General features: G+C 58.4%; 140 protein-coding genes, 2 tRNA genes and 4 pseudogenes (2 of these 146 cut by a window edge). 54 read left to right on the top strand and 92 right to left on the bottom strand.

From position 1 onward, the window contains the following. Positions 1-22, top strand: a pseudogene (gene yejK, locus FW796_RS26180) (nucleoid-associated protein YejK) (it extends 986 nt beyond the left edge of the window). Between the two features lie 49 nt (positions 23-71). Beyond that, complete coding sequence (locus FW796_RS26175; RefSeq protein ID WP_346635476.1) at positions 72-476, top strand: hypothetical protein; 405 nt, start codon at positions 72-74, stop codon at positions 474-476. A gap of 43 nt (positions 477-519) precedes the next feature. On the opposite strand, the gene FW796_RS26170 is transcribed toward FW796_RS26175, so the two are convergent. Beyond that, the gene (locus tag FW796_RS26170; RefSeq protein WP_346635477.1) at positions 520-690 is read right to left on the bottom strand and encodes a hypothetical protein; all 171 of its coding nucleotides are present in this window, start codon (positions 688-690) and stop codon (positions 520-522) included. Between the two features lie 295 nt (positions 691-985). Here FW796_RS26170 and FW796_RS26165 point away from each other — a divergent pair, with 295 nt between their 5' ends. Further along, positions 986-1162: a hypothetical protein gene (locus FW796_RS26165; protein WP_346635478.1), complete on the top strand. Its 177-nt coding sequence runs from the start codon at positions 986-988 to the stop codon at positions 1160-1162. A gap of 11 nt (positions 1163-1173) precedes the next feature. Here the strand turns inward: FW796_RS26165 and FW796_RS26160 are convergent, their stop codons facing one another. The 3 genes and pseudogenes from FW796_RS26160 to FW796_RS26150 form a co-directional block, all read right to left on the bottom strand. Beyond that, complete coding sequence (locus tag FW796_RS26160; protein WP_110652669.1) at positions 1174-1443, bottom strand: hypothetical protein; 270 nt, start codon at positions 1441-1443, stop codon at positions 1174-1176. Positions 1444-2381: 938 nt separating this feature from the next. Beyond that, complete coding sequence (locus tag FW796_RS26155; RefSeq protein WP_346635479.1) at positions 2382-2612, bottom strand: hypothetical protein; 231 nt, start codon at positions 2610-2612, stop codon at positions 2382-2384. 234 nt (positions 2613-2846) lie between these two features. Beyond that, positions 2847-3167, bottom strand: a pseudogene (locus FW796_RS26150) (integrase arm-type DNA-binding domain-containing protein); the annotation flags it as partial. 597 nt (positions 3168-3764) lie between these two features. Between FW796_RS26150 and FW796_RS26145 the strand changes: the two are divergent. Further along, positions 3765-4097 carry a hypothetical protein gene (locus tag FW796_RS26145; RefSeq protein WP_446440328.1) on the top strand — a complete coding sequence of 111 codons (333 nt, stop codon included), beginning with the start codon at positions 3765-3767 and terminating at the stop codon, positions 4095-4097. A 20-nt stretch (positions 4098-4117) separates the two neighbouring features. Next, positions 4118-4825, top strand: coding sequence for an SOS response-associated peptidase family protein (locus FW796_RS26140; RefSeq protein WP_446440327.1), 708 nt, complete (start codon positions 4118-4120; stop codon positions 4823-4825). Here FW796_RS26140 and FW796_RS26135 read toward each other — a convergent pair whose 3' ends face one another. From FW796_RS26135 to FW796_RS25965, 35 genes are all read right to left on the bottom strand, one after another. Continuing rightward, the gene (locus tag FW796_RS26135; RefSeq protein WP_446440326.1) at positions 4826-5083 is read right to left on the bottom strand and encodes a hypothetical protein; all 258 of its coding nucleotides are present in this window, start codon (positions 5081-5083) and stop codon (positions 4826-4828) included. It abuts the gene before it with no gap. After that, entirely contained in the window at positions 5080-5454 is a 375-nt protein-coding gene (locus FW796_RS26130; protein WP_446440325.1) for a hypothetical protein, read from the bottom strand. The genes FW796_RS26135 and FW796_RS26130 overlap by 4 nt, the downstream gene beginning before the upstream one ends. Further along, positions 5451-5888 (bottom strand): structural protein P5, encoded by a 438-nt coding sequence (locus FW796_RS26125; RefSeq protein ID WP_123394684.1) that lies wholly within the window; start codon positions 5886-5888, stop codon positions 5451-5453. Before FW796_RS26125 ends, FW796_RS26130 begins: the two co-directional genes overlap by 4 nt. Positions 5889-5951: 63 nt before the next feature. Beyond that, positions 5952-6776: a hypothetical protein gene (locus FW796_RS26120; RefSeq protein ID WP_446440324.1), complete on the bottom strand. Its 825-nt coding sequence runs from the start codon at positions 6774-6776 to the stop codon at positions 5952-5954. Beyond that, positions 6776-7066 carry a hypothetical protein gene (locus FW796_RS26115; protein ID WP_446440323.1) on the bottom strand — a complete coding sequence of 97 codons (291 nt, stop codon included), beginning with the start codon at positions 7064-7066 and terminating at the stop codon, positions 6776-6778. Before FW796_RS26115 ends, FW796_RS26120 begins: the two co-directional genes overlap by 1 nt. Next, entirely contained in the window at positions 7063-10152 is a 3090-nt protein-coding gene (locus FW796_RS26110) for a host specificity protein J (RefSeq protein ID WP_446440322.1), read from the bottom strand. The genes FW796_RS26115 and FW796_RS26110 overlap by 4 nt, the downstream gene beginning before the upstream one ends. Before the next feature lie 57 nt (positions 10153-10209). Next, the gene (locus tag FW796_RS26105; RefSeq protein WP_446440372.1) at positions 10210-10761 is read right to left on the bottom strand and encodes a tail assembly protein; all 552 of its coding nucleotides are present in this window, start codon (positions 10759-10761) and stop codon (positions 10210-10212) included. A 459-nt stretch (positions 10762-11220) separates the two neighbouring features. Continuing rightward, a complete protein-coding gene (locus tag FW796_RS26100; RefSeq protein WP_446440321.1) occupies positions 11221-11991 on the bottom strand; it encodes a C40 family peptidase in 771 nt (256 codons plus the stop codon). A 2-nt stretch (positions 11992-11993) separates the two neighbouring features. Continuing rightward, positions 11994-12677, bottom strand: a complete 684-nt coding sequence (locus tag FW796_RS26095) for a phage minor tail protein L (protein WP_102863219.1) — start codon at positions 12675-12677, stop codon at positions 11994-11996. A 421-nt stretch (positions 12678-13098) separates the two neighbouring features. Next, entirely contained in the window at positions 13099-14319 is a 1221-nt protein-coding gene (locus FW796_RS26090) for a hypothetical protein (protein WP_446440320.1), read from the bottom strand. Continuing rightward, positions 14316-14654, bottom strand: a complete 339-nt coding sequence (locus tag FW796_RS26085) for a phage tail protein (RefSeq protein WP_212805503.1) — start codon at positions 14652-14654, stop codon at positions 14316-14318. Before FW796_RS26085 ends, FW796_RS26090 begins: the two co-directional genes overlap by 4 nt. A 44-nt stretch (positions 14655-14698) precedes the next feature. Further along, complete coding sequence (locus FW796_RS26080) at positions 14699-17575, bottom strand: phage tail tape measure protein (RefSeq protein WP_446440319.1); 2877 nt, start codon at positions 17573-17575, stop codon at positions 14699-14701. A 3-nt stretch (positions 17576-17578) separates the two neighbouring features. After that, the gene (locus FW796_RS26075; protein WP_446440371.1) at positions 17579-17818 is read right to left on the bottom strand and encodes a phage tail assembly protein T; all 240 of its coding nucleotides are present in this window, start codon (positions 17816-17818) and stop codon (positions 17579-17581) included. Continuing rightward, on the bottom strand, positions 17815-18255 hold the full coding sequence (locus FW796_RS26070; protein ID WP_446440318.1) for a phage tail assembly chaperone family protein, TAC: 441 nt from the start codon (positions 18253-18255) through the stop codon (positions 17815-17817). The genes FW796_RS26075 and FW796_RS26070 overlap by 4 nt, the downstream gene beginning before the upstream one ends. A gap of 9 nt (positions 18256-18264) precedes the next feature. Then, complete coding sequence (locus FW796_RS26065) at positions 18265-18999, bottom strand: phage tail tube protein (RefSeq protein WP_446440317.1); 735 nt, start codon at positions 18997-18999, stop codon at positions 18265-18267. A gap of 82 nt (positions 19000-19081) precedes the next feature. Further along, positions 19082-19447 carry a DUF3168 domain-containing protein gene (locus FW796_RS26060; RefSeq protein WP_446440316.1) on the bottom strand — a complete coding sequence of 122 codons (366 nt, stop codon included), beginning with the start codon at positions 19445-19447 and terminating at the stop codon, positions 19082-19084. Continuing rightward, entirely contained in the window at positions 19447-19890 is a 444-nt protein-coding gene (locus FW796_RS26055) for an HK97-gp10 family putative phage morphogenesis protein (RefSeq protein WP_108545661.1), read from the bottom strand. Before FW796_RS26055 ends, FW796_RS26060 begins: the two co-directional genes overlap by 1 nt. Then, complete coding sequence (locus tag FW796_RS26050) at positions 19883-20221, bottom strand: phage head closure protein (protein ID WP_108545662.1); 339 nt, start codon at positions 20219-20221, stop codon at positions 19883-19885. Before FW796_RS26050 ends, FW796_RS26055 begins: the two co-directional genes overlap by 8 nt. After that, positions 20221-20517: a head-tail connector protein gene (locus tag FW796_RS26045; RefSeq protein ID WP_110652686.1), complete on the bottom strand. Its 297-nt coding sequence runs from the start codon at positions 20515-20517 to the stop codon at positions 20221-20223. The genes FW796_RS26050 and FW796_RS26045 overlap by 1 nt, the downstream gene beginning before the upstream one ends. Continuing rightward, a complete protein-coding gene (locus tag FW796_RS26040; protein WP_110652687.1) occupies positions 20518-20736 on the bottom strand; it encodes a hypothetical protein in 219 nt (72 codons plus the stop codon). Positions 20737-20800: 64 nt separating this feature from the next. Then, entirely contained in the window at positions 20801-21997 is a 1197-nt protein-coding gene (locus FW796_RS26035; protein ID WP_446440315.1) for a phage major capsid protein, read from the bottom strand. Beyond that, positions 21994-22635, bottom strand: coding sequence for an HK97 family phage prohead protease (locus tag FW796_RS26030; protein ID WP_110652689.1), 642 nt, complete (start codon positions 22633-22635; stop codon positions 21994-21996). The genes FW796_RS26035 and FW796_RS26030 overlap by 4 nt, the downstream gene beginning before the upstream one ends. Beyond that, positions 22622-23836, bottom strand: coding sequence for a phage portal protein (locus FW796_RS26025; RefSeq protein ID WP_110652690.1), 1215 nt, complete (start codon positions 23834-23836; stop codon positions 22622-22624). Before FW796_RS26025 ends, FW796_RS26030 begins: the two co-directional genes overlap by 14 nt. Positions 23837-23838: 2 nt before the next feature. Further along, on the bottom strand, positions 23839-25518 hold the full coding sequence (locus FW796_RS26020; RefSeq protein WP_108545668.1) for a terminase large subunit: 1680 nt from the start codon (positions 25516-25518) through the stop codon (positions 23839-23841). Positions 25519-25521: 3 nt separating this feature from the next. Beyond that, positions 25522-26010, bottom strand: a complete 489-nt coding sequence (locus FW796_RS26015) for a terminase small subunit (protein ID WP_108545669.1) — start codon at positions 26008-26010, stop codon at positions 25522-25524. 171 nt (positions 26011-26181) lie between these two features. Then, positions 26182-26523, bottom strand: a complete 342-nt coding sequence (locus FW796_RS26010) for an HNH endonuclease (protein WP_446440370.1) — start codon at positions 26521-26523, stop codon at positions 26182-26184. A gap of 114 nt (positions 26524-26637) precedes the next feature. Beyond that, positions 26638-26961, bottom strand: a complete 324-nt coding sequence (locus FW796_RS26005; protein WP_212805516.1) for a phage holin, lambda family — start codon at positions 26959-26961, stop codon at positions 26638-26640. A 320-nt stretch (positions 26962-27281) separates the two neighbouring features. After that, positions 27282-27665 carry an antiterminator Q family protein gene (locus tag FW796_RS26000; RefSeq protein WP_212805517.1) on the bottom strand — a complete coding sequence of 128 codons (384 nt, stop codon included), beginning with the start codon at positions 27663-27665 and terminating at the stop codon, positions 27282-27284. Positions 27666-27668: 3 nt separating this feature from the next. After that, a complete protein-coding gene (locus FW796_RS25995; protein ID WP_446440314.1) occupies positions 27669-27986 on the bottom strand; it encodes a hypothetical protein in 318 nt (105 codons plus the stop codon). Continuing rightward, positions 27983-28186, bottom strand: coding sequence for a hypothetical protein (locus FW796_RS25990; RefSeq protein ID WP_212805519.1), 204 nt, complete (start codon positions 28184-28186; stop codon positions 27983-27985). The genes FW796_RS25995 and FW796_RS25990 overlap by 4 nt, the downstream gene beginning before the upstream one ends. After that, entirely contained in the window at positions 28183-29487 is a 1305-nt protein-coding gene (locus FW796_RS25985) for a tyrosine-type recombinase/integrase (RefSeq protein WP_446440313.1), read from the bottom strand. Before FW796_RS25985 ends, FW796_RS25990 begins: the two co-directional genes overlap by 4 nt. After that, positions 29484-29693, bottom strand: coding sequence for a hypothetical protein (locus tag FW796_RS25980; RefSeq protein WP_446440312.1), 210 nt, complete (start codon positions 29691-29693; stop codon positions 29484-29486). The genes FW796_RS25985 and FW796_RS25980 overlap by 4 nt, the downstream gene beginning before the upstream one ends. After that, a complete protein-coding gene (locus FW796_RS25975) occupies positions 29686-30378 on the bottom strand; it encodes a replication protein P (RefSeq protein WP_446440311.1) in 693 nt (230 codons plus the stop codon). Before FW796_RS25975 ends, FW796_RS25980 begins: the two co-directional genes overlap by 8 nt. Next, positions 30375-31124: a DnaT-like ssDNA-binding domain-containing protein gene (locus FW796_RS25970; RefSeq protein WP_446440310.1), complete on the bottom strand. Its 750-nt coding sequence runs from the start codon at positions 31122-31124 to the stop codon at positions 30375-30377. Before FW796_RS25970 ends, FW796_RS25975 begins: the two co-directional genes overlap by 4 nt. A 261-nt stretch (positions 31125-31385) precedes the next feature. Next, positions 31386-31598 carry a Cro/CI family transcriptional regulator gene (locus FW796_RS25965; protein WP_446440309.1) on the bottom strand — a complete coding sequence of 71 codons (213 nt, stop codon included), beginning with the start codon at positions 31596-31598 and terminating at the stop codon, positions 31386-31388. 106 nt (positions 31599-31704) lie between these two features. On the opposite strand from FW796_RS25965, the gene FW796_RS25960 reads away from it, so the two are divergent. From FW796_RS25960 to FW796_RS25915, 10 genes are all read left to right on the top strand, one after another. After that, the gene (locus FW796_RS25960) at positions 31705-32412 is read left to right on the top strand and encodes an XRE family transcriptional regulator (RefSeq protein WP_446440308.1); all 708 of its coding nucleotides are present in this window, start codon (positions 31705-31707) and stop codon (positions 32410-32412) included. 689 nt (positions 32413-33101) lie between these two features. After that, positions 33102-33410 (top strand): helix-turn-helix transcriptional regulator, encoded by a 309-nt coding sequence (locus FW796_RS25955; RefSeq protein WP_110652702.1) that lies wholly within the window; start codon positions 33102-33104, stop codon positions 33408-33410. A 486-nt stretch (positions 33411-33896) separates the two neighbouring features. Continuing rightward, on the top strand, positions 33897-34181 hold the full coding sequence (locus FW796_RS25950) for a hypothetical protein (RefSeq protein ID WP_446440307.1): 285 nt from the start codon (positions 33897-33899) through the stop codon (positions 34179-34181). A 32-nt stretch (positions 34182-34213) separates the two neighbouring features. Then, a complete protein-coding gene (locus FW796_RS25945; RefSeq protein ID WP_446440306.1) occupies positions 34214-34492 on the top strand; it encodes a hypothetical protein in 279 nt (92 codons plus the stop codon). A gap of 81 nt (positions 34493-34573) precedes the next feature. Then, complete coding sequence (locus tag FW796_RS25940; protein WP_446440305.1) at positions 34574-34933, top strand: hypothetical protein; 360 nt, start codon at positions 34574-34576, stop codon at positions 34931-34933. 57 nt (positions 34934-34990) lie between these two features. Beyond that, positions 34991-35467 (top strand): hypothetical protein, encoded by a 477-nt coding sequence (locus FW796_RS25935; protein ID WP_446440304.1) that lies wholly within the window; start codon positions 34991-34993, stop codon positions 35465-35467. A gap of 119 nt (positions 35468-35586) precedes the next feature. After that, on the top strand, positions 35587-36171 hold the full coding sequence (locus FW796_RS25930; RefSeq protein WP_446440303.1) for a DUF1566 domain-containing protein: 585 nt from the start codon (positions 35587-35589) through the stop codon (positions 36169-36171). 57 nt (positions 36172-36228) lie between these two features. Continuing rightward, entirely contained in the window at positions 36229-36582 is a 354-nt protein-coding gene (locus FW796_RS25925; RefSeq protein ID WP_446440302.1) for a four helix bundle protein, read from the top strand. Between the two features lie 212 nt (positions 36583-36794). Next, positions 36795-37952 (top strand): reverse transcriptase domain-containing protein, encoded by a 1158-nt coding sequence (locus tag FW796_RS25920; protein ID WP_446440301.1) that lies wholly within the window; start codon positions 36795-36797, stop codon positions 37950-37952. Between the two features lie 254 nt (positions 37953-38206). Next, a complete protein-coding gene (locus FW796_RS25915; RefSeq protein ID WP_402886019.1) occupies positions 38207-38383 on the top strand; it encodes a hypothetical protein in 177 nt (58 codons plus the stop codon). 36 nt (positions 38384-38419) lie between these two features. Here FW796_RS25915 and FW796_RS25910 read toward each other — a convergent pair whose 3' ends face one another. Then, positions 38420-38674, bottom strand: a complete 255-nt coding sequence (locus FW796_RS25910; protein ID WP_404941629.1) for a hypothetical protein — start codon at positions 38672-38674, stop codon at positions 38420-38422. A 61-nt stretch (positions 38675-38735) separates the two neighbouring features. Between FW796_RS25910 and FW796_RS25905 the strand changes: the two genes are divergently transcribed. The 8 genes from FW796_RS25905 (at position 38736) to FW796_RS25870 (ending at position 43523) form a co-directional block, all read left to right on the top strand. Continuing rightward, positions 38736-39365 (top strand): hypothetical protein, encoded by a 630-nt coding sequence (locus tag FW796_RS25905; protein ID WP_446440300.1) that lies wholly within the window; start codon positions 38736-38738, stop codon positions 39363-39365. A 22-nt stretch (positions 39366-39387) separates the two neighbouring features. Further along, complete coding sequence (locus FW796_RS25900) at positions 39388-39663, top strand: hypothetical protein (protein WP_446440299.1); 276 nt, start codon at positions 39388-39390, stop codon at positions 39661-39663. Further along, on the top strand, positions 39660-40160 hold the full coding sequence (locus tag FW796_RS25895) for a hypothetical protein (protein ID WP_446440298.1): 501 nt from the start codon (positions 39660-39662) through the stop codon (positions 40158-40160). The genes FW796_RS25900 and FW796_RS25895 overlap by 4 nt, the downstream gene beginning before the upstream one ends. Positions 40161-40248: 88 nt before the next feature. Then, complete coding sequence (locus tag FW796_RS25890) at positions 40249-40629, top strand: hypothetical protein (RefSeq protein WP_446440297.1); 381 nt, start codon at positions 40249-40251, stop codon at positions 40627-40629. A 61-nt stretch (positions 40630-40690) separates the two neighbouring features. Then, a complete protein-coding gene (locus tag FW796_RS25885; RefSeq protein ID WP_446440369.1) occupies positions 40691-41071 on the top strand; it encodes a phage protein NinX family protein in 381 nt (126 codons plus the stop codon). Between the two features lie 146 nt (positions 41072-41217). Further along, positions 41218-42225 carry a DNA cytosine methyltransferase gene (locus tag FW796_RS25880; RefSeq protein ID WP_446440296.1) on the top strand — a complete coding sequence of 336 codons (1008 nt, stop codon included), beginning with the start codon at positions 41218-41220 and terminating at the stop codon, positions 42223-42225. A gap of 53 nt (positions 42226-42278) precedes the next feature. Beyond that, complete coding sequence (locus FW796_RS25875; RefSeq protein WP_265533570.1) at positions 42279-42488, top strand: DUF4224 domain-containing protein; 210 nt, start codon at positions 42279-42281, stop codon at positions 42486-42488. Then, on the top strand, positions 42489-43523 hold the full coding sequence (locus tag FW796_RS25870) for a site-specific integrase (protein WP_265533571.1): 1035 nt from the start codon (positions 42489-42491) through the stop codon (positions 43521-43523). Between the two features lie 80 nt (positions 43524-43603). On the opposite strand, the gene FW796_RS25865 is transcribed toward FW796_RS25870, so the two are convergent. The 3 genes from FW796_RS25865 to FW796_RS25855 all read right to left on the bottom strand — a co-directional run bounded on the left by FW796_RS25865 (position 43604) and on the right by FW796_RS25855 (position 44807). Beyond that, positions 43604-43690 (bottom strand) — tRNA-Leu (locus FW796_RS25865). A gap of 367 nt (positions 43691-44057) precedes the next feature. Further along, complete coding sequence (locus FW796_RS25860; RefSeq protein WP_346635480.1) at positions 44058-44264, bottom strand: hypothetical protein; 207 nt, start codon at positions 44262-44264, stop codon at positions 44058-44060. A gap of 279 nt (positions 44265-44543) precedes the next feature. Continuing rightward, a complete protein-coding gene (locus tag FW796_RS25855) occupies positions 44544-44807 on the bottom strand; it encodes a DUF1652 domain-containing protein (protein ID WP_346635481.1) in 264 nt (87 codons plus the stop codon). Between the two features lie 172 nt (positions 44808-44979). On the opposite strand from FW796_RS25855, the gene FW796_RS25850 reads away from it, so the two are divergent. After that, positions 44980-45468, top strand: a complete 489-nt coding sequence (locus FW796_RS25850) for an AAA family ATPase (RefSeq protein WP_446440295.1) — start codon at positions 44980-44982, stop codon at positions 45466-45468. Positions 45469-45559: 91 nt separating this feature from the next. Here the strand turns inward: FW796_RS25850 and FW796_RS25845 are convergent, their stop codons facing one another. After that, positions 45560-46060 (bottom strand): hypothetical protein, encoded by a 501-nt coding sequence (locus FW796_RS25845; RefSeq protein ID WP_346635483.1) that lies wholly within the window; start codon positions 46058-46060, stop codon positions 45560-45562. Positions 46061-46087: 27 nt separating this feature from the next. After that, positions 46088-46696, bottom strand: coding sequence for an NAD(P)H-dependent oxidoreductase (locus FW796_RS25840; RefSeq protein ID WP_446440294.1), 609 nt, complete (start codon positions 46694-46696; stop codon positions 46088-46090). A gap of 93 nt (positions 46697-46789) precedes the next feature. Here FW796_RS25840 and FW796_RS25835 point away from each other — a divergent pair, with 93 nt between their 5' ends. From FW796_RS25835 to FW796_RS25820, 4 genes are all read left to right on the top strand, one after another. After that, complete coding sequence (locus FW796_RS25835; RefSeq protein WP_346635485.1) at positions 46790-47422, top strand: TetR/AcrR family transcriptional regulator; 633 nt, start codon at positions 46790-46792, stop codon at positions 47420-47422. A gap of 56 nt (positions 47423-47478) precedes the next feature. Then, positions 47479-48015, top strand: a complete 537-nt coding sequence (locus tag FW796_RS25830; RefSeq protein WP_346635486.1) for a hypothetical protein — start codon at positions 47479-47481, stop codon at positions 48013-48015. A 105-nt stretch (positions 48016-48120) separates the two neighbouring features. Then, positions 48121-48837 carry an HAD family hydrolase gene (locus FW796_RS25825; protein WP_346635487.1) on the top strand — a complete coding sequence of 239 codons (717 nt, stop codon included), beginning with the start codon at positions 48121-48123 and terminating at the stop codon, positions 48835-48837. Between the two features lie 190 nt (positions 48838-49027). Next, the gene (locus tag FW796_RS25820) at positions 49028-49933 is read left to right on the top strand and encodes a hypothetical protein (RefSeq protein ID WP_446440293.1); all 906 of its coding nucleotides are present in this window, start codon (positions 49028-49030) and stop codon (positions 49931-49933) included. Here FW796_RS25820 and FW796_RS25815 read toward each other — a convergent pair. After that, positions 49920-50405, bottom strand: a complete 486-nt coding sequence (locus FW796_RS25815) for a winged helix-turn-helix transcriptional regulator (protein ID WP_346635489.1) — start codon at positions 50403-50405, stop codon at positions 49920-49922. The genes FW796_RS25820 and FW796_RS25815 overlap by 14 nt on opposite strands. A gap of 115 nt (positions 50406-50520) precedes the next feature. Between FW796_RS25815 and fabF the strand changes: the two genes are divergently transcribed. Further along, positions 50521-51789 (top strand): beta-ketoacyl-ACP synthase II, encoded by a 1269-nt coding sequence (gene fabF / locus FW796_RS25810; RefSeq protein WP_346635490.1) that lies wholly within the window; start codon positions 50521-50523, stop codon positions 51787-51789. Positions 51790-51859: 70 nt separating this feature from the next. Here fabF and FW796_RS25805 read toward each other — a convergent pair whose 3' ends face one another. The 3 genes from FW796_RS25805 to FW796_RS25795 all read right to left on the bottom strand — a co-directional run bounded on the left by FW796_RS25805 (position 51860) and on the right by FW796_RS25795 (position 53179). Beyond that, the gene (locus FW796_RS25805) at positions 51860-52312 is read right to left on the bottom strand and encodes an anti-virulence regulator CigR family protein (protein WP_446440292.1); all 453 of its coding nucleotides are present in this window, start codon (positions 52310-52312) and stop codon (positions 51860-51862) included. A gap of 126 nt (positions 52313-52438) precedes the next feature. After that, positions 52439-52672: a YceK/YidQ family lipoprotein gene (locus FW796_RS25800; protein WP_346635492.1), complete on the bottom strand. Its 234-nt coding sequence runs from the start codon at positions 52670-52672 to the stop codon at positions 52439-52441. 75 nt (positions 52673-52747) lie between these two features. Next, complete coding sequence (locus FW796_RS25795; RefSeq protein WP_346635493.1) at positions 52748-53179, bottom strand: hypothetical protein; 432 nt, start codon at positions 53177-53179, stop codon at positions 52748-52750. Between the two features lie 270 nt (positions 53180-53449). Between FW796_RS25795 and FW796_RS25790 the strand changes: the two genes are divergently transcribed. Further along, positions 53450-53695, top strand: coding sequence for a hypothetical protein (locus FW796_RS25790; RefSeq protein WP_346635494.1), 246 nt, complete (start codon positions 53450-53452; stop codon positions 53693-53695). Between the two features lie 116 nt (positions 53696-53811). Here FW796_RS25790 and FW796_RS25785 read toward each other — a convergent pair whose 3' ends face one another. Continuing rightward, positions 53812-54114: a hypothetical protein gene (locus tag FW796_RS25785; RefSeq protein ID WP_346635495.1), complete on the bottom strand. Its 303-nt coding sequence runs from the start codon at positions 54112-54114 to the stop codon at positions 53812-53814. A 568-nt stretch (positions 54115-54682) separates the two neighbouring features. After that, positions 54683-55096, bottom strand: a complete 414-nt coding sequence (locus tag FW796_RS25780) for a hypothetical protein (protein WP_346635496.1) — start codon at positions 55094-55096, stop codon at positions 54683-54685. A 228-nt stretch (positions 55097-55324) separates the two neighbouring features. Here FW796_RS25780 and FW796_RS25775 point away from each other — a divergent pair, with 228 nt between their 5' ends. The 3 genes from FW796_RS25775 to FW796_RS25765 are packed head-to-tail and all read left to right on the top strand — an operon-like array spanning position 55325 to position 57389. Next, positions 55325-55885 carry a hypothetical protein gene (locus FW796_RS25775; protein ID WP_346635497.1) on the top strand — a complete coding sequence of 187 codons (561 nt, stop codon included), beginning with the start codon at positions 55325-55327 and terminating at the stop codon, positions 55883-55885. A gap of 11 nt (positions 55886-55896) precedes the next feature. Further along, positions 55897-56286: a hypothetical protein gene (locus FW796_RS25770; RefSeq protein ID WP_446440291.1), complete on the top strand. Its 390-nt coding sequence runs from the start codon at positions 55897-55899 to the stop codon at positions 56284-56286. Between the two features lie 59 nt (positions 56287-56345). Next, a complete protein-coding gene (locus FW796_RS25765) occupies positions 56346-57389 on the top strand; it encodes a hypothetical protein (protein ID WP_346635499.1) in 1044 nt (347 codons plus the stop codon). Positions 57390-57696: 307 nt separating this feature from the next. On the opposite strand, the gene FW796_RS25760 is transcribed toward FW796_RS25765, so the two are convergent. After that, positions 57697-58056 carry a hypothetical protein gene (locus FW796_RS25760; protein WP_446440290.1) on the bottom strand — a complete coding sequence of 120 codons (360 nt, stop codon included), beginning with the start codon at positions 58054-58056 and terminating at the stop codon, positions 57697-57699. A gap of 265 nt (positions 58057-58321) precedes the next feature. On the opposite strand from FW796_RS25760, the gene FW796_RS25755 reads away from it, so the two are divergent. Further along, the gene (locus FW796_RS25755) at positions 58322-58732 is read left to right on the top strand and encodes a hypothetical protein (protein WP_346635501.1); all 411 of its coding nucleotides are present in this window, start codon (positions 58322-58324) and stop codon (positions 58730-58732) included. A 55-nt stretch (positions 58733-58787) separates the two neighbouring features. On the opposite strand, the pseudogene FW796_RS25750 reads toward FW796_RS25755, so the two are convergent. Then, positions 58788-58974: pseudogene (locus FW796_RS25750) on the bottom strand (hypothetical protein); the annotation flags it as partial. 136 nt (positions 58975-59110) lie between these two features. Further along, positions 59111-59419 (bottom strand): hypothetical protein, encoded by a 309-nt coding sequence (locus FW796_RS25745; protein ID WP_404937052.1) that lies wholly within the window; start codon positions 59417-59419, stop codon positions 59111-59113. Positions 59420-59456: 37 nt separating this feature from the next. Here FW796_RS25745 and FW796_RS25740 point away from each other — a divergent pair, with 37 nt between their 5' ends. From FW796_RS25740 to FW796_RS25725, 4 genes are all read left to right on the top strand, one after another. Further along, positions 59457-60368 (top strand): bifunctional GNAT family N-acetyltransferase/nucleoside diphosphate kinase regulator, encoded by a 912-nt coding sequence (locus FW796_RS25740; protein WP_404937053.1) that lies wholly within the window; start codon positions 59457-59459, stop codon positions 60366-60368. A 1165-nt stretch (positions 60369-61533) separates the two neighbouring features. Beyond that, positions 61534-61953, top strand: a complete 420-nt coding sequence (locus FW796_RS25735) for a hypothetical protein (RefSeq protein WP_404937054.1) — start codon at positions 61534-61536, stop codon at positions 61951-61953. Between the two features lie 120 nt (positions 61954-62073). Next, the gene (locus FW796_RS25730; RefSeq protein ID WP_404937055.1) at positions 62074-62592 is read left to right on the top strand and encodes a hypothetical protein; all 519 of its coding nucleotides are present in this window, start codon (positions 62074-62076) and stop codon (positions 62590-62592) included. Between the two features lie 325 nt (positions 62593-62917). Continuing rightward, positions 62918-63757 (top strand): hypothetical protein, encoded by an 840-nt coding sequence (locus FW796_RS25725; RefSeq protein WP_404937056.1) that lies wholly within the window; start codon positions 62918-62920, stop codon positions 63755-63757. Positions 63758-64290: 533 nt separating this feature from the next. On the opposite strand, the gene FW796_RS25720 is transcribed toward FW796_RS25725, so the two are convergent. From FW796_RS25720 to FW796_RS25700, 5 genes are all read right to left on the bottom strand, one after another. Then, the gene (locus FW796_RS25720; protein WP_404937057.1) at positions 64291-64881 is read right to left on the bottom strand and encodes a hypothetical protein; all 591 of its coding nucleotides are present in this window, start codon (positions 64879-64881) and stop codon (positions 64291-64293) included. Positions 64882-64946: 65 nt separating this feature from the next. Then, entirely contained in the window at positions 64947-65744 is a 798-nt protein-coding gene (locus FW796_RS25715; protein ID WP_404937058.1) for a DNA adenine methylase, read from the bottom strand. 150 nt (positions 65745-65894) lie between these two features. Then, on the bottom strand, positions 65895-66416 hold the full coding sequence (locus FW796_RS25710) for a lysis system i-spanin subunit Rz (protein ID WP_404937059.1): 522 nt from the start codon (positions 66414-66416) through the stop codon (positions 65895-65897). After that, complete coding sequence (locus tag FW796_RS25705; RefSeq protein ID WP_404937060.1) at positions 66413-66964, bottom strand: glycoside hydrolase family 19 protein; 552 nt, start codon at positions 66962-66964, stop codon at positions 66413-66415. The genes FW796_RS25710 and FW796_RS25705 overlap by 4 nt, the downstream gene beginning before the upstream one ends. A gap of 26 nt (positions 66965-66990) precedes the next feature. Further along, on the bottom strand, positions 66991-68034 hold the full coding sequence (locus FW796_RS25700; RefSeq protein WP_446440289.1) for a phage late control D family protein: 1044 nt from the start codon (positions 68032-68034) through the stop codon (positions 66991-66993). Between the two features lie 80 nt (positions 68035-68114). On the opposite strand from FW796_RS25700, the gene FW796_RS25695 reads away from it, so the two are divergent. After that, positions 68115-68585, top strand: coding sequence for a hypothetical protein (locus FW796_RS25695; RefSeq protein ID WP_016966892.1), 471 nt, complete (start codon positions 68115-68117; stop codon positions 68583-68585). On the opposite strand, the gene FW796_RS25690 is transcribed toward FW796_RS25695, so the two are convergent. From FW796_RS25690 to FW796_RS25635, 12 genes and pseudogenes are all read right to left on the bottom strand, one after another. Continuing rightward, the gene (locus tag FW796_RS25690; protein WP_446440288.1) at positions 68582-68788 is read right to left on the bottom strand and encodes a tail protein X; all 207 of its coding nucleotides are present in this window, start codon (positions 68786-68788) and stop codon (positions 68582-68584) included. The genes FW796_RS25695 and FW796_RS25690 overlap by 4 nt on opposite strands. Continuing rightward, complete coding sequence (locus FW796_RS25685) at positions 68763-69608, bottom strand: phage tail protein (RefSeq protein ID WP_446440287.1); 846 nt, start codon at positions 69606-69608, stop codon at positions 68763-68765. Before FW796_RS25685 ends, FW796_RS25690 begins: the two co-directional genes overlap by 26 nt. Positions 69609-69617: 9 nt before the next feature. Next, on the bottom strand, positions 69618-72176 hold the full coding sequence (locus FW796_RS25680) for a phage tail tape measure protein (protein ID WP_446440286.1): 2559 nt from the start codon (positions 72174-72176) through the stop codon (positions 69618-69620). A gap of 141 nt (positions 72177-72317) precedes the next feature. Then, on the bottom strand, positions 72318-72623 hold the full coding sequence (locus FW796_RS25675; RefSeq protein ID WP_446440285.1) for a phage tail assembly protein: 306 nt from the start codon (positions 72621-72623) through the stop codon (positions 72318-72320). Between the two features lie 10 nt (positions 72624-72633). Next, positions 72634-73143, bottom strand: a complete 510-nt coding sequence (locus tag FW796_RS25670) for a phage major tail tube protein (protein WP_446440284.1) — start codon at positions 73141-73143, stop codon at positions 72634-72636. 12 nt (positions 73144-73155) lie between these two features. Then, entirely contained in the window at positions 73156-74322 is a 1167-nt protein-coding gene (locus tag FW796_RS25665; RefSeq protein ID WP_446440283.1) for a phage tail sheath subtilisin-like domain-containing protein, read from the bottom strand. Between the two features lie 99 nt (positions 74323-74421). Then, on the bottom strand, positions 74422-74850 hold the full coding sequence (locus tag FW796_RS25660) for a phage tail assembly chaperone (RefSeq protein ID WP_446440282.1): 429 nt from the start codon (positions 74848-74850) through the stop codon (positions 74422-74424). 463 nt (positions 74851-75313) lie between these two features. Further along, a pseudogene (locus FW796_RS25655) lies at positions 75314-76246 on the bottom strand (phage tail protein); the annotation flags it as partial. Further along, positions 76243-76848 carry a phage tail protein I gene (locus tag FW796_RS25650; protein WP_446440281.1) on the bottom strand — a complete coding sequence of 202 codons (606 nt, stop codon included), beginning with the start codon at positions 76846-76848 and terminating at the stop codon, positions 76243-76245. The gene FW796_RS25650 and the pseudogene FW796_RS25655, both read right to left, overlap by 4 nt. A 1-nt stretch (position 76849) precedes the next feature. After that, positions 76850-77731: a baseplate assembly protein gene (locus FW796_RS25645; RefSeq protein ID WP_446440280.1), complete on the bottom strand. Its 882-nt coding sequence runs from the start codon at positions 77729-77731 to the stop codon at positions 76850-76852. Next, on the bottom strand, positions 77728-78054 hold the full coding sequence (locus FW796_RS25640; RefSeq protein WP_072444073.1) for a GPW/gp25 family protein: 327 nt from the start codon (positions 78052-78054) through the stop codon (positions 77728-77730). The genes FW796_RS25645 and FW796_RS25640 overlap by 4 nt, the downstream gene beginning before the upstream one ends. Positions 78055-78058: 4 nt before the next feature. Beyond that, a complete protein-coding gene (locus tag FW796_RS25635) occupies positions 78059-78259 on the bottom strand; it encodes a hypothetical protein (RefSeq protein WP_273907291.1) in 201 nt (66 codons plus the stop codon). Positions 78260-78537: 278 nt separating this feature from the next. On the opposite strand from FW796_RS25635, the gene FW796_RS25630 reads away from it, so the two are divergent. Continuing rightward, positions 78538-79086 (top strand): hypothetical protein, encoded by a 549-nt coding sequence (locus tag FW796_RS25630; RefSeq protein ID WP_123394371.1) that lies wholly within the window; start codon positions 78538-78540, stop codon positions 79084-79086. A 125-nt stretch (positions 79087-79211) separates the two neighbouring features. Here FW796_RS25630 and FW796_RS25625 read toward each other — a convergent pair whose 3' ends face one another. The 9 genes from FW796_RS25625 to FW796_RS25585 form a co-directional block, all read right to left on the bottom strand. Continuing rightward, on the bottom strand, positions 79212-79790 hold the full coding sequence (locus tag FW796_RS25625; RefSeq protein WP_060839741.1) for a phage baseplate assembly protein V: 579 nt from the start codon (positions 79788-79790) through the stop codon (positions 79212-79214). After that, positions 79787-80299 (bottom strand): hypothetical protein, encoded by a 513-nt coding sequence (locus FW796_RS25620; RefSeq protein ID WP_446440279.1) that lies wholly within the window; start codon positions 80297-80299, stop codon positions 79787-79789. The genes FW796_RS25625 and FW796_RS25620 overlap by 4 nt, the downstream gene beginning before the upstream one ends. After that, a complete protein-coding gene (locus FW796_RS25615; RefSeq protein ID WP_446440278.1) occupies positions 80292-80945 on the bottom strand; it encodes a hypothetical protein in 654 nt (217 codons plus the stop codon). Before FW796_RS25615 ends, FW796_RS25620 begins: the two co-directional genes overlap by 8 nt. Next, positions 80942-81256 carry a head-tail joining protein gene (locus FW796_RS25610; RefSeq protein ID WP_123394373.1) on the bottom strand — a complete coding sequence of 105 codons (315 nt, stop codon included), beginning with the start codon at positions 81254-81256 and terminating at the stop codon, positions 80942-80944. Before FW796_RS25610 ends, FW796_RS25615 begins: the two co-directional genes overlap by 4 nt. Positions 81257-81258: 2 nt before the next feature. Beyond that, positions 81259-82254 (bottom strand): major capsid protein, encoded by a 996-nt coding sequence (locus FW796_RS25605; RefSeq protein WP_446440277.1) that lies wholly within the window; start codon positions 82252-82254, stop codon positions 81259-81261. Positions 82255-82317: 63 nt separating this feature from the next. Further along, entirely contained in the window at positions 82318-82662 is a 345-nt protein-coding gene (locus tag FW796_RS25600) for a head decoration protein (RefSeq protein WP_446440276.1), read from the bottom strand. Then, on the bottom strand, positions 82659-83801 hold the full coding sequence (locus tag FW796_RS25595; protein WP_446440275.1) for a head maturation protease, ClpP-related: 1143 nt from the start codon (positions 83799-83801) through the stop codon (positions 82659-82661). Before FW796_RS25595 ends, FW796_RS25600 begins: the two co-directional genes overlap by 4 nt. Further along, positions 83798-85279, bottom strand: a complete 1482-nt coding sequence (locus tag FW796_RS25590) for a phage portal protein (protein WP_446440274.1) — start codon at positions 85277-85279, stop codon at positions 83798-83800. The genes FW796_RS25595 and FW796_RS25590 overlap by 4 nt, the downstream gene beginning before the upstream one ends. Next, the gene (locus FW796_RS25585) at positions 85279-85485 is read right to left on the bottom strand and encodes a phage head-tail joining protein (protein ID WP_446440273.1); all 207 of its coding nucleotides are present in this window, start codon (positions 85483-85485) and stop codon (positions 85279-85281) included. Before FW796_RS25585 ends, FW796_RS25590 begins: the two co-directional genes overlap by 1 nt. 86 nt (positions 85486-85571) lie before the next feature. Between FW796_RS25585 and FW796_RS25580 the strand changes: the two genes are divergently transcribed. Next, complete coding sequence (locus FW796_RS25580) at positions 85572-86003, top strand: hypothetical protein (protein WP_446440272.1); 432 nt, start codon at positions 85572-85574, stop codon at positions 86001-86003. Here the strand turns inward: FW796_RS25580 and FW796_RS25575 are convergent, their stop codons facing one another. The 7 genes from FW796_RS25575 to FW796_RS25545 form a co-directional block, all read right to left on the bottom strand. Next, on the bottom strand, positions 86004-87992 hold the full coding sequence (locus tag FW796_RS25575; protein WP_446440271.1) for a phage terminase large subunit family protein: 1989 nt from the start codon (positions 87990-87992) through the stop codon (positions 86004-86006). Continuing rightward, positions 87973-88605, bottom strand: a complete 633-nt coding sequence (locus tag FW796_RS25570) for a terminase small subunit (protein WP_161467328.1) — start codon at positions 88603-88605, stop codon at positions 87973-87975. The genes FW796_RS25575 and FW796_RS25570 overlap by 20 nt, the downstream gene beginning before the upstream one ends. Positions 88606-88812: 207 nt before the next feature. Further along, positions 88813-89157, bottom strand: coding sequence for a phage holin family protein (locus tag FW796_RS25565; protein ID WP_404937079.1), 345 nt, complete (start codon positions 89155-89157; stop codon positions 88813-88815). A gap of 520 nt (positions 89158-89677) precedes the next feature. Then, positions 89678-90043 carry a PA0613 family protein gene (locus FW796_RS25560; RefSeq protein WP_161467326.1) on the bottom strand — a complete coding sequence of 122 codons (366 nt, stop codon included), beginning with the start codon at positions 90041-90043 and terminating at the stop codon, positions 89678-89680. Beyond that, positions 90036-92255, bottom strand: coding sequence for a VapE domain-containing protein (locus FW796_RS25555; RefSeq protein ID WP_446440270.1), 2220 nt, complete (start codon positions 92253-92255; stop codon positions 90036-90038). The genes FW796_RS25560 and FW796_RS25555 overlap by 8 nt, the downstream gene beginning before the upstream one ends. Further along, a complete protein-coding gene (locus FW796_RS25550; protein ID WP_060839754.1) occupies positions 92248-92472 on the bottom strand; it encodes a TraR/DksA family transcriptional regulator in 225 nt (74 codons plus the stop codon). Before FW796_RS25550 ends, FW796_RS25555 begins: the two co-directional genes overlap by 8 nt. Next, a complete protein-coding gene (locus FW796_RS25545; RefSeq protein WP_446440269.1) occupies positions 92465-92983 on the bottom strand; it encodes a phage regulatory CII family protein in 519 nt (172 codons plus the stop codon). The genes FW796_RS25550 and FW796_RS25545 overlap by 8 nt, the downstream gene beginning before the upstream one ends. A 671-nt stretch (positions 92984-93654) precedes the next feature. On the opposite strand from FW796_RS25545, the gene FW796_RS25540 reads away from it, so the two are divergent. From FW796_RS25540 to FW796_RS25510, 7 genes are all read left to right on the top strand, one after another. Then, the gene (locus tag FW796_RS25540) at positions 93655-94437 is read left to right on the top strand and encodes a S24 family peptidase (protein ID WP_446440268.1); all 783 of its coding nucleotides are present in this window, start codon (positions 93655-93657) and stop codon (positions 94435-94437) included. 245 nt (positions 94438-94682) lie between these two features. Further along, entirely contained in the window at positions 94683-95507 is an 825-nt protein-coding gene (locus tag FW796_RS25535) for a BRO-N domain-containing protein (RefSeq protein ID WP_446440267.1), read from the top strand. Next, positions 95504-96088 carry a hypothetical protein gene (locus FW796_RS25530; protein ID WP_446440266.1) on the top strand — a complete coding sequence of 195 codons (585 nt, stop codon included), beginning with the start codon at positions 95504-95506 and terminating at the stop codon, positions 96086-96088. Before FW796_RS25535 ends, FW796_RS25530 begins: the two co-directional genes overlap by 4 nt. Before the next feature lie 9 nt (positions 96089-96097). Further along, positions 96098-96382: a phage antirepressor KilAC domain-containing protein gene (locus FW796_RS25525; RefSeq protein ID WP_446440265.1), complete on the top strand. Its 285-nt coding sequence runs from the start codon at positions 96098-96100 to the stop codon at positions 96380-96382. Beyond that, positions 96369-96548: a hypothetical protein gene (locus FW796_RS25520; RefSeq protein ID WP_016966897.1), complete on the top strand. Its 180-nt coding sequence runs from the start codon at positions 96369-96371 to the stop codon at positions 96546-96548. The genes FW796_RS25525 and FW796_RS25520 overlap by 14 nt, the downstream gene beginning before the upstream one ends. Then, positions 96541-96867 (top strand): pyocin activator PrtN family protein, encoded by a 327-nt coding sequence (locus tag FW796_RS25515; protein ID WP_446440264.1) that lies wholly within the window; start codon positions 96541-96543, stop codon positions 96865-96867. Before FW796_RS25520 ends, FW796_RS25515 begins: the two co-directional genes overlap by 8 nt. A gap of 44 nt (positions 96868-96911) precedes the next feature. Further along, entirely contained in the window at positions 96912-97331 is a 420-nt protein-coding gene (locus tag FW796_RS25510) for a hypothetical protein (RefSeq protein ID WP_446440263.1), read from the top strand. A 299-nt stretch (positions 97332-97630) separates the two neighbouring features. Here FW796_RS25510 and FW796_RS25505 read toward each other — a convergent pair whose 3' ends face one another. Beyond that, positions 97631-98323, bottom strand: a complete 693-nt coding sequence (locus FW796_RS25505; protein WP_446440262.1) for a hypothetical protein — start codon at positions 98321-98323, stop codon at positions 97631-97633. Positions 98324-98328: 5 nt separating this feature from the next. Here FW796_RS25505 and FW796_RS25500 point away from each other — a divergent pair, with 5 nt between their 5' ends. From FW796_RS25500 to FW796_RS25490, 3 genes are read left to right on the top strand one after another with little or no spacing between them, the layout of a single operon-like run. Then, the gene (locus FW796_RS25500; RefSeq protein ID WP_446440261.1) at positions 98329-99135 is read left to right on the top strand and encodes a DNA cytosine methyltransferase; all 807 of its coding nucleotides are present in this window, start codon (positions 98329-98331) and stop codon (positions 99133-99135) included. Positions 99136-99144: 9 nt separating this feature from the next. Continuing rightward, on the top strand, positions 99145-99411 hold the full coding sequence (locus tag FW796_RS25495) for a DUF4224 domain-containing protein (protein WP_110722766.1): 267 nt from the start codon (positions 99145-99147) through the stop codon (positions 99409-99411). Between the two features lie 3 nt (positions 99412-99414). Next, on the top strand, positions 99415-100479 hold the full coding sequence (locus FW796_RS25490) for a tyrosine-type recombinase/integrase (protein ID WP_410918849.1): 1065 nt from the start codon (positions 99415-99417) through the stop codon (positions 100477-100479). Between the two features lie 137 nt (positions 100480-100616). Here FW796_RS25490 and FW796_RS25485 read toward each other — a convergent pair whose 3' ends face one another. The 3 genes from FW796_RS25485 to FW796_RS25475 all read right to left on the bottom strand — a co-directional run bounded on the left by FW796_RS25485 (position 100617) and on the right by FW796_RS25475 (position 103772). Next, entirely contained in the window at positions 100617-102227 is a 1611-nt protein-coding gene (locus FW796_RS25485; RefSeq protein WP_410918848.1) for a TIGR02391 family protein, read from the bottom strand. Continuing rightward, entirely contained in the window at positions 102224-103282 is a 1059-nt protein-coding gene (locus FW796_RS25480) for a DNA cytosine methyltransferase (RefSeq protein WP_410918847.1), read from the bottom strand. Before FW796_RS25480 ends, FW796_RS25485 begins: the two co-directional genes overlap by 4 nt. Before the next feature lie 416 nt (positions 103283-103698). Next, positions 103699-103772, bottom strand: a tRNA-Cys gene (locus tag FW796_RS25475). 394 nt (positions 103773-104166) lie between these two features. Here FW796_RS25475 and FW796_RS25470 point away from each other — a divergent pair. The 3 genes from FW796_RS25470 to FW796_RS25460 all read left to right on the top strand — a co-directional run bounded on the left by FW796_RS25470 (position 104167) and on the right by FW796_RS25460 (position 107682). Further along, positions 104167-105267, top strand: a complete 1101-nt coding sequence (locus FW796_RS25470) for a polyamine ABC transporter substrate-binding protein (RefSeq protein ID WP_346635513.1) — start codon at positions 104167-104169, stop codon at positions 105265-105267. Between the two features lie 58 nt (positions 105268-105325). Continuing rightward, positions 105326-106741: an aminotransferase gene (locus tag FW796_RS25465; protein WP_446440260.1), complete on the top strand. Its 1416-nt coding sequence runs from the start codon at positions 105326-105328 to the stop codon at positions 106739-106741. A gap of 77 nt (positions 106742-106818) precedes the next feature. Continuing rightward, positions 106819-107682 (top strand): helix-turn-helix transcriptional regulator, encoded by an 864-nt coding sequence (locus FW796_RS25460; RefSeq protein WP_446440259.1) that lies wholly within the window; start codon positions 106819-106821, stop codon positions 107680-107682. Positions 107683-107712: 30 nt separating this feature from the next. Here FW796_RS25460 and FW796_RS25455 read toward each other — a convergent pair whose 3' ends face one another. Next, positions 107713-108019, bottom strand: partial view of an extracellular solute-binding protein gene (locus FW796_RS25455; protein WP_446440258.1) — the end only. 311 nt of this gene lie beyond the right edge of the window; the window shows 307 of its 618 coding nt (coding positions 312-618); the start codon falls outside the window, past its right edge — the gene reads right to left on this strand; it ends in the stop codon at positions 107713-107715.

Here is a 108019-nt window from a genome sequence, read left to right as displayed (position 1 = left end):
GCTAAAGCGCGCAGGCGCCTGACATCAGTCACGCGCCGCCGCCAAGGGCGGCGCATGCATGGAGATAAACCATGATCGGTACACCCTGCGAGTACGTGCAGCAGTATTACCAAGTCCCGGCGTGTATCGGACGCCGCGTCATCGCCTACGGCAAGTCCGGCGTCATCCTGGCGGATCGCGGCCACTACATTGGCGTGGTGCTGGACGAAGACCCGAAGAAGCGCATCACCAACTATCACCCGACTCACGAAATGCAATACGGCGAGATGGCCGAAACGCTACCACTCAAAGAGTGGCTGGTCCTGCCATTCAAGCATGATTGGGAAGATCTCAACTGGAGTCGAGAAGCCCGAGAGGATTTGGTTAGGGTTTGGGCAGCTACCCGAGGTCAGGCCAAGTACAAGGCCTACGAGCGACTTCGGGACTACTGCCACAGCATCAAGGCGATGCTTCACTTCAAAGTCCGTCGCGCCTGATAAGCCCTCACCTATTACGCTGAGCGTCGGCGCACGAACTTCCTTATTGCTCAGGGTCGGTGGTGTGCAGGTTTTTTATGTCGTTGTTCTGCTCAACGGCAACCAACTGCCCATCTTTCAGCAAGACTGTTTTGTACTTGTCCGGATATTGAATTTGCTCGATGTCTTCGTAGGTGTACTTAGTACCGTCGTGCTTCTCAATCACTACTTTCATTTGACTCTCCTGCTGTTCCGGCTTCATGCCGAGCCATCAACCAATAGCCCACAAACTCACTTCTCGCCAGCCTGGCCAAGCCGACGGCTGTCCGGAGGAAACCTATGCAAGCAGTCACCTACGCGGGCCTGCGTAACGGCGCCCGCGACCAGCAGATCCACGACGCCCTGATCTACAAGCGTGTGATCGAGGTAGCCCGGGAGTTCAAGCTTTCCCCAGGCACCATCCGCGCAGCTGAGAAACGCATCTCCAACACATCTGTGTTCGAGCTGAGCCTATTGGGGGGGGCAGCCCGATGCCGATCGGCAAGGTCGTGGCCGACTCCTTCCGCAAGGCCGCGCGCGGTGCGTACCGGAACTACCACGGCACCTTTCGAAACCTTGAACTGCCCTGCTGGGTGATCACCGACGGCACGCAGAAAATCGAAGTGCTCGAACTCCGCAAGATCTATACCGGCGAAGTCTCGATTTGACCCGCCCTCACCTATTGCTCCGGAAGGTAGGAAAGGACTGCTTGGCTTATCGCGGCAATCGCAGCAAATCCGGCAGCCCACTTGTTCCATTTTGTCTGAAGTTCTGCTGTCTCAAGTACATCGAAGTGCCCTCTTTCAGTTTTGAAAGAAATACTTGCCTCCAGCATTCCGCTCGCATCTTGCTTCGCTTTATACGGCGCCTTAGCTGTCGCGGAGCGCACCCAAAATGCACAAGAGACGGCTGAACTGGCACATAACACCAGCGTAAAAACATCCTTCACGCTCTCCATCCATATCCCCAAAAGGTTTGCGTTATTTGCCCCATTGCAATAGATCGCGTCAGCCTCGCCAAGTCGCGCGGCTGGCCGTCGCGGCGTAGATCATGCAAACCACAGTTGCCAAGGTAAGCCAGCGATCCAGTCAATCGCGTAATGAATGTGTTTCTCCATCTGCTCAATCAGCATTTGGATAAGCAAATCTTCAAAGATTCGAATAATCACCATAGAGCCCCTCGTTAAGCTAACCGGTAAAAACCGCCCGTACTTGTAAGGGTATCTCTGATCTCAAAAACGCAAGTCCGTATGCGCAATTAGTTGGTTCCGGCCTTCCGCCCCCCCACAACACCACCCGGGCAAGCCCCGGATAGGACGCCCCATGCCCACAGAAACCCAACACCTGGAGCAGCGAGTAGCTGCCCTTCAGTCAGATCTGAACGGAAGAGATCAGCGCATAGATGAATTGGTCGCCCAGCTGGCCGAGCGGGATGCACAACTCACCGCATGCATTACCGCATTGCGTGAAGCGGGAGACTACCGATCAGCCGCAAGCATCTAAGCCCTATCCGCCAGTGCAGAGCAGCGCGCGCCGGTTGCGCAGCCAGAACTGCAGCTCGACGACCCTGAGCGCCAGAGGCTGATCGCCTGGGGGCGCAACTGTGGGCTTGAGGAGGCATCGAAAGTCTGCCAGCGCATGGCTCATGAGGCGTACTACCCGCCTGGGACCAGGTTCAAGCACTTCACGCCCAAAGCCCAGATGCGCCTGGGCGACATCCTGATCAAAGCGGCGAATGCAATCGGCGGCCTACCTGACGGTCCCTACGAGCGCTTTCATGCGCGCCGGGGCAACAAAACCCGCCAGGAGTACATTTATACTCCCCCCGCAAAAACCTCACCCCCTCCCCAACTTTCAAGCCAGCCGCTATAGCGGCCAAGGACAAGGTCTACGGTACAAACTCACCCAGGCTTTTGCGAGCAGTTGGGATGGCGTGCTCAAGCAGCTCTAAAGGGACATCCTGTTCGAACAAGGTCACTTCAAAACGCAGCGTTTCGTCATTCCTGAACACCTCAAAGACCATATCGTCGCCGCGCCAGCACTCGAGCCCCAAGCCGTCATGCCCTTTGGTTACGTGTGAGGCGGTAAAAAACTTGTACTCAACTCCGTGTACGACCACATCGCACCTCCCTATCTGAGGTGGCAACGATACCTATCCCTTCTATAAATTTGATAGCCGCTTTAGCGGCCAAGGACGAAGTCATGCCTGAAGAAATCAAACTGATCCAACCAGCGCCGGTCGTACGCGACGAATACGGAATGTTCCAGCACCCCCAGCTGCCCGACTTCGACGAGGGCGACGGCGAGAAGTGCAAGGCCTAGGTCGCACAGCATGGCCTGCAGCTCGTCATGATCAGTCTGGAGAACGACGCACCGGAAGAGATCTCAGATCGCTACTTCCAGTCCGATGAGCCGCACTGCGGTTGACGCCTCCTTTCTTTGCGGCAACCATGCGGGGTGACTTAAATGCATGCCATTCGTTCGCAACGACCTCAAACGTTTTCACGGCTCCGGTGGTGGCCATGCGTTTCTCATCACGTCGTTCGGTTCGAGGGTCAATACCCTTCGCGACAAGAGCTCTAGCCTGGCCGCGGCGCTCGCGCGCTTCTTTCAGTGTAATTTCGGGATAGGTGCCCAGGGATATACGAGGCTGCTTTCCATGCCATGAGAAACGGAAGTGCCACGCTTTCGTGCCTTTGGCGGCTACGAATAAGGAAAGGCCTGCGGATCGCTGAGGCTGTAGTCCTTGTCTTTGGGCTTTGCTTGCCTGGCGGCCGTGTCAGTGAGGGGCATTAGTACATCACCATGAGCTATCTAATTCAGATGTGCTGAGCAATGTACTAAAAATATTGAGAAGGGGTGAAAAGAGTTAGCAAAGGTTGAAAGCAAAAATCCCCGCAGGCATTGGCCTTGCGGAGATTTTTGAGAAGGCTTGGTAAGGCCTGAGAATCGAAAATGGTGCCCGAAGCCGGAATCGAACCGGCACGCCCTTACGAGCGGGGGATTTTAAGTCCGCAACTTTTTTCTTTAAAAACAAATAGATAACAACAATTATGCAACGCAAGGCCAGCTGAATGCCTTCTGTGCAGGCCTTTAAACTCAAGCCCCTCAAAAAGGTTGCGGTGCAGAATCTGCACCGTCAACCGCCCCGCCTCCGGCGTTCTGCCGACCCAGTAACCCCCCTCCCCCCTACAGTTCGTCGGCGTAAATCGCGCCATGCTCAAGCCTAGATTACTGTATGCACATACAGCATTGGATTCGAGGTAGTACCGTGCACGCCGAAGACGACACAGCCGATTGGCTGGGCATTCCTTCGCCCCTGGAAACTGCCCGCCAGCACGCATTGCTGCTGGAAAATGAAGTGGCAGAGCTGAACCTGCAGCTGCGCGCAGCTCGGGAAAACATCTACAAGCTGGTCAATATGCAGGCACAAACCGAGAAGGACCGCGACGAGGCCCTGGGCCGGCTGCGTGAAAAGGCCGGAGAAGCTGCAACACTGCGAAAGCAAGTCAGCGACCTTGAATTGACAGTCAGGAGCAAGGAACGGGCGAATGAGGATCTTCGTCGACAGATACCCCACGGACGCCGCGGAAAGCTACGCTGAGAGCAACCGAGGACACAGCCATGTGCGGAAGACTCTCGCAATACCGCGGCATCCACGACTTCGTCGCAGTCCTGAGCATGTCCGGGGCTTTGATCAATAACGTCGGTGATCAGCCCCTGGGTCGCTATAACGCAGCGCCGACGATGCAGCTCGCCCTCTTCCACGTCGCCGGCGAGGCCTTGAATGCCGATGCCGTGCGCTGGGGATGGCGTCCGCACTGGGCCACCGACCGCGCCGCGCCGATCAATGCCCGAGTTGAAAAAGTGGCTCATGGCCCTTTCTTCCGCCAGATCTGGCCACACCGGGCCATATGCCCAATCGACAACTGGTTCGAGTGGGTGGACGAAGGAGGACCGAAGAAGCAGCCCTACCTGATCCGGCACCGCGACGGCTCGCCGATCCTCTGCGCCTCGATCGGACAGCTTCCAGCCCCGGACCACGGCGAGCATGACGGCTTTGTGATCATCACAGCGGATAGCGAAGGGGGAATGGTCGACATCCACGACCGCCGGCCTGTGGTCCTTGCACCAGTCCTGGCCCAGGAATGGCTCAATCCGGCGACGCCCAAAGAGCGCGCCGAACAGATGGCACTACACCAGGGAGAGGCCGCCGAGGCCTTCGAGTGGTTCAGGGTAAGCACCGCAGTCGGCAACGTCAGGAATCACGGCCCGGAACTGATCGAGCCCACGACCAAGCCCGCAGGCGGCGATGCGGTAAACAACGGCTGATCACTGGCAAGCCTCCACCGCGGCAACCAGAACTCGCTCATATCCGACCCGCTGCCGGCGCTCCGCCAGCAGCGCCCGCACCTTCAGCTCTAGGCTATCGGTCTTCTTCAGGCTGTCCGTGGCCCAGGCCGGCACGGGCACTGCCGACACTCTGCAGGGTACTTGCACAGGCACCTCCACACGTACTGTGCGTACCTCGGGCTCCCGGACTGCGCAGCCCGCCATCAGCACCACTGCTCCCACCAGCAACCACTTCATAACCCCAGCTCCTGATCAATGATCGATTCCGCCGCCGGCACTGGGTCACCGCCAGTACGCTCCTGCAGCAGGCGATTTGCAGCAGAGTAGTCGTGCTGTGCCAGCTCCTTGGCGTCGGCCTGGGCCTGGGCAGCGTGGCGCTCGCGCTCCTGGCCAGCCAGCACCAGGTCGCCCAGCTTCCCGCCCTGCTCACCCGCCAGGGCTTCCAGGTTGTCGCGGCCAGCCTTTGCCGTGGCCAGAGCCTCCTGGGTGGTATCGAGCAGCGGCCGGTAATGCCTGGAAGCCAGCCAGGCCCCCAGGGCAGCACCGGCGACCAGCACCAGGACGACGGCCAGCAGAATGCCAACCACCCGCCAGGCGCCGGCGCTCACTTCAAGGCCCTGCGCAAGCCTTCCTCGAACACAGCATCCGGGTAAGGGTTGCCGCCGTTTTCGTGCACGATGATCCCAAGCATCACGGCGCGCAGGGTCGCCGGGTTCTTGATGTCGATCGCGTCGTTCGCCTTCACGCCCAGGCGCTTGGCGATTGCTGCGATATAGGCCTCGGTGTCGTTCTCATTGCCGGGCGCCCAGCGGGTGATGAACTCCCGAGGGGTGTCGATGCCTGGGCCGCCGACTCCCGGCATACCGTCTTTGCCTCGGTAGTTGAGTAGCAGCTTGCCCAGGGCACGGATGCCGTTCTCGGCAGTGTCGAAGATGGCAAAGCGGCCGTTCGGCTCCTTGCCGAGCTGGCCTTGCCAGTCATTGCGTGGGTTGTAGTCGATGTTTCCCGGGTTGCGGTTGCGGACGCCGCGGGCGTTTTGAATTGTCATGGTCAAACTCCAGGCACAAAAAAGCCCGCACTTGGCGGGCACATTCGGACGCTTCAGTTACAGCTGTGGATTGAAGGGGTATGGGTATTCAGCAGTGTCTATGTACGAGCAAGAAGGCATGCGGTCTGAAAGCAGCGACATGAACCCCTGGGGGGTCGTGCTGTGAACGCCGTCGTACGTAGTTTCAGGCGAGTTCCACATGCAGTGCACAATTGACCCCTGCTGCCCGTAGCATCCCTCATGAACAGCGCCTCTGAAGACGGTACTGCTGCCGAGTTGACTCACAAAACCGCAGCCGCGGTCCCACGGAATATGCGCAGCGTACGTCTTGTTCGCCTCGAGACTTACTGCGTAATACGCCCATAGCAGGCCGCCGAGTGTCGAACCCGTGGGCTGAGGGATGAGCACTGCAACAGAGCCACCGGAGAACGGCGTTTGCATTCCACTGGGAAATGTAACCGGCCCCGGCGGAGTCGACGTGCCAATGACGTTCAGTGGTCGCTGCAGGCTGTTGAACGTGAATCCCCCGTCATCCTTTCGCGTCTTGAGCGCCGGCCCGGTAAAGATTGGCCGCATGATGTCAAAGCAATAAACCTTGATGCCGGCGACCTCGCCGGCAAAGTAGAACACGGTCTTGTTGCCCTCCTTTGACTGAAACGGCTTGTTGCTCGCGCCAGTGACGAATACAAGCGGGCTGATTGCGCCTTCAACTTCAAACTTGTAGATGTTGTCGTAGAAGACGCTCCACCCTCCCCCCGATTGAAGCCTTTGCCATCTACCGTGATAGGTGACGGGCCCGCTTTTTATCAGGCCGTAGATCGACTTCGATGTGTCATAGAGAACATTGCCGCTCTCATCGCGGACTATGAGTGCGGTATTCATCAGTAGTACCCATAGAAAATTTCACAGTTCATCGCAAAGCCGCCCGGTATCACGTACGACCATTCGAGCCTGTTTTGCGTAATCGTGACGCCTGGCTTCTTGCCCGCTGTTCGCTGCGAGTCTTCCAGCGGCTGAACAACGTAGAAGTACGATCTGCCGGCCGGCAGCGAAATGGGGATCGATCCGTTGCTGCGATTGGTGATGACGGAGCCTGCCCCCTGACTCAGCTTTTTGGTCATGTTGGTTGTGATGTTGTTGTTTGCATCCCGAGTAATCAGCCCGACCGTCATGTTGCGTCCACGCTCAGATCGATAGCTTTAACGCCATTCGGATGGAACACATACAGCCCTTTGTTGTTGATCATGAGCCTCGCGCCTCCAGGGGTGTTGCCCATCATCTGGAACGTTCCATCGGGTCGAAATGCCCAGCCAGACACGTCGGGCACATAGTTGTTCGACTGCAAGTTGCTGCCGATCTTGAGCATGTCGATTGAACCGTTCTTGATGAACGCGGTGTCGATATAGGCAGCATTGTTCTGAACAACAAACGGGTAGTAGATCTCTGCCGCGTTCGGGTCGACGATTGCAAATCGGCTTGCGGCGATCAGCACCTGGCTGGTGATGATCCCTTCGTTGTTCTCCACGCCAACACCAATGCCGGCTAGGTATGGCTTGTTGTCGACCGTGAGCTGGGTCTTGATCGAGTACATGGCCGCGAGCTCGCTTTTCAGGGTCTCGATCTCAACCTGCGCACCGCCACCCGAGTCGATCTTTTCCAGCAGGTGCTGACTCAACTGCGTCTCGGTGATCTGGTCGTTCAGGTACTCAAGGATCACACCGGCATCGGCCGAGGACTGACCCATCACCGGCCCGTAGAACGCTCCGACGTTGCCGATGCGGTCCACCAGCCTGGCCCAGAAGAAGAACCGTACCCCGGCGGCCAGCCCCATGATCGTTAGGTCGGTCTGCGGATAGGCGTAGTCGCCGAACTTGGTCGCCGTGGCCACCTGGCTTGTTTCGCTGTACCAGATCTCGGTTCGCTGCAGGTCCGCGGTGGTGACTCCTGCCGGAATGCCCCAGGCCAACTTGATGCCGAACACAATCGACTCTGCGGTGAAGGACGACGGCACCGGTGGCGGCGTGGTCTTGCCGTTCAGCACTGTCTCTACCGAGGTCGCGAACACTGACCCGATGTCGAGCGAGTTGATTGCCCGCACCTTGGCCACATACCGGCCCGCGTAGATTCCGCTCACATCGATGGACGTGGTGCCGGTGCGGCCGGCAAAGATCCAGTCACCGTCGTTCTTGCGCCAGTAGACCTCGTAGGCGATCGCCGCTTCTGGCTTCTCCCACTCAATCGTCATAACACTGACCGCGCTGCCCTGGTCGACAAAGTGGTCATTGCTCACCGTCACGTTTGCCGGCGGCCGCTGGACACTCGGCGGGATCACAGTCACCGGTGGCCGCTCGATGCGCGTGCCGTTGTCGATTGCGCCGTACTTGCTCGCGTTGTGGCGTACCGCACTGATCGTGAACTTGATCTCCGAGTCTGAGAAGTCCTCAGCAACGGACATCACGCGAAACAGCTGGGTGGCCAGGGTTGTCGAGTCAATCGCCCACATCGAGTGCTGAGGCGGCAGATCGTCCAACTTCTGGGCCAGTACCACCTGCTGGACGTCGGAGGGAAAGCCTGTGGTGTCAAAGGTAATCCGCCCGTTGTCCCAGGTGATCCCCGTGCTGTCCCAGGTCAGCGGATACCCGACCGACTTGATCTTGCGTGATACCGCCGTGCCCGTGGGCATGATCACTGTGATGGTGTCACCTGGGTATGCCTTAACGTCGGCATCAAGGATCAGTGTGTCGAGCGTGGACGAGCGCAGGCGCCCACCAATGCGCCGCCCTGCCCTATCGTTGTCCGCGATGCGGATGATCTGCCCGGGGCGCGCCAGGGTGCCATCCAGGCCCACGGAGAACCCCACGCTTTCGGTTTCCAGGCGGTTGGTCAGCAGCGCCCACTTACCGATGCGCTGGGCCTGGGCCTGGGAAGTACAGCCGGTAGCTGTGATCTCGGTCTGCTGGATGCCGTAACGGGTGATCCCGGCCTGGTCGTCGACGTACTCGACCTTCTGCCGGTAGAAGTCGGCCGGGTCGTTCCAGCTCACCAGGGCCACGGTGTAGCGAGTCTTCTTGGCCGAGCCGAAGTAACCGAACTTGCCATCGATCACGTTGGCGTTCGAGTAGGTGTAAACCGGGTCCTCGGGTATGTCAGCAATGGCCATCACCGACCCGGCAGCCCAGTACGACATGCCTCGAAAGGTCGTGGCCAGGTCCTGCAGCACGTCCAGGGCGTTGGAGCGAGTCTGCAGGAACAGATTGCAGGTAAACCGCGGCTCCATGCCACCCTTCCCGTCCGGCACCGGCTGGTCGCAATACTGACCAATGCGGTACAGCTCCCAGCGGTCGACCTGGCCCTCATTCAACAGGTGGCCCAGGCCATACCGGAAGTGCAGCAGCAGGTCATAGAAGATCCAGGCCGGGTTATCGGTCCAGGCGGACTTGAACGAGCCATCCCAGACGCCGGAGTACAACCGACTTTCCGGGTCGTAGTTGCTCGGCACGCGGATGATGCGGCCACGCAGGTCGAAGGACCGGGTCGGGATCGACTGGAACTGGGAGGCGTCGAACTGCAGGCCGACGACAGCGGAACCCGGATAGCGCAGCTTGGCGTCGATGACCTCGGTAATGGCGTCGATGTTCGTGGTGTCGGCGATCACGCCGCTGGTGCTGTTCGGTGTCAGGCGGGTGACGCGGATCTGCCAGTTGCTGCTGGCCGGTGGCAGGTCGACCCGGTGGGAGCGCTCGTATTTGGTCGAGGTCTTGCCGCTGAACGCCGAGGCCAGCACCTGCACATAGGGTCCGCCGTCGGTGGAAACCTCAATCTTGTACTGCACGGTGTAGCCGTTGGTGTCGCCGTTGCTGGTGTTGGTCTGCGCCAGGCGCGGAGTGGACAAGCGTACACGTACGGCCGACAGCTGCAGGTTCTGCACAGCGCGAACCCAGGGCTGGCCATACTTCAGCTCAACACCCACCGCGATCTCGCTCTCGACTGCCGGAAAGCCCGGGATATGCAACTGATCCTGGCTGCCGGTGCGGGCGTCCAGGGTGACGCCGCTGAAGTTCCGGGTGCCGTCGGCATTGGCCAGCGGAGTCTCGTCCAGGTAGACCGAGCGCTCACCCGCGACCAGGCCCTGGATCTCGCCCTCACTCACCAGGTCGAGGATGCGCGCGTAGGCCGTGCTCTGCAGGCTGTCCGGGGCCTCTACGGACGGCCGCGGCTTCGATTCGCCTCCTTTGGCGCCGGTAATGTGCTGGTTCATGGCTTTCCTTCAGGCAAAAAAATACCCGCACTCGGCGGGCCTGGTGGCGGGTTCGGATTACATCTGGTCTTCGGAGTAAATCCCGGCGCTGATCACCGCGCTGCCGACGATCATCCGCCCATAAAGCAACGGCACAGGGTTGCCCTGGACGCTGGTGTTAACGGCACCGTTGAAGCTGTAGCTGGGTCGGTTGTTGGGGGTGTCCTGGGTGCCCAAGCCCTTGGCTTGAGGGCTGAGCATTTGAATGACACCACCAGCAAGCAAGGCAACCCCTACGGGCAGCAGGGGTTGATAGACAAGGCCAACAACGACCAGCACGGCGCCGACGATGGTTTGAAGTAAGCCCGCACGCTTTGAACCCGCAATCACTGGAACGATCCGGATTACGTCTCGCCCAGTAGGCTTTTCGAGATCCTCCACTGAAAGATTCTCTTTTCCATTGAAAATTGCGAACCGCAGCCCCTTACTCGAACTTTCAGCCATATGCCTTTCAAATCCCGGGAACTGCTTGAAGTAGCCCATGACATCGCGCCAACCGCCACGGGTCACAATTCTGTGTCGGCGACCGAAAATCCTTGCCAAAGAACCCGACAGCAAAACGGTTTGCATTTTCTCGACTGAGTGCAAAATCTTTTCTCCAGGAATAAAAAAACCGCCTCAAGGGCGGCTTTCGAACGTTCATTTTCAAAGGCAGGATTTCACTGCCGATTCTATAGCGCTTCGTCCGGGCATCGCCGCCCAAGCCATGCGCTGGTAGAGCGTTACATCACTACCTGAGGACGTCTTGCGAATTTCAAGAAGCTCGTCAGCCATAACGCTAGCGACCACCAATCGGTAACCGCTTTCCGTTTCGCTCATTGAGGAGTCATTACGTGCATTCTGCCACTTTGGAAAAACGCATAACGCATAGCTCCTTGGGTCCTTACTGCTACTAAGCCTCAAACTTGGGTCGTTTCGCTCAAGATCGCCGGGGCCTACGCACCCGCTAAGCGTTAGCGCCGCTGCAAGGCCAATCAAAATCCGCATATTTTCCGCTCCCTGTGAGATCAGCAGACGATAACATTTTGATCAGGGCTTGGCGTCCCGGTGTCGCCAGTAGCTGACGGTTACTTCGCGCCAATAGCCGCCATAGGGGTCCCGTTTGCTGTCCCGGTTGTAGAGGTGATGCAGGATCGACCCGGGCGCCGGGAAGTGCTGAGGCTCGGTCTTCAGCACACCGTCGGCCAGGTACACCCCCGCATGGTTCGGCACCTTCGACCGGATCTGCATCAGCACGATGTCGCCATGCTGAGGTGCGTTGACCTGCGTGAAGCCAGCCGCCGGCAGGTTCTCCAGGTACAGGTTCCCGCCCTTCTCCCACCATCCGTCTTCCCGCTCGTACTGGCCCAGGCCGATGCCCATTTCGCGACAGTAGAAGTCGAGGATGATGCTCAGGCAGTCGTGCACGCCGTGGGCAAACTTGCGGCCGATCAGTGGGGCCTGGTAGCCCTCCGGCGTGAAGCTCACCAGGTCACCGGGCCGCACCTGCTCATCATCGCCCTTGCGGACCTCAAGGATGTGCCAGGGAAGCCCGGAGGCCTCACAGGAGACGCGATCCGCCTCGCTGGGTGCTGCCGGGTGGTCTGGGTGACTGTGCACGACCGCTAGCACCTGGCCGCGGTCCTCGGCGGCGGCGAAGTCATCGGGCGCCAGGCGGAAATGCTCGCTGGGCGTCGAGGCCGTATTGCGGCAAGGCACATAGACCTCCTTTCGCCCCTCACGAATCACCAGGCCGCAGCACTCACGCGGGTACTCAGCCAGCGCATGCCGCTCGATCGCGGCGCGGGTGGACTTGTTCATGGTCAGCTCCGAAGCAGGCCGGCGGCCGGGAATGAGCCGTAAGGCAGGGGATTGTTCTCGCCAAAGCGCAATTTGCAGCTGCTCAGGCGCCCGCCGCATTTGTCCTTGGAGGCGTCGGTGACGATGATGTCGTTCTCGTCCGCGACAGGACCGCCGTTGTAGCCGCAGTAGGGGCCGCGGTAGCCACCACAACTGAGCCACCAGCAGACGTTTGCCACGATCTGCCGGCGCGGCAGTTGAACCCCGGCGAAGTCCAAGGCTGAGGCCAGCTCGAACTGCACCGTTTCGTTGTTCTCGGCAGCCTTGCGCTCGACATACCAGATGTCCGGCGGTAGCTCTTCGTCGGGGTCCGCCTCGGGCTGGCCGTCCAGGTACTTGCCCAAGGTCCGGTGCCGGATCAGCTTCGCCCCCACCAGATCCTCGAAGTACAGCACCAGTGCCGTGATAAACCCGCCGACGTTGCCGACGGACAGGGTCGGCATCGGCTGGGCGCCCTGCCCTGTCATTTCGAAGCCCTCGGCCTGGATCGGCCAGGGCGAATACTCCTCGCCCTGCCAGTAGATCGACGACTGCTGCGGGTAGCCGTGAAAGCGGTAAAGCTCTGCGCCCAGAGCGGTAGCGTCAAGCTCGAAAAGCTCCACCCACGCGCCAGGCTCCAGAGTCTGGATATCGGCCGTAATTGGCATCGTGTTTCCTCAGGCAAAAAAAATCCCGCTCGATGGCGGGTGACGGTGGTTCAGGTAGGGCGTATTGGGCGCTTAGTGATGTCTGGGTAACCGTCCTTCCCTTCGGTCCAGTTACGTACAGCGCCTCTGTATTTCAGCCACTGCGGGCGGGCCCCAGGCAGCAAATCTGCTGGAACGGCATTTGCCTCCGCTTCCTCGAGGGCGTCAAGTTGATCGGCGATCACAAGCAACTCTTCCTCTCGCCACAAGTCTTCAACACGTCGAAGCTTGCTTGGACTGACTCCCCAGCCAGGGAACAGCCAAAGCTGATCAGCGTTAGCCGGATACTCTTCGCCTATGCCTACAAGGGTTTTATCATCGGGTGTCAAAGGCTCTTCCCAAGTACCGACATAAACACCACTAGCCGTAACATACGTACAATTCACCCCATAATCTCCAAATAGATTTCCCAGTTTGCAGCCGTAAAAAACGTCGTAGTCCCCGATGCTTTTTGCAGCATGATGAAGCTCCCAGAGCCCATCCGCACGGTTGCCGTTGTTGAGGTACAAACTACCGATAAACCTGTACTACCTCCGTTGTCAGTACCCATTGCAGGGTAAGGAAGTTTGTCGCCAACTGAATAACCTATTTCAGCGGTCTTACACCGCATCCAGGCCTCAACAACTGCAACCTCTTTGCCCAAGTTGTGGGTCCATACGGACTGCCCACCTGCCACAAACTGTTGAGGTGTTGAGGTATATCTTTTAGTTAAAGGTGCCGTTGAGGTGTCCTGCTTCGCGGCCAACGCCGCGTTTAGGTCAGCCTGACTGGATAGGGTCCCGGTGATGCTGCCCCAGGTACTGCCCGTGGCCTGGGCGATCCAAGTCCCAAGACTGCTCAGTACACGCACTGCTGCGCCTGCTGGTGGAGCAGGGACAAGGCCATTGGTGCCTGGAGTCGATGCTGTAGCCCCTGTCATGATTGCTGTGTAAAAGGATGCAAGCTGGCCGTCGAGCTTGTCAGAGTCCACTGCTTTCTCGTTCTTACCCAGCTTGGCGTTGAGCTGGCCCTGTAACTTGGCAAAGGCCTGCAGCACCGTGTCGGTTGCAAGGATTGCCGCGTTGACCAACGATCCAAGACCGGCAAGGGTCACGGCTCGAACTCTGGCCGCCGTGAAGTATTGGTTTGTCGATCCTTCCGGGACTTGATCCGTAGAGCCCGGAGAGGACGGGATCAACACATACGCTGAGCCGCTCCACCGGTACTGACGAGTAGGATTCGTCGGGCTGTCGCCATCATTGATCGCAATGTAGATCTTCCCTGTCTCGCCCACCGCGGGGAAATCGACCCGCGCCGGAAACTCCAACACATCATCAACGAAGCTCGGCAACTGAGAAGCGGGCACAACACCACTGACCAGTTGAGCGACAGATATCCCGACTGCAGCGCCTGGAACCGCGGCGTCAGCCTTCGATTTGGCAGCTTCTGCGGCGGCGTGTGCCGCAGCAGCATCCAAAACGCCCTGCTCAGCTTTCTCCTGGGCTGCAGCCGTACGGGTATCCAGCTCCGCGAAGTTGTCGTTGATGATCTGACCGCCCGAGCGCAGGTCCTGGCCGTTGCCATCGTTGGGAACCCCGCCGATGTTGATGGGATCGATGCTCATGGGTGGAATGCCTGTTCGAAGGTTGCAACGAGTGAATACATACCGGCACCCAGCGCCGAAGGCTGGTAGGAGTTGCACCGATATAACCCCAGCTCACCCAGCGGCGGGGCCCAGTAAAACGGATCGGTGCCGCCCCGGGCATCGATAAAGTCCATGATCGGCTTGATCTTGGCCGCGGGCCCAATGAATGTCAGTGGCCAGGACTGCGAGCGATTGTTGATCCCGTCCTGGGCCACCTGCTCATATCCGTCGCCGAACTTCGCGGACTTGGTCCGGAAGCTGACAGTGCCCACCGGATCGACCTTAGGGCACCAGGTGAAGGTTTCAATTGCCATGAGTACTCCAGGCATAAAAAACCCGCCGAAGCGGGTGTGGTTCTTTACCCGCGGCCACGGGCTTTCATGTAACTGGTTCCACCTGGCCGCCAGGAGTCGTCGACAGCCTTCTGTGCAGCTGCAAACATCTGCTTCTGCATGTTCTGCTGCAGCGCCTGCTGATCCAGTTGCAGGCCCTCTGAGCTCCTGTCTTGAACCGTCAGGCTCACCGGCGCGCTGACCTGGACCGCAGCGCCGGAGACGGCGCCAGATGCAGGCGATCCGGAGTCCAAACCGACATACCCGCCATCGGCATAGCCCCGCTTGTTCAGGCGCTCCAGGTACTCACGCATACCGGGCTTCTGGACCACTTCCTTGCGGATCACCACCTCGCCGCCGTGCACAACCCCCTTGGGCTCGTATTTGCCACCGTCGCCGGTGTAACCGCCATCCGAGTAGCCACTGGCGGCCCAGCTCTTGAAGGCATCACCGGTGTAGCCAGCTGTTGTAGAGCCAGCGGAGGCAGCACCACCGCCAAAGTACGAGCCAGCGGCCGAAGCCGCCATACCGAAGATAGAGCTAAGCGCGGAGGAACTCGCCTGGCGCACAGCAATTCGCGCCATGTCGGCCAGCACCGACTTCGCGAAGTCAGCGAACGACAGCTTCCCAGTCATGGCGAAATTGACGATCGCATCCTCCATGGAGCTGAAGGCGTTAGCGAACAGGTTCCGGCTCTGCTCTGCGACGTTCCTGGCGCTTTCCAGATAGTCTTGATAGGCGGAGCTAGCCCCCAGCGACCAATCACTCTGCGCAGCATCCAGATCCTCGTAGTACTTGGTCTGCATCGCCAGGCGCTGATTGAGGGCCGATTGCAGGGCGCCGGTTTCTTGGCTGTAGAGACTGTCACTGATCTGGCCCTTGTTGTGCTGAGACTCCAGTCGGTCGAGCTGCGACTGATAGGACTGCTGAATAGCCAGCTGCTCCTGCAAACGCTGCTTTTGCTGCTGCCCCATCCCGGCGCCGGCCAGGTTGTTGTCGAGCCCGGTTTTAGCGCTGGCCAACTGGCTACTTAGATTCTCCCGGAAGGCCAGGAGCTTCCGCTCCTCATCCTGAGATTTCTTGCGTAGCTCAATCTCAGACTCGAGGCCAGCATTGCGCTTGAGCTGGGCCGTGATCAGCGCCTCATTCGAAAGCAACGACTGCTGATCAGCCGTCAAAACCTTCTTGGTCTTGATGTCGGCGATCTGCTGCTCCCACTTCGCAAGATCCTGAGCATGCTGCCCGAGGGCTTTAGCCTTGCCGCTTTGGGTGCCTAGCAGTGCATCCTGGGCCTGCAGGGCTGCATACTGCTGCTTCGCCTGGTCAAGAGCCTTGATGCCCGCGTTTTCACGATACTGCGGCGTCTTCGCCGCTTTCGGGTCCTTGTACTTCTCATTAATGGCGGCGATGTCTTTAGCCTGCTGCCCGGCCGAGATAAGCAGCGAATTGTCATTGCCTGCGGCCGCCTGCTTGACACGGCGCTCCACCAGTAGGCGGTATTCGCCGATCTCCCGCGCACGCTTGTCGGCGTTGCTCTCCGTCTCCTTGCGCAGCTTATTCAGCTTGAGCTGATCATCCAGCGCCTGCTGTTGCTGCTGTTGCTGAAACCCCTTCGCCGCCGATCTCCGATCCTGCTCGGACTTCAGCAGCAGAGTTTGTGTTTTTTCCCGCTGGAGCGCTTCCTCACGGTACGAATCACTCGGCGCGAGATTGCCAAAGCCGTCGCTCTTATTCAGCTTGCGCGCATTAGCGATCGCGTTGAGCTGCCCATCAAGCTTGGACAGCTTCTCGTCGAGAGTCTGCTCTCGGCCGACATCGAGAGCCGCATCCCAAGCTCCTTTGGCGGCAGACTTGACTGCATTCCATCCTGCCTCGATATAGCCGAGGCTCGCCTTCACCGCGCTTGATGTCCGGTTCAGCCCCTCTTCATAGGCCGTATTGGCAAGGGCGGCAGCCTCCTGAACCCGTCCCTGCTCTTGCAGCGCCTTGATTTGCTCATAGGTCCTTGCCGTCAGGAAATTCATTGACTCATTGAGCTTGAGAATTTCTGCAGCCGGGTCCTTGGCGATCTTCTCGAAGTTTTTAACAGTCTCTTCGGCAGCCTGCCCGGTAGCTGATTCAAACTTGATCGCCGCCTCAGCAATCTCAGCAAACGCCTGCACCGGAATGCGAGTGGAGGCTGCCAACTGAGCAAGGACCTCTGCAGACTTTCCAACAGTTCCGCCGGACTGTGACACTTGCCGCGCCATGCTCGACAGCTGGTTGGCTGTTGTGCCGGCGGTGTTCCCTGTCATGGCAAGGGAAGCATTGAAGGCCGTAGCCTCATCACTGCCTTGCTTGTATGCCAGAGCCAGCACAGCAGCTGCTGCGGCAGCCGCGGTGAGAGGGTTGATCAACCCAACGACGTACCCACCAAGCGCCCTGGCGGCCGGGCCAACGCCGCCAAACATATCCTTCAGTTGACCGCCCTGCTGCAGGAAGACGGTCAACGGGTTCTGGCCAGCCTGGAGCGATACCGCAATGTCAGTGAACTGTGCAGGAACACCGCGCAGATTCGCCGCGTACTGCTTCGCGGTCTGCCCGTTTTTCAGCATGACCTTATCGGTCTGGACGAGCGCTTCTCGTTGCTGATTCAGCTTTTTCAGGTACTCGTCGAAGTCGCTCTTATCCAGGCGACCTGCTGCGCGATGCTTGCGAAGCTGCTCCTCCATCTTGTCGAGGCGACCATAGGCACCTACAACAGGATCGATCTGGCCGACCAGTTTCTCCAACTGACCGGCCTGATACTTCGCCTCCTTGGCAGTGGACTTGAGCTTTCGCTCGGCGCGATCCATGCCCCGCTCAAAGCCGCCTGTGTTCGCTACCAGGTCGACCGTCAACTGGCCGAGCGAATCAACCGCCATAAATCACCCCTTCACACGCTGCAGCAGGGCCAGAAGATCCTGCGGCGTTGCCTCTCTCGGTTCCGTCTCGTCGGCCTGGAAGCCGCGATCGGGCAGGTAGTCCTCGAACTTCGCCTTCCCGCCATGCACGTTGTTGAGCAGCGTCGCCAGCATCGCAAAACCGTGTTCAAGCCGAAGGCCAAGGTTCAAAGGCCCGGCTTGCATCCGGTATCGCATCCACTCCATGGCCTCGACATAACTCAGGTTTTGCTTGGCTTCCGCGATCGTGCGCCCGCCGACGCCTGCGAGGACGAGCTCGTGCCAGAGCTCTTCCTCGGGCTCGATTTTTTTTCCAGGGCCACCTCCTTAACGCTGTTCACTTCGCCGATAGCGGCCAGCAGCACGATGGACAGCTCCGCGCACAGGGGGCCATGACCGGTTTGCGGGTTTCCCATGACATCGGCCAGGCTGAACACCGGCTTGCCGTCCTTATCGACGATGCAGGAGGCGATGCGCTGGGCGGTGATATCTGCGCCCTGGTGCTGCGCATCCCAAAGCTGGGTGACCGAGATGAACGACTCATGAGCCACATAGACTGTGGCTGTCTGAGGCTTCCCGTTCGAGTGCCAGGTGATTTCCTTCTTCACCGGGGGTGGAGCGAATGCGCCGGCGGCGGCCAGCGAGGCGATGCTCAGTTCCATGGTTGGTCCTTACGCAGATTTGGGAACCAGTACCGGATCACCCGATACCTGGATGCCTACGGTAGATTTCACGACGTCGCCCAGGCCGAAGGTGAACGGGAAGCTGTTCATGTAGCCTTCGAAGGTGAGCCAGGTCCGGGTGTTCGGCAGGTCGAAGTCAACACCGGTGTCGATCACAGCACGCGCTGAGGCGCCGGTGCCCGATCCACCGGTCAAAGCGACAGTAGGGGCCGTGGTGTAGCCGGATCCTGGATTGGTGATGGTGAACCCAGTCACCTTGCCGTCTTCGACCTGCGCGGTTGCCGTGGCACCAGTGCCGCCACCACCGGTGAGCGCTACGGTCGGAGCCGTGGTATAGCCAGAACCGGCAGAGTTCAACACCAGGGCAGTCACCGTGCCTGATGCACCGACCAGCGGCGGGATGCCTTCCTTCTCGCCAGCATCGTTGGTGATCTGCCCATCGGACCAGCCCACCGCCCAGCGCAGCTTGGTGCCAGCTGTCTTCAGTTGGTGCAAGCGCAGGTGAGCAGCGTTCTGCGGATCGATGTTCAGGCCGAACGACGCCGAACCCGGCTCGGGCAGGCCGGCCTCATACTCGCGTGCGGTGGAGTTCATGCAGGTCACGTCGATTTGCGCGATCGAGGTGTCGATACCATCGAGCGAGGTAAAGCAACCCACCGCCAGAATGGTGTTGTTCTGCGGATCGATGGCGTACAGATCGGTGCCTTGGGTCTTGATAGTCAATTTCTACTCCCTGATTTCCTTGGAAATCGCTGTTTGCGGGCAATAAAAAACCCGCCGGAGCGGGTGGTTTCCAGGTTTTCGGCTACAGACTCACAAGCCAGGCAACGTCGAAGCCTTTTCGGTAGTTTTTTGTGGCCGTATCCCGGGTATCGGCGCCGAATCCCGTGACATAGGCATGCCAGCCAATGGCCTTGCGGATAGCGGTGGCCACTTGATCGGCAGAGGTGGCGGTTTCGGCGTAAACGTCGACCTGCAGTCCGTACCGGTCAGTGTCAGGCACCCCGTTGACGTAGTTGATCGGCGAGCCGCTGACGACCTGCCAGACCACGTATGGCCTGACCACACCTTCCGGGGCCTCACCATGGGGGTACAGCCTTGTCGGAGACGTGCCCAGCAGGGCCGTAACCGCCGGACTGGCAGCGCACACCTTGAAAATTGGCGCGATCATCAATCCACCTTCAGCTTGATCAGTTGGTACTTGGCCGAGCTCAGGAACTCCCGAAAAAGCGCTTCCCGGTTGTTCTGCAGGGCCGGCCGGAGGAATGGCTTGGCCCGGTTCTTCTCGGTGCCCAACTCAACCCACCACCAGTAAAAGGTGTTGCCGCCGCCGACGCCCCGCTTGCGCATACGCACGCCGACAGAGATAACCACCGCGCCAACTTCTTGCCCCAGGGCTTTGCGCTCAACCATGGCCAGGTTGGCCGGTATGAAGTTGGCTGTTTCCGGATCGTCGATCCTGGCAGCCCGGTCCTTGGCATCCACCAGCACGATGTCCATGGCGTCCTTTGCCGCAGGTGTCACTACCTTTCTGCGCATTTCTTCGGCCAATCCCTTGAACCGAGCCGACAGCTCGTCGGCACCTTTGAGGTTGTAGGTGACCCAGTCAACCATCCTTCACCCCAGTCGCCACCAGGATGGTGACGTACTCAAGACCCGAATCCGGGTCAGGAATCGGCTGACCGATAATGCTGTAGAACAGGCCGCGGTGAATGATGCGCATGGTTGGCGCAAGCTCAGGCCAGCGACGAATGACAAACCGCCCAGTGGCCTCAGAGTTCGCGGTCTGAGCCGTGAGTACGTCGCGTGCGCTCATCGGCTGATAGCCAGCCGCAACACGCTGTCGCACCGGAAGCCAGCCTGGCACCACCTCGCCGCTTTCCGGGTCCTGAACCAGTCCAGGTGCTTCGAAGTCAATCCGGTGACGCAGTATCCCGGCTTTCATCAAAATCGCTTCCTGTACCAGAGCAGCCGATCAACGGCCAGAGGAACTGCGGAAAGGCCGCTGGCAACCGCTTCGCGGTTTTCAAACCAGTGCCCAACCAGCAATAGAATTGCCTGCTCGACGTCAGCGGTAAGACCCATCTGATCCGGCTCGGTAACCGGACCAGACTCCACCAGCTCACGATCGCAATGCTGCGCGACGTGGGACTTGGCAGCGGCGATGTAGCCCTCAATCAGGGCGTCCTCGTCGTCAACGTCAACCCGCAGGTGGAGTTTTACGCGGGCAAGATCGAGCATTTACTTGCTCTCTTTCGACGCCGCTGGCTTCGATTCCTTGGGTTTGGTGACCTTGGGCTTTCCATCGTCGCTCAGCTCCTCGACGAGCCCCTTACCCACCAGGGTATGGCCGTATTCATCATCAGCCTCTTCGAAGACATCCCCACGCTTGACCTTGGCTGACTCGGCGACGAGCAACGCCGCGTTTCCGGTGAACCCCCACAGTGCTCTGATTTTCATATTGCCTCCAGAAGCAAAGAGCCGGCGTTATGCCGGCCCTATCGTGATCGACCTCGCATGAGGACTATTTGGGGAAGTTGCCCTTGACCAGGGCTTCCTTGCGGCGGACGCCGAGGCCCAGACGCTCTTCAGCCAGCAGCGCTACCTGGTTCTTGATGAACATGTCGTTGATCAAGCCCATCTTGAACAGGTAGGTCATGCGGTCATACAGGATGGCGGCACGAGCGAAGTTCGCGATCAGGAACTCACCACCGGCATCAGCATCACCTTCATCCATGCTGTCGGAGGTGATCACTGGGCGGCCCCACAGGATCGGAGTCACCAGGCCCTGCAGGTTGGCGAACAGGTAACGGTTTTCACCGTCCTTCTGCAGCTCGATGTTCATCCAGTCGAGTTCGCTCATAACCACGCCGTCGGCCGACAACATCGACTGCTTGCGCACCTGGTAGATGCCACGACGCACGATGTCGATCGAGGTGTCGCCGGCCTTGGTCAGGGTGTTGTTGTAGACCGTAGCCTGGGTCATGAGGCCATTCAGGTTCTCGCCGGTACCGTCGCCCTTGAGGATCTGGTTTTCTTCTTCCAGCTTCAGGTCATAGCGCAGCAGTTCCTGGATGTAACCCTGCATCTGCGGGATATCGTCCAGCGCTTCTTCGGTAACCGGCATCCACACCGCAATCTTCTTGACGCGATCGGTAGCGGGCTCGAAGGTGACGTTGCTGGTTGGCTTGCTGCCGCCTTCGGCGACCGGTGCGGCACCACGGGTGTGCAGCAGCTCACGGAAGTAGGTGTACTGCTGGCCAGTGACTGGGATCGCAGTGAGCAGATCACGAATGCGCAACTCCTGGCGGATGCCCGGCTGAATGACCGGATCATAGACCGGGGCAACGATACCGGCGCTGGTGACTTTCACTTCCTTCATAGAGGCCAGATCGGACTTGGTGACCTCGATCTCGGCGCGGCTGGCCGATTTCTGATTGAGCGCCTTGTAGGCCTCGTCACCCTTGATCATGTCAATGAAGGATTTGCCCTCGCCTGGCCCACCGCGCAGCTTGACGCCCTTCTGCTCCAGGTCCTGCACCTGATCAATGACCTTTTGCAGCTCGCCCTTCTGATCTTCGATCTGTTTCTTCAGATCACCGGCAACATGGTTGCCTTTCTCGACTTCAGCCATGGCTGCGTCGTACTTCTGCTGCAGCCCGGTGAAACCGTTCTTCAGTTGCAGTTCCAAGGAATCCTTCAGTTCTTTCACTTCGCTCATGGCGATACTCCAAAATGGTGGGTGAACAGGGTGGAAAGTTCTTTCAGCTCATCCACGATCGCCGTGGCCTCGCTGCCGCCATCACGGCGCAGCGCGGTATAGCCGAGCGAAGCGACCGCAGCCGCTTCCTTCTGCGAGAGGCCCATGCGTTCGCGCAGGGCCTTCTCGAAAAGCCTGATATCCGACTTGACGCTGAGGACCTGGGCCTCGGGGTTCATGCCGAACGGGACGAAGGAGGCTTCCCAGAGTTCAGCCTCCTTGATGAGGCGTACACGCCGACCGGCGCGCTCCTCGAAATCTGCCTTGATGGTGTTGAAGCCGATCGACATGCTGTCGAGAATGTCGGCCTTCATCAGCTCATAGGCATCACGGGCGTAGCTGACGTTGAGATTAACCTGGCCCTTGAGTAGCAAGCCGTGGTCGTCCTGGACGTAATCGGCGGCGCCTACCAGGCGGGTCAGGTCGTGGTAGAGCGCCAGCTTGAGCTTGCCGTTGCGCATCGCTTTCACGCGGGTAAAGGCGCCCGGCATAATCACGTCGTCGCCCAGGTCCACGTTGTTGAACACGGCGGCGTAGGCTTCGAAGTTGCCCGCGTCGTCAACCGACTTGAGTTCGATTGGAACCTCAAGAGTTGCCATTTTTCTGAACCTCCCACCGGGTCACCCGGTTGTATTCATCGCCTTCCAAGAGAGGCAGATTTTCCTTGGCGCGCGCCTCGTTGATGGTCATCCAGCCAGAGCCACCTGAGCCGCCGAGGGCAGCCGCCAGATAGGTCGCACGGCCGGCACTGTCGGCACGCAGCAACCCCTCGACCACGAACTCCACGAAGCGTGAGGTGCTGCCGAATAGCTTGCTATTCAGCTCGTCTTCGATGGTGTCGATGTAGGGCTTGAGGCCGAAGGTGATGAACCCGATGAGCTGCTGCTCCAGGTTCGACCCCATGATTGATGTCTTGCCCGCACGATTGGCCAACCACAGCGGCACGCCGTAGATACCCGCCAGGGCTTCCTCCTGGAACTGCTGCGACTCGATGAACTGGGCGTCTTTCTGAGTGATGCCGGCAGCCTCGATCTTGGGGCCGCCCTGCAGGATCGCCATCTTGCCGATGTCGTCTGCGTCGGCCTTGCGCACATCGGGGAACTTCTCCATCACCTGAGCCTGCTGGGCCTTGGTGAGGAACTGCTCGTAGATGACGTAACCGCCGGTAAAACCGCCTTTGCGCATGAACCGCGCCGACCATTGCTGGCCAGCCTTTGCGAGCCCCATGGTCTCGGCCTGGTACTCAATCGGGGACAGACCGACGATGCCGTCCAGGCTGAACAGCTTGAAGTGCAGCATGTGCTCTGGCGATACCAGAAACGGGTCCCCCTCCTTGGGAGTGACCAGGTAGATCAGATCCTCATCGGCATCGATCTTCACGGTCCGGCCATCCAGCGGTACCAGGCCGATCGGGTCGCCATTGACGTTGCGCTCGATCAGGGCGAATGCGTTACCGCGCAAGGCCATGTTCACGACCACGAACTTCAGGAAGTTCAGCATGGTCATGTACGGGTTTGGCTTGCGCAGCAGCTTCAACATTCGGTCGTTGCCGGTGACCATCGCCCGGCTGCCCTGCTTATCCTCGTACAGCTTGAGCGGCAAACCGCTCAGCGACTCGGAAAGGATCTTGACGCAGGACCAGACCATGCTGATCGACAGGGCCGTCTTGACGGTGACTCGCACGCCGGCCTTGGTGCGCTTGCCACCGACCTCAAGGTCAACTTCGACATAGTCACCCGTGCTCGGGTCGGTGTAGCCGAAGAATCCCCAGGTCATGGGGTTGTACCATTTGAATGCCATGGTCAGCCTACTAGTCCGAAAAATCCGTTGTTGAGGTAGTCGTCCATGCCCCCGCGTGCCTCTGGGTTCAGAGACAGCAGTGATACGGCGTTGAACGTGGCCATGAGTGGGTCGATTTTCGCGGTGCCCGAAGCCTGTTTTGTGATCAAAAAAGCGTTAGCCGACGGCACGCCCTTTGCGTTACCGCAGGCCCATGCCATGAGCGGCTGACCACAGTGCAGAAGCGCGCCTTCCGCGAGCTTGCGTTCGGTGGTTTTTATGGCTCCGGTCAGCTTCCAGCCTTGAGAAATACCGATGATCTGGTCTTCCTCGACGCCGGCATCTGCCAAGGCGTCGAGAACAGCACCGATGCCGGCCGGGTCGAGCCCTACCTTATCGAGCAGCCCCGCCTGATTGATGCGGGCGACCGTGGCGGCCAAGTGCTCGACGTCATCACCGATCTTTTGCACCAGCGTGAGATCGCCAGCCGCGGCCAAATCCATCAAGCGTGGCGCCTCTGATTTCCGACGCTTCAGCACCGAAGGGTGAGCGTAAGCGTGTGCCCAATGCAGCCAGGTGCGCGACTCTCGAACGCGCCCCATGACCGCCAGACCAAGCAAGTCATCCAGACCACCACCATCGACGCCCACCACGATCACTTCGCATCGTTCAATGAGCGAATCCAGTGTCAGCCCCTTCTCTGCTTGCGGCTCCCAGAAATCGGCGCCGACCCAGCTGTCGGACATCAGCGCCAGGCCAATCTCGATGTTGAGGAACTTGGCCAGGAAGCCTCGAACCTCGGCTTCACCGTCGAGCTCAGCCTGCATAAACAGGCGCTCGAGGGTCGGCCTGTCCACCGAGTACCCCATGTTGGGGTTCACCAGGTGGAAATTCTCAGGCCGTCGAGCCTCCCCGCTCTCGATCATCTCGGGCGGAAATTCGTAGATCACCGGAAGGAAGCGAGGATCATCGATTCGGCCTTCGCGCACACCGCGCGCATAGCTCAGTTTCGACTTGAATATCCCGGCCGGCGGCTCGTTTGACTGAGTCGTCAGCCAGATAATGAAGCCTTCCGGGCGCGACAGCAGGCCGCCCGTAGCCTCTCGAATCATATCCGGTGCCTTGACGTTCTTGCCGAACAGCCAGGCCTCGTCGATAAGAACGCCGACGGCCTTTTTGCCACCTACTACGTCGCTGTCTGCCGCCACGACCTTCAAGGTCGCGCCCGTCTCGCGGTGCGTGATCAGTTTCAGGTGCGGCTGAACGTGAAGCAGATCGCTTAGCTCTTCGTCGTGCTTGACCATGGCCGCGCACGGCTTGAAGGCGTTGTCCGCAATCTCCTTGGTCGGTGCCAAGATGATGAACTCGGCTTCAAGCCGCCAATTGCGAATCAGCGCGGTCAGCATGATCGCCGCCGCAATCGTCGACTTGGAGTTCTTCTTCGGAATGCAGAGGAAGTACTCGCTGATCAGGCGGTGGCCGGTTTCGCTGTTGTAGCTGCCGAAAATCGCGCCGGCGAAATCCAGCACCCACGGTGCGCACGCTGTTTCAATAGTCGGACAGCCCGGGGCGTCCACAATCTTCAGCGAACGGAATACTTCCAGCCCCTCTTCGGCTTCCGCCGGAAATAGCGGTGCCGGGATGATTGACTCGCCCACAGAGAGGCGCTGCCACCAGTCCGGGCAGGCAGTTGTCCAAAGCATTGGCTACTTCCTTACGACAGTGAGCGGCGGCTTGCCGGCGGAGTACTTTCCCTTCCCCGCCTCCTTGGCGGCTTGCTCTTTCAGTTCCTTCTTGCCCGCATCACCCTTCTTGCCATGCACATAGGGCACAGCCGTCTGAGCGGCGTTGCGCCTATCAAAAACCTTGGCCCTAGGCTCGTTCATCAGAGCCAGTAGCCAGACCAGCGGGTCTTCAGTGGTAGGAAGGCAATCGAGAAACTCGCCACCGGCCTCTTCCGCCTCGGGCGCCTGGTCGGATGGCTTCTCTCGGCGTTTGCGCGATTGCTCAGGGTTAACACTGAGCTCGGCACGGCGAGCAATGATTGCGCTTGCAATCTTGGGATCATTGGCCCAGCGGGAACCCGCTGCGGAGGCCGTGGAAGCCTTGCAGCCTGCGGCCTCTGCCGCTTCTTTGTTTGACGCACCCCGGGCCTTTGCGTCAACAAACTGTCGCTGTTTGTCTGTTAACACCATTAACAAAAAACCTTAGGGTCGGGAAAAAAAGTACGAATGGGATCGGGCGCGGTCTAGAAGCGATAGAGGCCCCATATTTTGACCTCCCCCCCCTATAGAGCCTTTCTATTGCACCTTTTTAGTGCATTTTATTGAGAATATTTATCATTTACGCCAAGCAAGCCGAATTCCCTACCAAACTTGAGCCGTACCGGCCTCCTCAGCTTGCTTGACCGAGTCGTGACAGGGTTTGCACAGGGTTTGCCAGTTGGATCGATCCCAGAACAGAGCCATATCACCGCGGTGAGGCGCGATATGGTCAACCACACAGCCAGCCGTCACACGACCCAGGCGCTCGCAATAAGCACAGAGCGGGTGATCGTTGAGCCAGGCTTCGCGTGCCTTCTGCCACTTGTAGCCATAGCCTCGCTGAGCTGATGTCGTCTTCGTGGCGCGCCATGAGTTCGTGTTGACGGCCGGAAGCCGATCAGTCTGAGTCTGAACTCTGTTTCCCAGCGTCTTTAGCCTTCCCATCAGGTAGCGCTCCTGCATTCGATTTCGGCGAGATCAACGAGGAAGCCCGTTCGGCGGCGATCTTCAGCCACTTGGCCGCCCTGGCACGGCGTGCCGCGCACCCACTGCAAGCCATCAGCCCTCAACCCGCTTAGCTGCTGCGCGATCGTAGTAGCCGCGCACCTTCTCGACGCCGAGGAAGCCAACAGCGCCGCCGGCGAACGTGGCCATGCTCTGAGGCAAGCCCATCCACTCAAGGAGCGGCACCAATGACAGAGTGACCAAGCCGCAAAGCGCGCCCTCCAGGTACATCTGGCGCCGTGTGCCGCCGCCGTACATCACCCGCAGGACAGCGATACCGACCGATAGGCCAGCGGCGTAAAGCTGCGGCTGATGCATGACCAGCCAGGCAATCATTGCGGCCCACAGACCAGGATCCTTTTCAGGCATGTTCGGCATCTCGATTCCTCCCTTTCTGGGAGCGCGAATGAAAAAGCCCCGGCAATTGCCGAGGCTCGAATGAGTGCAGAGGACCGGTGCATACCCGGCTTAGCGGTCTGGCTCGCTGGGTCACGTACCCCAGACTCTCATCGCGTAGTCGATCAGGGAGCGCACGGCTTTGATCCACGCCACTACCGACTTAGCCCAGCTGCCTGGGCGCGTCATCTGCATAAACGAAAAAGCCCAGCGCAATGGCCGGGCTTTATGTGTGGTGTCGCGCTGTAACAGCTGAACACCCTGCTATAAAAACAGAGCTATTCCATATGGACAACCCTTTTTTAAGCTGCCTCTCGAATGGACTCAAGGACGCAGTCAATCCAGGCAACGCCGGCCTTGATCAGCTCCCGCGCTTTCATCTCGCTCACCTGGTAATGACGGCCAACCCGAATTGCTGGCCACTTGGCCCCGTAGTAAAGCCAGATCATGTCGCCCATCTGCTGATCCCGCTTGCAGAGCCGGGCCAGGGCTGCGTCGACAGCGCCTGCCAGTTCGTCGGTGATGGTGTAGGACTTGGAAGCTACAGGCATTGCGTCTCGCATCACTGCCAGCATTGGTGAGGCGTAACTGGGGATACCCATTCCATCCATGCGCCACCAGCCCCATTGCTCCAGCATGTGTTCTGTATCGCCCAGAGGACGGTGCAGCGGCTTGCGAATCATCATGACTTAATCCCCTGTGTAGTTGGTGCCGCCGGCGCCGCGGCGGTTGTTCTCGTTGTATTGCGCTTCAACCCCTGCTGGGCTGGAGCTGTTGAACTGTGCGATTTGATGCTCGGCGGCCTGGAGCCGGATGCTCAACTGCGTCACCAGCACCTCCAGCGGCAGTACCTCACCGGTATCAGCAGTGACCCAGCCCGAGGCGTTGCACTGCACGCAGGCCAGCTCATGGAAGACGCCCTTGATCACCGCTCGACCACGGCATGCCGGGCACTTGGCCAGGTCCAGCAGTGCGGCACGGAATGCTGGGCCGTGCGTCTTCTTCATTTGGCCTCCAGCAGCTGCTTGTGCACGGCATAGATGTCGTCACCGTCGAAACAGTGGGCGGTGTGCCGCACCTGGTGCCGTTCACCCGTCGACATCTTCACGTCGAGCACCTGCCAGCCGTTCGAACTACGAATCACTACCGAGCTGACATCGGCGGGATTCACGGCGAGGCCGGTGTGCCTTTCGAGCAAAATCATCATTTCAAATCCTCGCCTATGGTTGTTTCTTGAATGGCCTTGCGGCCCTTGTCCTGCGCGGCTTCCAGCGATTTACCGGAATTTCCGGATCTAACACCGGTCAAGCCGTGGATCAGGGCAAACCCATTCTGATCTAGATGGGCGTGCCACTGCTCCAGGGCATCACGTTTGCGGGCCATCACGTCGGACTGGATGTAAACCTTCACGTTGTGGCCCATCGCGTGGTTGATCAGCAGCTCGCCCACCAGGTGATCGATACCCAGGTCTGCCCAACCAGTACGGGCCACCTTGCGCAGATCGTGGCTGGTCCATTCACCCTGCCCCAGACGCGAGAACACGGCGCAGGCCTGGCCCTCGCTCAAGGGCTTGCCGTTGCGTGCCGGGAACAGGTACTGACCTTCATAGCCGCCGGCGCGCTGCCCTTCGCGGTAGCGGACCAGGATCGCGCACACCTGCTCGGTCAGTGGCAGGTGATGCTCGACGCCTGTCTTGGTGTGCTCGGCCGGAATGAACCACTCACGCTCGGCCAGCGCGATGTGCGACCAGCGAGCCTGCCGCGTCTCGCCGATCCGGGTGCCATGACAGAGCATCATCAGGGCCAGCAGACCACCAGCCGGATCGGACCGCAGGTGCGACTCGAACAGCTCCAGCAGGTACGGCAGGTCGGTACTCACCCGCAACCGAGAAGGCTTGACGCCGACCTTGGCCTTGGAGAAGTCGCTGAACTTGATCCCAGCCATCGGGCTAGCCTGGATGAGGCCAAGCTTGAGGGCCTGCCGGAAGGCCAGGGCCAGCAGCTGGAACGCCAGCCGCACGTAGTCGATGGAGATGCTTTCCTGCATCGGCCACATGAGCCGGTCATCCAGCTGAGCCTTGGTGACGCTGATCAGGGGGAGATGCCCCAGGCGCGGGATCAGGTGGCATTTCATCACCGAGGCGGCGGTGTTCTTGCGCTTGCTGGAAAGGTTGCGATCACGGGCCATCCGTTCGGCGTACCAGGTAAGCAGCTCGCCTGTGGTGGCCCATTGGGAGATCCCTGCCCCCGCATCGGCGCCGACCCGCAGGCGAATGTCAGGAAGCGCCGCCACAACCTGTTTCGTGCCGAGCTCAGGGAAAGAGCCGATGCGGTGCCAGCCGCGCTTGCCGAGCAAGTACCAACTGCCCCTGGCCCGGTTCTTCCAATAGCGAAAGTGCAATGCAGGGTGGCTGGCATCGCGCAGATCGCGCACATGCCCAAGCGCCGCCTTGCGTTGGATTTCAGCGTCCGACAGCTTCACCGTCAGCGTCTTGATTTGAGTGTTCATCGATCGGCCTCCTTGTGGGCCTGCAGGTCGACCACCTGAAAAGTCGTCGGCCACATCCAGGCGCCATACCGAGTGGCCATCCCGCGATCAGGGAACAGCGCCATGGCATGGTCAGGAAGATCGCCGAGGTCGAGCTTGAAGGAGCAGCAGTACACCGCGAACCGGTACTGCTGAGGGTCTGGAATTGCCAGCCGGCGGTCAGACATTGGGATGGCCTCCTAAGCGACTCGAGCGCAACTGCTCCAAGGCCTTACGGCCGACCTCTGGAGTGATACGCCCTGAAGCCCTGGAAGGAAGCGCCTGCGGCATTTTTTGGAGCGGTAAACCATCAATGAGCCGGCGGATGGCAATCGTATAGTTGCGCTCGAACAGCTTCAGACTCAGGGCCAAATCCAGCTGGTTGAGGTTTTCAAAGCCGCACTCTTTCGCCGCATGCCAAACAGCGTCATGCGACCAGTTGCCCTGGCCAGCCATCCCCGGATGAGCGTTGCGACACGCCTCTCGATGAGCTGTAGCCAGAGGGGGAAGACCCAGCATTTCCGGCGTTGGCTTGCACCACTCGATGAACTGCCCAGGGCTCGGAATAAAGTCAGATACCTGTTTCCTCGCCCTGATCATTCCAAACTCGATCTGGCCCTGGCTGCAGATCCCCTCATCGAGGAATGCTTGCATCCACTGAACCTTGGCGGCCTGATAGGTCTCCTTGTCGGGCCAGGCCTGGCGCCACGCCGAGCGGATCAGTCGCAGCTCTTTGAACAAGTCGTTGATGGCCTGAGCCATCTGGCGCCGGCCTTCGTCCACTGGCGCCTGACGCTCGTCAGCACCGATGAACTCCCCAGCCTTCGGGTTAGCCCAGAGCCCCTGCGTGACAACCGAAACCTGCTTCATCATGACTGCACCCCGTTCTGCCAGCCGATATCGTCATCATCGAAATCCGCGGCCTTAGCGGCCTTCTGCAAAATGGGGGTCACATTGTTTGCCGCGGTCCGTGCCTTATCGTTCTTCACCCACTTGACCAGCATGCTTACCCACTCAGCCTGGGTGTTCACCTGCCCCTTCGGCTCGTAGTGGCCAGTGAATGCGCTGATCACGCTGTCGGTGAACGAGTCCAGACTTAGCCCCTGGTGGTACGCATAGGTCTTCAGCAGGGTTTCATCGGGCAACCAGTCCAGGGTCATCTCGCTGGGCATGCGAGGGTCGACTGGCCCGCGCGCAGAGAGAGGCTCTTTATTCTTCTCTACATCTTCTTTAGGTAACGCATCGCTAACGCTGTGAGCGTTACTTTTTGCGTTGCGGGCCTTGTGGTTCGCCGCCCTCTTTGCCGTAAGAAGCCTATTTTTAGCTGTCTTCCCGTTATGGCGCTCGAAATGAGGAAGGCTGATAACGCCATCCTCCTCAATCATCCAATTAACGGATTTCATGTGGTCGCAGAACCCGGCAACGCCAACGAGACGATCGAGTAACTTTTTGCTAACGCTCGGAGCGTTACCGTCCTGCGTCTGCTGATCGAACCAACCCCAGACCCTCATCAGCTTTCCAACAACAGCATCGGGGTCTACGTCGGCTAGATCAGCGATCTGGCAAACCTCGGGCTTGTCCAAGGTGGTGAGTTCAAATTTGATCCAGTCGCCAGCCATTACGCGGCCTCCTGAAGAAGTACCGCACGGCGGGGCATACCCTTCGGCGACACGTTTATGGAATCAAGAAAAGGTGTCGCGACACTGCAAGCATTGCCCGTAGGCATCTGACTGTGCATAATCGACCTCACAAGTTGTTGCTGTTGAAGAAGCCGGTCTAGCCACCGGCTTTTTTTCGTCTGCGATTTTTTACTGTATGGATACCCATATGTTCCGCAGCACTACATCTCTCGACGCAGAGTCGTGATAATTCCGATCAAGCTAAAGCGCCGCATCCACATCCGGATAAAGATCGGGCCGTAGCTCGGTTCGCAGTACGCCAGTCAACCGCTCGATAGCCAGAACTCTCTCTGCAGGTACGCGTCCGGAAGCGCACATTTTCTGCACCGCCTGAGGCGTAACCTTGAGAGAGCGAGCAAGAGCAGATTGACCACCAGCAGCAGTTGCCGCCTTCTGAATAGCAGTCTCGGTCATAGACACCTCAAAGTTACAGCTACAACCAAAGGTTACCTGACCATGCATAAATACTACAACTTATATTCGCAATTACACCTACAACTGATGTTTGTATGATTGACGCATGAAGACTATCGGTGAGCGCATAGCGCAAAAACGCGAGGCAGCAGGCCTTAATCAATCAGAGCTGGGTAGGCGAATGGGGGTCACCCCGCAGGCCGTTCAGAAATGGGAGGCGGGCATCTCAACGCCAAGAAATAGCAAGCTTGGAGAGTTAGCTACGATTCTTGGGACGTCGAAAGTTTTTTTGATCGACGGAACACCAATGCCAACCGACCAACCCGTAGAGGACCTAGGCCCAATTGATGCTTGGGACGAAGAAAGCCCGCTAAGGGATGATGAAGTGGCTGTTCCATTTCTCAGAGAAATAGAACTGGCAGCTGGTACTGGCCGATTTGCGATTCAACAGGATGAAGGCGAAACCCTTCGGTTCAGCAAGAAAAAGCTTAGGGAAAATAACGTTCAATTTAGCAATGCCCGATGCGTCACCGTGCGCGGTAACAGCATGGCGCCAGTGCTGAGAGATGGGGCGACCGTTGGAGTTGATGTCGGCAAGACGTCAATCAGCGACATTATTGACGGCGATCTCTATGCAATCAGCCAAAATGGCCAACTGCGTGTGAAGCAGCTGTATCGACAGCCCAGCGGCGTGCGCCTTCGAAGCTTTAATCGAGATGAGCATCAAGACGAGGACTACTCGTTTGAAGAAATGCATGATGAGCAGATCATGATTCTTGGTCGAGTGTTTTGGTGGGCGATGTACGCGCGATAACGCTCACGATCGCCAATCTCAATCCCGCCTAGTGCGGGATTTTTTATGTTTATCCCCTTGAAAAACAACCTCCCCCGCCTAGCCAGTGCATATCCACGCAAAAAACTACAACCAAAACACTTGATCGCTGTAACTATTGGTTGTAGATTGAATCCATCGCCGGATAACAACCGGCCAGATGGAAGGCAGCGATGAACCGGCCTCAACGGTTCAGAGGGTTGGCAACTGACCCGGGCGCGCAGCGTAAAGCGTCAAGAACAGTTATCCAGCGGGAGAACAAGCTGAAAGGCCCGCGGCTGGAGTCAACAATCAGAAGATAGGCGGAGGCCGACGCCAGTAGCGGGCCCCGACTGGAAAGCATCACTGAAGCCCGCTCATTGAGCGGGCTTTGGGATGACAACCGAGCCCTGGAGGGCAAGACAATGAGCAATCAATTCAGTGTAAAGGTGAAAACTCACCAAGAACCCTACGTCGTCGTTTGTAAAGACGCAGGCGAACGCAACTCCGTAATCACCGAGTGCGCTCGAGATGGGCATGAGCATCAGATTGCGACCCAAGCCGACCAAGCTCTTCAGCGCGTCGACTATATGGACTGGAATCCCGCCTGAATTTTGTCAGCGCCAGGGCCAGATTTCACTGGCTGGCCTTCTAGCGAGGGTCAGACGGGAAATCAACCGAGAGGACGCAACATGGATTCGATAATCAAGAGCGGCAAATGGATTGGCCATCTTGGCCGAGGCCTGGCGCCGCGAGAACTGCAGTTTCTGCTGTCCGTGGCCCAGGGGTTTACAGCAAAGCAAATCGCCAGGGCATTCGGCGTAGAGCCAGGGACGGTAACCAAGCGCATTTCCAGCGCCATGTTCAAGCTGGGCGTTACGCGCCAGGCGGCGCTGGTCGCGGAGGCCATGCGGCGCGAGATCATCGTAGGTCAGGCTGTCTGCCCAGACCCTCAGCACCGGCCGACTGAGGAATCACAGAATGGCGTGTTCATCGCTTAAGGGTGGGCCCGAGCGCCTGGCGCTGTGCTTCAGCCAGGCCGCATCGGGGTGTGATTGGAGCGTGCCCAAGTGGGCTGCAGCGCTAGGATCGCAAAGACCCGTGAATGTCCTGAGCCGGTACAAGCGAGACGGCCAATACTAAAAACGCGGCGGGAACCAAGCAGGGGTGGCGCCCTGGTGTTCCGATCACACCCCGATGCGGAGAAAGCGCATCACTTGCGAAATCTACTCGGCGAGCGGCCGCCACTGATGCCGTGCTCATGAGGGTAAAACCATGAAATAGACCAACGAAAAGACCTTCCCAGCGAAGGCATAGCTCTCACATCCGGAGGCGTTTGTAGAGCAAACAGAAAGCCCGGCTAACCCCGGGCTTTTTTTCGCCTGCCATTACTCGCCAGCACTCTCCCCTGCGCCCATCGGCAACCAGCAGCTGGCCAGAGTGCTGACGAGTAATCGCAACCCTGATTCCCAATAGAGGAACTGCCAATGCACCCAGCCATGCAAGCTCGTATCGACGGCATGAACGCCCTGCGCATCCGCGCAAGCGTAGCCACCGCCACTTTCTACGGGATGATCAATAAGCCGGCCCCTGAACGGGCGGTGCGTTACCAGGTCGTGAACAAGGGCGTTGATGCCTACCACGTAATCGAGATCGAGACCGGTCTCGTGAAGGGTTTCCGCTTCAGTTACAAAGCCGCGATCAACCTGGCCAAGGTGTTAGAGGCTCGCGCAGACGGCAAGAAGGTCAACATCGAGGGCTGGGGCAAATGATCGGTGTACCAATGCCCGATCCGCGGGACTCAATGATCGCAAACCTGAACGAACAGCTGGACGCCTTCTTCGGCGCGGGCAAATCAGTTCAAGTCATCCCGAACGGCGTCGGAGTCGACGGGCCTTTCAACGGCACCACCGCTCACCACGAACGCCTCCGCAAAGAACGCGACAAGCTGGCACCGGCCGTGCGCGCCGAAGCAGCCAAGGGCGTAGTAGTCAGCGTGGCAGCAAAGAACCTGGGCATGCACATCAAGCGCGTGACTCTGATCGCCCAGGAGAACGGCTTCAAGTTCGCCGACACCCCATGAAGCGCATCAGCAACCTGGTGCGCCAGCGCCGGCGGCAGGCATGGCTTGATTTGCCAACACATGAAATCGAAGAGGTAGGCCATGGCCGAGGAAGAGCTGACCGCGGAAGCCAAGAAGCAGCGCCGCAAGCGCGAGAAGGCGAACGAGAAGAACGCTGCATTGGGCGTCGAGAAGTTTACGGTTGAGGTGGCCGGCGTGTTCAAGGCCGACCTCAAGCGCCTGATGAAGCAGCACGGCTTCAACAATCAGCAGGAGGTTTTCCAGAACCTGCTGCGCAACGTCATCGCCGCCGACTTCGAAACTGCGGCGCAGATGCTCAAGTGTGTCACGACACCTTTTGTAGTTACTGAAAAGGTGTCGCGGATGATCATGGCCGCAGGCTTGAAGTCGCTCGCCGACGAACCGCCAGAGCCTGGCGACGAAATCGAAACACCAGCATAACCCACACTACTCGCTGCATCCGGTAACCGGAGGGCGGCACTTATCCGGAGTAACCCCATGACCAAGCAAGCACAGCAAACAGTACTCGCAGCCGAACTCCCTGAGCGCGGCCAACCTCTGGGCGGCGGTGTGTTCGTCACCCGCTACTGGCTCAACGGCGGCGAGCGCGCCCTGATCCTTCTGCCTGACGAGCTCAGCGGCCCGTGGGGCGAGTACGGCGTCGAGATCAAAGGCGCAGGCAGCTACAGCGACGGCGAAGCCAATACCCGGGCCATGGCCGAGGCTGGCAGCGTGATCGCAGTGAAGGCCCTCGAACTGGATGGCTTCATCCCTTCTTGCCTGGAAGGCCAGTTGCTGATGGCCGCCAAGGCTGATGGCCTGTTAGAGCTGCGCGAAGATCGCTACCACTGGCTGAGTACGCAGCGCTCCGCCCACGGCGCCTACTACGTGGACTTTGAAGGTGGCTGGCTCTACACCGGCGCCAAGGGCCACGAGCGGCTCGCGCGCCCTGTCCGCAGCCTCATCATTCAGTAACTCATTCCTTCATTGATTTTTCGCAGGTGATTCCCGGGAGCGTCAGGATGGCGCTCAGACCAGAAGCTTGTCGGGAAGCGCCGGCCGCCTGCGTCCCACTTCGCTCACAGGAGCATCCCATGCAACTGATTACCGTAAGTAACGGCGATACCCACCTGTCCACTCCTAATGCAGCCCTAGCGCTTCAGGTTCTTACCGAGTTGACCGGAAAGCCACAGATCACCACCGAAGGCGCAGCCGCCATCCCCGCAGTTGGCGAATACTGGCCAGGTGAAGGCGGTGTGAACGGCGGCCTGTTCCCCGGAGGCGACAAGCCCTACTACCTGATCGTACCGACTGGAAGCGATGCAGAGGTCTCGCATGAGTGGGGCGGCTACGGCGATGAGCTGAACGGCGCCAACAGCCCATGGGATGGACAGGCAAATACTGCCGACCTGGTGAGCGCCGACACCTCGCACCCGGCAGCCCAGTTCTGCACAGCGTTCGAGCGCGACGGACACAAGGACTTCTACCTGATGGCGCGCCGGGAGGCGTCCTTCCTCGAAATAACCGTGCCTGAGGCGTTCACCCAGACCTACCACTGGACGAGCTCGCAGCGCTCCGCCAACTACGCCTACTCCATGGACTTTGAAGATGGCTGGCTCGACGGCACCGGCAAGAGCCTCGAGCGGCTCGCGCGCCCTGTCCGCAGAAAGTTTATTTGATCATTCAATTCTTCATTCATGGGCGCGGTAGCGCCCTCGCTTTTCAGGAGGCCAGGGATGGCACTGCATACGGAGCTGGAAATCCACAAGGTAGCCGAAGAGTTGTTCGGGTTTTCGCTTGATTTGGTGCGCAATATTCCGCGCGACCTAAAGCGACTGGCCGGAGAAAAGATTCGCGATGAATGCCTAGAAGTGCTGGTCCTGATCGGTCGGGCCAATATGACCAGGGACAAGCTGCCCCATATCAACCTGCTACTGGAAAGCATTTGGATGCTGAACTACTTGCTGCGCGCCCTCACCAACCGAGGGTTGATCAGCAAGGGCCAGCATGCCAAGGCAATGATGATGACGGCCTCAGTTGGCCGCCAGGCGAATGCTTGGAAGAAGTCCGCAACCGCGTCCGCTGCTTGAGGGTCAAGACCCTTTTGCCTGTACGCCAAATCTGGTCGAGCCGCTGACCTATGGGTCACCGCCATGCACATCACAGATACCGCCGGCCTAAAGCGTCCGCGTAGGTCTGGTGCAGTTTCCAAGCTGATCGGCAATGCCTTCGGCTTGGCGACGTAGATAGCTCGACAGGTCGCAGCGCTCCGCCAACAACGCCTACAACATGGACTTTGAAGATGGCTGGCTCAACAACAACGACAAGAACAACGAGCGGCTCGCGCGCCCTGTCCGCAGATTTAAGTGTTGCTCCCTTCCAGTTCGAGGATCTCGTCCAGGCCTACTACGATTGCCGACGCAACAAGCGGAATTCCGCAAGTGCCCGGCTGTTCGAGAAGGACATGGAGATCAACTTGCTGGATCTGCACGACGACCTGATTGCCGGCACTTACCGGCCAGGCCGATCCATTTGTTTCGTGGTCACCCGACCGAAAGCCCGGGAAGTATGGGCAGCAGCATTCCGGGATCGCGTGGTGCACCACCTGCTCTACAACCACATCGGTCCACGGATCGAGCGCAGCTTCATAGCGGACAGTTGCGCATGCATTCCAGGGCGCGGCACGCTGTATGCCGCGAAACGGCTTGAGGCGAAGATCCGCAGTGCCAGCCAGAACTGGTCGAAACCAATCTTCTACCTGAAGTGCGACCTGGCGAATTTCTTCGTTGCGATCGATAAAGAGGTCCTGCGCCGGCAGTTGGCTGCCAAGATCACCGAACCCTGGTGGTTGGCCCTCGTTGAACAAATTCTGATGCATGACCCGCGCGAAGACTACGAGGTGCGCAGCCCCGCCCACCTGTTCAACCGGGTGCCGCAGCACAAGCGCCTCACCGCGCAGCCTGCTCACCTCGGTCTGCCGATCGGCAACCTGTCGTCGCAGTTCTTCGCCAACGTCTACCTCGACGCGCTGGACCAGTTCGCCAAGCACAAGCTCGGCGCCAAACATTACGTCCGCTACGTCGATGACTTCGTGTTCCTGCATGAGTCGCCGCGACAGCTCAACGCCTGGCTGGCAGAGGTTGAAGCGTTCCTGCCGAGCCTCGGTGCAAAACTGAACCCGGCGAAGACCATCCTCCAGCCGGTAGATCGCGGCGTCGACTTCGTTGGGCATGTGATCAAGCCCTGGCGGCGAACCACTCGTAAGCGATCACTGGCCCAGGCACTGAAGCGAACAGCTGCGGCACCGACCGAGGATCTGCGCGAAACCGCCAACAGCTACTTCGGCCTGCTCAGACAGGCCAGTCACAGCCAGAAGGACCGTGCCGCCCTGGCGAATGTCGTGCTCAAGCGCGGAAATACGGTGAACGCGGCACTGACCAAGACCTACCAGAAGAAATAGACCCGCCCCCATCAACGAATTACACCAGCCAGGCCACGGCCATCGGCTGCCCGGAGGAAACCTATGCAAGCAGTCATCTACGCGGGCCTGCGTAACGGCGCCCGCGACCAGCAGATCCACGACGCCCTGATCTACAAGCGTGTGATCGAGGTAGCCCGGGAGTTCCAGCTTTTCCCGGGCACTATCCGCGCAGCAGAGAAACGCATCTCCAACACATCTGTTTTCGAGCTGAGCCTACTGGGGGGGGCAGCCCGATGCCGATCGGCAAGGTCGTGGCCGACTCCTTCCGCAAGGCTGCGCTCGGCGCGTACCGGAACTACCACGGCACTTTTCGAAACCTTGAGCTGCCCTGCTGGGTGATCACCGACGGTACGCAGAAGATCGAAGTGCTCGAACTCCGCAAGATCGATACCGGCGAAGTCTCGCTGTAATTCCTCCGATCCAGCACGGATATGGCTCTCCGCGACTTAAACGATCGACACATCCAATAGCAGATGGATATTGATGTCGACCGGAGTGATCCAAGGCGGCTGCTTATTCTCTGAACGCATCGCCAAGTAGGTCCGAGTGCGCTCTTTGTGAAGCTTTTGCTTTTTCAACGACATCTCGTCGACCACCAGTTTCGGGATGCCGTAATAACCACACTCAATGCAATCAAATTCGACTAATTGGCCTGCCAGCACCAGCTGAATTGCTGGGGATCCGCAGATTAAACACTCCATTTTTCAGCGCTCCCTTTGAATGATTTTTCAACTGTAGTCGATCAATGACTAAGGACGCCTCATGCCCACAGAAACCCAACACCTGGAGCAGCGAGTAGCTGCCCTTCAGTCCGACCTGAACACCAAGGACGAGCAGATAGACGCTCTGACCTTAAGCGACAACGACCGCGAGCTGTCGAGGCGGTCATGGCTCGATGAAGCGAAGCGGCTGGAGAAGGAGGTCGAAGAGCTGCGCGCAGAAGTTAAGCGCCTGGACCTAATGGGCGCCCAGTCTGACTACAACTACGATCAGCGCCGAGCTCAGTTTGATCGCGTGCTGGCCGAGCGGGATGCGCTGCTGCGTGACGTGGTGGATGGTAAGCACGCCACTCCCGGCTGGAATCAGCGCATGAAGGCCGCCCTATCCGCCAGCGCAGAGCCGAGCGCGCCGAAGTGCGGTCAATGTGGCGCCCGCACTGTGGAAACCTGCAACGACAACGGATGTGCCTACCTTGAAAATGGCAACGGTGCGCCGGTTGAGCGCGACGAGCGGGCGGCGTTTGAGGTTCACCCGCGGTTCAAGGGTATGGACTTTACCCGTGCCCCACAGCATCCAGACTACTACGAAAGCCCCTATGCCAACGGCTGCTGGCATGGCTGGCAAGCCCGCGCCGCCCTGGACAAAGCCACGGAGGACGCGAACCGTGGTTAGGCCTGGGTACAAGGTCAGGAAATTGGCCAAGATGCTTCAGGCCGCATTTCCCGAGCGAAACGGTCTGGCGGTTACTTGGAGTACCGACAATATCTATTGCGCTCAAGGCGCTTGGCGCAAGAAAAGCATGGACGTGTGGAGCTGGCAAGCATTCGCAACCTACACCGAGACCGGGGGAACCGCATTCCACTTCGGGAGCTATGCAACGGTAACAGAGCTGGTCAAGTTCAAAGGCCTTTGCCTCCTCGGAACTGACGAAATCGAAGGAACTGACGACCCTGCGGAGATTGGAAAATGACCACCAACCAAAAGATTGACGGCGTGCCGCGTGAGCTGCTGTGCTGGATGCATGATTTCATCAATGATGGGCTTGCGCTGTCGAAAGAAGAAGCCTCTGTATCTGAGCAGCTGCGCGCCCTTCTCGCCAAGCCTGCCGCAGATGTCGATAGCGAACAATGGTGGGCGGACACGCCAGATGGTGAGCCGGCCCTAGTGACTCGCGTAGGTTCGCTAACTAAGTGGTGGGGTGAGCCGGTAGGGTTCGTGCCTGAATTCCAGGTTGATAATTTCCTGGCTGGGCGCGGTCGCTCGTTTTCGGTGTGTCCGCCTCAGTGGTCGGATACTGCGCGTGATATGCCGCTCTACACCCGCCCAGCCGAGCAGCCCGAACCTATCAGCTCAACGAGTGACAAGTACAAGGCCGAGCTGTACGACGAGGTCTGGCAGCTGGCCCGGGGCATGGGCTATGGCAACGTTACCGATGCACTGATGAAGCTCCAGGGCAATAAACCCTGACAGGAGTACATTTGTACTCCGTCCGCGAAAACCTCACCCCTCCCCCACATTCAAGTCAGCCGCAGCAGCGGCATGGCGGAGCTATGCCATGAACATCGACAAAGAAAAGCTGAAGGCCCTGGCCGAGGCTGCACAGAACGCCAGCGGCGATTATGCAGCGCTGAACGATTACGGGATGGCTGTACCGCCAGCTGTAACGCTGGCCCTGCTCGCGGAGATCGAGGTGCTGCGTGAAAACGCAAACTTCCGGGCGGTACAGAGCCTGCGGGCTGACTGCGAGGCGTTACGCAAGGACGCCGAGCGGTATCGCTGGCTGCGCGACCCTGACAATCAATGCGCGGTAGAGGATGACAGCAACCACTACATGCCACCGATGATCTGCGGCTATGCGGAGCATGAGGACATATTGACCCGCGAGGCCTTGGACAAAGCCATCGACGCAGCCCTGGCCCAGGAGGTGCAGCCATGATCCTCCCCGCCCTGCTCTACCTCGCATGGAACATCTACACGGGGCCAAGGCCATGACGCAAATGATCGAAGTGAAGACCGCTGAATTGGTCGGGCCCGCGCTGGATTGGGCGGTTGCCCAGGTCGACGGGGTCAAGACCATCATGATGGCGCCGCGCAAAGACCAACCGAAGGAACCTTTCGCATTGTTCGGGTCGCTGGCCCTGACCATCGGCGGTGAAGACCAATCGAGCTATGCCCCGTCCACCTGCTGGCATTGTGGAGGACCGCTGATAGCCGCGCATCGTGTAAGTGTCATCTACTCGGATGAAACCTGCGACCCGTGCGCATGGACCGATAGCACTGCCCCATGGCATGGCAGTACTCCACTGATCGCTGCCTGCCGCGCCATCGTAGCCGCCAAGCTGGGCGACGTGGTCAGCGTGCCGGCAGAGCTGATCTGAAGAGTCCGCCCGGCCCGGGAGCAGTCACCCTCACAGGACGGTAAGGACATAGACCGGGCGAACGCCTGAACAGTGCCACGGCGCAACGCCGGCGGCGATCAGACAAACCCGAAACCAACCCTCACGCCATCCGGCGAGGCGAAGCCATGGCCGCTTATTACAACGAAATTGACCCTTACGCGGCCCAGTGGCTGCGCAACCTGATTGCCGCGGGCCATATTGCCCCAGGCGATGTTGACGAACGCTCGATCGAGGACGTACACCCTGATGACCTCAAGCCTTACACCCAATGCCATTTCTTCGCCGGTATCGGCGTTTGGTCCTACGCCCTTCGCCGCGCCGGCTGGTCAGATGATCGACCTGTTTGGACCGGTTCCTGTCCTTGCCAACCTTTCAGCTCGGCAGGCGAGGGAGCTGGGTTTGATGACGAGCGGCACCTCTGGCCTCACTTCCATTGGCTCATCCGCGAGCGCCAGCCTGCAGAGCTCCTTGGAGAACAGGTTGCGAGCAAGGACGCAGACCCTTGGCTCGACCTTGTACAAGCTGACATGGAAGCCATGGGCTATGCCTTCGGGGCTGTTGCGTTCCCGTCTGCGGGCATCGGTGCTCCGCACATCCGAGACAGGACGTACTGGGTGGCCAACACCCAAGGTGACGGACACAAACGGGCCGGGAAACTCGATCAATCGCCAGGGCGGAATGGCTCTACACACTTGCGCTCAACTGGTCGGCTGGGCTACCCCCTCGGCCAGGGATTGGAAAAGCGCGGCAGCAACGCCGGATTTCTTGGCGGGACGACTCGAACAGGGCCGTGGCAAGCCTCTGAGCGAACAGGCATTCACCCTGGCAGGCTGGCCGACTTGCACGGCGACCGATGCAGTCAAGCAGGGCAACGTGGCGCCGCGCCCCGGAATGATGGGGCTTTCGGAGACCGTAGCCCTGCTACGCGATTCACCTCAGCCGGCCCGATTAACGGCCTGTGGGCAGATGCTGACTGGCTCTTCTGCCGGGATGGAAAGTGGCGGCCAGTTGAACCCGGCACATTCCCGCTGGCTCATGGGGCTCCCAGTCGAGTGGGACGCCTGCGCGCCTACGGAAACGCCATCAACGCTGAAGCGGCGACGCAGTTCATAGCCGCTTACCTCGAAACCTGAAACACCCCACTCAACAATCGGAGCCTGCCGGCAATGGCGGGCGGGAGGAAAACATGGACGGAATTCAGTTCCTGTCACATGAAGAGGTATGCACGCTTACCGGGGCCAAGACCAAGGCCGGCCAGGTTGCGGTTCTCAAGAAAAATGGCATTCGACACACCATCAAGCGCAGTGGATGGCCCTGCGTCATTGCTTCCGCACTGACTAGCGAAACAACAGTTATCACCGAGAAACCAAAATGGCAGCCACGGCTGGTGGGATGAATGGGAAGGAAGCCAACAAATCCTGACAGCGTTACCCGCCTCAGGAAGCGCAAGCAGCGGAGCGGCACGATTTATTACTACTACGACGCAGGTGGCACACCACGAAAGGAGATCCCGCTCGGCAGCGATTACGGCCGAGCAATCATGGAGTACGCAAAGCTTGAAAAAAGTCGAACATCATCCGCAATAGCCCAGGCATTTATCACGTTCGCCTATGTTGCGGACAAGTACATGCATGAGGTGGTGCCAACCAAGAGCGCTGCGACGCAGAAAGACAATGCGCGGGAACTCAAACAACTACTCAAGTTTTTTGATGATCCACCAGCACCACTCGATGCGATCGAGCCTCAGCATGTCGTTCAGTATCTACGGCATCGAGGCAAAACCGCTCCGGTCAGGGCAAATCGCGAAAAAGCGCTCCTTAGTGCAATCTGGAACTTCGCAAGAAGTAGCGGCTTCACCGCACTTGCCAATCCATGCGCAGGCGTCAAAGGTCACAAGGAAGCTGGAAGAGATCAGTACATCGAGGACGAAGTACTTGCAGCGGTTTATGAGCATGCAGTGCAGCCGCTGAAGGATGCTCTTGACCTCTTCTATTTGACTGGTCAGCGGATCGCGGACACGTTGAAGATGGACGAGCGCGATATCCGGGATAACCGCCTGGCTGTTCACCAGGGCAAGACTGGCGCAAAAAGGAGGATCGAGATCACCGGTGAGTTGAAGGTGGTGATTGACCGAATACTGGCCAGGAAGGCCGGGATGGCCATTCGCACTAGCAGGCTGATTGTGATGGACAATGGCCAACCAATGACCACCAGTATGCTGCGGGGAAGGTTTGATGCGGCGCGCGAGGCGGCAGGAGTTGAAAAAGCTGATTTTCAGATGCGAGATTTGCGAGCGAAGGCCGGCACCGACAAAGCGGAATCCAGTGGCGATATATTGCAAGCAAGAGATCAGCTCGGGCACACCACGGTGGTGATGACAGAGAACTACATCCGCAAACGGATAGGCAAAAAGGTCACGCCTACAAAGTGAATTGCGGAGCAGTATTTGAAATTGCGGAGCAGTTCAGGATCAGGCTCACTCAAAAAAACCGTGCAAGCCCTTGAAATAGATGGTGCCCGAAGCCGGAATCGAACCGGCACGCCCTTACGAGCGGGGGATTTTAAGTCCCATGCGTCTACCAGTTTCGCCATTCGGGCGGTAGCGCGATCACGCGACACTGGAACAATCAATCGGCAGCAAGCCGGCCAGTGCTTAAAGCAGGGTGTGGAATATATACATCCAGTCCTTGTGAAGCAAGGTCGAAGCAGGCAAAAAAACCTCTCCCTCCACTCTGAGTCCTGTGTAAAAAAGCACAGGAAATCAGGAGCCTACAGCGGCGATCTGATCATCCTCGAGAGGCTCACCAAACACTGCGTCGACTTTTTCAGCGGCGCCAAGACTAACATGGAGATATTAGCCAACCAACTGATTTATAAAGACTTATCATCAGCCCCATGCTCGTTCGAGTCTGGCACCAGCCAAACCAAGCAAAGCGTTCGGCGCGAAGCAGCCCATTGGCAGGCCTCAGGCCTCAGCCAGAAAACGCAACGATAGTTTGAGTTTGAGCGGGTCTTCCTGGGAGGCGGCCAACTCGGTCTCCAGGTGAGTCGAAAACTCCTGCTCCACTGGCGCCTCAGGGCCTTTGACCTGGGCCACTGTTCGGTTGTTTTCCAGCACCTTTGAAAGTTGCGCATAGGTGTAATTGGCGGGAGGCGTATTGCCTATATTCATGGAGGTCGTCCTTGATATTGAGTCAATCCGCGAGGACAGATCGAAGAGTAAAAAGTCATGGCATGCCGCGCTCAGGTCATTGATCAGATGCTGGCACTGCGATGGGATACTACAGGCTTTGAGCTGGAAACAAGCACGTCAATAGCCAACAGAGTTCGCCCAGTACACATGACCTCGCCATCCATGAACCGGTAAAGAGCCATAGATACCGGGCGAACGACACAAAGCTATGCGTTCAGAATGACATGTTCAACTGTCACCAATAACGTCCAGATGGCGTTATCCGGCGTAGTTGGTAAAACCACCAGCAAAGGCTCTGCGCCCAGCCCGGAGTTCGGTGCGCAACTCGCCGATCAGGTTGGAGATGTCGCGCACACTAGTGAGTTCGGCGGTCGAGACACCGGTCAGCAACAAGTCCACCCGGCCAGATTCGGCATCGTAGATCTTGATCGTCAAGGAACCGTTGGGATGCACGCTGCAGACGCAAGAAAGCGGGAGAAAGCCAGACTCCAATATGTGACAAAGCTCGCTGGTGGAGAGCATGGCTTCTCGCCTGTGTGGGATTTTGTGGATTTTTCCTATTGAGAATAGGTCAGCGTCTGATCCTGTGTATCGAAAAACACACAAAAATGCTAACTACCTCTCAGTTCTGCTACGCAGTTTCTGAACCCGACCATTCTCCGATCGTCTGAGGCGCAAAGCCCGGGAGAAAAGCATGAACCATTCATCCCCTGCCGTTCTACACCTGCTGTGCGGCAAGATCGCCTCGGGCAAATCCACCCTGGCCAAGCGATTGGCCGAGGCTCCCGGCAGCGTGTTGATCTGTGAGGACCAATGGCTGGCGCAGCTGTACCCGGGCCTTATTCATTCAGTTGCTGACTATGTACTGCATGCCCAGCGCCTGAAAAATGCGCTGGAGCCTTTGGTCATCACCCTGTTGCGCGGGGGAACCCATGTCGTGCTGGACTTCCCCGCCAATACCCTGACCCAACGCGCCTGGTTGCGAGCCTTGGCAGATAAGGCTCAGGCCGAGCATCAATTGCACCTGTTGCATGTCGATGAGGATATCTGCCTGACAAGACTGCGGGAACGTAACAGCCAGGGGGATCACCCCTTCAGTACCAGTGAGGAGCAATTCGAGCTGATCTGCCGTTACTTCGTGCCTCCACAGGCGGAAGAAGGACTGCACATCCTGGAGCACTGAAATCCGGGATTGCTGGGCCGGGCCCTATGCTGGGCCCGTTTCCGAATCCTGCGTGGGAAAAGTGCGCCGAGAACGGTGACGACGGCAAATTTCAGGCAAAAAAAAGCCCAAGTAGCTGATGGACACTTGGGACTAAAAATGCATAAACCGTGGTAGGTGAACGCGGAGCTATAGTAACGGAACAGTACATTCTGTAACAAGATATTTTGAAGAAAAAAACGTAAATAAAATCACCTAAGTCATTAAATATCCACACTTTTTTTGAGTCTTTGAATTTCAGAGCACTTCTTCCCGAGCCTTTTCCAGGCTCCACGGCGATGCGCCTGAGCTGGCCATCGCCGTACTGCGACCAGCCGTCAAGGTTTAAACGAAAATGCGCTGAAAATTCACAGAATCGCAACAGACAGACAACATTGCTCACCTTAAATTGCCGGCACTTGCCTGAATGGAATGTGTTGGTATGAATGACTTTCTCGACGCCCTGCCCCTGATGCTGTGCCTGACCACCTTTGCCTGGTGTTGCTGGGGCTAGGAACTCGAACCGGCCCTTCCCGAAGCGGACCGTGACGCCAAGTACGAAATCTCGCCGCACAACTGTTCCCGCCCCCAATCCCCACTCTCACACCGATTCGACGACCGCCGCGGGACTAAACAGTGCCTGCCCTAGCGCTCGTGCCCGCTCCAGGCAAGGCGCCACATCCCCGCTCTCCGAGTCAAAGATCAGTTGCGAGGTCAACACACTGGCCCCGCAGTAGTCGAAGATCCCATGGTCGATCTGGGTCTGCATCGCGTCGAGATACCCATGTCGCTCATAAGTGCCAGCGTCGGCCCCGGCAACCCCCACCAGGTGCACTCGCAGGCGCCCAAGCTTTTTCTCCAGCTTGGCATCCGCGCGAAAATCGAAGGCCCAGCCATTGGAGAACACGCGATCGATCCAGCCCTTGAGTAGCGCCGGCATGGACCACCAGTAAATCGGGTAGACCAGCACCAGGGCATCGGCGCGGTCGATGCGTGCCTGTTCGGCGAGCACATCAGCGGGAGGAAGCGCCTGGCTTCGATGCACTGCGATATCGGCAGCACCGAATCGTGGCTCGAACCCTTCAGCCCAGAGATCGGCAATCTCCAATGAATGCCCGGAACCGCGCCCCAGCCCCTCGGCAATCTGCGACGCAAGGCTATGGGTGAGAGACTTGGGATCATGATGAGCGACAACAACAAGTGCATGCATGGCGAGTACTCCTGCGGACGGATTGCGCTAGGGGATCTAGCTTTATATACTTTTAGTAAGTTACTGCCGATAAGTTACTTTTGGTATATAGCCATGTCAAGCAATCAGAAAACCGATTCCGTTTCATCGCCGCGACGGCGCCTGTCACGGGAGCAACGCTTGCAACAACTGATGGCCGTGGCCTGGCAGATTGTCCGTGAGCACGGCACTGAGGCACTGACCCTGGGGCATCTGGCGGAACAGGCCGGCGTCACCAAGCCGGTGGTTTACGACCATTTCAGTACTCGAGCGGTGCTCCTGGCGGCGTTGTATCAGGACTTCGACCAGCGCCAGACTCTGCTAATGGAACAGGCCCTGCAAACCAGCGAACCAACCCTTGCCGCCCGCGCAGCGGTCATTGCCACGTCCTATGTCGACTGCGTGTTGCTACAGGGCCGCGAAATCCCGGGGGTGATTGCCGCCCTGGCCAGTTCACCGGAGCTGGAAATCATCAAGCGCGACTACCAGGCGATATTTCTGGAAAAGTGCCGCAGTACTCTGGAACCCTTCGCCGCCGAAGCCGTGATCCCAAGGGCCGGGCTGCGCGCCATGCTCGGTGCGGCCGAAGCGGTGTCCCACGCAGCAGCGTTGGGAGAAATCACTCCCGCACAAGCCCAGGAAGAACTCTGCGCCACCATAGTGGCCATGGTTGAAAGAGCACGCGCCAGCACCTCTGCAAGCCAATGACCCCCTGCCTGGATATAGACGACCGGCCCCTGCGCCAGTCCCGCAAGGAAGAAGCAATGTTGCTGACCCGATTGGAACCGCTGGATGAATTGCTGCAACGCTATCGACAAGAATTGGGCAAGGACTTCACCGGCTATCGCAACCATGTGTACCGGGTGATCAACTTCTGCAACCTGCTCATCAGTGCCGATGCCCAGCAGTTGCAGAAGCTGGCCATTGCCGGCGCTTTCCACGACCTGGGCATCTGGACCGCCAGGACTTTCGACTATCTACCGCCGTCGCTGCGCCTGGCTGAAACCCACCTGGATGAAATCGCCAGGCCCGAGTGGAAAGCCGAAGTGCTGGCAATGATCGAACAACACCACAAGCTCACTGCCGCCGCCCCTCGCCCAGACAGCCTGGTGGAAAGCTTTCGTCGAGCCGACTGGATAGATGTGTCGCTGGGAATGTTGAGTTTCGGCATCTCGCGGGACGATCGGCGCCGGGTATTTTCAGCCTTTCCTGATGCGGGCTTTCATCTGCGCCTGGTTCAGCTGTCTTTCAAACAACTGCTGATCCGCCCCTGGAAGCCATTGCCCATGCTGCGCCTTTGATCCGCCGGCTGCCCGGCCCGCCGCTAAAGGCCGGAGCGCGTAAACTGCACCCATTAATGGCAATACCGGCCGCGAGTCAGGCGGCTGCAACCACCGAGAACACCTATGTCGCCCCAACCCCCTACGGCCCTGCCGCCCCTGAACGCTGACGCTGAAACACAGCCGCTGCCCCCAGACACCGTTGGACTCAATGCCGAGGCCAACCGAGTGCTTTCAGTATTCGACTTCGACGGCACCCTCACCCACCACGACAGCTTCGTGCCCTTTCTGAAGTTTGCCTTCGGGCAACGGGCGTTCAGCCAACGGATACTCAAGCTGGCGCTGCCCAGCCTGGGCTACCTGGCTCGTCGTGTTGAACGCGACCAACTCAAGGCGCAACTGATCAGCACCTTTCTCAAGGGCATCGAGGCGACGTGGCTCCAGCAACAGGCCGAAGCCTTCTGCCTGAAATCCTGGACCCGGCTGATGCGCCCGAGTGGACTGCAAGCGGTAGCCGGGGAACTGCGTTCCGGGGCGCTGGTAACCCTGTGCTCGGCGTCGCCGGCCCTGGTCCTGCAGCCTTTCGCCACGCGCTTGGGCGTCAGGCTGATCGGAACCGAACTGGAGGTGATCGATGGCGTGCTGACCGGCCGCATCGCCGGCCACAACTGCCGTTGCGACAACAAAGTGCTGCGCCTGGAAAGTGTCTACGGCCCATTGAGCCAATACCGACTCAGGGCCTGGGGCGATACCCGGGGTGACCGCGAGCTTCTGGCTGCGGCACAGGACGCCCACTGGCGACACTTCCACCCGGCCTGGCGCCGCGGGCTTGGCGCTCGCTGACACCCACCGCCCCCACACAAAGCACCCGACCAACGGCAAACGGCCAGGAAAAAGATTCGCTATACCCAACAGCAGGCGCTCCGGCGGCCATAGGCCGGAGGGCGCTGGCGACGGTAAATAGCCTGAGAACAAGAGCAGCCTCGCAGACCAGGGACAAAGAACCGCTTACACAAGGAGAGGGCCTGCCACGATGAAGACCAATGGCTATCTGCTGCGTACGCTGGCCGTATTGCTTGCGGCCGGAGCACCCGCCGCCCTACTTCTGAGTCACCCCAGTCCTCCCCCTTACCTGGCAGTTGCACCTGTATTCGATTGGCCGCGCCTGGGCGCCTGGGCCAGTTGCCTGGCAGGCCTGTTGGTCTTGTTCGTCCTCGCCGGCCTGCGAATTCGCGGCCGGGTACTTGGAGTACTGATCGACGAACGCAACCGCTACTCGCTGTCACGTCTGCAAATGACCCTATGGACGCTGCTGGTGCTGGCCACCCTGTATACGGTGTATATCGGCAACATTGTCCGGGGAAACGCCACTACAGCGCTGATGGTGGACCTGGACTACAACCTGATCGCATTGATGGGCTTCAGCCTGGCCAGCTTCGTCACTGCCCCCATGGCCTTGAACCGCAAGGCCGAGCAACCCGCAGATCATAGCGCTCTGGCAACCACTGGCCAGCAGTTGCTCGACAGCCAGAGCCTGGTGGCACTGCCGTCGGCCAAGGGCCAGGTACTGATGAAAAGCGACCCGAAGGACGCACGATTGGCCGACCTGATTCGCGGCGAGGACGTGACCAATGGCGCCATCGTCGACCTGCCACGCCTGCAGATGCTGCTGATCACCATGGTGGTGGTGTTTGTCTATGGCGCCGCCGTCGGCCATATCCTGGGTTCCGGCAGCTGGGTGCTGGAGGTATTGCCGAAACTGCACAACACACTGCTGTTGTTGGCCCTGATCAGCCACAGCGGCTACGTGGCGGGCAAGTTGATCCCCAGCAACCTCAGCCCTTCCGCCATTTTTCCGGGGCCCACCGTCCAGGCCGACCCGCCAGGCACCGCAGCCGCGGTGCGCAGCCTGCCCCAGGCCGGACTCACTCCACCATAGCCATCAATCGCTGACGCATGCCGTCGCTGGCAGCCGGCCCCGCCTGCACCGTACACGCCTGCAACGGCACCAGACGACCATCGGCAACATCCACCATCACGGGCTGCACAGGTCGTCCGCTTTCACGTTCGACCAGTTGCACGCTCTCGCCCTCGGGCGCGTAGTGACGATTGCCCCAGGCTACGAAGGCCATGAGTACGACACGGAAGTCCTCGCCCTTGGCAGTGGGCACATATTGATAGCGCAAGGGGCGCTCGCTGTAGGCCTGGCGCTCCAACAGACCCGCCTCCACCAGGGAGTTCAGGCGGCGGGTCAGCATGTTCGGGGCGATCTCCAGGCTGCGGGAAAACTCGTCGAAACGTCTCAGACCGTGCAGCGCGTCGCGCATGATCAAGATGCTCCACCATTCGCCGACCCGTTCCAGGCTGCGGGCAATTGGACATTCAGCGTCGATCAGACTTTTTCGTTGCATGGCTGGCTCCTGCGATGCACCTCAGTATTTGTGGATTTGGATGTTACTTTCATGATGATAGTATCGTCCACGTTTCGTTGTTCCCCACGCAAACCAACTAAGGAGCAGGACCCGCATGAGTAAACGCATCGTAGTCACCGGCATGGGCGCAATCACTCCACTGGGTTGTGGGGTCGAGCAGGTCTGGCAGCGCCTGCTGGCGGGACAATCCGGAATCCGTCAATTGCCGGAAGAGTTTATCCAGGATCTGCCCACCACCATTGGCGGCCAGGTGCCCGACGCGCTCGAAGATCCCCAGGCCGGCTTCGATCCGGACCAACTGCTGGCCCCCAAGGAACAGCGCAAGATGGACCGTTTCATCCTCTTCGCCCTGGCGGCGGCGGAAGAAGCCCTGGCCCAAGCCAACTGGAAACCCGATAACCCTCAGGCCCAGGAACGTACAGCCACCATCATCGCCTCAGGTGTAGGGGGCTTCCCAGCCATCGCCGATGCCGTGCGAACCACCGACAGCAAGGGCCCGCGACGCCTGTCACCGTTCACCATTCCTTCATTCCTGAGCAATATGGCTGCAGGCCACGTCTCGATCCGCCACAGCCTCAAAGGGCCACTGGGAGCGCCAGTCACCGCTTGTGCTGCCGGGGTCCAGGCCATCGGCGACGCCGCACGGATGATCCGCGCCGGTGAAATCGACATCGCCGTCTGTGGCGGAGCCGAGGCGGCGATCCATCGGGTCAGCCTGGGTGGCTTCGCCGCGGCTCGGGCCCTGTCCAGCGAGTACAACGACACCCCGGAACGGGCTTCACGTCCCTTCGATCAGGCACGGGATGGTTTTGTCATGGGTGAAGGTGCCGGGCTGCTGGTCATCGAGGAACTGGAGCATGCCCTGGCTCGGGGCGCACAGCCCATTGCGGAGTTGGTGGGCTATGGCACCAGCGCCGACGCCTACCACATGACCGCGGGCCCGGAAGATGGCGACGGCGCCCGGCGCGCCATGCAGCAAGCCTTGCGCCAGGCCGGCGTACAAGCTTCCCAGGTCCAACACCTGAATGCCCATGCCACCTCCACGCCGGTGGGCGACAAGGGCGAACTGGCCGCCATCAGGAGTGTATTCGGTACCGGCAGCGGCCTGGCCATCAGCGCCACCAAGTCTGCTACGGGTCATCTGCTGGGTGCCGCCGGCGGGATCGAGGCAATCTTTGCCATCCTTGCCCTGCGTGACCAGATCGCTCCCGCGACCCTCAATCTGGACAACCCGGACAGCGCCGCCGAGGGCCTTGACCTGGTGCGCGGCGAGGCACGCAAAGTGGCCATGGAATATGCACTGTCCAATGGTTTCGGCTTTGGTGGGGTCAATGCCAGCGTGCTGTTCAAACGCTGGCAGTAACGCATCAAGAAGACGGGCTCAATGTTGAGGTTTCAGCCACGACAGGCTGGAACCTCAACAGGCCCGTCAATCAGTTGAGGACGTCATTGAGCACTTCGTAGATGATCCCGCTGGCGATGGCCACCAGAATCAGGTCGGTTCCGGCCTGCCGCCATTCATAGCCGTCATAGCGAGGGAGCTGTCCCAGCAGCCGGTGGTCCAGCTTCTTGGCAATGCCCGGGGGCAGAGGTTTACCCCGAGCCAGGTTCTTCTGGATGCCTGGAGGCAATGCCGGTCCCGGGCTCCAATAGTCACGGTGCACACCCAGTATGCTCAGGACACTGCCGCGATCGACACTGGGGCCATGACTCCAATCATCGGCGCCTGACTTCTTGCCCTTGCCATGCCCACCCTGGTCATCCTGCGCACTGTGTTTGGAGTGCCCCTGCCCCTTGCCATTTCCGGGGTCGGCCAATGCCAGAGGGGAAGCGCCAGCCAGGAACACGCCGGCAAGAACAACGATCAACGAACGGGACTTGAGCATGTCGGTTCTCTTTAGGAGGCCAAGGTCACACTCAACTGTAGACGGCAGTTCCTGTCATTGATCGAAGATCAGGCAGATAGAGCTCCGCCTCCATCAGTGCTCATCAGGTCATCGGCCAGCTGAGGATCAAAGCGTGCAGCTGTACTGATACTCGAAGGGAAACATCAGCGTATCCACCACGCCGGAGAATGGAGCATCCAACGCCAGAAACGGCCAGAGCACACCGTTGTTCTTCTTAGCCAATGCCCAATCCATGCGTACGCCAATATAGGGGCAACTCAGGGGAGTAGTGCGAGTAATCAGGGCCGTGCATCCACTCAAGACAAAGATCAACACCAGCAACAACAGGCTTCGCAACACATAACTTCCTTTTTACGTTCATGACATGGGCACTCTGGACTCGGCGCCAGAGGCCGAGGCAGCGGCACCTGGCTATCAGGCCTTGTAGTCGCAATGGATCTGCAGGCTCTCCGTGTGATTGCGATGAATCTCGAAACCGTAACGCCTCAACACATCCTTGACCTCATCAACGACAGCCGAGTACCGCCCTTGCAACTGATGCTGCCGCGCCGGCGAAGTAAACACCCCCAACGGCAGAAAGCGCAGGCGCTTGCCATCAAAGACAATGGACACATCGATATGAGTGCCATCCACATCATGGCCATTGGAGCCGAAGATATCCTCCAGTTCCTCTTTGCGCCCCGGATAACACAGGCAGAACAACCTGATCCCCAGCCAGCGTGACAGCGTCCTGAAAAACCCCAGATAACTGCTTTTGCTCTCGTAGCCTCGGGTCACAAGCAACTGCACCGAACGCGGCAGACTGGACTGGACCTTGAGCAGTTGTAGAAAGACTTCGCGCTCCATCAACACCTTTGCAGACGGCCAGCGCGGCCCCACTCTCAAGCCTTGGTTGTCGCCCCTCTTGAGTATCAGCATGCAGATCGACCCTGGTCCTTTTTCACGGGCCGCAATGGTACACAGAGCCGCCGCAAGCGTGCTGAAAATTCAAAAGCGCAAACAGCTATCAGTCCGCGACACCGCCCATCTTCTCCCGGTGACAGCGCACCCGCCGTTTAGTTAAACTGATCATGGCTCATAGCCATTACTCATTAGCACAGTGACCACAGGGGCTGTATGTACGATTTAACGAATCTGGTCATTGTCGATAGCCGCTTTGGATTGAATGTCCTGCAAGTCACCGCCGATCTGGTAGCCGGCGCCCTGGATGAACTCCTGGCCAATTGCGCAGGCGGCGCCAACATCACCCAAAAGCTGGATTACTCCATCCTGACGATCTATCAGGACAAACTCGCGGCGGCCATTCGCGACATGAGCCTTCCGCCCCTGTCCCTACCCTCTCCAGCCGATAGCCTTTGCTGAATCGAACAACTTGCCAGCACTTGGCAAGTTGAGCCCGAACCTGCGTTCATTCAGGTAAAGAACTCCCGACTCCACAAAGTGGCCGCTGCCATCCACTGTCGCGGCCTGGGTCCGAATCACTGCGAATCAGATACCAGCATCAGATACCAGGTAACAAAGCCTGCTAACACCATGCCATGCACAATCAGAAAGTGCCGCAGCCCAATGGGCCGCCCCGAGACCCACCAATAGGCGAAGACCAGCGGGTAGCACAGCAGGCAGGTCAGCCCCAGGGTAACGATCGTCAGGGTGCTGCCGATCCCAGGAAGAAACCCGGCAGAAGAACCCAGCAGAAAGACGACGAAGGCAATGCCGCCTAACGTGATGACAATGATTAAAAGAGCAACGATAGCGCGCTGGGCGTCGAGGCGATTATCCATAACTGACTACTTGCAATCCTTTTGGGCATGGCTGAGTTGGAGCCATAGTATCGGGCCAAACACCCAGCAGACGGTAAGACAAAATGTTGAACCTTGTGCCATCGGCGGCACATGCGCCGACCCGCTTGGCGGGCAAAATCCAGATTCTGCGCCAACCAGTGAACGGGCTTGCGTCGCCTCTCGCGGGGCACGCGCAACATCGGTCACCTGGAACCTTTTCCCTCAATGAGGATCAGTGCTGCACATTTCCCTATCACACAGTAAGCGAGTGCCAGCATGGCCCTGAGAAAAACCGTCCTCTACATTGCATTGGTGTCCGTCGGCTTCTTTGCCGGGTACGCGGCAAAACCAACAAGCGGACTACAGGTCACGGCGGGACAACTGATAAGTTGCGGCAAAAGCACCATGCCGACTATCGAGATGTGATTGCCAGGCAACTCAGCACTCGATGACACAGCGCCCAATACTCAGCAATACCGGCTCAATCCACAGCGACAGTCGCCAACATCAGGCAGCCGGAAACGAAAAAGCCCGGCAAGCGAGCCGGGCCATAAGCAATCTTGAAGACTCACTTGGAAGACATGAACAACCAAGCGACAACAGCTGCACCAGCGGCCATATAGGTGCCAACCGTCTTGGTCTTCTCCCAGCCACCCTTCTCGGCCCAGGGCTTGCCTGGCTCAGACGAAACCTGCGGGTCTTTGTGCTTGGTCTGCTTGGCAGTAATCGAGGCAACTCGCTGCTTCAAGTAAGCGACTACTTCAGCCCCGCCCTTGCTGAAGCCTTCAAGATCCACCTCAACGACGCTTTCATGCACCGCCTTGTTACGTACGCTCGCAATCCAGCGAATCTTTTTCACCATCGGCGGGCTGATCATTCCCTCAACCGAGCTCAGTTTTTCATGCAACCCTCGGCCTGATGCGCCCAGCTGCAGGAGCAACGATTCGACCTCTGTCGAGATATCCAGTATCTGACCCCGCATACCGCCCTCCCTTTTCAATCGCGGCACTTTAACACCGGGGTTGTACCTGCCCAAGGCTCTGAACGTGCACACGAGCGTCCTTTGCAGGTTTCGTTGACCCAATCGATAAAGGCAATGCGCCATTAGCACATCCGCCCTAATCGACCCCCGCTGCCGGCCAGCCCTATATTCCTTCTCTTGGACGGTCCCGTGCGGCCGCGGACAAGCACCCTCAAGGAACGAAATATCATGGCGATCCCATTCCCCCACGCCAGATGGTTGCCGCTATCACTCATCCTGCTGTGCACCAGCGTCACGGCCCTCGCCAACCCTCAAGGTGAATACTGGATCGTCTACGGCAAGGGCGAGCGCTACCACAACGAGGTATTCGTCGCCGATGCCGCCGGTGTCCTGCAAAAGCCCCAGGGGGTGCAGTCGGCCATGATCATGCAGATCTTCGAAGACCCGGCGATGCCCGTGCTGGCGGCCTACGAGATCCAGTACAAGTGCAAGGAGCGCAAGGTGCGCTTCGACAGCGCCCGAGCCATGCGCCGTTTCGACCATGCCATGAAAGACGTGACCACTGCCCAAGGCTGGATCGCCCCGAAGGACTACTGGCTGCAGCGCACCTTCGCCTTCGTCTGCGCACCCGGCAACCGCGAACACAACCAGATGCTGCCAATGGGCAAGATGGCCGCCGGCCGCATGGTCGAGACCGTCCAGGCCATGTTCCAGCAACTGTACGGCATACAGGCCAACAGCGAGGCCGTGCAGAGCCTGGACGCAATGCTCGGCAACAGCCCGCAATGAAGGAGGCCGCCATGACCCGGCACCTACTTGCCCTCGGCCTGCTGTTGCCTTTGCTGAGCGGCTGCATACCCACCCTCCCGGAATACATGGCCGGCCAGCAATGGAAGGGACGCGACGCCAAGGAAGCCATCGACTTCTTCGGCCCGCCTGGACGCATGCAGCCCTCGCCCGATCGCAGCGAGGTGCAAATGCAGTGGTACCGCGACACCTCCTACGTAAAGAAGGAAGTGATTGGCGGCTCCAGCGAGATGCAGGGCGGCGTGATGGTCCACACCAACTACTGGGACGACGTCACTCACACGAGCGGCTGCACCCTCTCCATGACTGTCGACAAGGCCAGACAGATCAAGGACTTCTCCATTCGTGGCCGCTGCACGGGCGTGGCCCTGGCGCCGCAGTGACTGGCCCGACATAAATAGCCCGCAGAGTACGATCGCCCATGGCCTTCAAGGATTGCTACATGAAACTGTTTCGGCCGCGTTCGGCCCTACCCGCTGCGTTACTTCTCTCTCTTTCCCTCTCCGGCTGCATGTCCGATCTTGATTCGGGTGCCTACGGCAGCATGGACGATCCGCGTTACGCGCAGTTGCTGGACCTAATGGACGCAGCACTCAAGGGGAACATGGCGGTGGTACTGGTGGCCGACGTAATGCCACACAAGTCGCTAAGCGACGCGCTGACCATGACTCAATGGACGCCGACGGTAATCTGGGAATACGAGAAAGATCCGAAGATCACCTTCGGCCGCAAGTTCCAGACCAATGCCCTGCAGAGAAAGCCTGACGAAACCTATCTGTTCAAGGCCTTCGAGGTGCATATCCTGCCGCCCGGCAAATACCTACTGACCGGCGGCGATGACTACCAGATCAAAGGATTGCTCGACCAGGTCGGCGCCCGCAGCGGCCCACCCGGTTCGGGTCGTGGTGCCAACGGTACTGCGTACCTGTCCCCCGAGCTGTATCGCGAGTACTACAGGGAAGAGGTCTGGAAGGACGCCACCTATGGCAGCGAGACCAAGACCGAAACTGTCTGTACCTCCGTGCTCAGGGCCTCGGGTGCCTGCGTGAGCTGGGGTGAACAGCAATATACCCAGACGACGGCGGGCTCCCCGGCCGGCTATTACCAACAGACCGATTCTCGCGACGTTCCCGCAATCAAGGTCCAGGCGCGCCTGCCGGTCGACAAGGCGCTCGCCAGTTTCACCATCCAGGGCGGGCAATTGCTGCTGGCCCCGCGCATGCATCTGAAGACCCCTGGCTACAAGTACCAGCAGTCGAAGTGCCGGGCGATCGATCCGAAAAAAGTCGAGTGTCCGCTCGACAACCTGACCGTCTACACCTGGCCGGCACCCATGAGCTTTACACAGAACCTCATTGAGCAGCGCAACCTGAGCGAGAAGCACCGGCAACTGCTGTCCAGGCTCCAGCCCATGCAGATCACGCCGCTGGGCAAGCAAGGCATGGAAGATCCCATCTGGGGCGTGCCGTTGTCGCTGCCCAAGTAAGGCAAGTCCGGGGGTATTGGCTGCTCATCGAACATCGTGTTGAACATGGGCAGCCTGCCGATCAACGGTGGATGCCTTGGCTCAGTTCGACGCAGATGCATCCGCAAGCCACGCTCAATGAAGTTGCAAGGCAGCTAACATAGCCGTCCTCGGAAAACACTAGACTACGAAATACCCGCAGAACGATTTAGCCAATCTGTTGCATCGACCGGTTGAATCCACAGCCAGGAGCGGTCACTGCATAAAATCCGCGCTCGCGAACCGGCAAACCGGAACGCCTGCGGTGTCCACGCTCCTGAAACAAGACTCAGTTGCCCAAGCACTTTAACAAGAGGGCCAACACCCAGTCTTCTTGCGAAGCCAATGCCGCGCTGATCTCCTCGCATCTCCCATTCAGAGACAGCAGGTCGCCAGCCAGTACTTCTCCACTGGACATGCACATATCCAAAGCAACACTAAAAACCCCGCTACTTACCTGCTTGCTCTCAAAAACAAGCTCAACCTCTTTAGGGAAGATCGTCACGTAGACGAAGAGTATTTCATCCGCGTATGTGTAGTGACCATGATTCCTTTTGAGTAAAACACTCTGGCTTTTCAAAGCCTTCTCATAAACATGATCTAGAAACCTTTGAAGGATGAACAAAAGCTCTGGCTTTTCAGCGCTCATTGGATTCCCTTGCGAGCAATAGACTTCAACACGCCATTCTAACCAACATCGACGGTGCCCAAGCTGCACAATGCGCAAGGGCGATTCAGTTTGGCGTATGGATTGCTCCATTTTTGCCCCACAACCTCACCTCCCTAACCAACAACCAGTTCGCCAAATGCAATCAGGGTAGCGAGAATAGGGATTCGAACCCCTTCCCGAATCTGCACAGGCCGCTTTAGGCCGATTGCTGCTGCACGATGAGAGTAAAAGATGGAGCTGTATAATGATTGATAGCCTGGAGGTTCAAGAGTTTGATCGCCTTGAAGAGGCGTTACTTGAAGCAAGCGTGTCTTTCGGTGAAATGACACGTCAGTACGCTCGCTATTTGCTCAGTCTGATTGACGGCGGTGTACTTGCTAGCATTTCTGATTCTAAGTTGAAGGTGCTGATTCCATATATCGAAGAAAGTATCCTGCGAGAACGTATAGAAAGCGATGGATATCTCCGGAGAAAGCTTGCACTAGAACTCTGGGCGGTAGAGAAACAGCACCGTCAATCAGATGAAAAATTTGCTAATCTCATACGCTGTGTACTTTTTTGCTTTGAAACTGAAGAGCGCTGGATAGAGGAAGGCACAGGGGACACAACACCTATCTATCTTTACTTTCTGATTCTAAAAAAAAATATTGCCTGACATAAGACAAGGCTTTATTAAAAGCTTTCAAGATTTTATTGCAGCCAACAGGAAACATACGTTCAAAGAATAGATCGGCCGGGCCGGGCATCTCCAGGCGCACATCGGCGGTGCTGCGCTGAAACGCAGCCAGGCGGAACTGATAGCGGCTCACGTCGCCGCGGGTGATGGTGACGGAGCCAAAGGCTTTGCCGCTCGTGGCTTTGCCCGGCCTACCGAGGCAACAGCAAAAGTTTGCCTTCGATACTTGGCTGATGACCCTCCTGAACTGGACATTCCCCTTCCCTCCCTTGATAGAAAATTCCACTCAAAGACCATAATTGAAAGGAACTACGCGGCCTCTCGACGAACCTCCAGCGCACCGTCAATCCAAGCCATTCAGGCCTTCCAGAGCTGACGAGTCCTCTCTTCGCCGAACTTCATTTTCTTGCCAACTTCCATCAGCAAGGTGTCTCGGCTGGTTGGGTAGCGCATCAAGGGGCAGAACGATACAGAGCTGATCATTCTGAATGTAGTCGGCTTCATCGAGGCTTGAGCGCTTGGCTGGCTCGTGCTCGTGCTCGTGCTCGTGCTCGTGCTCGTGCTCGGCAAAACGATGATTTCCTCGAACTCGCCGGGATGTTCGCCATTACTCGCGGTATATCTTAAAATGGCCGGCTGCCGACGAACCGTAATGACCATAGCCATGGACGGCTTCCATTCTTTACAAATAAGTGTGGTTTAGATGAACAAGCCTTTCATTTCGCTGTGCCCTGAAATTACTCGGGCGCACGCGCTGACATTAATGGATTGGTTGGAGGATGAGCGCGTTACCTGCTATCTGAGCGATTCACGCGATGTCTCCCGCTCCATCGAGCAAGTCATCGATCGAACTCAATTGCCGATCCTGACCCATCTGTTCAACCGGGGCGGCCGATTCTTCATGGCCTATGACCGGCATGACGCCCCGGTGGGCTTTGTCCGTCTGATCAAGACCGGCTCCAATTGCGAGATAGTTCTGGTCATCGGAGACAGCGACAAATGGGGCCGAAACCTTGGCGCCCGCACCATCCGCGAAGGCATGAAACTAGCCTTCCTCGACATGCGGGCCGAGAAACTCATCGCCAAGATCCACCCGGACAACACGCGCTCGCTGAAAGCCTTCCAGCGCAGCGGCTTTCTGCTTGAAAGCGAAACGCCGACATTGAAATCATTTTCCATGACGGCGGGGCACTATCTCCAGTTCTTGCGCGAAGGTACCGTTGCCGACGCCACTGAGATCTACATCACTGAAATCGACAAGGCCAGGCTCGAGAGCTTGATCGCACTCGAGCAAGGCCCGGCCGTTTTTGAACTCGAACATGAGCTTGAGCGAGCCATTGTCGTCAAGCCGCAGCAGGTGGCGCGCAATGTCGTTACGATGAACTCCAAGGCCTTGCTGCAACTGGACGACGAAGAGATCGAAGTGGCCTTGGTCTACCCGGAAGACGCGGACAGCAAAGCAGGGAAGCATTCCGTGTATTCCGATATAGGCGTCGCCATCCTTGGCTATCAGGAGGGGGACGCCATCGACTGGCGAGTTTCTGATCGGACCCGCCGGATTGAGATCAGGAAAGTGCTTTACCAGCCGGAGGCTGCGGGCGATTTCCACCTATAATTGCGCCTTTCGCTTGGTGTTCACCCATCAGACGCGAGGACTCCCCAAAGGACGGTGCCTCGCTTTCTGTGCCTGAGCAGCTCGTTGTAGGGTCAAGGGTAGGCGCGGAGCCAGTTGCGAAAGCAGGAGTCGGTAGAACAGATCTAGCCGGCTCCGGCGACAATTTGAATTCTCTAAATCGACGGATTCCCGTAATTCCCCAACCCAAATCAAATTGCCGCCACCGGCCACGGAGGGCGGCGCCTGCAGCATTGAAGAGCAAATAGGAAACTGACTAATTTAATGCTTACGGTCTCCTCCCAAGACCGAAAGCACCGCCGGCGATAGTGATCACGCTGCGAACTTTCTTCTTTTTCTTTTTTGGGCTGAATAAGAGTCGCAGGCATCTGGCTCTGGCGGCACCAGCCAGGTCACAAACTCTCATGCCTTCAGGGCCTTTGCATGTGTCGAGATGTTTGCGTAAGCGCTTAAAATTTTCGATCCAGGCGATGCAAGCCGGCTTCTCGGACACTCAAAACAGGAGGCTACGAAGAAGATCTACGTTCCCGTGGGCGTCATCGCGAACCCGACGAAATAGGAAAGTTTTGGTACGCCAGCACTTTCAAGCGGGCAATAAAAAACCCCGTAGACGTTAATCTACGGGGTTTTCAAGGGTGGAGGCCGAGGTCGGAATCGAACCGGCGTAGGCGGATTTGCAATCCAGATAAAACTTCATAATTTTCAGTTAGTTAATAACAAAACCGTTCCGCAAGCGGTATAATCTAGAGAGGCTGTAACCCACGGCCTATGCGGGGTATGAATTTGATTGCGGAACTGATTTGCGCCCCGCCTAGAGGCTCAGAACCCAATGACAGTTGCCACTCGATAAGCCTCTAGCCCTTCGTCCTCTCGCCAGTTCAGTCAATCCGATGATGAATCGGGCATGCCGAGTAAAAAATACTTACAATTCAGAATCTTACTCAAATTAATTCTTTTACTGTCGCAAAAATCCAGGAAACTGAATTCTGCTAGCGCTAACTGGCAGCTATCGACCCAAAGCTGCCTATTGCCAGCGACGACTATGGGCTGGCACCATCCGTTGGCGACTGCTGATTTGCAGCTCAAGCTGATAAAGTCCGTGTAAAATTAAATCATTATAATAGTAAGTGCATCTTGAACTGCCTAGATGCTTGAAATCAAGGAAGAAGAAGTGGATAGTATTTATAAGCTTTATACCTCGCTCAAAAAAACACGCGGCCTTGACGAGCAGGTAAATCTCACACTGAATGTTGAGATGGGGTCTGCGCCAAAGTTTCTATCTGAATTTGTAGGTGGCTTTGGGGAAATATATGACGGCTACTCAACAACCACAAGAAAGTTTGAAATATTTTTAGATCAGGATGAGCGACGACTTAGGTTGAACTTCAGTGATGGAGCTCGTGAGACTCTTAACCCCCAGTTTGAGCGACTTCTCAACCCTATTGACCCTTTAAATCAACTTCAAGTAGTCCCGCTCAGTATCGACCAAACTTTACTCCTGAGCCAAGAGGGTGAGTTTTTTTCTAAAGAATACTTAGTTACTGGGAGTAATTGGTGGGGTCAGTAAAATCTGAACCGCATTTGGTTACCCCCCTAAGCGCCCGGGTGACCACGTGTAATTTTGTCGCAGACTGCTCTGAATTTTGGCTAGCTTGATCACTGGCCCTCAAGAGATTTGGTTTCTGCCATGCACTACGAACACATTACGTCATTGGAGGAGTTCCTTTCTCAGGTTGAAGGACATCTTTTGGAGCCTGGGCAGCGAGTACGCGTGTTGTTCCCAGCGACCGCAACAACCCCTTGGGACGGTAATGCGCTTGCCCGAGCGAATAGATCGCTATTGGGAAGCGTTTCAGGATCCGCAAATCTGTACGCCATTTTTACTAGTGACGACGATATATCAGAAAGCACACTCAGATATTTCGGAAAAACAACCAAGAAACTGGCACGACAACGCGTGACGAACCATCTTTTCCGAAAGCACAAGAAGACAGGGTCGAAGTTGGCTAACATCATGGCACATGCCTATGGCGGAGGAACGGTAGAGATTTCTTGGATAGAGGTGCACCCTGAGTCGCTCAGAAATTATCTTGAGGAAGAATTGATACATCGACACCCGGGAGCCGACTGGAACAGGGAAAATAGAGTTAATTTTAAATCTTCGCTCGAGGCTCTTAGTCTTAATCTGAAGGATACGGCTGGCTGAAATATGAGATTTTTTTGGGGCTGAAAAAGGCCGCATCTGGCCGACTGCTACCGTTCGAGAATGGCGGCTCTCGGCCAAAAGCGGTCAGTCCCGTACGATGGCTTTTGCCCCTAATCAGTTCCTTCAATAGGCTTGGGCAGTTGAGGAGCATCTGTGCTAACGATGACGAGAATGCTTTCATGGATGGTGCAAAACTGATACCTTCCGATCGCTCATGAAACTCAGCATCGCTGAGTATCGAGATGTAGATTAAAATAGCTAAGCTACGGTAGCGAACAATTCTATTTTCTGGAAATAAAACTAATTTTTGCCGGCCTAGAAAATAATGCCTTCTAAAAATCCATTAAGATTAGCGGATAACAAAAACGCGAATGAAGTAGCAATAGTTGATGCCTTTGCTCTTTGCATTATCATCGCCTGCTCATTTATAGCGCCAATAATTTTAATTTTTGTTTGTGCAGAAAAGAAAGACTGGACGGCTTGGATTCAGGCGATTGGGAGTGTGGAAGCTATCATTGCTGCAGCTCTCATTGCGGTCGGTACTCATCGTATGAACATCAAAGCTCAGCGCGCTAGGCAGGCCGCAGAGCATGCGCGCACTCTCTCTAACCTGAAAAGTTTGATTGAGGAAACGTACTCCTACCTAGTTTATGTTCGTGACCACGCTAAGGGAGGCTTTGATAAAGCTGGCTCAGCGGTGCTATTTCCTCCTACGCTTGGAAGTAACAAGAGCAGTTGGTCTGATTATGGCTGGAAGGCTTCAGACATACGAAGAAGTATGTCGTTATTTGAAAAGAATATTGAGCAGCTGTCGACAATTGGCTTCACCAACCTGGATGATCCATTTCTTACTAGGAATATATTGACCTTCATCTCCTATAGTAGAACCCTGCTTGAAGAGATAAGCGCAGGCTGGGATTTGTTGGATTCAGACAAAAAAGATGAGGCCGAAAATTGCGCTCCTGAAAATTCCGATTCATTTAAATATCCTCCAGGCACACCAAATTTGTCGCCGACTCAAAAGAAGATTGGCTTGTCTCATGCCATCGCACGAGGCTTTATGACCTATTATTTTGAGAATGATTTGCCAGTATTAATCCATAGCGTCTATGAAAAAATAATGATTCGATTTGATACGGAATGTGGCGCGCAAGACCTTCCATAAATGGTTTGACAGCAGGTATTTACGACCGTCCGCAACGGGTCGAAAGGAGACAATCACACGCCGATTGTGCTCGGGTATTAGTGCAAAAAAGCCCTACAGCCCCAAATAATAAGAGCTGTAGGGCTTTTTAGATGCTGCCGTATATTAAGCCACTTGGCATTAAATGGCATTGATTGGCGTACAGATTGCCCCATTTTTGCCCCATGCCAACCGACACTGAGCCCGCACCTAGGGGCCAGGCTTAAAGGCTGTCCTCGCCCTCCTGCACCGTCAGCGCCCTCCACCTAGCCGACTCTGTGAACTCCAGCATGTCAGCCAACTCGTCGGCATCGCCCCCGGCCGGCGGTGCTGTCGCCAGACCTTGCCCAGGAATGGATTGCGGCTGATATGCCCAGTGCTCATGCTGAACAAATTGCGCTCAATCTAGGCGAACCGGCCGAGATGCTCGAATGGCATAGAATAAGTAACGCAGTTGGCAATGTGCGCAACCAAGGCAAGGAACTAATTGCGCCACTTACCACCTGAAGTACCTCTTATTTGGAAAGCGTATTTTTCAGCACATTGTAGTGCTCATCAATTTTTTCTAACTGCTTCATCGCATTCAACTTCTGAACTTTCGTTATCGAACTTAGAAGGTCCCGACGCGCCTTGCGATCCCCCTCCAACTCTTCCAACTGATCGGCAACCCCAGGTAACAATGATGGCGCAACGAGCAGCTTTTCTGCCGCCTTCCCCAGCAGCACCAGGTGCAACGTCAGCCCAAGCACTGCTGAAACCTGACGACCCGAAGCAAGCTCGTGCACTGGCACGCCCTGAAGGGCTCTAACCAGACCAGCCGTAACCTCTGCGTGATACACGTTCCATAGAGTTGCGTTGCTGCCTGCTTCCTCGTCAATCAACTCAATGGCCGCCCGAACCTCGCGCGCGTATTCATAGGCAGCCTCAGCTATAGAGAAAATAGTTTTTTGCCTGAGCAGGCCCGCCTGTTCTATTGAACGCCGGGATACATATATGGCTACGGCCAAAGCAAGTAATGCCCCGACAGCCTGGATCCATGCGGGCGCCGATGGATTCGAGACCCACCCCCAAACCAAACTCTTAAACGCTGACCACTCAAGTTGCATGTCACACTCCCCGGAACGAACTAAGACCTGCGGCCCAGCAAACCAAGACCGCAGACTCAATCACATCAGAACAACAGCCCGCCTAATTGTGCAGGAGTCCAGTTCATGATCACCAGCTCGCCGGTAACTTCTGCCTTGCCATGGCGCTGGTTGGCGGTGGTGTAGCGGATGTCCAGGCACTCGAAGTGGAAGCCGTCGAACGCCCGCCGGATGTCCGGGTGGTCGTTGATGCTGACCATCACCCTACTCTTGCAGCGCCGCATGAAGTCGGCTATATGCTCGTACTCCTCGAACGGGAAGTCGACGCCGTAGCCGGCGGTCTGCCAATAGGGAGGGTCCATATAGAAGAACGTGTGCGCCCGATCGTAGCGCTCGGCGCAGGCGAGCCAGGACAGGTTCTCGACGTAGGTGCCGGCGAGGCGTTGCCAGGCGGCAGAGAGGTTCTCCTCGATGCGCAACAGATTGATGGCGTGGCCAGTCGTTGCGGTGCCGAACGTCAGCCCGGTCACCTTGCCCGCGAAGGCATGGTGCTGCAGGTAGAAGAATCGGGCGACACGCTGAATGTCGGTGAGGGTTTCCGGGCGGGTCATCTTTTGCCATTCGAAAACCTGTCGCGAACTGAGCGCCCACTTGAACTGGCGCACAAACTCCTCAAGGTGGTTCTGCACGACCCGGTACAGCGTCACCAGGTCGCCATTGATGTCATTAAGGACTTCAACTGGCGCGGGCTGAGGCCGCAGGAAGTACAACGCGGCACCGCCAGCGAAGACTTCAACGTAACACTCATGGGGTGGAAAGAGAGGAATAAGCCGGTCGGCCAGACGGCGTTTGCCGCCCATCCAGGGGATGATAGGGGTAGACATTAAAAGCAAGACCTTTGCTGTAGAGAGAAACAGGTGCTAGGCTCGCCGCGCTTTGTGCACAGAGCAGGAGCCTTGGCTGGACTTGCAGGACCATTCTGCGGGGACAGCGCCCGGGTTAGATGTTGACGCATCTGACCCGGTCGCTCCTTTTCACTTCGTTGAAACGATTTCTTTGATGTAGCTCTGGCAGGCCGCCAAAGCGATCAATCCTTGGTCACCGTCGCCGGTGATGGCGACAATTCGTTGAGCAGTCGTTGGGTCAAGCTCGGCTCGCGCGCTTCCATGAACCACGCCGCAGGTGCCGGCGGTGGCTGGCAACCCACCGCCACCACCCGAGGCGGCGGTGTTGAGTAGGACTGACAGCCGGAGATCAGCAGTAGCCAGCCGATCACGCAGGCGAGCTTGGTTCGTTTGAGCATCGCGCAATTCCTTGTAGTGGGTTTCGTCATTCGCCTGCAGGCGGTCCTCCAGGGCCCGGCGGGCATCCTGTTGGGTTTCCTGCCAGTTGATCACCGCCGTGGCGGCCTGATCGCGGTCCCGGCTGTACGCCTCGGCCTGATCAGCCAGATCCTTGCCGTAGGCGTTGGCCTGCCACGTCCAGGCCAGCCAACCACCCAGGGCAAACCCCAGCACCAAGGCCAGGACCGGCAACAGCCACCCCGGGGCCTTCAAGGCAGCACCTTCAATGCACGCTCATACAGTGCCTCACGATCCGCCAGGCCGTTGGTCCCGCCATTGATGCGCTTGGTGATCGTGAGAAAGTCGCCCCTGTCGGCCAGGGTGTTCAGGCCCGCACGCTGCCAGAACCAACCCGCCGACATCGCAGCGTAGACCGGGCTTTCCAGCAACTCAGGGGTGTTGAGCAATCGAGCATCGCTGAACAGCGCTTCGCTACAGGCTTCATAGTTCGCCCGGCCGGTGACCTGGATCAGCCCCCTACCCCGGTACTTCTGGCCGTCGCCATCGGCCTGCGGGGTATTGCCCAGCCGAGCGGCCAGAGTGCCGGTGTCGTACTTGCTCAAGTACTGGTCGTTGCCCAGCTCGCGGACATAACGTAGCTGGCCCGATTCGTGGCCGATCTGCGCGATGAACGCAGCCATACGCAGGCAGGTGATGATCGCGTACTTGCTCATGGCGGCGTTGAGAGCAGGAACAAAAACGCCGGCTTTTGCGCCGGCGTTGGGGAGGATCTGCAGCAGCTGCTGCGCGGTAATCGTCATGCCTGATATCTCCAGTGATGGTGGGGTTAAAGCTGCACAACCTTGAGCGGCTTGGTTTCTTTCTTTTTCTTGCCCTTGGCTTTCGCCTTGCCCTTCTTGCCGCCGTTGCACTCGACCGTGGTGCTCCACCCGGACTGGGTGAACACCTGCTCGACCGAGTCCACCAGGTACTCACCATCGAGGCCGACCTTGAAGCCCTGGGCATTGATCATGCGTTCAGCGAATAGATCGGTTCGGCCAGGCATCTCCAGACGCACACCGGCGGTGCTGCGGTTGAATGCCGCCAGACGCGCCTTGGCGGCCTGCTCGGCGGCGGACTTGTTCGGATAGATATGACGGTCGGTGTGCACCGGCGGCAGACCGTCCGGGGAGTCCTCGTTGCCCAGGTCGACGACGCGCAGCTTTCCGCTCTTCTTGTCCTGGTGCTTGGTCTGCACCGCCTTGTGGGTGCTTTTGTCCCCCAGGCGGAACTGATAGCGGCTCACGTCGCGGCGAGTGATGGTGACGGTGCCAAAGGCCTTACCGCTGGCGCTCTGCCCGGCCTGTCGGGGCAGCACCAGCAGCTTGCCGTCGGCCACCTTGGCCGTGCAGTCGTACTGCTTGGCCAGGCGGGTGATAAAGTTGAAGTCGGATTCATTGAGCTGGTCGACCCGGAGCACCTTGGTGGTGACCGGGCAGACCGGCTGCCAACCATTGCGAATCGCTACATCGCGCACGATCTGCTGCAGAGGGACGTTTTCCCAGCTCCCACTGCGGGTGGTCTTGCCACTGCCGCGCATGTCGCTGGCCTTGCCCCGGATCTCGATAGAGTCGGGCGGCCCCGTCACCACGACCTCGTCCACCATGTAGCGACCCAGGCGCGTCAGTGACTGGCCAGCGTAGCCCATGAACACCTCGATGCTGGCACCACGGCTGGGCAGCGCCACAGCGCCGTCGCGGTCGTCGATGCGCAGCTCAAACTCGTCCGACTCCATACCCGGCTTGTCCGAGGTGCGCAGGGTCAGTAGCCGGTCATTGATCAGTGCGGTGATGTTCTTTCCGTCCGCAACGATTCGGAATACAGGCGTCATGCAATAAGCCTCCCCCTGGGTGACAGTACGACGGGGACTTCATAGAATCCCCAGCCGTTGCCCCTACAGGAGTTGAGAAAGTGAAAAGGATTTTTGGATTGACGCTGTGCCTATTAGCCGCCTCGATGGCACAGGCAGAACAGAAACTGCGAGTTATAGACCTGGGTGACGATGCGCCGGTGAGCGCCGAAGCCGCAGAGCGCGGCAGACAGGCCATCGCAGCTCAAGAAGCTGCAAAGAAGATCAAGCCCGAGGAAGCCCGCGACTTCCTCAAACGTCTTAACAAGGCAGTAGAGCATGGCCAGAACCTAGCCAAATCCGGAACAATGGACAGCAAACAAGCTCGTGAGCAGGCCATTGCGCTGAACAAGCTACAAGACGAAAGCGACCGCTTCGGATCGCTGTTTGCCCCCTTCGCTAAATGCCGTTCCGCCGCAATCGACGCGGCTTCATCCTGGCAGGGCATGATTTTCAAAGATGCTCGTCAGTACTCCGAAGACAACACGTCCTACCAGGCCAACGCCAAGGAATGCGCCAAGGCCGCCGGCTAATCCCACAACTGCAGCGCGGCCTCCGTCACCGCCGGCAGTTCCGGCAACACGATCAGCACCCCAGCCCGGAACGGCTGGGGCTCTTCGGCAAGCCCCTGGTTGGCATCCAGCACCGCTTCGACACAACCATTGAGGTGCCCGTAATACTGGTGACACAAGGTGTCGAGCAGATCCCCGTCAGACGTTCTGCATGTCGTCGCCATAGCTCACGAACTCCATTGAAAAGCCCTGTTTACGCGGGATGCCCCCGGCCAGCAGATGGCTCTGTTCTTCCTCAAGGCTGGTCAGGCACCAGGTGCCCAGCACTTCGCCATAGCCCGTGGTTAGGCTCAGCGGCTGCAGGCGTCGCCCGATGCTGCGCAGTTTTTGCAGTTGGCCCAGACCACCCTTGAACCCAGGAAACACCGCGCCCTTGAGGGTGATCTTGTCGTCACCCTGCCCTACCGCCTGCTGCGCGATGCTGCGGGTCAGGCGTTCCTGGCCAGCCCAGCGGAACCCGGTCTGACGGCGCAGCTCTTCAAAGGCGGCCGTATCGAGATTGAAGTAATACGGCTGTCCACCAGTCTTCAGCGGATGGATGATCAGCAGGTGCGGGAACGGCTTCACCGCCTCGGCCGCCGGGGTACCCAGGTTGCCGAATGAACCGGTCGGGAGGATGTTGCCCAGGGAAGGACTGACCTGCCCACCGATCCGGTTGATCGCAGCACTGGCCTTGGCAGTCTGTTCCTGCAGCGTACCGAGCCGCTGCTGGATCTGCCCCGCCGCCGACACGGCCTGGCTGTACTTGGCCGCCACCTCACCGACCACGGACTGCGCGGCGGTGATGCCGCGCAAGGTACGCTGCAGCTTTGCGCCCATCTCAGGCCCCACAAACGGGATGTTCTCCAGCTCCGAGGCGGCGCCGGTAATCTCGCTGATGGCTCCGTTCAGCGGGGTCAGCATGCCATCCGCACTGCCGCGGCCCGCCTCCCCCGCTTCAACCAGGGACTGAAACCCCGACTGCAGTTGCTCCATGTACGCCATGGCACCTCCTTAAACGTGTGGTTCATCCGACAGCTGACGAGCCGCAGCCTGGCGGCTGTACTCGTCGAACATCCGGCGCATATAAGGCTCAACCTCCCGGGCCACCTGAGCCGGGTCTTTAACGTCCCCCTGCACCGTGACCTGCAGGCTCGGCGAGAAAGCAAATTGCTGGTCGACCTTGGGCACCTGCTTCGCAGGCTCGGGCGCCTTGAGCATTGCCGGCACAGCTGCCGACGGTGAGGCGGTCCCCATGGAGCGCACCACCTGCCCCATCATCGGGGGTGTCTGTCCGGTCTTGAACGATTTCGCGATGTCACCCAGGACCGGTGGAATGTCCTTACCGGCGTTGACCATCATCAGTGGCCCCGCCGCCGGCATCCGCTTGAGTGAGTCGTCAGAACCAAACATCGCTTTTCCGGCATAGGAACCCAGGGCATCACCTCCCAGGTAACCGACAGTGCCCCCGATGGCAGCACCGATAGCGCCCCCGATGGCAGTTCCAAGCACTGGAACAACAGAGCCAATGGCCGCACCAGCAGCCAACCCCATTTTTGTCCCGACCAAAGCACCCGCCAGACCGCCAGCCGCGCCGCCATAGCCCTCTGCTTTCTCGTCCTTGGTCTTGGCATTCTGATAGGTATCCGCAGCCTTGAGACCGGCACCAAGTACCGACAGGATGGCCCCACCCTTAAGCACCGGTGCCAGCCCCTTGAACAGGGAACCGACACCCTTTAAGGCCGTCGAGCCTAAACCCACCGCACCTTTTGCAACGGTCCCCACACCGCTGCGGCTAAAGACACCCCTGAGCGCCTGGCCGACACGACCGAGCCGCCCCGCCCTTCCTGCACGGGTTCCCTTACCGCCTTTGCCACCCTTCTTGTCCCTGCCGCCATCGAGGTCGTAGTCGCCACCACTCAGTCCGCCGGCGTTTGTGACGAACACCCGCTGAATCACGTTCGGGTTACCCATCAACGAGCCCCGGGCGACATTGAGCAGGCCCTTGCCGATCTTGAAAGCGGAAACCACGCTCTTCAGCGCGACCAGCCCTGCGCCCAAAGCGGTGATCCCCATCACCAGGGGCGGAGCTTTCTCCGCCAGCCCAGTCAGCGACCTGGCCACCGTGGTGATGTGCTTGGCTACCGCATCCGTTGCCGGCCGCAGCGCATCCCCAACCGCCCGCATGCCGTCGTTCATTGCATGAACTGTTTCGGCCCACAACTGCGAGGAGGTTTCCCGGCGCTCGGCCAGGTTCTTGTCGAGAATGCCCTTAGCGCCTAGCGAGTCTTTCTTGAGCTGCTCATACAGCTCCCGATTCTGCGAGTACGCTGTCAGCGCCGCCTTGACCTGCATGTCGGCGAACAGATCGCCGGTGCGCAGGGACTGCTCCAGGGCGTTCAGCATGGCTTTGGCCTTGGCCGGATCCGCCTCCTTGCTGATCTTCGCCTGGGCCTCGGCCATCTTCGCGGCCTTGGCCGGGTCGGTTGCCTTGATGTACCTCATGGCCAGCTCAAAGCTTGACTCCAAGGTCGACATGCCTTTTTGAACGCCGGTACTCAGCGAGGCCTGGTAATCAATACCCGCATCCTTGTAAGCCTTGACCACTTCACTGGAACCGATTTTCTCCATCCAGTTTTTCAGGTTGTTGGCCGCCTCATCGGAGCCGCCGGCAGTCTTCATCTGCACCTGCAGCATCGAGCCCAACTGACTCACCGCATCCATGCCGGTGATTTCCATCTTGCCCATGCCGGCTAGCAGTTGCGGGAACCAACGCGCCATGTCGGACGCCTCAAAGCTGCCCGCCTGGCCCTGCATGGCGATGGCTTCCAGGGCCTTCTCCATGACCTTGGGGTCGCTGATCTTGGCGTTCTGCTCCAGCGCCTGGATCATCTTGGCGGTGTCCTCACCACCCGACCCCTGCCCCACGGCGAACTTGGCCGCCACCGGTGCATAGGACAGCGCCTTGTCCAGCTCCATCCCCGCGCCAACCAACTGATTCACCAACTCGGCCACGTCGTTGCGACCCATTCCGGTGTCTTGCGAGGTCTGAATGATGGTGCGCGTCATCTGGGCTTCTTGCGGCTTGTTGGCCACGTCCGCCTTGATCGCAATGTCGCGGATGATCGCCTGATAGTCCGCGCTTATCTTGGTCGGAATGGCCACCGCACCGACCCCGGCCACGGCCTGGCCGATCCCGGACTTGAGGCCCTCCTTGCCCTGCTGGATCTGCTGGTGCCCCTTGAGCTGCAGATCCGCCCCCCTGGCCACGCGGCCGAGTGCCTGATACTCCTGGCGCAGTTTGTTTACCTGGATACCCTGCTTCTGCAGGCTGCTCAGGTTTCCCTCCAGCTTGCGCAACAAACCGGCGGCCGAGGCCGCACCGGCTTCGTGGGCCTTCTTCCATTCATCCCGCAGGCGCATGGTTTCGCCGATGGTGTTCTTCAGCACCTTGGCCTTGTTGCCTTGCTCCTCCAGCTTCTTGATCCGGCCCTCAACCGTCTTGAAGGCTGCCCCCACCGTCGAACTGACGGCGCCGCCGATCACCAGCCCCAACGCCAGTTTGCTTGCCATCTGATTCACCTATGCCCAAGTTGATGGGCTCAGTCCGTGAGCCACCAGACCATGTCGGAAAACCTCATGGTCATGATTTCCTCGGCAGAGAAATGCAGCTCGCTCGCGAGCCGCTTCGCCGCCATCTTCATCACCGCCGGGTCAAAGTTCGTCGTCTTGCACCAGGCGAAAATAACCGGCCTGCAGGCGCTGGTAATCCTTGAGGGTCATGCCCTCCAGATCCTTGGCGCCGACCTCAGCCAGACTGGAGAACAGCATGAGTTCGCGCTGTTCGTCGTCACTGCCAGCGGCAGTGTTAGCGGCACGCACATCCCGCACAGTGGGTGCGCGCAGAGTGACCTTGTCGCAGGCCACGCCATTCATCTCCACCGCCTTGGTGAGGGTCACGGCCACGCTCTCGGCGCACAGGGTCATCCAGGCCGGTGTCTTTTTCGATGCTTGAGTCATGAGTTTCTCCTTACAGGCCCAGGGCCGAACGGTGAGCGGCGAGCTGGTCGACGCCGTTGATCACGCGCTTCATACCCAGCGCATCGATCTCGTAGATGAGGCGGCCGTCTACTTCCAGCTTGTAGTAGGTCAACGCCACGTTGTGCTTGATCTCGGCCTTGTCGCCGGCCTTCCAGTCGCCCATGTCGACCTCCTTGAGCATGCCGCGCAGGGTGACAATCACCGGGGTGACCTTGCCCTTGAGGCCCTTGAAGGCACCCCGGAACACGCCGTTGAAGGCGGTCCCGTCAGCCAGGCCGAAGAGCTTCAACGACTCGCGGCGCACGCCGGTGGTGGTAAAGCCGGCCTCTTGTTTTTCCATGCCCATGTCCAGTTCCACCGGCAGGTCCATACCGCCGGCCCGGTGCTCCTCGGTCTTGAGCGTGAGCTTGGGCAGGGTCAGGCTCGGGACATCGCCCTGGAAGCTGATGCCATCGGCGAACAGGTTCATGTTCGCCAGGGTTTCGGGAATCATTGCCATTGCTGCGGCTCCTTAGGCGGCGGTGTCGATAACTTCGGTCAGCCATTGATTGGTGACCTCGACACGGAAGTTGGGGTTTTCGGCGGGCGGCACGTCGGTAAAGCGGATGTTCCAGTACACCTTGCCCTGCTCCAGCTGGCTGGCGGTGTTGAGTTCGGTGTCCGCGTAGACCTCGAAATTGATAATCGCGCCCTGGTTCTTCAGGTCGCGCATGAACGCCTGCAGACCCTCGGTCACGTCCTTGACGTAGGTCGCGGTGATCGAGCGGTCGACCGCCCACTTGTGCCCGTAGAGGATCGCGTCCATGACGATGTCCATGGTTCGCACCCGGGTGACGAACGCCCACTTCGGATCGCTCGACAACGTGCGGTTGCCCCACAACCGAAAGCCCGCATCACGAATAATCGTGGTGATATTGGCGTTGTTCAGCAGGTTGGCCCGGCAAGTCTCATCCCCATCCAGAAACTCAATAGCCCGCGTGGTACCGGTGAGGCCAACAAACTCCTTGTTCGAAGGCGATGCCCAAAAGCCGTACTCGTTGTCGGTCCAGGCGAACAAGCCCGCTGCCCAGGCCGAGGCCGGCGCATCGACGGTCGCGCTCTCACCGGTGTCCCAGTACTGAATGCCCGGGTCGACCAGATAGGCACGCTTGACGCCAAAGTTTTTCGCGTACTCCATCGCCGCCTCGTCGGTGGTGTTGGGGCCGTCGAGGATGGCCAGGCCACGCAGCTTGTCGGCCAGGGCCACCAGGGCGGTACCGACCGGCAGGCCGGCGCTGTGCTTGGGAGCCACCAGCAAACGCGGCTGGGCATTGAAACGGCTCTTGCCATCCAGCAGCGCCTGCAGGCCGGTACGCTTGCCGCTGGCCAGCACCCCGCCAATGATCGCGGAGGTCTGCTGTGCGGCGTCCTGAACCTTGGCCACGCCGCATGCAACGATCACCGCCTTGGCGCGCTGATAGATGGCCTTGCACGCCTTGGTGATGGCCGCATCCGGGCCCCAGGCCGCGATGGCCTCGCGCTCGCTGGTGATCAGCAACAAGTCGTTGGCCTTGGCACTGAAGTCGGGGCCTTCGGTGAAAGTGTCCACCAGGCCGATGATCGAGGACGACGGCAGCGAGATAGTGCGCGCGCCGGTGTCCACATTGGTGACGGTAACGCCGTGAAAGAAACCACTCATGGATAAGCTCCAGAAATGAAAAAGCCCCACATGAGCGAGGCTGTGAGAGGAACGGGCGCCGTAGCGCGAGAAAGAAAACGCCCCGTCAGTGCGGGGCGTTTACTCGGTTTGCTCGGCGATCCAAGGTGGCGCCGCCGGGCGGTGTTCGACCTGCGGAAAGTCCGACGACTGTGGCCAGTTACGCAGAGTCTGCATGTACATGAGCAACTCATTGAATTGATCTGATGTCAGCGTTGTCGGCACTTCGATCTCCTGCTGATCGCGGTGCCGATCACGTAACCAAACCACTGACGACAACTCAACATCCCGCCACGCCCGCTCAAGTCTGGCAAGTGCAGCTGGAGACGAATCCACTGGTAGTGGATCTGCAATGGTCGGAGCGCCATCCGCATCTGGCACAAGAGCCTTGCCTTCAGCAAGGGCTCCGAAGAGCTGGCTGTGACGCTCCGCCGTGACCGGAACACCACCATTGTCTTCAACCGAAAAAGCAAAGCGCTGGTCAACCGGGACCCAGTTTGCATAGAACATCAGATCACCTCCCGAACGCGAAAAAATCGATAACCCCGGCCAGGCTTGAACCGGAACCCATCCATTGGTTGTCGACGGTGAAGCCGTTGAGGGACTTGTCGCGCACTTGCGCAACGTTCCCGTTATCGAGCCTGCCGCCTGAGTAGACGAACGTTGCATTTAGCGCGTAAGAGCCCGTGTATGCGATTGGAAGGGTCACTGAAACCGACGCACCGGCCCCCCCTTCAGCTGTTACGTTCACGCTGCCCTTCTGAAGAATCCAGCCGCCGAGCCAGCTTGGCAGCTTGAGCGCCGCGTAGTTGCCCGTGATGATCACAGCACCGTTGAACAGTTTCTTCGGCGTGACGGCAGTAGTGTCATCGTTTCCAGCATTCACATCTTCTATTGTTGCGATCCTTACCGCGCCGCGAACTGTTTCTGTAGCTTGAGCCTTGACGACCGTTTCAACCTCAACCTTTGTGTAAGCGTCAGTGATGCCATACGCCGCCAACGTAGTCGCCTTGTTGGCTTTTGTGTCGGGATTGAAGTTGCCGGAGTGCCAGGCGATGTTGCCGAAGAATGAAGCCAGCTTGTTGGGCGCATCCAGTACCAAAGGGAAAGTTACTTCCCCCTTGTAAACTGCAAAGAAGCGCAAAACGGTGTTGACGATGTCTGCGCTGACTTCAAATCCAGGGACGCTCCACTTTAATTCTGGACTGTCGTTACTGCCGTTCTCAAGAATCAATGTTCCTGACATCGATCCGCCAGCCTTCGGCAATAGCCCGCTAACTGCCGCGTTCATCTCCGTTTTAGTCACCCCATCAGTGATACCAAAGCCACCCAGCGTCTTCGGGTTTGACCCGCTAACAACGATGCCCCGCTTGTCGATGGTGACCACCCGATAAGTGCCAGGAGTCTTGTCTGCCGGCAATGCCGCACCCAGCGAGTCGTCGACATATTGCCGGGTCGCCAGCACCACCGCCGGATCAATCTTCAACACGATCTGCGCGGTATTGGCCACGATGAAATTCATGCGGATGACCTGGGTCTTTCCGGTGCCCTGAACCAGCAGGGGCTTGAAGCTCGGTGCGCAGTTGGCCACCGCCACCAGATCGCCGTCGGCATCGAACAGGCCGATCTCACGAATCCAGCGCCCGCCAACATCAGGCGGGATCACCTGCTCAGTGATGATGATGTTCGGGTTCGCAGGATCAGTGCGTACTTGGTTGACCGGGGCCCGGCGCCATTCGTTGATCAGCTTGGTCTGGGTCCGGTTCGGGATGGGGTCGGTGCCGTTGGCATCACCCACCGCCATTTCTTTGAATGTCCAGGGCACACCGAGCGCGGTAGCGTTGGCTTGTTTCGCCTCGCCTACCGCCGTGAGGATGGCGAAAAACTGACTGTTGGAATCGATCATGGGTACACGTCCAGGGTGTCTATTTCATCAATGCACACGACCTGGCCATAACGGCCGGTCACTTCGATATCGCGGGGTGTCGGAGGGTAAACGTCGATCACTTCGCCCTGATCCACATAGGCGCCGTAGCCGATCCCCCCTGAAGTTTCCAGGCTGATGGCCAAGCCGGTCATGTGCCGGCTGACGGGCTTGGCGTCGTCGATCAGCCGGGTCAGTTCCTGATACATCTCTTCGGTGATGCCGGTGTCCAGCACGCCGACCTTGAGGGCAAAGGTGGCCGGTTCACCGGCGGGCACCGTCTGCCACCACTCGACCACCTCGATCAGGTAGCCCAGCGGCTCCACCACCCGGCGCAACGCACCGATGGTGCCCTTGCGGGCATGGATGAAGTGGGCCGCACGTATCGCGTTGCGCTTGACCGTCTCGGACCAGCGCGGGTCCCAGCGATCCACCGACCAGGCCCAGGCCAACTGGGGCAGCAGATGCACCGGACAGGTCGCGGGGTTGTACAGAGTGCGCAGCACAATCGAGGTGTCGCCGGCGTTAGCGGCTTCAAGCGCTCGTTCCAACGGCGTACTGTTGATCGGCAATAGGCTGGTCATCTCAACCTCCCAGCGTGACGTTGTAGCCGGTGCAGTACGCCGCCTGGGCCAGGGTCGGGGCAATGTCCTGCCACCCTGGCAACTCGACCCGGGCCACGCCGGCCACATGCAGTTGGGCATCAATGGCCGAACGGGCCACCTCGATACCCAGGCGCCGGCGCGGGTTGACCCAGGCGGCAAGCTTGCGCTCAGCCTCAGCCAGCGCGGCATCACTCTCCGGCCCTGGCCCCTTCATGTGCAGCACCGCGTCAATGCGATACGGCAGCACCTGGGCACTCTGCACAGTGACCCGATCCCCCAGCGGCCGCACGTCCTCATCGTTGAGGGCTGCCGCCACTGTCGCTAGTAGCTCAGGAGCGGCCGCGCCGTCGCCTTCCAGGCTCAGCACCGTGACCGTCACGCAGGCCGGTGATGGGCTTTCGGCCTCGGCATCTGCCACCAGGGCCGAGGCATTGCGCGCATGCAGGATGTAGCTGTTACGCGGGCCCGCCGTGGTCAGCCCTTCATAGGCCAACTGGACACGCTCGCGCAGTGCGTCGTCGGCTTCCTTAACCTCCGCCACCGGCGGCACCGCTTGCGGATCACCGGCCTGGATCACCAGGCGCTGCAAATTGACGTTGGCCGCCAGATGATCCAAGTCCGTGCCTTTGGCGTGGGCCAACATCAGCGCCTTGGCCGCGTCGTTGACCCGGGCCCGCAGCTGCATATCCCCGTAGGCTGACAGCTCCAGCTGCTTGGTGACCGGGTCGCTCTCCAGGTTGGCCGTCCAGTTCTCGCCCATGTGCCGGCGAAAGGCCGCCAGCTTGCTTTGATATAACGCTTCAAAGTCCAAGGCTTCCAGCACCTGCGGCGCCGGCAGTACCGACAAGTCCAGCATGCTCATGCCGTCACCTCCAAAACCGCGTTATTGCCCAGGTACTGACCGACCAGCTCGAAGCTGATCTGGCCACCCACCACCGCTACCACCCGCACCCGCTCCAGCTTCAAACGTGGCTCCCAGCGCAACAGCGCCCGAGCCACTTCGGCCTGCACCGCGCTTTTCCAGCCGCCGGTCACCGGCAAGTCGACGTAGCGGCGCAGGTTGCTGCCGTACTCCGGACGCATCCGGCGACTGCCCAGCGGCGTAGTCAAGATGTCCTCAATGGACTGCCGCACATGCTCGATGCCGGACAGCGGCTGGCCGGTGCGGCGATCCATTCCGATCATCGCGTTACTCCTGCTGCAGATCCGGATGCTGGCTCAGGTACTCCAACGCGGTGCTGTCACCGGTGGGAGCGGATACCCGACCCTGGGCCACGGCCAGCTGACGGCCGTCCGGCAGGATCAGCACCCGGGAGGTGTAGAGGATGTCGCGGAACACTGTAGGGCCGGCGCTGGCTGATGCGTCGGTGAGCTTTTTTGAGGTAGTCATGATTTCTCCGTGTATAAAAAATCCCGCGTACAACAGGCTTCCAGCTAAAGCTGCATAGCTTTGAGTAGATCAAACTAACGCGCCCTCCATTAGCTGCAATTGAGAAGCACATAGAAACGGCACCAGGAGATGCCAGCGCCACTCAAATTTTTCTGGGCTAAATTTTGTTACTACTCAGCAAGTGAGCCGTAGGTGATCTATATAGGATTAAGGAGTCTACTTCCTTACGGTTTAGACTCAGTTTAAAAAGGCGTCTTAAACTCGCAAAAGGAAAGGCTATGATTATAAAAAACGCCATATGCATCAGCTTGTCCTTACTGATGACAGGCTGTATTAACTTCACCTCTCCCGCCCGAAGCTCAAAGCTCCAGGCATCGTCAAGTTACTGGTTTGATTACGACGCATCTCGACGCGGGGCGTTTCTTGTACCAGATGGCACGAAGATCAAAATCTGCGCGGAACCCCCACCAGATGTTGCACTAAGCTTGGTTTCGAAGCTCGAAGCCGATGTAAAAAAAGACGGTGTTGGAGAGGTATCAGGAAAAACCGAGTTCAATACAACAGTCGTAAAACTGGTGGAGCGAACTCAAATGACAATGCTCCTACGCGAGTCTCTTTATCGACTTTGCGAACAGTCCTTGGGACAGAACTTTACATCCGCCCAAATACTTAAAGCTTATGAAGACACTGTGCAAGCGGCAGCTGACATAGCCAAGGCAGATTTGATAAAAGCACAGGAAAGTCTAGTTAAATCCGAGACAGTACAAACCCTCGTTAACCAAGGAAAAAGCCCCGTAGAAATACAGGAATTTCTCGAGCACAACTAGGGTATTCGTCTAAACGTAGATTTAACAATCAGCCAATGATTCCTTACCCCACTAGTGCAAAGTGGCAAGTCAAACAAAATAAAAGGAACAACCGCCGGAAGTGCTCCGCACTCCGGCGTATCCTTTTAATGCTTATGGTTCGCTGTATTGCCGGTGGTATCAACAATTCTGCCGCCGCCATTGATGTCACCAGCAACACTCAATGCTCCAACGATTTGGACATTTCCCTCAAGGGTGATTTCTCCTGCTAGCAGGATGGTTGAGGCCTTGCCAGCAATCGAGTCGTCAGTAACCACCGCCGAGCTGCTGCCGACCTGAATGGTCACCGTTCCGCTGGGCAGGTTGATGCTGTAGCTCTTGGTCTGCCAGTCGTAGACCAGCGAACCGCCATCATCGAAGCGCCAGACCTCGACGTGGTCGCGGTTGTCTGGCTGCGCACCAGCGTTGCCGTACAGGCCAGGCACAAACGTACCTTGTGCTGGTTCACCGCTGGGGCTGATCAAGGCTCCCTGCTCACCCAGACTCGGCGCCCGCCAGTGCCGAGCCTTACCGGCAGCTTGGCTGTGCCAGCGAACCCAGGCGCTGGTCCAGCCGGCACCATCAGAAACCCGCACCGTCCCGCCAGCGAGATCCACGCCCACCACGCTACAAGGGATGATCAGGCCGGCCAACATACGATCATGCTGTGCGCTGACGTAGCTCACGACAACTCCTCCGGACGGACATCACCGACACCCTCACCCAGGTTAAACACCAACGTGCCCGGCGGCTGATCAGGCCACGGCCATTCCTCTTTGCCGAGGTATATCCCCTGGGTCCACTCCACAACCCAGACCGCGTACCCATCCAGCTCAGGCCGCGTCCAGTCCTGGGCAGACCGCACAAACTCGGCGGCAGTTACTTCGACGCCCCAGGTCTGCATGCGCAACAGCACCGCAATCTGCGAAGCGACAAAGGCCGCTTGTTGCTGGCACTGGGGCAGTTCAGATCCCACGATTACTCGCGCCTCAAAGCGAGCCTCCAGCGCCGTCTCGCCGGTCATCTGATCGGTACCCGGCTCCAGCTCCACCAGTTCAATCACCACCGCCGGAATAGCCATACGCTCAAGCATGTCAGGCATGACCGCTACATAAGCCAACCCAGGGATGGCATCGCGAATATGTTGCTCTATCGCGCTGTACAACTGGTCCAGGCTGAAAGGTTCATCAGGCACGTTTGCCACCTCGCAGATACTTCTGCAGCTCAAAGTTCAGTTCCTGTTCGAGGATCTCCAGCAGCCTTTCATCGGCACGCCTGACCCACTCATCAAAGATCGGCCGTACGTCATCCAGCGACACCTTGGCCTTGGCCAGGGGGAAGCGGTTGTCGTTCTCGTTGATGAAGCCGGAACGCCGCTTTCCCTCCCGTGTTTCGGGATAGTCGCTCGGGTCGTAGTGCTTGCTGCCAGTCCGAATCCAGATATCGGCCTGACTGCCATAGACCTTCTTGAAGAAGGCACCCTGATAGCGCCGCCCCGCGACCGACACACCCGAGCGATTCTGGCGGGCTCGACCTATCCGGCTCGACTCAATCGGGTTGATGCCGAACCAGAGCTTGCCCTGCCCGTTGCTGTTGATGGGATAAGCCCGCAACCGCTGGCGAACAGCCCCGACCGCAATGCGCTCCTTGCTGCTGACAGCCCTGGCGATGTAGGTCCGCAACCAACGCAAGGTCTTGTTGATCGCCCGGCGCTGGGCCGCTGCCGCTGCCTTGGGCACCACGGCCGCAAAGTCCTTGAACGCCTGCATATCGACGGCCGAGGGCTGCAGCGTGATCATGCCTTCGCTGGCCGATTGCCGTGCGTAGCTGCCGATGCTCATGGATTGATCCTCAGAATGAGACTGACCAGGCCATCGCCTCCTGGCTCAATCAGAACCAAGGTGTACAGGCCACCTCCATCGTGCGCGGGCAGATCGATGCGCACCTGCTGACGTACCTCTACCCCCTCGGCATCCGATACACGGATCACCAGATGTGGCTCGCGCAAGCCCGTATTCATCTTGCCGAGCTTGGGTTGCAGCCAAGGCGCCGAGAACATCCCCAGCACCTCGCGCCCTTCGATATAGGCCGTATCCCCCAGCGCCTCGAACACCGCATCGTCAACATCGGCGACCAGCTCGCGAATGCCCACGGCTACATCTCCAGCAGAATCTGCGCCAGTGGCCGCGTGCACAGATGCAGCGGGTTCGACTGCGCTTCACCGGCCATGCCCTTGCCGAACGGCATCGGCTCGATCTTGCTGTAGTACGGCAGGCCCTCGGTGTTGACCGTCTCCATGTAGTCGGCCGGGGCAAACACCGAGATGTACAGATCCGGCACGCCCTCGGGAATCAGCAGCGCCTTGTCGTCATGAACAAAGGAAACCCCAGCAACCTTGCCGCGATAGCGCTCCCAGACGATGCCACCGAACTCGAAGCTCTCGCGGGCATCCCCCCGCAGTGCTGCAGCCTGCTGGGTGTTGAGGAAGGTTTGCTTGACCTTCTCGTGGACGATCAGCTTGTTCCAGAAGTTCTTGCCACAAAACGCCCGTGCTCCGGTGCTGGTGATACTGCCCAAGGCATCTTCTTGCAGGTCCAGGGCCTCACCGCATTTGACGCGGATTTCAGTGGCAGGATCGTTGAGCCCCATCGGCATCTTTTTGCGAGTCACCCCAAAGGTCTTGTAGATGTCCAACAGCACCGTCTTGCCGTCCGCATCGAGGATCTGGCCGTTCAAGGCACCCATGCGCTGGAATTCGTGGGTGGCGTCCAACTGTCGACGGCACTTGGCCAGGCGTTTGTTAACCACGTCCTGCACCGACTGCAGCTCACTGCGGGTACCGAAGGCGCGGATGCCCTGGATCTCGTCGGCCTTGATGGCGAAGCGTTCCGGCAGGTGCACGGTGTTAAACGGGATCAGGTTGCGCTTGCTACCACCGACCACCAGGCCCGAGGTGCCACGCTCGCCCGCAGGGACCAGGGCGATGGTGTCGCCGTCCTTCTCGATCTGCACCGTCAGGGTGGTAATACCCTGCTCCTGGAACAGGCCCAGGCTGCCGATACGACCCGGGAGATACTCCTGATCGTTGATCGCCGCCGTCAGCGAAGAAACAGAAAACGCGTCGTCGTTAAAGATCTCAATGTCAGCCATGAAGCAATCTCCAGAAAGCAAAAAACCCGCAAAGGCGGGCTCGGTAAACGAGGGTGAATCGCCCTAGCGGACGAACACAAAATGAGTGGCCAGGGCCTTCTCGACGGCTGGGTCCAGGCCGGTCAGGTGCGCTTCGCTGACCTCGGCCAAACGCACTACAGCGCGGCCACGGCGGACCACATCCGACTCGCCCAAGGGGCCATAGAGGATGGCCTGGGCGTTTTCGCTGCCGTCCTCGGCGGTCGGGTTGTAAGGGGCAAACTCACCGGTAGCCACCACCAGGCCGAGGATCTGCCCCGGCTCCAGGGCTGGGCCCGCCGCCACATTGATGGCTTCGCGGGAAATGGTGCCGGCCCCTTCGGACAGCAGGAATTCACCCGCATGCATCGGCTCACGTTGAATGGTCATGGTCTAGCTCCTTTTGCGGATGGGTTTCGTGCGGCCTGGCGAGCGGCCCAGATGGAGGGCTGATCAATCTGTTTGGCCTGCACTTTGGGTGGTGGATCTGCTTCAAGCGGCAGGCTGTTGTCGATCTCGAAACCCTTGCCGCTGCCCACCAGCTTGTCGAACAGCCGCGCCCGCACAGCGGCGGCATCCAGACCGGCCGCCACATACTCGGCACTGAACTCAGGCAAACGGGCGGCCACGCACAGATCGTTGATGGCTTTGGCCCGGGTCAAACCCGCCTGGACAACGGCCTCGCTTTCCAGCTGGGTGGACTTCAACAGCGGCTCGATCAGGTTGCTGATACCGGCAGCTGTGCAGCGCTGGGTGACCAGCAGCGCAAGCTGTGCGGCATCCACCACCGGAGCCGGCTCTGGCGGATCGGCTGGCACGTGCGGATCGGGCTGCGGCGCTTCATCCAATTGGGCCAGCAGCTCAGCCGGCGCATTGTGAAAGCGTTGCAGCGCGGCGCCCTGGCCCAAGCAAGCTTTGACCGTGACACCGTCGCCCACCTCGTCCGCCAGGCCCAGGGCAACTGCCTCGTTCGCCGTCAGCCACGTTTCGGCATCAACGAGGCGCCGCAGCTCCTCCTCATCGATGTCCGGTGCCTTGGCCTTATACGCGGCGATGATGGCTTCCATGGTCTGGTCGAGCACCTGGGCCACCTTGCGAAAGTCCTCGGCATCACCCGAGGCGTAGGTCCAGGGGTTGTGAATCATCAGCATGGCATTGGCCGCGATCACCACCCGGTGAGCACCGCACACTGCAACGCTGGCGGCACTGGCGGCCAGGGCGTCGATACGGCCCGTGCAGCGTTCCCCCAGCCGCGACAGCGCGTTGTGAATTGCCAGGCCGTCGAACAGATCACCGCCGATGCTGTTAAACGCGGCAATCACCGGAGACGCGCCGTCGTCAAGGACCCGCAGATCCTGCACAAACTGATTGGCCGTCACGCCCCAGGTACCGATCTCGCCATACACGAAGACTTCAATGCTGCGCTGTTCGGCTTCGCCGCTGGCCCGCAGGGTGTACCAGGATTGGTCCTTGACCGGCACCAGCTTGCCGGCCTTGTCGTAAACGCGCACCTGCGCTTTCTTGCTCATGGTTGCTCCTTGTCGTCGACAGGATCGACGCCTTCGTGAGTTCTGTAGTTGAGTTTTAGGCGCTCGGCCCTTTCCTGATCCGCCGCGTTCTCGGCGTCGACCGTTTCTGCGTCGTAACCCGTGCGCAGCACCATCTCGCTGCGCGAGGCAAAGCCGGCCTGCACTTCCATGCGTCGGGCTTGAACGTCCTGCACTGGCTGGATGTAGGCCCAGCCTTGAGGCACCCAACGGGTACGCAGGTAATCACGGCGTCGTTGCGCGTAGTCCTCCAGCTGCAGCGCGCCCGAGAGCACGGCCATGTCCATCCAAGCCGCCCGGACAGGGCGGCACAGCTGGTGCACGTAAACGCCGAACTGCAGTTGCTCCAGGCGGCGCCGGAACTCATTGAGCACCACCCGCAGCGCCCGGTCGTTGATCTCGCGCATGTCACCCGTGAGGATCTCGTAGGGCGTGCCGGTACCCGCTGCAGCAGCCATCAGTTGCTGCCGCATGAAGTCGGGGTAGTTGTTGCCCGCGTCCGGCGGCTTGGAAAACTCGACCTCCTCACCCGGCCCCAGCTCCTGCATCGTGCCCGGCTCCAGTGCCACCATCGGCGTGAAGCCATCGCGGTCCGCCATTAGCGGCTGGCCGGTGACTGGATCTCGCGGCGCGGGCCCCGTCTCGGGCGTCGGCCGCGAAATGAAACCGGCGAACAGGTTCGCCACCTCCTGCCGGAACAACACAGCGTCGTCGTAGTTGTCGAGGCTGCGCAGGCGCTTGAGCACCGGCGACAAACGCGGAACGCCACGCAACTGACCAGGCTCTATCGGTTCGAAGATGTGCAGCACCTGGGACGCTGGCACCCGTACCAGCTGGTTAAAGCCGCCGTTCAACGACGATGAGTCCCCCGGGTGCGAGCGATACATCCAGTACGCCACCCGCTTGCCCATGGCGTTGAACTCGATCCCGGCTCGAATGACATTGCCGTCGCGGGTGCTTTCAAACTTGTCATGAGGCACGAACTCCGGCGCCAGCAGTTGCAATTGCAGCGGCACCGCCAAGCCTTCGCTCAGACTGCGAGGACGCAGGCGCACAAAGCACTCGCCCGACGTCTCGACCGTTCGAGCCGCCAGGGCCTGCAGGCCATAGAAGTCGGTCAACTCATCGGCGTCCGACTCATCCACCCAGTCCTCCCACAGCTCCTGCAGCAGCTTGCGCAAGTCGTGGTCATCCGTCCGTGGCCTGGGGTTGATCCCGGTGCCGATCAGGTTGCTGACCCGCTTGTCGATCACGTTGAACGCATACGGGTCGTTGCGTACCGCCGCCCGAGAACGCGAGCGCAGGTTGCGCAAGGCCGGGGTATTGACGGTATTGATGCCGTTGTCGGGGGCATCCCAGCCCGAGGAACGGCGCCCCTCTCCGGCGCCCTCGTAACTGGCCTTGATATTGGACGGCAGCAAGAAACCGTTACGGGTCAGCGTCGGAAAGTGGCGAGCCATTACAGTCCCTTGCCTCCATGGAAAAGCCGGATCACGCGAGCGCGTGGTCCGGCTGCTGCACTCAAGCTGCCCCGGATCTCCTCGCGGGCCCTGAGCAGTTCATCCACCGTGCGGTACTCCACGGTGCGGTCGCCATAGCGCACGGTTTTTTCACCGCGAGCGATAGCGCCCTCGATAGCGTCGAGGTGTTTGCGTGTAAAAGACATAGACTAACTCTCAATTCGAAAAATAAGTGCTATAACTGGCAACGCATCCTCGCTCCGTCATCCTTAAAGCCGCATTTGAGAGAGTTATGGCCACAAGTAATATTGAAAATTTCGACATACTTACAGGTAGAATCTTAGGTCTCCTGTACATGAAATTCCCCATGCCCATAACGCTTGGTGCAGATCAATTTATAGATTTTAAAAAGCAACCAGACTCCCAGAAAAAATTTCTGCGAAAGGTCGATTTTTTCATGGCAACCGCTAATTGGCTCGCTGAGTCCGGCTACATCAGGCACTCCGGCGTAGTCGGAAACTCACTGCACAGTGCGGTGCTTACATCACAAGGACTTCTGGTACTTAAAGCTTTCCCTGATAGTTTAGAACCTAAGTTCACTATTGGAGAAAGGCTAGCCAAATTCGGCAAGGAGGAAAGTAAAGAAGCATTCCGTGCGTTAGTTGCTGAAGCCTTAGGTTTGGGGGCCAAAGCAATTAGTCCCATGTTGGGAGTTACATCTTAACTATCGACTCCTCAAGTAACCACTATGAGTTATGCGGCGCCCAGATACCGGCGCCGCTATTGGTTGAACAACAGCGCTGGTGCTATGGCAGCTTTCTGCAATATCTATTCTTGGCGTAGAGGTTTCTCTTTCCCCAGACATCTCATCAAATAGACCAGTTTGCGCCATAGCACTTCGCACGCGGTCCCAGTCGGATTCAAGGTAGCGATTGATGCCCAGGTAATGCGCCATCGCCAGGCAGTACACCATCAGGTCTAGCGCCTCGTTCCGGTCGGCCTTGCCCTTCACCCACTCGATGCGCTTGTGGCCTTTGATGTAGCGCGCCACCTTGCTCTCGGCCACACACTGGTCGAAGAACTCATCGGGCAAGTCATTGGCAAAGTGCAAAGCACCCGGCCCGTTCTCGAAGGGATAGCGGTTATAGATCCAGTCCTTGGCGGTATCGGTACCGACAAACCACAGCTCGGCGCCGTTGCGTTCGGTCTGCCCCTTCCAGGTCACGTCCACCATCGACGGCCGCTGGGCGATCACTGGCCGACCTGGCTTGCTCGCACCCTTGATGGCGAAGACGTTGCGCCAACGGCGGAGCCGGCAGAACTGATAAACCTCATCCGTGTGATGCCCGCCCGAGTCGACGCCTGCGGCAAGGATCGCCAGACCGACGCCGCAGGGGTGCCGGTAACGCGCCTTGAGCTTCTCATCCAGCACCGCCCAGGTCTGTTCGTTCGCCGGGTCGCCCCAGATCACCTGATGGTCAATCACCCAGCGCTCCATGCCGACACCGAAGCCCATCACCATCAGCTCCAGGCGGTTGGCCTGGACGTCGACAGCCGCGGTCAGCATCAGCACACCGGCTGGCATCGACCCGAGGCAATAGCTTTCAAGCCGCGCCCGATCCCGCAGCACATGGGCCTTGGTCTGCTCTTGCGCGCTGTCCCAAACCTTGGCAAGCCGGGTGTTGTAGAACACCTGCATCGGCTCCAGATCGCCCTTGGCCTGAGCCTTCTTGGCCTTCTCGAACTGCCGCGCCAGCGTGCGCCAGTCCATCCAGCCAGGTGGCGAGTACAAGGCGTTGAGGTGGAAACCAACTGTCTCGCCATCGCCCTGGGCATGCGAACGCCACTCACCCTGGGCCAGCATCCACCCCTTGTGATACTCCTCGATCAGCACGTCACACTCGGGCCCAGCGCACTGGTAATGCGCCATGGTGAAGTCCGCCGAGTACAGCAAGCGCTCCCACTCCAACACCTGCCGGTGCCCGCAATGCGGACAGGGCACGTAGTAGTAACGCTGGTCGCTGGACTCGAACAGATCGCTGATCCGCGAGGCCCCCTTGATCGTGGGCGAACTGGAGAAGTAAAACTTGGCGTTGCGGCCAAAGGTACTGCCCCGGGTTTCCGCCAGTTCGATGGGGTCACCCTCCTCGCCGACGTCCACTTCCCAACGGTCCACCTCATCGCCGTACACATAGCGCGCCGAGAGCTCTGCCAAGTTCGCAGCAGACCCCGCCGTCGTCACGTACAACGACCCGCCTTCAAACTCCTTGGTGTCCATGGTGTTGCGCGAATCCCGCGAGCGGCTGGATGCCACCCGTTCGCGCAGTACAGGCGTGGCCTTGATGGTCTTGCCGATCCGTGAAGACACCCGTTTGGCCAGGCCCAGGCTGGGCAGCAACGTCAGAATGTTGGACGGTGCCATGTGGATCAGGCCGCCGATCCAGTTCAAGGCAATCTGAGTTTTCATCAACTGCGAGGCCACCATGGTGACCACGCGCTTGCAGGGGTGAGCCGGTGACAGGCAGCGCATGGGCTCCCGGGCATAAGGCGTCCGCGAGGTCCGGTACTGGCCCGGCTCAGCGGCGCCGGTATCGCGGGGGATGCGCATGTACTCATCCGCCCATTCATCAATCCACACATCCGGGTCAGGCTGCAGGCCACGAAAGTAGGCCTCGCGGTAAACCTCCGCGCCGTCAGGTCTGGCCAGGTTCATTGACTACCTCCCAGTTGGTTTCAAGGGTGTGGCCAAAGTCCTCCGCAGACATGCGGCTGGCCTCTTCCAGCCGTGTGCGTAAGGCTGCCGTGAGGTGCCTTTCGATCTCCCAGGCGTCGGTCATCGCGGCAAGCTCAGGCGCGAGCTGCGGCGGCATACCCAGCAGCGTGTCGCGTAGCATGCGGCCGGCGTTGTAGGCACCGGACTGCACCGCTGTGACCTCCACGGTCGAGCCCTGGACCTTGTTAAATTCCGCCTCGGCCAGCTGTGCCAGATAGTACTCGCGGTGAGCGCGAGCCTTTTGAAAGTCTGGCTGCTTGCCCGGCGCGGTAGCCAATGGCTGCGGCGCAGCCGTGGAAGTCGGCTCGGCAAGTGGGGTGAGTTGGCTGTGAACATCGCGCTGGACACGATCCTGTTGATGGCGAGCCGAGACAGCGGCCTTGCTCGGGTCTGCGGTTTCAGCAATGAGGGCTTGAGTGGCCAAGACGTCGACCTTCTTGCCATCCGGCGAAAGCACCAACCGGTTGTTGTCTTTGAGCCAGGTGATGTAGCTGGGCGACCTGCCGATGCGAGCCGCGAAGGCGCTCTTTGACAGGTAGGTTGGTTCTGTCATGAGCCCTCCTTTTTCAACGGCTTTTCAATCGAACCTTTCAATTTCAATGGATTGAATTTCAGTAAGCTGGCAGCCCTGCCGCTAACGAAGTCCCGCGGGTTTCCGAGCCCGTGTCCTCGGGAGCTTCCCAGGGTCCCCGGCGTTTTTTTCACGCCCCAAATCGGTGCAAAAACCCTGAAAGCCGCGTATTACGTGGCCTCTAGCGCATCAACCCCGATCCTCAGTGACAGGCGGCACCTTGCACACCCCGATCCGCTTCGCCGCCCACCGCTCGTAAAGGCCAATGGCAACATCCGCCCCGGCCATCGCCGTCAGGCAGCCAAAGGCGCCCGCCGTCCACACCGACACCCCGGCACCAATCAGCAACATCATTGCCGCCATCCCGCAGACGATACAGGCACCGGACCGCAGCGCGAGGCGCCGCAACAGGGCCCACCCTCGCGCCCCTTCCTTGTCTGCTCGCCACATCTCGCCGGACACGCCGCCCACCAGGGCAAGGACGATCACTAACCAGATCGGCATCTCTGCCAGTGCTTGTTGCTCGTTCGTCATCGCCTGCCCCTTAAACGCAAAAACCCGGCGCAAGGGCCGGGTTTGGTGTGTGGGTGCCTGCCGCTCTCTGCGGTCGCACCTATCGAAGATGGCTACTTTTTACAGGTGGATTTTACTGGCAGCAACCCTGTTTTAACGCCACCCGGTGAATGTCTAGTGAACGCCTAGGCAATGTCGGCGAATATCTTTATTTCGGCTATCAGCGCCTTGGGCGCTGTCCTGCCTGTCCCACTGATAGTGAGTCAGGCAGGACAGCTACAGGCCCCGAAATACAAGGCTCTGCCCTACTGTCCTACCTCTGTCTTTCCTTTCTCGCCTGTAAGAAGAAATTGAAAGGCACGCGTGCGCGCCCACGGCGCGTAGTGTGTGCCCGCTGCGCTCATGTGTGCGCATGACGCGCTGAGAGGTTGGACAGTAGGACAGCCCACGAATGACAAGGCCCGCGCTTGTCCTGCTGCGTTAAAACGCAGTCGGACAAGGCGAGCCAGTAGGACAGCAGCAGACGCAGCCAGGGTAAGGCTCAAGCAGCCCTCCCCATGAGCAATCCGTCGATGTACACGTGAGCCTCATGCAAACGCAGGTAGTACGTCCTGGCACTACAGCCGCAGTGCAGCATCTTCTGCGAGAGCAGGCTGTCGTGATTGCAGTAATGCTCCATCACCACCAGGGCCAGCTCGGGCGGCAGGTGCTTGTTGACGATCAGCTCGATATCGGCCGATTCATCCAGCAGCACCCGGCTGCCCCGGGTACCCCGTATCAGCTCGCCTTTGCACTCCATCAGCATGGCGATCATATTGCCGCCGCCTGCGGTGCCGATGGCTAGGGTCGTGGGCATGTGCAGATCCTGAGCCCAGAGTTTGAGCATCTCGTCGATTCGCTTAATCAAAGCAAGGCTCCTCCTCCATCGGCGCCACCTGCAATGCAGATCCGCGCCCCCAGTTGGTCGGCTTCTGATAGGCCCATGGGCGTATACCACTCTTGGCCAGTGCCGGCATACGCCTCTTGCGCCACCCCAGCCGATGCATAATCGCACCCACGCGCATCTGCTCCGGCTTCCCCCAGTGACTGGGATCGATCTTCAGAACCTCAGCCAGGATCTGACTGCCGGTGGTGGTTTCCCCCAGGTGCGACTCCTCCAGCCACTTCAGGATCGGCACCTCCCATTCATCCACCACAAAGCGCTCTTCCTGCGCCTCGGCGAACAACGGCGCTTCATCGCGGATCACCCACCAGATATCGCCAGCCTGATAGCAGAACATCGCCTCGGCCCAGAGCTGGTCGCGGATCTGTCGCAGTTGCTCCAGGTCGACCTTGGTGCAGGCCACAGGCCAATAACGCCGGTTGCCGGTGGCGTCCTTGAGGTATTCATCCTGGTTGGTGGTGCCCACGAAAACACACTGGCGTGGCACGTCCATCGTTCTGCGGCCGTAGCTCTCGCGGTAGGTGTCCACCGAGGCCGAGAAGAACTGCTTGGCCTTGGTCGATTCGGCCTTGTTGAAGCTGTCCAACTCGCCCAGCTCGATGATCCACTTGCCCCGGATCGCCTGGAACGCATCCTTATCGCCCAGGGTAAACGGCGTGTCCATAAACCACGAACCGCCGAGAATGCTCATCGCCGTAGACTTACCGGCGCCCTGGGCGCCTTCCAGAATCATCACCGAGTCCGCCTTGCAACCCGGCGCCATCACCCGGCCCACCGCCGAGACCATCCAGCGCTTGCCGACCTTTGAGCTGTAGTCGGTCGGTTCCACGCCCATGATCTCGGTGAGCCAGAAGTCGAGCCGGGGCACGCGGTCCCACTCAAGGCCGCGCAGGTAATTGCGCACCGGGTGAAACGCTCGATAGTGCGCCACCACACTCACCGCCTCGATCACGTTGCCGACCTTGACCCGCAGGTTGTACTGCTGCGCGAGCCACTTCATCACCAGCATGTCGTCGATGTCGGCCCAGTCGCCAGTGTCGCCACCATAGGGCGGTACCCGAAGCTTGACGATCTTGGCGCTGAACGAACAGAAGCCAATCACCCCGGCCCAGCGCTCATCATTGCTCAGGATCAGTTCAACGTTCTGCATGTGCGCGATCAGCATGCCGCTGTCGCTGCGGGCCAACTGATCCCGCCAGCCGCCCGCGGCGGGTGGCCTGACCACCGCCAGCACCTGACGACGCACTGCCTCCAAACCTTCGGCGCAGTGCAGGTCGTTGAAGTCGGTCCACTTGATCTCCCGCTCGCCGGAAAAAATCGGGGCCACCACCTGGCCGCCGACCACCGTTGCCGCATTTTCAGCACGCTCTCTGCCGGGGTTCCAGGGCTCACCGTTGGCCCGCTTGGTCTTCCAGTCATCATCTCGACAAACGATGATCGGGCACCCAGCAAAGCGCTCACGCATGGCCTTGCACACCGGCATGAGATTACCCGCATCAAAGGCGATGGCCACGGTCAACGAGGTTGCCATATGCAGGCTGGCGCCGGTGGCGTAGCCCTCACACACCAGCACCGGCTCGCCGGGTTCAGGGTGCGGACCGATCAGGTGGAAAGCGCCCTCTTTCGACAAACCATAGGGCCAATAGGACTTGTCGCGCCCGGTTTCTTCCTGCCTTTCGGGATAGATCACCTGCAAGCCGACGATCTGATCGCGTACGTTGCTCATGGGCACCAAAAACGCCCCCGAACGTGGCGCATAGCGCACCCCGAAGCCCACCACTTGCTTGCGGTCCAGGTAGATGCTCTTGCCCTTCTCCGGCATGCGCTTGAACAACCCGGCGGCACGCTTTGCCGCACGACGCGCTGCATTGGCGGCGACTTCCGCCGCCCGGCGTTTCGCCTCTTCCTGCCGGGCGCGCATCACCTCACGCTCCTCGGCACTCATCCGCCCGGGTTTGACCTTAATCTTCTGTGTCACACCCGAACGCCAGTCGCCAAAGCTGCCGAAAATCAGGGTTTCGCCCTTCTCGGTGCGATGCTCATGCACCACGTACCAGCCGTTTTTCTCCTTGCCCTTATCCTGCGCCGTCTTGCAGCGAGTGAGCTTGCCGAACACCAGCGGCTGCGCGGGCTCCAGGCCGCAATCGGCGAACTGCCCCAAGACCTCATCAAGCATGGCGGGCCCTCCGCACATCATCGATCTCCTGACAGGTCACACACATGGTGCAACCCGGCTGCGCCAAGCGGCGCGCTTCGGGAATAGGACCGTCACAGTCTTCGCAGATGAGGAAGGAATGCGCCGCCAGCTCAGGTCTCAGCAACTGACGCGCCGCGAGCGCTTGATCAAGGCGCTCTTGCACCAGATCGTTGGCAAAATCCGCAATGTCAGCCATGGTTCGCCCCCCGAGTGGTCTGGTTGACGTAACAGGCACGGTTAAACATCCCCAGCAGCCCCTGTATACCGCGAAACACCTGCAGACGAATTTCGGCCAGCTCGGCATCGCTCACCACGCCATCACCGATGCTCTTGGCCCAGGTGTCGGCCAGGTCGGCAACCTGACGAAAATACACCGCGATGCCCGTGGTCAGCGTCTCCGGCATGTCGTTGGTGTAAGCCTCAGCCAACTCCTGCCAGATCGTGTCCCCTACCAAGGCATGCACCGCATCGAGAATGCGCCGGTCCTTGGTCAGTTCCAAAATCTCGCCGAATTCTTGAATGTTGATGCTGTGGCTAGGGTGGGTGGGAGACAGCTTGTGTTGCAGCGTGGTCGGGTTGCGGCCGGTGGTGGCGGCGATGGCAGCGGCGCCGCCGGGATAGTCCCGGGCAGCATGGTAAAGCGCGAGATCGAGCGGCAGGATTTCCCGCTTGGCCCGCTCAACAGAGTTCAGAGCAATACGGCTCATGGCATTAATCCTTGTAAGTTGCCAGTGCCGCGCGGCATGCAGTGGTGTTACATTTGCCGCGTGGCTTGTAAGGGCCCAAACGCCGGCTAGATCTTCGGGATCGACACCGGCACCGTGCCGAGGCGAACAATCCGTTGTTCACCTCTGGCGCAACAGCTGCCCAATCTGTGGTGGAGAAGGCAGCAACCCAAGGCTTCCGAGCCTTGAAAGCGCGGTTGAAGTAGACGTTTTTGCATGTGGTGTGCACGCCTACCTAAACCGCGACCCGGCGACACTGTGGTGGTGTGTGTCGGGAGGAACTGGGCGACCCTTGGGTCGCCTTTTTTCTATATCGCCTCAACTCGACAGAGCGTGTCGGGTGCCGGAAAAATCTCTGGCAGGTCAGGTCGCAATTGGTGCGGCAAGAGCGAACCTGCCAGAACCTTAGAAAGTGTTCTAACCTGAGCAACTGGCACCCCTCGACGGCGCCAATTGAATAGACGCTGCGGACTGATTTCACATTCATGCGCGATCTGCGACGGGCTTTTTCCGGCTTCCTGAGCCACCCGTAATATCATTTCGAAGACCTGATCAGGCGTATTCATGGCAAGATCCAAACCAAACATTTCGAACGAAGAAACCAAACAATACGTTTGTTATCAACAGAACACAAGCGATGTAGCATTTCGTTTATGAGCAAACAACCGAACGACCTCAAAGGCCAACGCTTTCAAAAAGCACTCGAAGACTCCGGACTATCAGGTGCCGAGTTTGCGCGACTGCTTGAACTTGAAAACGAACAGAACATCACCAACTGGAAAAAGCGCGGCGTACCGGCCTACATGGTGGGAGAAGTCGCGCTGACCTTGGTAGTCGAACGGGAATGGCTGGAAGGTAAGAATGTCCCCATGCGGACCGAGGCTACAGAACGCCACCCTGCCCCACCTGCCGCGAATGACTCGTCACTGTATGTACTGGACCCACTGGAGCTTTGGGAGCCGGACACACCATTACAGGACGGAGAAATTGAACTGAGACTTTATAAGGAAATAGAGCTAACAGCAGCTCCCGGGAAGATTGGGCGCACTGAAATTCAGGAAGTCACAGGCCCAAAGCTTCGTTTTTCAGGGGCTGTTCTGAGCAGCTGTGGAGTTGTTCCCTCCAATGCCGTATTCGCGACAAATAACGGTAATAGTAACCATCCATTGATCCTGTCCGGCTCTACCGTAGCCATAGATAAGGGTGCCACCCGGATCATCGATGGAGAAATCTACGCCATTGATCACAATGGACATTTTCGCATCAAGTTCCTACAGCGCCTGCCTGACGGCATCAGAATGAAGAGCTTTAACTCTGGAGAGTATGCAGACGAAGATTACAATTTTGACGACATCCTAGCCCAACGGATCGTTATTCTCGGTCGCGTTTTCTGGTGGTCATCAACCCGCCCCCTGCAAGGCCCACCCCTTATATAGAAACAATTCGTTTGCACCAAAACCAAACATATTGTTTACTTGCCTTACTCTTCCACCACAGAGAACGGCAAGACTATGCACACCACAGCAACCCTGCACGTCCATCCGGCGTGCAACCCCATCCGCGTATTCGAGGTTCGCCACCTGGCCCGCGAATACGGCTGCACCTTCATCGCCAGCAAACCAAAACAGAACGCCCACCAACCCCACACACCATTTGATCCAAATGGCGGGAGGGCTGCCTAATGACTCTGCCAATCCCCTACGCCTTTGAAGGCAATGAAGTCCGGGCGCTGATGATCAACGGAGAACCTTGGTTCGTTGCGACTGACGTTGCGCTAGCCCTTAGCTACGCCGAAGCCAAGGATATGACTCGCAATCTCGATGACGATGAAAAGGGTCGGCAGATTGTGCCGACCCCTGGCGGCAACCAAGAAATGCTAGTGATCAACGAAGCCGGTCTGTACTCCGCCATCCTTCGCAGCCGCAAGGCCGAAGCCAAACGCTTCAAGCGCTGGGTGACTCATGAGGTTCTACCTTCCCTTCGCAAACACGGCGCCTACATCATGCCCACGGCAGAAGCTGTCGCCGAAGCAACTGAGGTTCCGCTGGCCGCCAACGTGGAGGCGGACCAGATCGTCAGTGCGGGCCGTGTATTTCGCGCCCTGTTCACTACTGCTCGTAGCATGGGCATGGCACGACGCCTTGCAGCAACACGCGCCAACCAGGCGGCAGTGCGTACTACAGGCATCGACTTAGTTGCCGAGCTTGGCGCTTCGGAATGGCTAGAAGACTCAGACCTGCCAGCTCCACAGCGTAAACAATATGAGCTTCAACAAAGTCTGCGCTCTCATTTGACAGCCAACAACTGGCCGCAAGGCGTTACCAACCAGCAAGTAATCGAAGCAATGGGGCTGGCGCAGGACAAAGCGACTCAAATGGTCGTTGGCCAGTCGTTACTACTACTCGGCTATACACGCGTCCGCCTGCCCGCTCACCGCCCAGGAGGCGTTCGCCCCTGGGGTTATGTACTCAGACCAAATGGGCGTTCGCAGGAGGCGGCAGAATGAGCAGGTTCTCAGTCGATAACCGCACGCTGCAGTTGCTCAAGGCTCAAGTCAACCTGAGCGAAACCTTTAACCATACACTGCGCAACTCACCCAAGCGCACGGCGTTGAGGTTTCGCCTGAACGTAGACCGCGGCCCCGCCGAAAGCTCTTTTGTCGTCGAGCTGGGCAACGAGCGCCACACCCTGACCCTGGCCAACGACAAAAAAACCCACCTCAAGCTGGCAGATTTCATTGAGGACGTGGCCAACGGCACAATCGACCACACTGCCCAACTACAACCCCTGCCGCACGCCGAACGCGAGTATGGGAAGTTCAGCGCAGAGCAACGCGAACGAGTGTTTGGCTTGGTCTGCCTAGGCGGATTCCTTGACCTCGACCTGGGCTTCTCGTTACCGATCATGGCGGCCATTCACCGTACCCGAAGCCGTACAGGCGCCACGATCATCCTCAGCATTGGCCACCGAAGCCCACGAACTAAATGCTTCACGATCTACGGCACAGACATAGAGATCTACAAGGCGGCATGCGAATCCATCACCCACCTGGCAACGCTGGCAACTCCCGCCGCGCATGCCGCCTAGGAGATCGCTATGGATCGCACTCTTGAAAAAACCGCCAAGTACTTCGGCCTCACCCGTCCAGCCCTGATCAAGCTAATGCGCGAAAAGCACCTACTCACAGAACACAACCTGCCGGCCTTCCCGGTGCGGGATCGGGAGTACCTGCGCATCAAAGACGGCAGTTGGTACCACGACAGACTCGGCATGCAGTACAGCCAGTCAACACGGGTACGGCAGGCCGGCATTCCCTGGCTTGCCGAGCAACTGGGCCTCGCCCTGCCCGCTATCCCGGCAGATCGCCGTGACGTGGCCTAGGGAGTACGCCCGCCAGATCATCGCCTTACGGACCAAAGAGGAGCGCAACGCTGCGCTCCTTGAGGTACCCGAGCATCTGCGCGAGCTGACCAAAGCCCACTGCCTGATCACCTGGAACCACCCGAAACGCCGCCAGCGCATGGAGAGCCAGCAAGCCAATGAGTAACGCCAACCAGACCCCACTGCGCCTGATGCCAGCACCGGAAACCGCCACCGTCGAGCTGCTGTATCGCACCTTCGGCGACGTACTGATCCCGCTGGAAAAAATCCGTGTGCAGTACTTCCGCAACCTCAATGAACAGTCGTTCGCCGCCGAGATCAGCAGCGGCCGCATTCAACTGCCCGTCACCACCCTGGACAGCAGCCGCAAGGCCCCGAAGTACGCACACATCCGCCACGTTGCCGCACTGATCGACATCCGCGCCTACCGGGCGGATGAAGAACACGCCAAGCAACAGGCCGACGCCAACGATCACGACCAATAACCCAACGGCTGTCACCACCAGCCAAACCCACCGGAGCACACCACATGACCCACATACAAACCATTGCCCTGATCGGCCTGATACTTACCGTCGCCTTGCTCTACTGGGCCGGCTACCTGATTGGCCGGAGCAATGGACGAGCAGCCGGGATTGAGGAAGGCAAAGCGGTTGCCGAAGCGGACAACGCTAGAGCCCTGCGCGAGCTGAAAACCGCCCTCAAGTTCGTGCGAGCAGAAAACCAAAGGCTGGCGGAACTCCACGAACGCCTGCAGGACAGCCAAACCCTCAAGCCAGTACATCGGCATACCTTGCTGGCCATCGCAGATCTTCTGCGCATCGCCGCCGAGACATTCAGCGCCTTCAAGACCGGAAAAAAACTCGAAAGAGACTCGCGCTCGTTGCGCGATCAAGCCCTGGCCATCGCCACCCTACTGGAGCCGGTAGCAAAGGAGGAAGCGGCATGAGCCAGCAGATCGAAGGACCAGCCCGCTATCAGAAACCGGAGGAAAGCGGCATGCCGCACGCTCAGCCCACCGCCCAAGCCATGACCGCTTTGCTCCGCAACGTCAGCGGCGTCGACGCGCAGAATACAAAGAGCCTCTGCTGCGCAGCAGCAGGCATTACTGCCCTTGCCAGCAGCACCACCGAGGCGCGTACACCCCACGAAAAGCTGCGCGGGGCCGCCACAACCGGAGCAACGCTGAACGCTCAGATTGGGCCGCTCGCGCAGCTTGTTTTGGGGTATAGAACAAGATGCAGCCCTTTAAACTCTCCTGCTCAAAGCGTCGATTGTCAGTCGGACATGATGCCGACAGTGGTCAAGCCTATGTACCGTAGACAGGGAGTCATCTCTGGACAGCTCCCAGTCACCCAGCATCTCGCATGCAGCCTTGGCGGCAGAGACTGCGCTCATAAGGTGACTGATATAAATAAGTTGCTGGTTAGTCACCATATGCGAGCTGATTATGTTCGTTACCAACGTATCAAGCCCCTGCCACTTGGCCACGTGACCATTCTTGCAATACCTGCGGGCGGTTTCTCTTGCCTCCGAGCAGAGACGCTCGCTCGGTTGATGACGCTCAAGAAACGGACTGTTTGCAAGACAATCTTGAATTTCAGACTGAAGTTCATCAATCGGCTTGATGTTTCCGAGCATAGAGGCGAGCAGAAGGCCGACCTCCTTCGAAATCAAAGTAGCAGCAGTTCTAATGATCGCGTCAGTACGTCTCTGAACTTCTGCAGTATTTTTTTTGGAGTGAAAAACAGGAAAAGCAGCAGCGCCAATAATAGCCAGAATGGACCCAACAGCTTGCGCCCAGTCAGCAGCCTTCTCCTTCACGCCAAAAGCATCCAACACAACAAACAGTGCCCATCCCAGCGCTCCTATAGCCAGAAATGCCCAGACAACCCATACGCTGGCGACTTTCATTTCTGGAGGCATGCTGAATTTCTTCATGCGTCATGGCTCCCAGCCATCAAAAAACGCTCAGCATGCCCATTCCAAAGCCTCCCGTCTATGAAGGAGGCCGCGTGAATGAGCTGGCTCTTTTCGCAGGCGCTGGTGGCGGAATACTCGGCGGCCACCTCCTCGGATGGCGCACCATCTGCGCCGTTGAGCGTGATGCCTACGCCGCACAGGTTCTGGCGCAACGACAAAACGATGGAGCCCTCCCAACTTTCCCAATTTGGTCTGACGTGTGCAGTTTTGATGGAAGACCATGGAGAGGTCTTGTTGACGTGGTTTCGGGAGGATTTCCCTGCACCAATATCTCCATCTGCGGGGACGCCTCCGGCCTGGACGGTGAAGCAAGCGGATTGTGGGTGGAGCAGCGCCGAATCATCGATGAAGTACGACCCCGCCTCGCGTACATGGAGAACTCGCCAATGCTCACTTCTAGGGGGCTTGGACGTATTCTCGGGGACCTGGCCGAACTGGGGTTCGATGCACGATGGGGAGTGTTCAGCGCATACGACGCCGGCCTGGATCACAGAAGGGACCGTATCTGGATTGTGGCCGACGCCAACGGCTTCGGACGGGAAAGGCAGCGTTCTACCAGAGACCGCCAGGAAGAGAGCCGAAAAGTCCTCGCGGGGTGTACGCCTGCCCGAGCACTTAACCCTTCTGGGCTTGCTGCCTGGAGGGCGGCACAACCCCGAGTTCAGCGAGTGGTTGATGGGCTGGCCATTGCAATGGACAGACATCGCGCCATTGGAAATGGCCAAGTTCCGCGAGTGGCAGCAACAGCATTTTATGCACTTTCCAAGTGAGGTGGCCGCATGACCACTAACAACGCCCTAAATACAGTTAACGCACTGCAGAGTGAAACACTTGACCAGGACGAACTGCACACCATTACCGGGTATCAGCTCCCATCCAAACAGATCCAATGGCTGACCAACAACCATTGGGAGTTTGTTCTGACTGGTGCCCGACGCCCCATCGTTGGCCGGGTTTACGCCAGGATGAAGTTAGCCGGCGTCAAACCCTCTGCAGCTAGTGCCGTGACTGAAGTCTGGTCACTCAACCTTGCGAATGTGAGCTGACCCGTGCGCAAGAGAACCACAGCCAACCGCGACCTACCGCCGCGCATGGTGCGCCGTATCAGAAAGGGCAAGAACGGCCAGATCTGGACGGCGTACTACTACGACGGAAGGGACGCCGCCGGCAAGCGCAAGGAAATCCCATTGGGCACCGACCTCGATCAGGCCAAGGTGGAATGGGCCAGGCTGGAGCGCAGAGCGCCACCCAAGCCCAACCACCTGATGAGCTACGTATTCGACCGGTACGAAAAAGAGATCATCCCCGGCAAATCGATCCGCACCCAGTCGGACAACCGCAAGGAACTCAAGCAACTCAGGAGGGCCTTTGAAAGCGCGCCTATCGAATCGATCACCCCTCAGGTGATCGCCCAATACCGCGATGCCAGAACCGCCAAGGTCCGGGCCAATCGAGAAATCGCCCTGCTCTCTCACGCATTCACCATTGCCCGAGAGTGGGGCCTGACCGACAAAGCCAACCCGTGCTTCGGCGTCCGCCGCAACAAGGAAAAGCCCAGGGACTACTACGCCGGCGAGACCGTATGGAATGCGGTCTACGCCGAGGCAGTGCAGGAACTCAAGGACGCGATGGACCTGGCCTATCTGACCGGACAACGCCCCGCGGACGTGCTCAAGATCGCCGCCACCGACCTGAACAATGGGTTCTTGCTGATTGGCCAGGGCAAAACCGAAAAGCGCCTACGCCTGCGCCTGGAGGAGGAAGGCGTACAGTCCGGCTTGAGTGCCTTTATCGAAGACCTACAGGAACGCAGGAGAATCAACAGCATCAGGACATCGACGCTAATCACCAACGCCTCAGGGCTACGAATGAGCCAGCAGATGCTGCGCAACCGCTGGGACGATGCGCGGGAGAAGGCTGCCATCAAGGCTGCGGCCGATGGCGATCCGGCACTGGCGGTCAGCATTCGGCAGTTTCAGTTCAAGGACATACGGCCGAAGGCGGCCAGTGAAATTGAGTTAACGCATGCAAGTCGGCTCCTCGGGCACTCAACCGAGGAGATGACCAAGAAGGTCTATCGGCGTGTTGGTGAGATTGTTAAACCTACAAAATAACCAAATGCCACCAAGATCATAGTTGGTAGCATTCGGCAATCAGAGGTCGCTCGGAGCGGGTGCGCGAAGCAGGGAGCGATTCAAACTAGGGGCGATTAAAAGCAGGATATTCTGGACGCGACCAAAGTTTGGATTGCTCAATCCTCTTCAGTCGACTCCTTTACCGCCTCTATCCGAGTAACCAAATACGAGGTTAGGCTCAAGATATCTAGGCAGTCTATCTCTGAAAATGTATTGGGGACGAGAGTGTCTATGGGGGAGTGGTTCAACGGATTTCTGAACCCCATGAAGAGCCCTCTTGATAACTGATCCTGCCCTTTCTGAATATTTTCTCCAGAATCGGTATTTATATCCGCCACTTGAATTGCGGGAGGTCGCGTACCAAAGGCTTTACCTATTAAGTCTGCGCCATCGAGCTTAAGGCCAGAGATATTCCTAATTGTTTCAAAGTAGATTTTAACCCCTTGATCAGCCGCTTCACCATATTGTTGATTTTCATAATAGCTACGAACACGATCTCTAAGCACCGAATGCAGGTGCCGCCAATGCAGTTGTGGGTATTCAGGTACTAGCTCATGTAGCGCTTCAACAATAGGAACATACTTCGTTATAGATTCATCATTGTTCAGGGTATCAAGAATTATGGAGGTTTGTTCCCTGACATTTTGGGGCATAGTAGACATCCACTTCTCAGTGTCAATACCAGTAGCCTCTTTTATCGTGACACCCTTCTTTGCTCTTCTTTTTTCACGCCAACTATTATTAACTTTTGCAATAGTTTCGGAAAGAAACCCGCGAAACTCTGCCATCTCAAGATTATCCCAATTTATGGATTGGCGATTCGTCGAGATAACGTCCTCATCGAGCTCATCAATGAAATCAGCGCGAATCCAACCAGTGAGATACTGGTAAAAGTGACTAGACGTACTGCTTGAAAAAAACTCGGGGGCATTCACAAGTTTCCCGCGTGAAAAAATAGATATGCCACGCAACCCAGAGTTTGGGCGAATTGGAGTCTCAGCAGTAAATAGCTTTCCAACTACACCCGCATACTGAGAATCATCTTGTATGTAATCTTCCAACCCCCACTCAAACTCTTTATTAAAGTTTTTATACCTCCGCTGCTCGTTGACAATAGCACGCTCTTCGCCCTTTTTTAAGATAATACTAAAGGTGGTATCGGAGATAAATATCTTAGACAGGCTATCAGCCAGCGCTTCAACATCGAAACTCGATTGGCGCTTTAGTTTCGCAAGCTTAATTGTGGTACCAGACGGACGAGTGGTTTTTTGGTTGTTAATTTCACGAGTGGGTGAGTATTCACCCTCAGACGTCATAAGCGTATCCCAATCCAAGCTAAACCTGTTCCGCAGTCCATCCTTAACCGTATCGATAGTAATGTGTTTTGATAGTCCAAAAAGTGCAAGCTTTCCCAGACCTTTTTTACCAGTGGCGAGCCGCTTGAATTTTTTAGTCGGCTCATCACCTTCCTTCTGTCGACGATTTCTGCCAATGACCAGAAATTTTTCCTGAATGTCGAGGGCGTTCATCCCCTCCCCGTCGTCGGTAACACTAATAGAGGATGGCCCTGACGCAGTCTCCGCGAGGCTTATTTTTACTTCAGATGCATCTGCGTCATAGGCGTTAGAAATCAACTCCGCAAGAGCTGGAGGAAGAGTAGAGTACATTCGAACGCCCAAGTGCTCGATAGTCTTGGGGTCAAATTTCATTACAAAGCGCTTGGTCATTCTACACTCCCTGTTTCAACCGACCTTAGATGCTGTATATATTTTTTCGCATGAGCCTTAATCAACAAAGGCGGAAGAGCATTCCCTATCATTAGCGCGGCGTAATCTTTTCCTCGCTTCAGCGAAAACTTATAATTTTCGGGAAAAGTTTGAAGCAAAGCGGCTTCCCGAAGTGTGATTGATCGGTTCTGATCCGGGTGAATAAATCGTCCTTTAGAAGGGTTGGTGCAGCCACCAGTGATTGTTGGTGCTACATCATTCCAAGACATCCGCCCATAGACATCCTTGTAAGAGCCAGGTCGCTTAATATGACATGGCAACCAAAGCTCAAGTGGGAGGTCACTCCTTGAGCCACCATCGATGGGAACATTTTCGATTATCGTTGAAACTTTTTTGCTTCTATAAACAGGTAGATCGTGAAGCTCGTCTCCTGAAAAACCAGGCAAAGGCAATGCGCCAATTGTTTGTTTCACCGTTGCTTTAACTATTATTTTTTCTGGCTCATTAATGATGCCGAAAAGTGAAGCCTGTAGAATCATACGCTTTCGACGTTGCGGCACGCCAAAGTCAGCAGCGTCCAAAACTTTCACAGTATTATCATCTATTATATAGCCAAGCTTTTTAAGCTCTGCTTTAAGTTTTGACATACGTTGATCTTTAGCAAGACCTGGAACATTTTCCAACATAATGGTTTTTGGCAGAAAAACTTTTATGTAACGTAAAACCTCGAAAACCAAATCGTTTCGTATGTCGTCTACAGAGCTGGATCTATTGCGTGTTTTGTGGGTAGAGAAACCTTGACATGGAGGGCAGCCTGCAAGAAGGTCTAGCTCTCCCTTCTTCAAACCCAAACTATCCATAACTTCTTTAGGGTCTATTTTTGAAAGATCACCAATAAACAGTCTAGTTTTTTTATGATTCAGCTTGTACGTGGCTGCCGCAGTTTCATTAAGTTCAAAACCTGCAAGTACCGAGAATCCAGCTGCCTTTAATCCAGTGGTGAGGCCGCCTGCTCCACAAAACAGGTCAATTGCGCATACTTTCTTATGGGTCATATAAATGGACAAAAGCTCAAAAAAATAAAAAACGTCAATGTGTGCTGTTAAGCAAGGTACTTACTGAACGCTAGCAGAAAGCCATCCTTTGAGCCAGAGCAGCAGAGGTGGAACTCGACTACCGCGCCTCCTTTCATAAGCGAGAGGGACATCGATTTTTGCATAGTCCCGCTGATCATGCACGAGGCGAGCCCCCAGCTTGCCAGCGTTAGATTAGTACCCGGCCGGAACTCAAAAACGGCGAATACATTAGCCATTCTCCACCATGAGCCCTCACTCAATTGAAAGAAAGCTATCTCAGCTCAACGCTAAAAACCGGCCACTTGCGGAAGCGATCCAAAAAATTGCGGAAGTGATTACCCAAATCCCAGGCAATAAAAAACCCCGTAGACGTTAATCTACGGGGTTTTCAAGGGTGGAGGCCGAGGTCGGAATCGAACCGGCGTAGGCGGATTTGCAATCCGCTGCATAACCATTTTGCTACTCGGCCCCAAATGTCCAATGCCTGAAAAACAACACTGCACACGTACAAACTGGAACGGCTTTCGAGATCAACCTCATCTCGCAACTCTTTGATTTCTAAAGAGTTTTTCCGTTTCCTCGCTGAGGAATGGTCGCAATTATGGACATGTTTTCCATTCCTGGCAACTCCTATTCGATATTTTTTCTGCCGGGCTGTTTCTACAGGTTTCCGGGCGGGCAAATACGGCTCGAAGTCGCCGGCGGGGCTGGATGATTGCATAAATCAAGTCCGATAGCTCGCCCTTGCCTGTTCCTCGCTCACCTACCCGATCGGGTTATGGCGTGTGTGCGGCGGCTCGCGGACAGTAGCGCCAACGGCTCGACCCGGGCTCCTCCCATCAGGTTCAAGGCGGAATTCCAGCATGCGTACAGCATTCCCTGCGGTATTTGGCGTGGTTCTGACGGTGGCGGCGGCCTGGGTGCAGGCCGAGGAGCCTGCAAGCAAGACGCTGCGGCTGTACAACTGGTCGGACTATATCGGCGAGAACACCCTCGCCGGCTTCGAGAAAGCCAGCGGCATCAAGGTGATCTACGACACCTTCGATTCCTATGAAACCGTCCAGGGCAAGCTGCTGCCCGGACGCTCCGGCTACGATCTGGTGGTACTCAATGCGGCGCTGGTGCCGCCCTTGATCAAGGCGCGGGTGTTCCAGCCGCTGAACAAGCAGTTGTTGCCCAGTTGGCAGAATCTCGACCCCCAGGTGCTGACAAGCCTGGAGAACTACGACGCTGGGGTGCAGTACTCGGCGCCCTATACCTGGGGCAGCAACGGGGTGACCTACAACGTCGACAAGATCCGCGAGCGGATGCCGGACGCGCCCATCGGTTCTCTGGCGATGCTGTTCGATCCCAAGGTGGTGTCGCGCTTCGCTGATTGCGGGGTGACGCTGCAGGACTCGCCCACGGATATTCTGCCGCTGGTGCTGGCCTGGCTGGGGCGCAACCCCAACAGCGCCGAGCCCGCAGACCTCAAGGCCGCGCAGGATGCCTTGATGGCCGTACGGCCCTATATCCGCAAGTTCGACTCCACCAGTTACCTCAATGGCCTGGCCAATGGCGACCTGTGCCTGAGTGCGACCTGGTCCGGCGATTACGCCACCGCCCAGGCCCGGGCCAATGAAGCGGGGGCACCGGTCAGGCTCGACTATTTCATTCCCAGGGAAGGCTCGCTGATCTGGTTCGACGATTTCTACATTCCCGCCGATGCGCCGAACGTGGCCAATGCCCATGCCTTTATCGAGTACCTGTTGCAGCCGCAGGTGATGGCCGAAGTCAGCGACTACATCCGCTACGCCAATGCCAACCTCAAGGCCACCCCGCTACTCACCGCCGAGGTGCGTGACAACCCGGCGATCTACCCCGATGCCCAGACCCGTGAGCGGCTGTTCACCCAGAAGATCCAGTCTCCCGCCAGCACCCGCCTGATCACCCGCACCTGGAACATGGTGAAGATCGGCAAGTGATCCATTCCTACCCATTCCATAGACATTGCGTCCAATGATTCGACCCGAGGTGAAGCCCATGGCTATCCAACCCGAAGCCTTTTTTCAACAGTTCGATGACCCTCAACTGGTGGCCGCCGACAAGGCCCATTACATGCACGGCTTCCATATGTTCGACGAGCACCGCGAGCAGGGCTCGCTGAACATCGCCGCCGGTGATGGTGCCTATATCTATGACACTGCCGGCCGGCGCTACCTGGATGCGGTCGGCGGCATGTGGTGCACCAACATCGGCCTGGGCCGCGAGGAAATGGCCGAAGCGATCGCCGATCAGGTACGGCAGTTGGCCTATTCCAATCCGTTCTGCGACATGGCCAACGTCAGCGCCATCCAGCTCTGTGAAAAGCTCGCCAGCCTGGCGCCGGGGGACCTGAACCACGTGTTTCTCACCACTGGCGGCTCCACTGCAGTAGACACCGCCTACCGCCTGGTGCAGTTCTATCAGAACAGTCGTGGCAAGCATGAGAAGAAGCATGTGATTTCGCGGATCAACGCGTACCACGGTTCCACCTTCCTGACCATGTCCATCGGTAACAAGGCCGCCGACCGAGCTCCCGAGTTCGACTTCATGAGCGACCTGTTTCACCACATCTCCTGCCCCAACTACTACCGTGCCCCGGCAGGCATGAGCGAGGCGGATTTCCTCGACTTTCTGGTGGCCGAGTTCGAAGACAAGATCCTCACTATCGGCCCGGACAAGGTGGCGGCCTTCTTCGCCGAACCCATCATGGGTTCCGGCGGAGTGATCATTCCTCCCGAGGGCTATCACCGGCGCATGTGGGAAATCTGCCAGCGCTACGACCTGCTGTATGTCGCCGATGAGGTGGTGACCTCGTTCGGTCGCCTGGGAACCTTTTTCGCCTCGCAGGACGTATTCAACATGCAGCCGGACATCATCACCACCGCCAAGGGCCTGACCTCGGGCTACCTGCCCCTGGGGGCATGCATTTTCTCCGAGCGCATCTGGCAGGTGATAGGCGAGCCGGGCAAGGGCCGTTGCTTCACCCACGGTTTCACCTACAGCGGACACCCGGTCAGTTGCGTCGCAGCGCTGAAGAACATCGAGATCATCGAGCGGGAAAACCTGCTGGCCCATGTCGAGGATGTGGGGGCCTACATGGAGCAACGCCTGCAGAGCCTGGCGCAACTGCCCCTGGTCGGCAATGTGCGCTGCAAGCGGCTGATGGCCTGCGTCGAATTCGTCGCCGACAAGCACAGCAAGAGCCTGTTGCCGGAGGCCCTGAACATTGCCGAACGCATCCACCTGCGAGCCCAGGCCAAGGGTTTGCTGGTACGCCCCATCGGCCATCTCAACGTCATGTCGCCACCGTTGATCATTACCCGCGCGCAGATCGACGAGATTGTCGAGACCTTGCGCGAATGCATCCTCGAGGCTGCAGCCGAGCTGCGCCGTGACGGCCAGTACCTGGGTTGATGAATCGACAACAGGCACCGGCAGCACTGCGAATCGGGGTCTTACCCGGCCTGCGCCCGGCAGTTAAACTGCCGGGCATGAGCGCACCTGCCAATACCCCCGACGCCCCTCTCTCCCTCCATGCCCTGCAGGCCTGGCATGCCGGCTTGGCCAAGGCATTCGACAGCGTGGACGATGAGGCCTTCCTCAGCCATCTGGCGGCAGCGCTGAATGCCCTGACCCCCATCGAATCCATGATGATCAGCCTGGAACGCAAAGGCTTGCCACCACAGCTACTGCATGAGCAAGGCATAGTCGGCGAGTACCGCGACGAGATCATCAACCGCTATTTCTCCCGCGGCTACCTGCTCGACCCCTTTTGCCTGGCGGTGGAAAACGGCTTGGCAGAGGGCTTCTACCACCTCTCGGAAATCGCCCCGGACAACTTCTTCGCCAGCGAGTACTACAAGACCTACTACCTCAAGACCGGGGGCGCCGAAGACAGCTACTACATCGTCGACCTCGACCCGCACAGCAAGATTTCCCTGTGCATGTTCCAGGGTTTGAGTGGCGCGCGCTTCGCCAGCGAACCCTTGGCGCTACTGCGGGCGGTGGAACCGCTGGTACGTGAACTGATCCGCCGCTTCGGCAGTGCCGGCGGCTTGCAGCAACTGGTCCGGCACGCCACTCAGGGCTCGCTGCCGGCCCAGGCACCGGCCAACCTCAACCAACAGATCGAAGCCGCCTTCATGAGCTTCGGCACTCCGCTGCTGACCGTACGCGAACGGGAGATCGCCCACTTGATCCTGCGCGGTCACTCGGTGAAATCCACGGCCAAGGTGTTGGAAATTTCTCCGGAAACCGTGCGCATGCATCGCAAGAATCTCTACACCAAGCTGGCCATCAGTTCCCAGGCGGAGTTGTTTTCGCTGTTTATCGACTGGCTGACCCAACGCCATTAAAGCCCCGGCCCATTGAGCCGGCTGGTGCGTTCAGCTCGCCGCCGCCCAGTGTTTGAAGCGCTCCTCCAGGGCCTCTCCGTGATCACGCCAGAAGCCGTGATCAACCCGTAGTGCCTGTGCATGGCTGGGGCAGCCATGAATGATCCAGGCAAACAGCTCCTGCTGCTGGGACACACTGGCAAAGGCAATGCAGGTTTGCGCTGCGGCCTTGTCTCGTCCGCCCCTGACCACTCCCCAACTGTCCATGTCGTAAAGACGCCCGCGCCACTGCAGCGGAAAGTCCGCTTCCTGCGGGCGCATATCGATGGATCGCGCGGTGTAGACCGACGACATGCTC

This window comes from Pseudomonas sp. 910_21 (genome assembly GCF_052850735.1).
The sequence above is the reverse complement of the archived record's forward strand: the minus strand, read 5'-3'. Positions and strand labels throughout refer to the sequence as shown.

Bases quoted from the DNA above. Each gene is read 5' to 3' on its own strand.
- FW796_RS25760 (WP_446440290.1), bottom strand. From the start codon at position 58,056: ATGAGCGCTGAAAAGCCAGAGCTTTTGTTCATCCTTCAAAGGTTTCTA.
- FW796_RS25550 (WP_060839754.1), bottom strand. From the start codon at position 92,472: ATGGCTGACATTGCGGATTTTGCCAACGATCTGGTGCAAGAGCGCCTT.
- FW796_RS26035 (WP_446440315.1), bottom strand. From the start codon at position 21,997: ATGAGCGAAGTGAAAGAACTGAAGGATTCCTTGGAACTGCAACTGAAG.
- FW796_RS26105 (WP_446440372.1), bottom strand. From the start codon at position 10,761: ATGCAAACCGTTTTGCTGTCGGGTTCTTTGGCAAGGATTTTCGGTCGC.
- FW796_RS25990 (WP_212805519.1), bottom strand. From the start codon at position 28,186: ATGATGATTTTGCTCGAAAGGCACACCGGCCTCGCCGTGAATCCCGCC.
- FW796_RS25535 (WP_446440267.1), top strand. From the start codon at position 94,683: ATGACTCTGCCAATCCCCTACGCCTTTGAAGGCAATGAAGTCCGGGCG.
- FW796_RS25595 (WP_446440275.1), bottom strand. From the start codon at position 83,801: ATGAGCAAGAAAGCGCAGGTGCGCGTTTACGACAAGGCCGGCAAGCTG.
- FW796_RS26140 (WP_446440327.1), top strand. From the start codon at position 4,118: ATGTGCGGAAGACTCTCGCAATACCGCGGCATCCACGACTTCGTCGCA.
- FW796_RS25970 (WP_446440310.1), bottom strand. From the start codon at position 31,124: ATGGCTGGCGACTGGATCAAATTTGAACTCACCACCTTGGACAAGCCC.
- FW796_RS26080 (WP_446440319.1), bottom strand. From the start codon at position 17,575: ATGGCGGTTGATTCGCTCGGCCAGTTGACGGTCGACCTGGTAGCGAAC.
- FW796_RS25540 (WP_446440268.1), top strand. From the start codon at position 93,655: ATGAGCAAACAACCGAACGACCTCAAAGGCCAACGCTTTCAAAAAGCA.
- FW796_RS26050 (WP_108545662.1), bottom strand. From the start codon at position 20,221: ATGAAAGCCGGGATACTGCGTCACCGGATTGACTTCGAAGCACCTGGA.
- FW796_RS25945 (WP_446440306.1), top strand. From the start codon at position 34,214: ATGATCGCAAACCTGAACGAACAGCTGGACGCCTTCTTCGGCGCGGGC.
- FW796_RS25720 (WP_404937057.1), bottom strand. From the start codon at position 64,881: ATGCAACTTGAGTGGTCAGCGTTTAAGAGTTTGGTTTGGGGGTGGGTC.
- FW796_RS25765 (WP_346635499.1), top strand. From the start codon at position 56,346: ATGAAACTGTTTCGGCCGCGTTCGGCCCTACCCGCTGCGTTACTTCTC.
- FW796_RS25470 (WP_346635513.1), top strand. From the start codon at position 104,167: ATGCGTACAGCATTCCCTGCGGTATTTGGCGTGGTTCTGACGGTGGCG.
- FW796_RS25950 (WP_446440307.1), top strand. From the start codon at position 33,897: ATGCACCCAGCCATGCAAGCTCGTATCGACGGCATGAACGCCCTGCGC.
- FW796_RS25660 (WP_446440282.1), bottom strand. From the start codon at position 74,850: ATGTTCTATGCAAACTGGGTCCCGGTTGACCAGCGCTTTGCTTTTTCG.
- FW796_RS25585 (WP_446440273.1), bottom strand. From the start codon at position 85,485: ATGTCTTTTACACGCAAACACCTCGACGCTATCGAGGGCGCTATCGCT.
- FW796_RS26115 (WP_446440323.1), bottom strand. From the start codon at position 7,066: ATGACGGTCGGGCTGATTACTCGGGATGCAAACAACAACATCACAACC.
- FW796_RS26010 (WP_446440370.1), bottom strand. From the start codon at position 26,523: ATGGGAAGGCTAAAGACGCTGGGAAACAGAGTTCAGACTCAGACTGAT.
- FW796_RS25920 (WP_446440301.1), top strand. From the start codon at position 36,795: ATGGCTGGCTCAACAACAACGACAAGAACAACGAGCGGCTCGCGCGCC.
- FW796_RS25690 (WP_446440288.1), bottom strand. From the start codon at position 68,788: ATGGCGACGACATGCAGAACGTCTGACGGGGATCTGCTCGACACCTTG.
- FW796_RS26025 (WP_110652690.1), bottom strand. From the start codon at position 23,836: ATGGCATTCAAATGGTACAACCCCATGACCTGGGGATTCTTCGGCTAC.
- FW796_RS25755 (WP_346635501.1), top strand. From the start codon at position 58,322: ATGATTGATAGCCTGGAGGTTCAAGAGTTTGATCGCCTTGAAGAGGCG.
- FW796_RS25975 (WP_446440311.1), bottom strand. From the start codon at position 30,378: ATGATGAAGCAGGTTTCGGTTGTCACGCAGGGGCTCTGGGCTAACCCG.
- FW796_RS26120 (WP_446440324.1), bottom strand. From the start codon at position 6,776: ATGAATACCGCACTCATAGTCCGCGATGAGAGCGGCAATGTTCTCTAT.
- FW796_RS25875 (WP_265533570.1), top strand. From the start codon at position 42,279: ATGGACGGAATTCAGTTCCTGTCACATGAAGAGGTATGCACGCTTACC.
- FW796_RS25815 (WP_346635489.1), bottom strand. From the start codon at position 50,405: ATGCAACGAAAAAGTCTGATCGACGCTGAATGTCCAATTGCCCGCAGC.
- FW796_RS25570 (WP_161467328.1), bottom strand. From the start codon at position 88,605: ATGACAGAACCAACCTACCTGTCAAAGAGCGCCTTCGCGGCTCGCATC.
- FW796_RS25930 (WP_446440303.1), top strand. From the start codon at position 35,587: ATGCAACTGATTACCGTAAGTAACGGCGATACCCACCTGTCCACTCCT.
- FW796_RS25460 (WP_446440259.1), top strand. From the start codon at position 106,819: ATGAGCGCACCTGCCAATACCCCCGACGCCCCTCTCTCCCTCCATGCC.
- FW796_RS25805 (WP_446440292.1), bottom strand. From the start codon at position 52,312: ATGCTCAAGTCCCGTTCGTTGATCGTTGTTCTTGCCGGCGTGTTCCTG.
- fabF (WP_346635490.1), top strand. From the start codon at position 50,521: ATGAGTAAACGCATCGTAGTCACCGGCATGGGCGCAATCACTCCACTG.
- FW796_RS25870 (WP_265533571.1), top strand. From the start codon at position 42,489: ATGGGAAGGAAGCCAACAAATCCTGACAGCGTTACCCGCCTCAGGAAG.
- FW796_RS25480 (WP_410918847.1), bottom strand. From the start codon at position 103,282: ATGACCCATAAGAAAGTATGCGCAATTGACCTGTTTTGTGGAGCAGGC.
- FW796_RS25590 (WP_446440274.1), bottom strand. From the start codon at position 85,279: ATGGCTCGCCACTTTCCGACGCTGACCCGTAACGGTTTCTTGCTGCCG.
- FW796_RS25675 (WP_446440285.1), bottom strand. From the start codon at position 72,623: ATGACTCAAGCATCGAAAAAGACACCGGCCTGGATGACCCTGTGCGCC.
- FW796_RS25685 (WP_446440287.1), bottom strand. From the start codon at position 69,608: ATGGCGTACATGGAGCAACTGCAGTCGGGGTTTCAGTCCCTGGTTGAA.
- FW796_RS25705 (WP_404937060.1), bottom strand. From the start codon at position 66,964: ATGACGATTACCGCGCAGCAGCTGCTGCAGATCCTCCCCAACGCCGGC.
- FW796_RS25615 (WP_446440278.1), bottom strand. From the start codon at position 80,945: ATGAGCATCGGCAGCTACGCACGGCAATCGGCCAGCGAAGGCATGATC.
- FW796_RS25670 (WP_446440284.1), bottom strand. From the start codon at position 73,143: ATGGCAATGATTCCCGAAACCCTGGCGAACATGAACCTGTTCGCCGAT.
- FW796_RS25495 (WP_110722766.1), top strand. From the start codon at position 99,145: ATGACCACTAACAACGCCCTAAATACAGTTAACGCACTGCAGAGTGAA.
- FW796_RS26070 (WP_446440318.1), bottom strand. From the start codon at position 18,255: ATGGAACTGAGCATCGCCTCGCTGGCCGCCGCCGGCGCATTCGCTCCA.
- FW796_RS25835 (WP_346635485.1), top strand. From the start codon at position 46,790: ATGTCAAGCAATCAGAAAACCGATTCCGTTTCATCGCCGCGACGGCGC.
- FW796_RS26165 (WP_346635478.1), top strand. From the start codon at position 986: ATGCCGATCGGCAAGGTCGTGGCCGACTCCTTCCGCAAGGCCGCGCGC.
- FW796_RS26045 (WP_110652686.1), bottom strand. From the start codon at position 20,517: ATGCTCGATCTTGCCCGCGTAAAACTCCACCTGCGGGTTGACGTTGAC.
- FW796_RS25980 (WP_446440312.1), bottom strand. From the start codon at position 29,693: ATGTCTGACCGCCGGCTGGCAATTCCAGACCCTCAGCAGTACCGGTTC.
- FW796_RS25545 (WP_446440269.1), bottom strand. From the start codon at position 92,983: ATGAGCCGTATTGCTCTGAACTCTGTTGAGCGGGCCAAGCGGGAAATC.
- FW796_RS25840 (WP_446440294.1), bottom strand. From the start codon at position 46,696: ATGCATGCACTTGTTGTTGTCGCTCATCATGATCCCAAGTCTCTCACC.
- FW796_RS25640 (WP_072444073.1), bottom strand. From the start codon at position 78,054: ATGATCGGAATGGATCGCCGCACCGGCCAGCCGCTGTCCGGCATCGAG.
- FW796_RS26135 (WP_446440326.1), bottom strand. From the start codon at position 5,083: ATGAAGTGGTTGCTGGTGGGAGCAGTGGTGCTGATGGCGGGCTGCGCA.
- FW796_RS26030 (WP_110652689.1), bottom strand. From the start codon at position 22,635: ATGGCAACTCTTGAGGTTCCAATCGAACTCAAGTCGGTTGACGACGCG.
- FW796_RS25940 (WP_446440305.1), top strand. From the start codon at position 34,574: ATGGCCGAGGAAGAGCTGACCGCGGAAGCCAAGAAGCAGCGCCGCAAG.
- FW796_RS25910 (WP_404941629.1), bottom strand. From the start codon at position 38,674: ATGGAGTGTTTAATCTGCGGATCCCCAGCAATTCAGCTGGTGCTGGCA.
- FW796_RS25955 (WP_110652702.1), top strand. From the start codon at position 33,102: ATGGATTCGATAATCAAGAGCGGCAAATGGATTGGCCATCTTGGCCGA.
- FW796_RS26110 (WP_446440322.1), bottom strand. From the start codon at position 10,152: ATGAACCAGCACATTACCGGCGCCAAAGGAGGCGAATCGAAGCCGCGG.
- FW796_RS25935 (WP_446440304.1), top strand. From the start codon at position 34,991: ATGACCAAGCAAGCACAGCAAACAGTACTCGCAGCCGAACTCCCTGAG.
- FW796_RS25530 (WP_446440266.1), top strand. From the start codon at position 95,504: ATGAGCAGGTTCTCAGTCGATAACCGCACGCTGCAGTTGCTCAAGGCT.
- FW796_RS25770 (WP_446440291.1), top strand. From the start codon at position 55,897: ATGACCCGGCACCTACTTGCCCTCGGCCTGCTGTTGCCTTTGCTGAGC.
- FW796_RS25735 (WP_404937054.1), top strand. From the start codon at position 61,534: ATGCTTGAAATCAAGGAAGAAGAAGTGGATAGTATTTATAAGCTTTAT.
- FW796_RS25890 (WP_446440297.1), top strand. From the start codon at position 40,249: ATGAACATCGACAAAGAAAAGCTGAAGGCCCTGGCCGAGGCTGCACAG.
- FW796_RS25820 (WP_446440293.1), top strand. From the start codon at position 49,028: ATGAAGACCAATGGCTATCTGCTGCGTACGCTGGCCGTATTGCTTGCG.
- FW796_RS25740 (WP_404937053.1), top strand. From the start codon at position 59,457: ATGAACAAGCCTTTCATTTCGCTGTGCCCTGAAATTACTCGGGCGCAC.
- FW796_RS26095 (WP_102863219.1), bottom strand. From the start codon at position 12,677: ATGCCAATTACGGCCGATATCCAGACTCTGGAGCCTGGCGCGTGGGTG.
- FW796_RS25860 (WP_346635480.1), bottom strand. From the start codon at position 44,264: ATGAATATAGGCAATACGCCTCCCGCCAATTACACCTATGCGCAACTT.
- FW796_RS25630 (WP_123394371.1), top strand. From the start codon at position 78,538: ATGATTATAAAAAACGCCATATGCATCAGCTTGTCCTTACTGATGACA.
- FW796_RS25775 (WP_346635497.1), top strand. From the start codon at position 55,325: ATGGCGATCCCATTCCCCCACGCCAGATGGTTGCCGCTATCACTCATC.
- FW796_RS25505 (WP_446440262.1), bottom strand. From the start codon at position 98,323: ATGAAGAAATTCAGCATGCCTCCAGAAATGAAAGTCGCCAGCGTATGG.
- FW796_RS25895 (WP_446440298.1), top strand. From the start codon at position 39,660: ATGACCACCAACCAAAAGATTGACGGCGTGCCGCGTGAGCTGCTGTGC.
- FW796_RS25500 (WP_446440261.1), top strand. From the start codon at position 98,329: ATGGCTCCCAGCCATCAAAAAACGCTCAGCATGCCCATTCCAAAGCCT.
- FW796_RS25730 (WP_404937055.1), top strand. From the start codon at position 62,074: ATGCACTACGAACACATTACGTCATTGGAGGAGTTCCTTTCTCAGGTT.
- FW796_RS26040 (WP_110652687.1), bottom strand. From the start codon at position 20,736: ATGAAAATCAGAGCACTGTGGGGGTTCACCGGAAACGCGGCGTTGCTC.
- FW796_RS26175 (WP_346635476.1), top strand. From the start codon at position 72: ATGATCGGTACACCCTGCGAGTACGTGCAGCAGTATTACCAAGTCCCG.
- FW796_RS25745 (WP_404937052.1), bottom strand. From the start codon at position 59,419: ATGGCTATGGTCATTACGGTTCGTCGGCAGCCGGCCATTTTAAGATAT.
- FW796_RS25855 (WP_346635481.1), bottom strand. From the start codon at position 44,807: ATGCTCTCCACCAGCGAGCTTTGTCACATATTGGAGTCTGGCTTTCTC.
- FW796_RS25795 (WP_346635493.1), bottom strand. From the start codon at position 53,179: ATGGAGCGCGAAGTCTTTCTACAACTGCTCAAGGTCCAGTCCAGTCTG.
- FW796_RS25465 (WP_446440260.1), top strand. From the start codon at position 105,326: ATGGCTATCCAACCCGAAGCCTTTTTTCAACAGTTCGATGACCCTCAA.
- FW796_RS26090 (WP_446440320.1), bottom strand. From the start codon at position 14,319: ATGAGCATCGATCCCATCAACATCGGCGGGGTTCCCAACGATGGCAAC.
- FW796_RS25880 (WP_446440296.1), top strand. From the start codon at position 41,218: ATGGCCGCTTATTACAACGAAATTGACCCTTACGCGGCCCAGTGGCTG.
- FW796_RS25485 (WP_410918848.1), bottom strand. From the start codon at position 102,227: ATGACCAAGCGCTTTGTAATGAAATTTGACCCCAAGACTATCGAGCAC.
- FW796_RS25850 (WP_446440295.1), top strand. From the start codon at position 44,980: ATGAACCATTCATCCCCTGCCGTTCTACACCTGCTGTGCGGCAAGATC.
- FW796_RS25580 (WP_446440272.1), top strand. From the start codon at position 85,572: ATGGCCACAAGTAATATTGAAAATTTCGACATACTTACAGGTAGAATC.
- FW796_RS25985 (WP_446440313.1), bottom strand. From the start codon at position 29,487: ATGAACACTCAAATCAAGACGCTGACGGTGAAGCTGTCGGACGCTGAA.
- FW796_RS25830 (WP_346635486.1), top strand. From the start codon at position 47,479: ATGTTGCTGACCCGATTGGAACCGCTGGATGAATTGCTGCAACGCTAT.
- FW796_RS25825 (WP_346635487.1), top strand. From the start codon at position 48,121: ATGTCGCCCCAACCCCCTACGGCCCTGCCGCCCCTGAACGCTGACGCT.
- FW796_RS25650 (WP_446440281.1), bottom strand. From the start codon at position 76,848: ATGACCAGCCTATTGCCGATCAACAGTACGCCGTTGGAACGAGCGCTT.
- FW796_RS25700 (WP_446440289.1), bottom strand. From the start codon at position 68,034: ATGACGCCTGTATTCCGAATCGTTGCGGACGGAAAGAACATCACCGCA.
- FW796_RS25525 (WP_446440265.1), top strand. From the start codon at position 96,098: ATGGATCGCACTCTTGAAAAAACCGCCAAGTACTTCGGCCTCACCCGT.
- FW796_RS25715 (WP_404937058.1), bottom strand. From the start codon at position 65,744: ATGTCTACCCCTATCATCCCCTGGATGGGCGGCAAACGCCGTCTGGCC.
- FW796_RS25635 (WP_273907291.1), bottom strand. From the start codon at position 78,259: ATGACTACCTCAAAAAAGCTCACCGACGCATCAGCCAGCGCCGGCCCT.
- FW796_RS25680 (WP_446440286.1), bottom strand. From the start codon at position 72,176: ATGGCAAGCAAACTGGCGTTGGGGCTGGTGATCGGCGGCGCCGTCAGT.
- FW796_RS26015 (WP_108545669.1), bottom strand. From the start codon at position 26,010: ATGGTGTTAACAGACAAACAGCGACAGTTTGTTGACGCAAAGGCCCGG.
- FW796_RS25790 (WP_346635494.1), top strand. From the start codon at position 53,450: ATGTACGATTTAACGAATCTGGTCATTGTCGATAGCCGCTTTGGATTG.
- FW796_RS26005 (WP_212805516.1), bottom strand. From the start codon at position 26,961: ATGCCGAACATGCCTGAAAAGGATCCTGGTCTGTGGGCCGCAATGATT.
- FW796_RS25960 (WP_446440308.1), top strand. From the start codon at position 31,705: ATGAAGACTATCGGTGAGCGCATAGCGCAAAAACGCGAGGCAGCAGGC.
- FW796_RS25885 (WP_446440369.1), top strand. From the start codon at position 40,691: ATGATCGAAGTGAAGACCGCTGAATTGGTCGGGCCCGCGCTGGATTGG.
- FW796_RS25925 (WP_446440302.1), top strand. From the start codon at position 36,229: ATGGCACTGCATACGGAGCTGGAAATCCACAAGGTAGCCGAAGAGTTG.
- FW796_RS25905 (WP_446440300.1), top strand. From the start codon at position 38,736: ATGCCCACAGAAACCCAACACCTGGAGCAGCGAGTAGCTGCCCTTCAG.
- FW796_RS25780 (WP_346635496.1), bottom strand. From the start codon at position 55,096: ATGCGGGGTCAGATACTGGATATCTCGACAGAGGTCGAATCGTTGCTC.
- FW796_RS25995 (WP_446440314.1), bottom strand. From the start codon at position 27,986: ATGAAGAAGACGCACGGCCCAGCATTCCGTGCCGCACTGCTGGACCTG.
- FW796_RS25600 (WP_446440276.1), bottom strand. From the start codon at position 82,662: ATGACCATTCAACGTGAGCCGATGCATGCGGGTGAATTCCTGCTGTCC.
- FW796_RS25785 (WP_346635495.1), bottom strand. From the start codon at position 54,114: ATGGATAATCGCCTCGACGCCCAGCGCGCTATCGTTGCTCTTTTAATC.
- FW796_RS25555 (WP_446440270.1), bottom strand. From the start codon at position 92,255: ATGCTTGATGAGGTCTTGGGGCAGTTCGCCGATTGCGGCCTGGAGCCC.
- FW796_RS26020 (WP_108545668.1), bottom strand. From the start codon at position 25,518: ATGCTTTGGACAACTGCCTGCCCGGACTGGTGGCAGCGCCTCTCTGTG.
- FW796_RS25515 (WP_446440264.1), top strand. From the start codon at position 96,541: ATGAGTAACGCCAACCAGACCCCACTGCGCCTGATGCCAGCACCGGAA.
- FW796_RS25575 (WP_446440271.1), bottom strand. From the start codon at position 87,992: ATGAACCTGGCCAGACCTGACGGCGCGGAGGTTTACCGCGAGGCCTAC.
- FW796_RS25645 (WP_446440280.1), bottom strand. From the start codon at position 77,731: ATGAGCATGCTGGACTTGTCGGTACTGCCGGCGCCGCAGGTGCTGGAA.
- FW796_RS26000 (WP_212805517.1), bottom strand. From the start codon at position 27,665: ATGATGATTCGCAAGCCGCTGCACCGTCCTCTGGGCGATACAGAACAC.
- FW796_RS26060 (WP_446440316.1), bottom strand. From the start codon at position 19,447: ATGATCGCGCCAATTTTCAAGGTGTGCGCTGCCAGTCCGGCGGTTACG.
- FW796_RS25565 (WP_404937079.1), bottom strand. From the start codon at position 89,157: ATGACGAACGAGCAACAAGCACTGGCAGAGATGCCGATCTGGTTAGTG.
- FW796_RS26085 (WP_212805503.1), bottom strand. From the start codon at position 14,654: ATGGCAATTGAAACCTTCACCTGGTGCCCTAAGGTCGATCCGGTGGGC.
- FW796_RS25605 (WP_446440277.1), bottom strand. From the start codon at position 82,254: ATGGCTGACATTGAGATCTTTAACGACGACGCGTTTTCTGTTTCTTCG.
- FW796_RS26100 (WP_446440321.1), bottom strand. From the start codon at position 11,991: ATGAACAAGTCCACCCGCGCCGCGATCGAGCGGCATGCGCTGGCTGAG.
- FW796_RS26055 (WP_108545661.1), bottom strand. From the start codon at position 19,890: ATGGTTGACTGGGTCACCTACAACCTCAAAGGTGCCGACGAGCTGTCG.
- FW796_RS25725 (WP_404937056.1), top strand. From the start codon at position 62,918: ATGCCTTCTAAAAATCCATTAAGATTAGCGGATAACAAAAACGCGAAT.
- FW796_RS25510 (WP_446440263.1), top strand. From the start codon at position 96,912: ATGACCCACATACAAACCATTGCCCTGATCGGCCTGATACTTACCGTC.
- FW796_RS25915 (WP_402886019.1), top strand. From the start codon at position 38,207: ATGCCGATCGGCAAGGTCGTGGCCGACTCCTTCCGCAAGGCTGCGCTC.
- FW796_RS25965 (WP_446440309.1), bottom strand. From the start codon at position 31,598: ATGACCGAGACTGCTATTCAGAAGGCGGCAACTGCTGCTGGTGGTCAA.
- FW796_RS25665 (WP_446440283.1), bottom strand. From the start codon at position 74,322: ATGAGTGGTTTCTTTCACGGCGTTACCGTCACCAATGTGGACACCGGC.
- FW796_RS26170 (WP_346635477.1), bottom strand. From the start codon at position 690: ATGAAAGTAGTGATTGAGAAGCACGACGGTACTAAGTACACCTACGAA.